Raw genomic sequence first — 109,852 nt, forward strand, 5'->3', positions numbered from 1 at the left:
CCTTGTCTTCGGCGGAGGGCGTGCGGCCCAGTTGGTAGGTGAACATCACATCCACCGCTTCTTCCAGTGTCCTGGCCGACGCATCGTGAAAATACGGCGCGGTGACCGCCACGTTGCGCAAGCTGGGCACTTTGAACACATGGCGATCTTCCTCGTCCTGGGTCAGCAGGTAGCGCCCCAGGTCCGATTCGACCGGGTTGCCGCGCGCCTTGAAGTAGTCCCCCATCACGCCGAACTTCTGGAACATATTGCCGCCGATATTGATGCCCTGGTGGCAGGCGATACAGCCGTAATCCTTGAAGCGCTGGTAGCCGTACTTTTCCTGGATCGTGAGGATATCGGTATTGCCCAACAGGTACCGGTCGAACCGCGAGTTGGGGGTCAGCAGCGTTCGCTCATAAGTGGCCAGCGCATTTTGCACGTTGGCGGCGGTGACGCCGTCGGAGTACGACTGGCTGAAGGCGGCCTGGTAGGCGGGCAGGGCGGACAGGTTCTGCACCACGGTTTTCCAGTCGCTGCCCATCTCCACCGGGCTGATGACCACTTGTTCGATCTGCGCTTCCAGCGTGTCCACCCGGCCGTTCCAGAACTGCTTGAAATTCTGGCTGGCGTTAAACACCGTGGGCGTGTTGATCTCCACCGGGTGGCCATCGAAGCCAATGGAGAACGGTTTGTCATCGGCACCGCCGCTGTCCAGTCGATGGCAACTGGCGCAGGACAAGGTGTTATTGGCCGACAGCCGCGGCTCGTTGAACAGCTGGCGGCCCAGTTCGACTTTAGCCGGGTCCAGGGTCGGCGCCGCCGGCAACGGCTTGAGCGGCTCGTCCAACGGGGCGGCCATCAAGGGCGCTGCCGTGACCAGCCAACACGTGAACATCAGGCCAATTCGAGTAGTTGAGACTGCGCTCAAACGAGCACTCCTTGCGTTCGGCTATTGATCGGGCATCAGGGGCGCGGAGCCCACTTGCAGCAACTGGGCGAAATCCTTTGAAGGTACAGCCTTACTGAACAGATGGCCTTGGCCTTCTTCACATTGCTGGGTTTGCAGGAACTTCAGCTGCTCCAGCGTCTCCACCCCTTCGGCGATGATGCTCAACCGCAGGCTCTTGCCCATGCCGATGATAGCGCTGATCAACTGTTCGTCCTGGTTATTCACATTCAGGCCTTGCACAAAAGACTGATCGATTTTCAGCACGTCAATGGGGAAGCGTCGCAGGTAGCTGAGGCTGGAGTAACCGGTGCCGAAATCATCCAGGGCCAGGCGTACGCCCATGGCTTTGATCTTGTTCAGCATTTCAACGGTGTCGTCGACATTTTGCATCAACACGCTTTCGGTGATCTCCAGCTCCAGTCGGTCGGGCGGCAGGCCGCTTTGCTTCAGGATCGCGGCCAGGTTGTCGACAAAATCCCGCTGGCGGAAGTCAATCGCCGAGATATTCACCGAGATGCACAGCGAGGGCAGGCCCATCACGCGCCACGCCTGTGCCTGCTGGCAGGCTTCGCGCAGTACCCATTGGGTCAGGCGCACGATCAGGCCACTGTCCTCAGCCACGGGAATGAAATCCACGGGGCTGACCCACCCTGAGCGGGGTTGAAACCAACGTATCAGTGCTTCTGCTCCTACGATCCGCCCGGATTTCAGGTCCAGCTTCGGTTGGTAGTGCAGCACAAACTCATCGCGCTTCAAGGCCTGGCGGATCGCACTTTCCAGGTTTTGCTGATGCTGGGCGCGCAGGTTCATAGCGTCGGTATAAAAGCTGAAACTGTCGGGGCCGCGCTCTTTACTGGTGTGCATGGCCGTTTCAGCGTGTTTGATCAACTCCACCGCGGTGCCGCTGTCATTGGGGTAAATGCTGATGCCCAGGCTGGCCGTGATGCTCAGGTCATGCCCCGCGACGTGGCGAGTCGCGCTGATGACCTTGAGGAGTTTCTGGGCAACGCCCTGGGTCTGCTGGGGGTGCAGGATATCGTTGAGCACGATCACGAACGCGTCGGAGCCGTAGCGGAACACCGAGTCCGACTCACGCACCGCCGCCACCAGGCTTTGGCTGACCTGCTGCAGCACCTCGTCGCCTACCGGATAGCCCAGGGCATTGTTGATGCGCTTGAAACGGTCCAGCCCGATGAACATGACCGCCAGTTGGGTGTCATGCCGACGGCCCAAGGCCATGGCCTGGGTCAGCCGGTCGCCCAGCAGCGTACTGTTGGGCAATTCGGTCAGCGCGTCGTACTGCAGCAGGTGCGAGACTTTCAGCAGTTCCTGCACACGTTCTTCAACGGTGCGCTCCAGGCTGCTCACTTTGAGCGCGACGTCCTGGGCCAGCTGCCACTTCCACGTCAAGGCGCTGGCCATCTGGCGGATTTCCAGGTTGTCGAAGGGCTTTTTGAGGATCAGCAACTGGTCGTTGTATTTCAATCGCGCTTCGATGGCCTCGAAGGAATAGTCGGAATACGCCGTGCACAGGGCAATCTGCAGGTTAGGGTCGGCATTCCAGAGGGCTTCGATGGTTTGCAAGCCATCCCAACCCGGCGGCATGCGCATGTCGAGGAACGCCATGGCATAAGGCGCGCCGGCGGCCAGTGCCTTGTGTACCAGGGCCAGGGCTTCCTCACCCTGGTAGGCGGAGTCCAGCTCAAACACCTGGCGCACTTTGGCCGGGGTGCCGAACAGGGTGTGCTCAAGGGTGTCCAGCGAGGGCTGGGCGTCTGTCTCGGCACAGAGGATCTTGCGAAAGTCCTGGTGGATGGAGGCAGTGTCATCGACGATCAGAATACGACGGTTGGCCTTGACTGAATCCGGGGTCATACGGCGCACGGCGACTGCAAAAGGTTCGACTGCATAATGACTTCTTCCCTGGTTGCACGTCTGAGCGGGTTGCCAGCGGCTATGAGAGCATAGTCGAGCTCCCTTGATATCGACGGCCAGTTGGCGTCAAATCAACCCCACGCCTTAAGCGAGGGAAGACGGCTTGGGACAAGGGCTCAATGTAGCTCAATTTTGTTTAATTTGAAGGCGCAGTCGGCATGGATGAACAACTCGCGAAGCTTTCCACCGAAAAACCCACCATTTTGCTGGTCGACGATGAAGAGTCGATCCTCAATAGCCTGCGCCGCTTGTTGCGCGGCCAGCCCTACGATGTGCTGCTCGCCGGCAGCGGTGCCCAGGCCCTGGAAATCATGGCGGCGCAGCCCATCGACCTGGTCATGAGCGATGCGCGCATGCCGGGCATGGACGGGGCCACGCTGTTGGCCAAGGTCCATGATATGTATCCCACCACCAGCCGCATCCTGCTGACCGGGTATGCCGACCTCCCGACGATCATCAAGGCGATCAACGAAGGCCAGATCCACCGTTACATCGGCAAACCCTGGAATGACGATGAACTGAAGCTGATCCTGCAGCAGGCCCTGGAACATCAGCGCCTGGAGCGCCTGACCCAGGCGCAGAACGAGCAGCTCAAGACGCTCAACGCGACCCTTGAAAAACGCGTGGAGTCGCGCACTGGCGAGCTGCAGCAGACCGCCGACATGCTCGACCTGGCCTACGAAGAACTCAAGCGCAGTTACGTGACGGGCACCGAGGTGTTTTCGCTGTTGGCCAACTTGCGCCTGCCCAAGGACAAGCAGACCAACCGCCAGTTGATCGACCTGATCCGGGTGTACTGCAACGCCCAGGCCATGGACGAGGTCAGCACGCGCGACCTGACCATGGCCGCCGCGCTCTACAACATCGGCAAACTGAGCTGGACCGACAGCATGATGACCGCCCCGGCCGATAGGCTGCACAGCACTGACCGCGATCTGTACCGCGCCTATCCGACGCAGAGCGAGTCGCTGCTGATGACGCTGGAGCCGATGAAGGATGCGGCGCGGATCATTCGCCACCACCAGGAACGCTATGACGGCAGCGGCTTTCCCGATCACCTCAAGGAGGAGGCGATTCCGTTCGGTTCACGCCTGCTGAAACTGGCGGTGGATTTCATCGAGTTGCAGAAAGGCCTGATCCTTGAGCGGCAGATGAACAGTGATGAAGCGCTGCTCTACATCCAGAAGTATGCCGGGCGCCTTTACGACCCCAGCCTGGTCGACGATTTCATTCAGGCCTGCGCCAAGTTCCTCAGTGATGTGACGCTGGGCGATCCCACCGTCAAGGTCCTGACCACCCGTGAACTGGCGGACGGCATGGTCCTGGCACGTAACCTCAATGCCGATAACGGCATGTTGCTGCTCAACGCCGGCAAGGTGCTGAACCTGCCGCTGGTGGACAAGCTCATTGCGTTTGAGGCAATGGAAGGCGCGAAATACGCCATTTTTATCAAAGTACCCGAAGAGACCGCGAACCTTTCATGAGCACCTCTACTATCCGCATCGCCGCCGCCCTCCTGATCGGCAGCGACGGCCAAACATTGCTTGTACGCAAGCGTGGCACCCAAGCGTTCATGCAGCCTGGTGGCAAGATCGACGCCGGCGAGCAACCTGCCGAGGCCCTGGCCCGCGAGCTGCACGAAGAGCTGAACCTGTGTATCGACCCCAGCCAAGCCCTCTACCTCGGCAACTTCAGCGCGCCCGCGGTCAACGAGCCGGGCTTTACCGTCGAAGCTGAGTTGTTCCAGGTACGCATCGATGTGCCGGTCACCCCCGCTGCTGAAATCGAAGAGGTACGCTGGATCGATCCTGCCGGTGATGGCGGCTTGCACTTGGCGCCGTTGACACGCGACCTGATCCTGCCGTTTTACCGTGCGTCACTGACCGCAACGGCCTGAAGCCTATGATCATCCGTGCACTGGGGGCCCACGACGCCGAGGCTTATCGGGCCTTGATGCTGGAGGCGTACGGCGCCTATCCGCAGGCATTCACCTCCAGCGTGGCCGAGCGGGCGGCGATGCCGTTGAGCTGGTGGCAAAAGCGCCTCGACAACCCACTGGATCGGCTGCTGGGCGGTTTCGACGGCGATGAACTGGCGGGTATTGTCGGTCTGGCGTACGAGCCACGCGAGAAGGCGCGGCACAAGGTGACCCTGTTCGGTATGTACGTGACCGGGGCCTATCAGCAAAGAGGCCTGGGCCTGCGGTTGGTCGAGGCGGCCCTGGATGAAGCGCGCCGACATCCGCGCTTGAAAGTGATCCAGCTGACCGTCACCGCCGGTAATGACGCCGCGTTTGCGCTGTACCAGCGCTGTGGGTTCACCCAGTACGGTCTGGAACCGCTGGCGGTGCGGGTGGGCGTGGATTACTTCGACAAAATCCACATGTGGCGCGAACTGCAAGACCAGTGATACGCCCTGTGGGAGGGGGAAAGCCCCCTTCCACCGGTTGAGCTGAGCCTTTCAACGCACCGCGCTGACCCCATCCAAGGTGGAAAACGAGGTGTCCTTCGCGGTCAGCAGAAAGTCGCGCATATACGGCGCATCCAGCATGTCCGCGCGAATCCCTGCATACAGCGTCGCAAACAAACCCTTCTCACCCAGCCGCTTGGCTTTCACGTAGCCGCGCGAGCTGTATTCATGCAGCGCCCAGTGGGGCATGCCGCACACGCCACGGCCGCTGGCCACCAGTTGCATCATCATCACCGTCAGTTCCGAGGTGCGCACCTGCGCCGGCTCAACGTCGGCCGGTTCGAGGAAGCGAGTGAAGATGTCCAGGCGGTCGCGCTCCACCGGGTAGGTGATCAGGGTTTCGGTCAGCAAGTCTTGCGGCACGATGTAGGCCTTGTTCGCCAGCGCGTGCTGGTTGGCCACGGCGAGCATGGCTTCATAGGTGAACAGCGGCACATAGGTAATGCCTGGCAGTTCCAGCGGGTCGGACGTCACCACCAAGTCCAGGTCACCCCGGGCCAACGCCGGCAGCGGCGCGAAGGCAAAGCCCGAGGCCAGGTCCAGCTCGACTTCCGGCCAGGCATCGCGGAACTGGTCGATGGTCGGCATCAGCCACTGGAAGCAGCTGTGGCACTCGATGGCCATGTGCAAACGCCCGGCGGTGCCGCCGGCCAAGCGTGCAATGTCGCGCTCGGCGCCGCGCAGCAGCGGCAGGGTGGCGTCGGCCAGTTGCAGCAAGCGCAGGCCGGCGCTGGTGAAGCGCAGCGGCTTGGTCTTGCGCACGAACAACGGCATGCCCAGGCGCTCCTCCAGTTCCTTGAACTGATGAGAAAGCGCCGATTGAGTCAGGTGCAGGCGTTCAGCGGCTTCGACCAGGCTGTCGGCTTCGCGCAAGGCGTGCAGGGTCTTGAGGTGGCGGATCTCTAGCACGGGTTATCCATGAGTAAATTTGATGTTTGAGAAGGAATAGTTGAATTTGTCTCATGTTTACAGCCTCTCATTCAACCCCTGCCGAGCGTCACGACGCCGAAACCTCGTCGGCAGCGACCCACAACGGACGGATATGAGGCAGCGCCGAGGATTTTTTGCCGATATCGGAAAACGGCAATGTCGGGTCATCACCGTGAGTCAGGCCTCGATGCTCCGGCAGCTTCAAGTGGGCTTTCTCGAACTGATCGAATGTGGCTGCGCGCCGGTTGTAATGAAAGTGCGCGTACCACAGCGGCGTTGGCGGCAACGCGGTCAAATCCCAGATTTCATATTCCTGCATGAAATCCGGACGCCCTTCACGTAACAGGGGCAGGCGTTTCAACCCGCTGTTACGCCTTACCTCGACCACGTTATGCCTGGCCAGGTCATCGAGCATGCCATCGGTGGGCTTTTTACTGGACAGGGAAAACTCCGTCCGCAGGGCACGGCCGGTTGTCGTCAGCTGTGTGGCGCCGTCCTGCAGCTGTTTGAGGGTTATATGATCGGGTGCCAAGGGCGCGATGGTTCGCGCCCGGGTGAGCAGCTCATCGGCCTCTCTTGCCAGCATCTCCTCCATCTCCACCGGCAACAGGCCTTGACGGGCGTAGTCACGCACTTTTTTGATGTAAGCCGCCACGGCCTTCAGTCGCGCTTGCGCTTCACTGATCAGGGCGTTGAGGCTCCTGGCGGCGACAACCTCGGCAATCGGCTCGGGGTTGGTCAGGTAATACCGGCCATTGGCGGTTTGCTCCCAGATTTCGGTACGGCCTTGGGCACCGGTGATGGTGTAGCGACGTACGCGGGTCGAGGGTTCCCAGCTTTCCACACCGATCAGCAGCGTGTTGTCTTCAGTTTCGAAAATTCTGCGGGGGCTGCTGATAGGCTTGCGCGGTGCAGGCTCACGCAAGGTTTTACGGGCGCGCTCGGCCATTTTTTCCAGTTCGGCGCGCAGTTGGGGGACGTAAACCGCGTCGAAATGTTGGGGGTAACTGGTTGACCAGCGGTCCAGGTTCATCCGCATGTTTTCGTAGGCATCAATGCAGAAATTGAGGATCGTGTTGCGTTGATTGAGGTTCGAACTGATTTCCAGCAAGTCGGTTTGCAGATCCAACGCACGCCAGGTCGTGGTTTTGGCGTTCTTCAGCGCACCTTGCAGGTAATGCCAGGAGACGTCCGACAGTGCCTTGCCATGATCGATGACGTCCAGCAGGGCGGCGACCTTGGTGTAGTTACGTTTTCTCTCGGACAGGTGCCGGTTTATCACCTCTGAGGCAATGTTTATTCGTTGTCGGTGCTCACGGAGGGAGACCCGGCTGTTCCAAGTGTTCATGGTCTCCATCGCGGTCTCGGTGTGGCGAAAGTGCTCAAGGTTGGCAATGTGTTTGCCCCTGATCTGTTCTCTGAGGGCCGCCCGTACCGTCACCTGCTCATAGGGCATGGCCTCTAGGAGAGCGGTCAGTTTTTCAATGTCATCGGAATGGGTGACCATCCGTTCTCCCCTGAGCTTGATCAGCCATTGTGACTTCCAGACCACTTCATACGCGGCATCACTTTTGGCTTTAGTCCCAACGCTGGCCCGGTTGCCGCGGGAAAATGGAAGGACTTGCTCGAACTGCTCATGAAGCTGTTTAGCAAGCGCTATGCCTTGCGTCAGGTCGGTTACAAGCTCGTCGAACAGGGCGGTCTCGCCGTTTTCGTAGCGATCTACCAGAGTCCCTACGCGCTTATGGTTTTGGTCGAAACGATGATAGATCTGGTCAATGCTGGCCTCGAGTGCGTACTGCCGACGGTAGACCTGATCGGTCCACCAGCGCGGCAGACGCTCACGAATTGCCAACGGCCACAGCGGGTCCAGCCTGTCCGCCAGGTGCCCGAGCGCCGCACCGCCGCCTGCCAGGCCACCGGGGTGTGAGGTGCCGTAGACACCGAAGTGCGTGTCCCACTGCCCGGTTTCATCCAGGGCAATCGGCTGCTTGTAGGTTTTTTTCGAGTTGCCGCTCAGGCGCCAGTGACCATCCTGCAGCTCAACCTGATAGAGCGCATGCCTGCGCAGGATGAAGTCGCCGTCGGCATGCCGGTAGATGTGACGATAAAGGCCGTACGTCGCCGGCTGCAGGTGGCCGAGCGAGAGCGCTTTCTCGTATTCGTAACCGCTGAACCGCAGGCCTATATGGGCACTGCGGCTCGGGGGCGGACGCAAATAACCGCTCACGTTGAACGCGTTGCGCAATTGGCGCGCGGCGGTGCGTGCACGCGCGGCATTCGGGGTGATGAGCACGCCGGTGCCCACGTCGATGGCGGCATCGATCAGTGATTGAAGGACCTGCGTTACCGCCTGTAATCCTTCAACCGGGTCGCCGCGCCGAAACGCACGGACGGCTTCGTTGGCACTGGTCCAACCATCGTGCAGACCGATGGCGGTACCCACGATGGGTACCACACCCATGGCCATCTTGATCCAGGTAAAGGCCTGCTCACCCTTCATCGCATAGCGTTCCCGGTACAGCTCGCTGTTGGAGCGTGAGGTGGCGCGGTGAGCCTCAAGCAAGCGGCCCATGTGGGCGTTGAACACGTGAGTGGCCAGCGACGGTGCGCCTGGCCAGGGTTTGCCGATGGCAATCAGGGCACTATAGTTTTTCAGCACGGCCTGGTTGATCCGGCCGGCATGGCGTTCGACGTCTCCGGGCACTGCGCGTGCGGCCAGGTAACTGACCATGTCGCTGGACAGGCACAGGTTGTAGAGGGCCTGGCGGGCTTGCTCGCGGGTATCGAAGCGCCGCACGTACTGGCGGTCCGGGCTGTCGGGCAGGTAGAGGAGGGTCAGCCCGGTACTTTTTTCTTCAATGAAGCTGATGCCGGACAACGTGCTGGGGCCGTCATCGGTGTCTGCCCCGCCGACACTGAGTACGGCCGGCAGCACAACGAGACCCACCGGCTTGGCCTGCTCGGCGGCCCGGTTGAACACCTGCAGTTCATCCGCCGTGAGGGTGCCATTCAGGTGTGCCAGCCGCCCCTGAATCTTCAGTATCAGGCGGTGGGGTTCCATCAGGCATTCCAGGCGAGCGTCGCGAGTAAACGAGGCTTCCCGGTCGGTGCCCAGCCATGTCTCCTTGATCAGGTCCTCATACTGTTGTGCCACGTCCAGCTCGGTGACCATTGTTTTCACGTAGCGCGGGGTGAGGGCTGCCGCGAGGACTTCACGCTCATTCGTATCGAGCGTGCTGACGAGCACTTTCATAAAGCCCAGGCGTTCACTGAGTGCGTTATCGATGTTACCCAACGCCAGGTCTTCAAGGCTCAGGCTGACTCGGGCCGTGCTGGGTTCCAGCACGGTTTTGGTCGGGGTTCCCGGTGCGCCGGGCGCGGCGAAAAAGTGCTGCCGGTGGGCAACGGTTTCGGGCAAATCCAGTGTCACGGAAAAGGGCTGTTTGAGGGCGAAATCCCGGTTCAGGCGCTTTTCAAGCTGGGTCTTGCAGTAGGTGTGGCTCAGGGGCAGTTTTTGTTCCAGTGCGTGATCGGCCCTGCGCATGGCCCGCCAATAGTCTTCGATCCATGCCTTGAGCTGGGCTCGGTCTTCGGCGCTGACGGTAGTGAGCCAGGTGGTCAGGTGTTCGGCCAGGGCGCCCGTCTGCTGTCGCTCACGCCACTGGGTATAAGCCAGTTCGCGTGCTTCATTCGCCGGTACGCCCAGTTCGTGCAGCAGTTTTACGCGGATGGCTTGCAGTTCAGTGGCTTGTTGCAGGGCTTGTTCGGGCTCGGATGTACGGTGCAACAGCACTTCAATCTGCTGCACACCGTTGGAAAGCTGCTGGTGCAAGCTGTAGTCGAAGGCCTTCTGGCTCAGCAGGCGGGGCTCAAGCGTCAGCGCCGGCTGAGTGGAGGTTTGGACGAAGAACCACGCTTGCAACTGCGCAAAGTTGTCAAAGCGATGCACACCACCATTGTGGCCTGGCCAGTAGAGCAGCAGGCTGTTGGGCGAGGAGGGCAATGCTTTCAAGGTGCTGGCTTGGGTAATCAGCAGCACACCCTCGAGTTCTTTTTGGCTGATGGTTTTTTCGCCGTTCTTCTGCTCGATCATGGACAGGACGAGGCAGGCGACCGCGATGTCCTTGGCGGGTGGTTTGTCGGGGTCCAGCCCATCCATCAACCACTGGTATTCAGGGATGCTGATTTGATTCAACTGTCGTAGCAGCTCGGCTTCCTGCTTCAACCCCTGCCATCGCGCCTGCAGCAGGGCGGTGTATTGAGGGGTGTGCTTCTGCAGTAGCGCCGACAGCATGAGCGCCGGTTTTTGATCGAGCAAAGCGCCGGCTGCTGTGTAGGCCTGCTGCCGGGCCTGATGCAGTGCATCGAATAGAGGGGTGAGTAAGGCCAGGCGCGAGTCGTCCTCGCCCACGAAGACTTCAAGGGCGTTTTGCTGTTGTTTCAAGGCCTGGCGGCGTAGCCCCAATGGCACATCGGCGGTCAAGCCAGTAAAGGGCGGCGGGTTTTCGGTACTGTCGGGTGCAGCGGGCAGTTCTGGGGCTGCAGCGAACAGTGGCTCCCGTTGCAGGCGGTCGATCCGCTCGGCAGTGTGCAGCGCGCTCGCGCCGTGCTCGGCCAAATCACCGTCGGCCGCAGACGTCAGGGTGTCTTGTTTTTGCTTGATCCAATGCTCCTGAAGGTGTGTCAGCCCCGCCTGCAAGGGGGTCTCAACCGTGCGGTACTCGATGCTGTGCTCGCGGGTTATCTGCGTGACGCCGGGGAACAATTCCGGCTGATCACGTAGCCAGGTTTCCAGGCGGACGCGGTCGCCGAACACCATCAGCGCCGGCTGTCGGGTGGGCAAGTACACACACTGAGTCACAGGGTTGTCCTGGTCGGTACGGGTCATGACCAATACACCCGGCACCTCGACCGTAGGGCCGCTGGCAGACGTCAACAGCAGTTGCTCGACATACAGGGCCTGGCCGTCGGCGGGTTGTTCGTCGGCAGGTGGATCGACCAGCCGTAGGAGCGGGGCCACCTGGTCGGTATTGATCTCGCTCACGGCGACGGCATGTTGGGCGGCGGCCAGGAAATGCTGGCGGTACAGTTGGTTGGCCAGTTCGCGCCGGGCCATCGGGGTGCCGGGCGCGCGGGCAATCCACCAGGTGATCCAGTGGCTTCTGATCCCATGCCGCAGGTTCAGCTTCAGCAACCGTTGCAGCAGCGCAACCGGTGTCGTCTCTTCAGAGAGACCAGTGAGTGTGCAGCGTTGGTCGAGGGTGGGGTCTACGCCCGCGAACGCATAGTGTTGTTGAGCGTAGGCCCAGGCGTCCGTGAGCGTGACATCCCGGGCAGGGGCATCACCTTGCGCGGCGAAATGCAGATGTACCTGCTCGCCATCCACGTCCAATTCCTGCCTGATCAGTGTGTTGATCGATGCGCGCACGCTGGGCGCGGTCGCCATCAGGTCGCGCAAACGCTGGCGACTGTCCTGCCAGCTCTCGCGCGCTTGCAGCAAGAGATTTTCATCCACAGCACGGCCTAGAGGGGATGAGGGCCTGCGAATGTCGCTGAGGGTAATGCGTGTGTTGAGTTGTTCCGCCATCAGAATGTCTCGGGATCAATGAAGTAACGGGCATTGAACGTCGGCGTGACTTCTGTGGGGGCTTAGATAGTTGTCGCAGTGACCGTTGAGCGGGCTTCATCAAACTGTCACGCAACTGTGGCAGCGCGCTTGAACAAACTTCATCAGACTCGCGCTCTACTGGGGTTCTGCGTTTCGGTGTTTTTCATGCGCGTGTTGCTTTTACTGGCCGCTCTATTGTTCGGCCTGCCGTCTTTTGCGGCTTCTCGATGTGACGTTAATGTCCCGACCCAAACGGTCGACCTGGCTCAGGTGAGCATCGCCTACCAGAGCATCGGCCGTGCGTCCGACCCGGCCTTGCTGCTGGTGATGGGACTGGGCGGGCAGTTGATCCACTGGCCCGACGAAGTCGTCGTCGCCCTGTGCCAGCAAGGGTTTCGGGTGATCCGCTATGACAACCGCGACGTCGGCCTGTCCACGTGGCGCCAGGCACCGGCCAATGCCAACCTGACCTTTGAAGTGCTGCGCTACAAGCTCGGCCTGCCGGTGGCGGCGCCGTATACCTTGACCGATATGGCCGACGACGCCATCGGCTTGATGGACGCCTTACAGATCCAGCAATTCCACGTGCTGGGCGCGAGCATGGGCGGGATGATCGCCCAGCACCTGGCGGCCATGGCGCCGCAGCGGGTCGAGAGCCTCACGCTGATCATGACCAGTTCCGGCGCCGAAGGCCTGCCGGCACCGAACGCGGCGCTGGTGCAATTGCTGTCGCGGCGCAGCGCGCCGAATCGTGAAGTGGCCCTGGAGCAGCAAGCCGATCTACTGGCGGCGCTGGGCAGCCCGAACGTGAAGGATGATCGCCAGGTGTTGCTGCACCAGGCGGCGCTGTCCTACGACCGGGCCTTCAACCCGGACGGCGTGAAGCGCCAGATCATGGCGATCCTCGCCGAGCCGAGCCGCGTGCCGTTGCTCAACCAACTGCGCGTGCCGACCCTGGTGGTGCACGGTACTGCTGACCCGTTGCTGCCGGTGATGCATGGCGTGCACCTGGCGGCGCATATCCAGGGCAGTCAGTTGAAGCTGATCCCCGGCCTGGCCCATCGTTTCCAGGAAGCGTTCAAGGCGCCGTTGCTGGCGGCGGTGTTGCCGTACCTGCAAGCCCATCGCGAAGATGCCGCGCACTGGGCGCAGATTGACTTGGGCGAGCCTGCAAAGGTGTTGTGACATTGGTGTATCGTGCAACCTTTACGGCACATTACTGCTAGCGAGGTTGCCTGCCATGAGTACCCCCCTGAAAATCGATTTCGTCAGCGACGTGTCCTGCCCCTGGTGCATCATTGGCCTGCGCGGCCTGACCGAAGCCCTCGACCAGCTTGGCGCCGAGGTGCAGGCCGAGATCCATTTCCAGCCGTTCGAACTGAACCCGAACATGCCTGCCATCGGTCAGAACATCGTCGAACACATCACCGAGAAATACGGCTCCAGCGCCGAAGAATCCCAGGCCAACCGTGCGCGTATCCGCGACATGGGTGCCGAGCTGGGCTTTGCCTTTCGCACCGATGGCCAGAGCCGCATCTACAACACCTTCGACGCCCACCGCCTGCTGCATTGGGCCGGGCTGGAAGGGTTGCAGTACAACCTCAAGGAAGCGCTGTTCAAGGCGTACTTCAGCGATGGGCAGGACCCGTCCGACCACGCCACCCTGGCGATCATCGCCGAAAGCGTCGGCCTGGATATCAAACGCGCGGCCGAGATTCTTGCCTCCGACGAATACGCCGTCGACGTGCGTGAGCAAGAGCAGCTGTGGATCTCCCGTGGCGTGAGCTCGGTGCCGACCATCGTGTTCAATGATCAGTACGCCGTCAGCGGTGGGCAGCCGGCGGAGGCGTTTGTGGGCGCGATTCGCCAGATCATCAACGACGCGAAAAACTAAAGTCGAACACGGGTCAACCTGTGGGAGGGGCTTGCTCCCGATAGCGGTGGTTCAGTCAAGACATGTGTTGACTGACACTCTGCTATCGGGGGCAAGCCCCCTCCCACATTTGTTTCTCGGTGTTCTTGAGATAAGTGCTGGCCCGTCCCTTGCATTGACCCCTTAAAGCCTTAGGGGACACTGCCTTGAACATTCTTGACCTCGACCACAGCCTCACCGCCCAGGCACCGATTGCCCGGCGTTTGGCCAGTGGCCGCGCCCACCGTATCGACCTGCTGGACCTGGGCCCCAAGCTGCGCTTGTGGTCCACCGAAAAAACCTGGAAGCGCTTCGCCGAACGCCTGGCCCAACGGCCCCGGCCTACGGATGCGCGGCCGGAAATCCTGTTTGTCGGCTCCGGCGACTATCACCACCTCACACCGGCCTTTCTGGCCGATCTCAAAGAACCGATCAGCCTCATCCACTTCGACAACCACCCCGACTGGGTACGCTTCGCGCCCAAGCGCCACTGTGGTTCGTGGGTCAACCGTGCGCTGAAAATGCCGGCGATCAAACGCATCGTCACCCTCGGCCCGTGCAGCGACGACCTGCATAACCCGCAACTGCGCGGCGGCAACCTTGGCGCCCTCAAGCGCGGGCACTTGCAGTTGTTTCCCTGGCAGCACGCGCCGTCGAAAGTCTGGGGGCGGGTAGGCGATGGCGCCGGCCATCGTCAGCAGGAAGACCACCTGCACTGGCGCAACCTGGCCGAGCTGGATTGGACGGCGTTTCTCGAGCAGATGATCAGCAGCCTGCCCACCGAAGCGATCTGGATCACCGTCGACAAAGACGTGCTCGCCAGTGAAGACGCGGCGACCAACTGGGACCAGGGCGGCATGCGCCTGACTCACCTGCTGCAAGCCCTGCGGGCGTTGGCGGCGCGCAAGCGCATCATCGGCATCGATGTGTGCGGCGAGTTCGCCCAGCCTGCCTTCAGCAATGCGTTCAAACGCTGGGAAGCCAAGTCCGACCAGCCGCCACCCGAGCGTTGGAGCGCGCAAGACCTGCAGCGCAACGCCGCCACCAATGAAGCCTTGATTGATCTGTTTGAGGAGCTGTTCCCGTGACCTTGACCGTGGTGGTGCTGGTGGCGTTTTCCATCGTGCTCGATGTGATCGGCCAGCTGTGTTTCAAGATCGGCCTGGACCGGTTGCCCGAGTTGGACGGCGGCTTTCGCCTGAATGCGTTCTGGGGCCAAGTGTTTAATGCGCCGTTGCTGTGGGCCGGGATCGGCGCCTATGCGATCGAATTTTTCGTGTGGCTCGAGGCCTTGTCCCGCGCGCCGTTGAGCCTGTTGTTTCCGGCCGCCGCGCTGGCGTATTGCGGGGTCGTGCTGGCGGGCAAGGTGGTGCTGGGCGAGACCGTCAGCCGCCGCCGTTGGGCGGGCACGCTGGTGATTACCTTGGGTGTGATGTTGGTGGCGATTGCAGGGAGCCAGGCATGAGTACGCAAACGATGAATACCGGATGGCTGCACGGGCGCTTCGGCACGGTGGTGCTGTGGGCCTTGTTGATCTGCACCGAAAGCGCGGGCCAGCTGTTTACCAAAGTGGCCGGGGATCAATTGGGGCAGATGGATTTCAATTGGCAGTGGCTGGGTGAGGTGGCGCGCAACCCTGGGATCCTGGCGGCGATCGCCAGTTATATCGGCGCGTTTTTCGTCTGGATGCTGATCCTGCGGCGCAGCAGCCTGTCCCTGGCGTTTCCGCTGAGTTCACTGGTGTTTGTGGTGGTGTTGCTGGGTTCGTGGCTGGGGCTGGGGGAACATATCAGCCCGCTACACTGGGTGGGGGTGGCGGTGATCATTGGCGGGATTGTGTTGTTGGCCGAAGGTGAAGAGAACTGATCGGCTTGGTTTTTTTAGTGAGCGGGCTGGCCTCGCACGGGGCAAGCCCGCTCACTACAAGGTCGGGATCAGCCGCGGAATTTGCGGTGTGCGACTAAAAATCCTAATCCATGGGACACCGGAAGCGTTTTCACTCCAGCCGCACGCTGCTGCTCGGCAATCTCTCGATGAAACGCCTTCACTTTCGTCCAGTGCATCTTCGGCCGGTAGTGGTGCTCGGCGTGGTAGCCGTTGTTCATCCAGATCAGGTTGTACAGCACGCCGTAGGCACTTACGCCCCAGGCAATCGGCAGGTCCGGGTTGCCGCCGAAGTGCTCGTAGTAGCCATTGAGCGATGACAGGCACTGGCCCAGGTACCAGAACGGCAGCAACCACACCACCGCCTGCCAGTTGCAGAAGGCCAGGGCGAGATAGAACGCCACCGTCACGCCGATCTCGACCTTGACCCAACGCGCATCCGCCGGGCGTTTGCGCTTCATCTCGTCATAGAAGGGCTTGGGATCGTCGCGGAAAAAACTCAGGAAGGTATAGGCCCACGGGTTCTCCGGCTGGCCATCGTGGCCGCGCTGGTAGATCGACAGCGGGTCGATGGTTTTGCCATCCGGCCCCGGCAGGTCGGCGTTGCCACGGTGATGGCGGTTGTGGATATCGCGGTAGAGCGTCTGGGAAAAACCGATGGTCACCGACAGCAACAGGTCGAAGGCCCGGTTCATCGCGCGATGGCTGAAGTAGGCGTTATGGATCTGGTTGTGGGAGATGCTGTTGATGCTCCACGACAGACTGATCGCGTAGACCAGCGCCAGGGGCACCAAGGCCCACCAGTCCAGGCTGTGGAAAGCGCCAACCAGCCAGACGACAAAGGCGAAATGCGCCAGGCCCAGCGCGATGGGCACCAGGTCCCAGAGTGAATGATGCAGCAGGCGGTAAGCGGGGCGAGCCATGAAGAATGTCCTGGAAAAATGGATTCCAGCACCTCATTGCAAAGCCCAGACCAACCTCAATCGAACTTATAGCTGATGGCCGTCTGCACCTGGCCCTGGTTCACGTCGCCGGTTTCCTTGACGATGCTGCTGTTGGCGGCCGAGCCTACCAGGTGGACCCAGCTGGCGCTGGTCAACAGCGACCAGTTGGCCGCCAGGGGGAATTCAAAGCTCTGGGTCAGCGTCATGTTCTGGAAGCCACCACTGGCGTTGTAGGGACGGATGCCGGAATCCGCGGACTCATTGGCATCAACCCCGAAAAAGGTCTGGGTCTGGCGGGCGTCGGCAAAGTGCGCCAGCAGGCCGGTGCTGCCAATGATGCCGCCACCCAGGGGATAACCCAGTTCACCGCCGACCTTGCCCAGCACACCGCTTTGATCTCGCCCGCCGCCGACGGCCTGGCCCATCTGGGCGTATACCCGCCAGAAATCAGCCGGCGCATATTGGATAAAACCGCCCACCTCGGCCATGTCCGACACATTGCGCAGCCCCTGCAGCGAGCCGTTCGAGGTGCGCCCCTGCAGGTAATTGATATACGGGCCTGCGGTAAAACCGTGGGTGTCCAAGGCGCTCCAGGTCAAGCCGTCATCGGTACTCAGGCTGACGGAGCCCCAGTCCAGATCGAAATAGGGCACCGGCCGCGTTTCGTAGCGGCTGCCGGTAGGGTCATGGGGCTGGTAGCTGACGCCTGCGCCGACTTCGCCGGTGATACCGTCGGCCAGTGCCAGGCTTGAAACACTCCACAGGCCAAGTAACCCGGCGAGTGCAGCGCATGTGATCCTCAACATGGTCACAGTTCCTTGATTGAATACGTGCGCATGAACGCGCAAAGCGCCGTGCCCACGCAAGCACTCATCTTGTTTGTAGCAAGCTACAAAAATTGTAGCTGCTACGACACAAATCGCCCTCCATTCCGAGCAAAGCCCCAGCCCCGCTGGGCCTGCGCCAGTTGGCACACTCCCTGCTCTACCCCTTGTTGCAAGCGCACACAGCGCGCTCCTCCAAGGTAAACAACGATGATCCACTGGCATATCGTGTGTGACTTCGACGGGACCATCACCCCTACCGATGTCATCGACAACGTCCTCCAACGCTTCGCCGGGCCCGAGTGGGAAACCATCGAACAGGAATGGCTGGATGGGCATATCGGTTCACGCGAATGCCTGAGCCGCCAACTGGCACTGATCAAGGCCACCCCCTCCGAACTGCTGGCGTATTTCGACAGCGTCGAGATCGACCCGGACTTCCCCGACTTCGTCGATCACGTGATCGGCCTGGGTGCGTCCATCGAAGTCGTCAGCGACGGCATCGAGCAGGGCATCGCGCGGATCCTGTCACGCAACTACGTGACCCTGCTGCCGATCCTCGCCAACCGTCTGCGCCAGGTCGACCAGAACAGCTGGCGCATCGACTTCCCGTACGCCAGCGATGCCTGCCGCGCCGCTTCCGGCAACTGCAAGTGCAAGTCCACGCCGCGCCACAAGCGCGTGCTGGTGATCGGCGACGGCAAGTCCGACATGTGCGTGGCCTCCACCGCCGACTTCGTGTTTGCCAAGGGCAGCCTCGCCGACTACTGCGTGGCCAACCACATTCCGCACGCGCGCTTCGACACCTTTGCCGAAGTGCCTGCATTGCTGGCGCTGCTGCCACAGGGCATCGCCGCCAACGCCACCACCTTCAACAGCTCTTCTGACAATCAGGAACTCTTCCACCATGTCTGATATCCGTATCGCTACCGCCGAAGACCAGATCCTTCTGGATAAAGAAGCCAAATACTGCTCCTACGGCGACACCGTCCACTACATCGAGCCGCCACGTATTTTCAGCCGTTGCGAAGGCTCCTACGTATGGGACACCGAAGACCAGGCCTACCTCGACCTGCAAATGTGGTACTCGGCGGTCAACTTCGGTTACGCCAACCCGCGCTTGAACAACGCGCTGAAAAAACAGATCGACACCCTGCCGCAAATCGCCAGCCAGTACCTGCACAAAGGCAAGATCGAGCTGTCGGAAATGATCGCGGTCGACGCCAAGAAGAAATTCGGCCTCGACGGTCGTGTGCACTTCAACGTCGGCGGTTCGCAGTCCATTGAAGACTCCCTGAAAGTGGTGCGTAACGCCACCAACGGCAAGAGCCTGATGTTCGCCTTCGAAGGCGGCTACCACGGGCGTACCCTCGGCGCGTCGTCGATCACCTCCAGCTACCGCTACCGTCGCCGCTACGGTCACTTCGGCGAGCGCGCGCAGTTCATCCCGTTCCCGTACCACTTCCGCGGCCCTAAAGGCATGACCAAGGAAGAGTACGGCAGCCACTGCGTGCAGCAATTCGCCCGCCTGTTCGAGACCGAATACAACGGCGTGTGGGACCCGAAAGTCGGCCAGAGCGAATACGCCGCGTTTTACGTCGAGCCGATCCAGGGCACCGGCGGCTACGTGATCCCGCCGATGAACTTCTACCGCGAACTCAAGCAGGTGCTGGACCAGCACGGCATCCTGATGGTGTCCGACGAAATCCAGATGGGCTTCTACCGCACCGGCAAGTTGTGGTCGATCGAGCACTTCGACGTGCAGCCGGACGTGATCGTGTTCGGCAAGGCCCTGACCAACGGCCTCAACCCGTTGGGCGGCATCTGGGCCCGTGAAGAATTGATCAACCCGAAGATCTTCCCACCAGGCTCGACCCACTCCACCTTCGCCTCCAACCCGTTGGGCACGGCGGTCGGCCTGGAAATGTTCAAGATGACCAACGAAGTCGACTACGGCGCGATGGTCATGGCCAAGGGCAAATTCTTCCTCGAAGGCCTGCAAGACCTGCAGAAACGTTTCCCGATCATCGGCGACGTTGACGGCCTGGGCCTGGCCCTGCGTTGCGAAATCTGCGGCCCGGATGGTTTCACGCCGGACAAGGCGACCCTGGACTACATGGTCGAAGAAGGCATGAAGGGCGACATGGTAGTGGATGGCCAAAAACTCGGGCTGATCCTCGATGTGGGCGGTTACTACAAAAACGTGATCACCCTGGCACCGTCCCTGGAAATCAGCTACCCGGAAATCGAACTGGGCTTGAAGCTGCTTGAGCAACTGCTGGTGCGGGCGACCAACCGGTGAACATGGCAGAGATCGACCTCGGTGAAGGTGATGCCGGCTTCGTTCTCGGTGAAGGTCCGGTCGGGATCCTGTTGATCCACGGCCTGACCGGCACTCCCACGGAATTGCGCCAGGTCGCCAAGGGCCTGGCCAAGGCGGGCAACTGCACGGTGTACGTGCCTACCCTGGCCGGGCATTGCGGCGACAACAGCGACTTGCAAGCCACCGGTTGGCGTGACTGGTACGAAGGCGTGCGCAAGACCTTCGTGGGCGTGAAGCAGCGCCACGAGCAGGTGTTTGTCGGTGGCTTGTCGATGGGTGCGGTGATGTCGATGTACTTGGCGTCGGAGCATCCGGGCCAGGTGGCCGGGTTGCTGATGTATTCCACCACGCTCAAGTACGACGGTTGGAGCATCAACAAAATGGCGTTCATCACGCCGTTGCTGATCCGTATCCCGTTCGGCGTGCGCCTGTTCCGCTTTACCGAGAAGCCGCCCTACGGCATCAAGAATGAACGCCTGCGGGCCATCGTTGAACGGCAGATGAAGGAAGGCGAAAGCAGCGAGGCGGGCCTGTTGACGATGGAGGGCGTGACGGTGCGTGAATTGCACTGGATGAACGCCGTGGTCAAAAAACGCATGCCGTCGATCAACGTACCGGCGCTGGTGCTGCACTCCATCGAGGACGACATCACCAGCCGCTGGAACGCCGATTACGTGGAGCGCCATCTTGGCGGGCCGGTGACCAAGATCCTGTTGGACAACTGCTACCACATGATCACCGTCGACCTGCAATACCGCCGAGTGATCGAGCTAAGCGCCGCTTTCATCAGCGAACGAACTCTATGTAGTGAGCGGGCTTGCCCCGCGCTGGGTGGCGAAGCCGCCCCATTTCCGGCACTGAGTTTTTCCAGTTAAACCGCAATTGCAGTTTTTAGGGCGGCTTCGCCCCCCAGCGCGGGGCAAGCCCGCTCACCACAGAAAGCCCGCAGGCCACGACAAACGTATCCACGACAGGCCATAACCAAGGAAACCCTGTGATTACCGCCCAAGCCTTCCCAACCATCCGGGCCATCCAGCGCAGTGCCTGGAACGACTGTTTCCCCGGTGCCCTGGAGGACTGGGACTATTACGTCGCCGTGGAAAACGCCGCTATCGATGATTTCCAGTGGCGCTACCTGGCGGTTTACCAGGATGGAACGCTGGTGGCCGTGGCCGCCGCGTTCATCACTCATTATCGCCTCGACACCACGGTGTCGGGCACCGGCAAGCGCTTGACCGAGCGTGTGGAGCGACTGTGGCCGGGGCTGTTGCAACTGGGGCTGTATGCCCTGGGTTCGCCGGTGGCCGAACGCTGCGACGCTGGTTTCGCCAGTGGCGTGCCGCAGGCGAGTCGTGCGCTGTTGCTCCAGCACCTGCTGCAAGCTGCACGCCGGGATGCCGATGACTTTGGTATCGGCCTGGTGGCGGTCAAGGACGCGCCGAGCAAAGACCCGCACTGGCTTGAGAGTTGCCGGGCGGCGGGCTTCCAAAGCATGCCGAGCTTGCCCACGGGCGTGTTGCCGCTGCCCTATGGGTCGGTGGACGCCTACCTGGGCTCGCTGGGCAAGTCCACGCGCAAGGACCTGCGCCGCAAACTGCGCGCACCAGGGCCGCGGGTGGAGTGGCGGCGCACTATCGACGACGTGCTGCCCGACGTGATGCGCTTGTACGAGGCCACGCTGACGCGTGCCGAATTGCAGTTCGAGCGACTGCCCGCCAGCTACTTCACTGGGGTGCTCGAACGGCTGGATGAGCGCGCGGTCTGTGTTCTTTACTGGGTGGACGAGCAATTGGTCGCGTTCAACCTGATCCTGGTGGACGAACACCGGCTGGTGGACAAATTTTTCGGGCATGACGTCGCGTTCACCCGCGACTACAACCTGTACTTCCGCAGCTGGCTGACCAACGTCGACTACTGTATTCAACACAATATTGCGTTGTATGAGTGCGGACAGGCCGGGTATGCCAGTAAGCTGCGCCTGGGCTGCGAGTTCCAGGGCAACAGCGTGTTTTTCCGCCACCGCAACCGGCTGGTCAACGGCCTGCTCAAGCTTGTAAAACTGTTTATTCGACCGGATCGTTCCGACCCTGCCATGGCTGCTGCGATAAGCGAAACCTGATGATCACCAAGACCCGCCAGAAAGCCCGCCCCTTTGCCATTTCGCGTTGGAGCGTCCAGCGCAAGCTGGTGCTGGCCTTCTGGTTGGTCAGCGTGATTCCCACCATGATCGCGGCCGAATTGGCGGCGACCACGTTGTCGCAGATCTTCGACAGCAACGTGCGCATCTGGCTGCAGGAGTCGACCAAGATCGTCAAGGACGAGATCGGCGACATCCTTCACGACAACGCGCGCATGGCCAAATTGTTCCTGCGTTACACCAGCCCGCCGTCGAGCCGGCAAGCCGCCAAGCACGACCGGCTGACCGCCGACATTGCCGACGCCACCGATATCGACGTGGTGGCGCTGATCCGCGTCAGTGACCACAAGCTGGTGTTCAGCACCGCCGCCGATGACATCGTCAAGCAGATCAGCCTGGCCAACAACACGGTGTTGCAGACGGTGCAGGTGGGGGGCGTATCCACCGGCATAGTGGTCTCGACCTTCGAGACCACCCAGGACGGCGTCGACTATTTGCTGCTGGTCGGGACCTACCTGGACAGCAGTTTCCTCACCAGCGTGGCCGATGTGCATTCCCTCGACCTGCGCCTATACCTGGCCAACCCCGACGGGTTCTCCGAGATCTTTTCGACCCAGCGCTTCGAGGACCATCCTTCGCGCATTCCCAAGAACGTCGAAACCGCGATGCGCAGCACCAAGCAGCCCAGCGAGCAGTTCACCAATAACTACAGCGGGTTGTACTGGCCGATCTTCAACGACGCCGGCGACTTGCAGGGCGTGATTTTCAGCGGCCTGCTGCGCCACACCAGCCTGGTCGGGCTGGTGAACCAGAGCAATCTGTTCGTGTTGATCTTCCTGCTCAGTTCGGCACTGTCGCTGGCAGCGGGGGTGTTGGTGTCGCGGCGCCTGACCAAGCCGCTGCGGGACCTGTCCCAAGGCGTGAGCGCAGTGATCTCCGGCGATTACGCGCACCGCGTGGTGGTGAGCGGCGGCGACGAGCTGGCGCAGCTGAGCAGCACTTTCAACCACATGACCGAGCGCCTGGGCGAGTTGCATCACCTCGAAGCGCAGTTGCGTCGGCGTGATCGCCTGCACGCCTTGGGCGAGGTCGCCATGGGCCTGGCCCACGAGATCCGCAACCCGCTGGGCATCATCAAGACCGCAACGCAGCTGCTGCACCGCCGCGCGGATCTGGCGGACACCGACAAGCGCCACCTGGAATACGTGATCAGTGAAGTCAGCCGCATCAACGACCTGATCACCGAATTCCTCGACTTCGCCAAGCCCAACCCACCGCTACGCGTGTTGCAGCCTGCGCGACCCTTGGTGGAAGAAATCCTCGGCTTCTGCGCCCCGGAACTGGCCACCCATAACATCGACGCGCACATCGATGACCAGGCGCCGGGGGCGACGATCTACGCGGATGCCAAGCAACTCAAGCAGGCGTGCCTCAACCTGATTATCAACGCCATCGACGCGATGCCCGAAGGCGGGCGCCTGACCCTGGGCATTCGCACGCTGGACGACACTACCGTGATCAGCATCGCCGACACCGGCCAGGGCATTCCGGCAGACATGATCGAGCGTATCTTCACGCCATTCGTCACCACCAAGGCGTCCGGCACCGGCCTGGGCCTGGCCAAAGTCTATTCGATCATGGAAAGTCACGACGGCAGCATCGAATGTGCCAGCGAGAAAGATGCCGGCGCCACCTTCAGCCTGTACATTCCGGCGATGGGCGAAGACGACGAGGACAGTCATGACGCATAACATTCTGGTAGTCGACGACGAACCCAAGCTCTGCGACCTGCTGGCGTCGGCCCTGGGCCAGAACAACGTGCAGGTGTTTATCGCCGGCAACGGCCTGCACGCGCTCAAAGTGCTGGAGCAGGAAGACATCGACCTGGTGATCAGCGACTGGCGCATGCCGGGCATGGACGGGCCCGCGCTGCTGGCCGAGATCAAGGTGCGTTACCCGCATGTGCCGGTGATCGTGATGACCGCCTACAGCACGGTGAAAAACGCCGTGCAGTCGATGCGCAACGGCGCCTACGACTACATCGCCAAGCCGTTCGACATCGACGAGCTGGACATCACTGTGGCCAAGGCCCTGCAGTTTCGCGACATCATGCGCGACAACGCGCGCCTGCGTGCCGAGCTGGACGAGCACGCACAGTTCGACAGCCTGGTGGGCGACAGCCCGGCGTTTCGCAAAGTGCTGCAAGCGGTGGACTCGGTGCGCGACAGCAGCGCCACGATCCTGCTGACCGGCGAAAGCGGCACCGGCAAGGAAATGGTCGCCCGCGCGATCCACAAGCACGGCAGCCGTGCCGATAAACCGTTCGTGGCGGTCAACTGCGCGGCCATCCCGGAAGGGCTGCTGGAAAGCGAAATGTTCGGCCATCGTAAAGGCGCGTTCACCGGCGCCGTGGCCGACCGGGTAGGGCGCTTCCAGCAGGCCGACAAGGGCACGCTGTTTCTCGACGAAGTGGGCGACATGCCCCTGGCGCTGCAGGCCAAGATCCTGCGTGCGTTGCAGGAGCGGGTGATCGAACCGGTGGGCGATCCCCGCGAGCGCAAGGTGGACGTGCGGGTCATCGCCGCCACCAATAAGAATTTGCTCGAGGCGGTGGCCAACAAAGAGTTTCGCGAAGATCTGTATTACCGCCTCAACGTGTTCCCGATCCCGCTGCCGGCCTTGCGCGAGCGCGTGGAAGACATCGCGCCACTGGCCCGCCACTTCGCCCAGACCCTGAGTGCCACCGCCGGCAAACGTATCACCGGTTTCAGCCCGGAGGCCCTGCAGGCCATGGCCGCGTATCACTGGCCGGGCAATATCCGTGAGCTGCAGAATTGCGTGGAGCGCGCGACCATCGTGGCCGCAAAGCCGGTGATTGAGGACATCGACTTGCCGGGTTACCTGTTTGCATCCAGGCCGAGTGAGGGCGGCGTGACGGCGATCCTCAGCGACGGTCCGGGCATTCCCCAGGATTTGGACGCGGCGCTGGCGGAGGTGGAGAAGGCCTATATCCTGGCGGCGTTGCAGGAGAGCAACGGCGTGCAGGCTGCGGCGGCGGCGAAGATCGGGATATCCGAGCGAAGCTTTTGGTATCGCCTGAAGAAGCTGGGGATTCAAGTGGACAAAATAGTCCGCTGACCTATCTGACACACCTCAATTCAAATGTGGGAGCTGGCTTGCCTGCGATTGCGGTATGTCTGGGCCAGATGAGTTGACTGATACACCGCTATCGCAGGCAAGCCAGCTCCCACAGTTTGATCGAGTTGTGTCAGGTGTGGACGCGTACCCAGATGCTGACCAGGACGGTTGCGGCCATCAACCAAGCGACAGCCGCAACGGCGAGTGACGCTTCCAACCGCATCCGATCCACCATCACATACAACGTCGCCAGGTACACAAAGTACGGAATGATCGACCACATCCCAAACAGGATCGTGGTCTTCAAGTCGTCCACCGAACGGCCCTTGCCGACGATGTAGTGGGCGATCAGCGCAAAGGTCGGGAACAGCGGCACCAAGCCTGCGATGTAATAGTTCTTGGTTTTGGCCAGCGCGGCCAGGATCAACACCACTGCCGCGCCCAGGGCGGCCTTCAATACCAGGTCCATCAGTGGCTCAGTCCGTATTTCTTGACCTTGTCGAACAGCGTGGTCTTGGCCATCCCCAGTTCCTGGCTGGCCTGGGTCAGGTTGCCGCCGCTGCGTTGCAGGGCATCGTTGAGCAGGTTGCGCTCGAAGGCTTCCACCGCTTCGGTAAACGCCAGGCCTTGGCTGCCGCTGCTGGCGCCGCTTTTCTTGAAGGCGGGCAGACCGAGGGCGAAGCGTTCGGCGACGTTGCGCAGTTCGCGCACGTTGCCGGGCCAGTCGTGGCTCATCAGGCTGGACAGGGTCTGGTTGTCCAGTTCAGGCGCGGTGCGGTCGAAACGCAGGGACGACTGCTGCAGGAAGTGTTCGAACAGTTGCAGGATGTCTTCGCGGCGCTCACGCAGGGGCGGCAGTTCCAGGGTCACCACGTTGAGACGGTAGTACAGGTCGCTGCGGAACTGGCTGGCGCGGCTCAGTTCATCGAGGTCGGACTTGGTGGCGGCGATCACCCGGCAATCCACTGCCACGCTCTGGTTCGAACCCAGGCGTTCCAGGGTGCGTTCCTGCAACACCCGCAGCAACTTGATCTGCAGGTTGATCGGCATGCTCTCCACTTCGTCGAGGAACAGCGTGCCTTCGTGGGCGTGTTCGATCTTGCCGATACGGCGCTTGCCCGCGCCGGTAAAGGCGTTGGCTTCGTGGCCGAAAATCTCGCTTTCGAAGAGGTTCTCCGGCAGCCCGCCGCAGTTCAGGGCGACGAACTGGTGCGAGTGACGCCGACTGAAATCATGCAGGCAGCGCGCGACCAGTTCCTTGCCCGTTCCGGTCTCGCCTTCGATCAGCACGTTGGCCGAGGTGTCGGCGACGTTGGCGATCAGCTCGCGCAGGTTCTGCATGGCCGGCGAGCGGCCAATGATGCGGCCTTCCAGCGAATCACGCTCGGCCAACTGGCGGCGCAGCGACCAGACTTCCCGCGCCAGCCCGCGCTGCTCCAAGGCACGACGGGCGACGTCGACCAGGCGTTCGGGGGAGAAGGGCTTTTCCATGAAGTCATACGCGCCGTTGCGCATCGCGCCGACCGCCATGGAGATGTCGCCATGCCCGGTGATCAGCACCACCGGCAGGCTTTTATCCAGGGCCTTGAGGCGTGTGAGCAACTCCAGGCCGTCGATGCCCGGCAGGCGGATATCGCTGATCACAATGCCGGCGAAGTTCTCGCCGATGCGTTTCAACGCCTCTTCGGCACTGCCCACGCCGACGCTGGGAATATCTTCCAGGGCCAGGGCTTGCTGGCAGCCGAGCAGCACATGGGGGTCGTCTTCGACGATCAACACGGTGAGGTCGTCTTTCAGGGCTGTAGCGTCTGTATTCATGTCGACTCAGCTTTTTGAGCGCCCGCCAACGGCAGGCACAAGACAAAGGCCGTTCCACCACTGGCCGGGTGTTCCACGGCAAGGTTGCCGCCGGTGGCCGCCGCGAGGCTGGCGGACAGGGTCAGGCCCAGGCCCAGGCCCTGCTCGCCGGGTTTGGTGGTGAAGAACGGTTCGAACAAATGCTTGCGGGCCTCGGGGTCGATGCCATGGCCATTGTCGCGCACTTGCAGGCGGTATTTGCCATCGACGGTGCTGCCTTCCAGCCACAGTTCCGGGGCTGGTTGGGCTTGCATGGCGTCGAGGGCGTTGCCGATCAGGTTGACCAGGATCTGCTCCAGGCGCGTCTGGTCGATTTGCAGTTGGGCATTGGAAAAGTCGCGATGCAGGGTCAGCGGCAGGTTGTCCAGGCGTGCGCCGAGTACCTGGAACGCGGCGTCCACCGCCTTGGCCAGGCTCGCTTCGCCTTGATCGTCACCGCGTCGGGCAAAGGAGCGCAGGCTGGCGGTGATGCGGCCCATGCGGTCGATCAGTTCGTTGATGGTCTTCAGGTTGGCGCTGGCGGTGTCCAGGGCGCCGCGCTCAAGGAAACGCACGGTGTTGCCGGACAAGGTACGCAACGCGGCCAGGGGCTGGTTCAGTTCATGGGCAATACTGGTCGACATCTGGCCGATAGCCGCCAGCTTGCCGGCCTGCACCAGCTCATCCTGGGCGCGACGCAGGGTTTCCTCGGCCTGGCGCCGTTCGCGGATCTGACCCTTGAGCCGTTCGTTGCTGGCGCGCAAGTCGGCGGTGCGTTCGGCAATCCGTCGTTCCAGCTGGCTGTTGGCTTCCTGCAGGGCTTCGCGCGCGGCGAGGCGCGTGGCGATGACTTTACGCCGCTCGTTCCAGGCAATCAGCAAAAACGCCACCAGGCCAAACGCGACGGCTACCAGGATGCCCTGATTGATCGCGGCGCGGCGCAGGTCGTTGAGCGGGGTGAGCAGGGTGAAATTCCACGGCGTGTCGTTGAGCGGTCGGGTTTGCGCCAGGTAGCTGACTTCATGCTCGTCATTGACCACTTCGCTGTTGGCCGGGAAGGTCAGTTTCTCGCTGACTTCGTTGAGGCGCTCGCGGGCCAGGGGTTCCAGCTCGTTCAAGGTTGCCCAGTAATATTGCAGGCTGTGGGCCAGGCGTTCCTTGGTGTCATCGCTCAGCGGGCGTACGGCCTTGAGGCGGCGGGCCGGGTCGCTGGAGAGGATGATGATGCCGTTCTCGTCGCTCACAAACGCTTCGAGGCGTGCGCGTTGCCAGCGTTCTTCCAGGGCTTCGAGGCGCACCTTGACCACGGCGACGCCGATGATCTTGCCGTGCTCTTCCAGGCCGTGGGCCAGGTAATAACCGGGTTCGCCGTTGGTACTGCCGATGCCATAGAAACGGCCGGGCTGGCCACGCACGGCGTTCTGGAAATAGGCACGGAAGGACAGGTCTTCACCTTGGTAACTGTCGGCATCGCGCCAGTTGCTGGTGGCCAGCACGCGGCCGGTGGTGTCCATCACGTAGATGGCCCGACTGCGACTGCGTCGGTTCAGGCCTTCGAGGTAATCGTTGACGGTCTTGCGGGTTTCCTGGTTCGGGTCGGCCAGCAGCGTGGAGACGCTGGACTCCAGCTCCAGCAAGCTGGGCAGGTAGGTGTATTTGCTCAGTTCGCTTTCGACGGTACGGGCATGCAGCTCCAGCTGGCGTTCGCCGGTGTCGCTGAGGGTGCGGATGCCGTAGTACTCGCTGATCCAGAAGCCGATATAACCCAGGCCAATCATCAGGGCGACGATCAACGGCGGCAGGAACAGTTGGCGGATCAGACGTGGTTTCACGGCAAGTGATGGCGGTGCGGCGCGAAATTGGTTGGGGTCGCATTTCATCACAGATGCCTTGGGTCAGCTACCAATGTGAATACAGGGATCTTTGGTTGGGAAGGCTGATTGTGGCGAGGGAGCTTGCTCCCGCTGGGCTGCGTAGCAGCCCTGAAAACTGACGAGCGCAATTCTTCAATGGAAAAATCAGTCGCCTGTTTTGGGGCCGCTTCGCGTCCCAGCGGGAGCAAGCTCCCTCGCCACAGACAAGCCTCTCAGCACTGCCTGTATTCACCGCACTTAGTGCTGCAGGATTTTCTCAAGGAAGTGCTGCGCGCGTTCGGAGCGGGCGCTGATGTCGCCGAAGAATTCTTCCTTCGGGCAGTCTTCGATGATCTTGCCGGCGTCCATGAAGATCACGCGGTCGGCCACTTTGCGGGCGAAGCCCATTTCGTGGGTCACGCACATCATGGTCATGCCTTCGTGGGCCAGTTGCACCATCACGTCGAGCACTTCGTTGACCATTTCCGGGTCGAGGGCCGAGGTCGGTTCGTCGAACAGCATGACGATCGGGTCCATGGCCAGGGCGCGAGCAATCGCCACACGTTGTTGCTGGCCGCCGGAGAGCTGGCCCGGGTGTTTGTGGGCATGTGCCGACAGGCCGACGCGCTCCAGCAGTTGCAGGCCCTTCTTGGTGGCTTCTTCCTTGCTGCGGCCAAGCACCTTGATCTGCGCGATGGTCAGGTTCTCGGTGATGGTCAGGTGCGGGAACAGTTCGAAGTGCTGGAACACCATGCCCACGCGCGAACGCAACTGCGGCAGGTTGGTCTTCGGGTCGGCAATCGAGGTGCCGTCGACGACCACGTCGCCCTTTTGGAACGGTTCCAGCGCGTTGACGCACTTGATCAGGGTGGATTTACCCGAGCCAGACGGCCCGCACACCACGATCACTTCGCCTTTTTTAACCTCGGTGCTGCAATCGGTCAGCACCTGGAAGTCGCCATACCACTTGTTGATGTTCTTGATAGAGATCATACGGCAAACCTTTTTTGCAGACGCTTGACCAGCAGCGAGGCGGAAAAGCTGATGATGAAGTAGACGACACCGGCGAAGATCAGGAACTCATTGGAGCGGCCGATGATGTCGCCGTTGGAACGGGCGGAGTTGAGGAAGTCCACCAGGCCCACGGTGTAGACCAGCGAGGTGTCCTGGAACAGGATGATGCTCTGTTGCAGCAGCAACGGGGTCATCTTGCGGAACGCCTGGGGCAGGATGATCAGGCGCATGGTCTGGCCATAGGTCATGCCCATCGCCTGTGCCGCCGCCATCTGGCCCTTGGGGATCGACTGCACGCCGGCCCGCACGATTTCGCAGAAGTACGCGGCTTCGAACATCATGAAGGCCACGACGCAGGAGGTGAACGCACCGATCGGGGTGTCTTCGCCGGTGATCCAGCGCAGTACGAACGGCACCGCCAGGTAGAACCAGGTGATCACCAACAGCAGCGGGATCGAGCGGAAGTAGTTCACATAAGCGCCGGCCACCCGCGACAGCAGTTTGCTGGAAGACAGGCGCATCAGCGCCAGGATCGTACCCAGCGCGATACCGCCGACCACGCCCATGACCATCAACTGCAAGGTCATGACCATGCCGTTCCACAGGCCCGGGATGGCGGGGATGATGCCGCTGAAATCGAATTCCATTATTTACCCCCCACGGAGATCAGGCCGGGCACGGCGACTTTCTTCTCGACCATGCGCATCAGCAGCATCAGGCTCATGTTCAGGGTGAAGTAGATCAGCGTAGCCAGGGTGAAGGCTTCAAACAGGTTGGCCGAGAACTCGGCGGTCTGTTTGGTTTGCGCCAGCAGTTCCATCAGGCCGATCAAGGACGCCACGGAGGAGTTCTTGAAGACGTTGAGGAATTCCGAGGTAAGCGGCGGAATGATGATGCGGTAGGCCTGGGGCAGCAGCACGTTCCAGTAGATCTGCGGCAGCTTGAAGCCCATGGCGCGCGCGGCGGATTCCTGGCCACGTGGCAGCGCCTGGATGCCGGTACGCACTTGTTCACACACACGGGCGGCGGTGAACAGGCCCAGGCACACGACAACGCTCAGGTAGGCCGAGGTGGTCGGGTTGAGGTCTTGTTTGTACCAGTCCTGCAGGTTCTGCGGCAGCATGTCGGGTACCAGGAAGTACCAGATGAACAGCTGAACCAGCAGCGGCACGTTACGAAACAGTTCCACGTAGCAGGTCGCGATGCCCGATACGAGGCGGTTTGGCACCGTGCGCATGACCCCCAGAATGGAGCCCAGCAGCAAGGCGATAATCCATGCCACGACGGCGATGGCGATGGTCCAGCCCAAGCCGGCGATGTACCAGTCGAGATAAGTCTCGCTGCCCACGCCGGTGGACTTGAAGAACACGCCCCAGTCCCAGTTGTAATTCATTAGGGTCTCCCCTCGAGATCGATCGATGTACAAGCACCCGCTTGGGGAAAATCCATTCCCGCCCGACGATGAACGCCAGGCACACGCGATCGGCTCGAAAACCGCCAGGTCGAGTGTTCCAAAAATAAAGCCAGCAGGTAGTAACAGACGCCTGAGGGAGGGTTGGCTCCCTCAGGAGATAAGCTTAGTCAGGTATCAGATTTTTACGTCAGGAGCCGGCTTGTCGCTTGGGTTAGCGATCAGCTCCTTAACCTTGTCGCTCATCGGGAAGTTCAGGTTCAGGCCTTTTGGTGGGATTGGGCTCTCGAACCACTTGCTGTAGATCTTGTTGATTTCGCCGGATTTGTACAGGGCAACGATGGCGTCATCGACCGCTTTCTTGAAGGCCGGGTCGTCTTTACGCACCATGCACGCGTAGGCTTCGAAGGACTGCGGAGTACCGGTGATGACCCAGTCGTCCGGCTTCTTGGCCTTGGCTTCTTCACCGGCCAGCAGGGCGTCGTCCATCATGAAGGCAACGGCGCGGCCGCTTTCCAGCATCTGGAAGGATTCGCCGTGGTCTTTGGCGGAGATGACGTTCATGCCCATCTGCTTGTCGGCGTTCATCGCTTTGATGATGCGCTCGGACGTGGTACCGGCGGTGGTCACGACGTTTTTGCCTTTCAGGTCAGCGAAGTCGGCGTAGCTCGGCTTGCCGTCCTTGTCTTTCTTGACCAGCAGACGGGTGCCGATTTCGAAGATGTTGACGGTGAAATCAACTTGCTGGGCGCGTTCGGCGTTGTTGGTGGTGGAGCCGCACTCGAGGTCCGCAGTGCCGTTCTGGATCAGCGGAATACGGGTTTGCGAAGTGACCAGGTTGTACTTGGCCTTCAGGTCGGGCTTGTTCAGGTCTTTTTTCAGTTGCTCGACGACGGCCAACTGAATGTCGTGGGAGTAGCCCACGGGTTTGCCCGAACCATCCGCGATGTAGGAAAACGGAATGGAGCTGTCGCGGTGAGCGAGAGTGATGGTGCCGGAGTCGTTGATCTTCTTCAGCGTGCCGGTGAGTTCAGCGGCAAACACTGGAGTGCTGATCAGAGCGGCAGCGATAGCTGCGCCCAGAATATGGGGAACGATGCGCATCAATACTTCCTCGACATTTGTTTTTTTTATGAAGCCGGCTAAACGGCTCTCTTGTACAGCGAATGCCCGTGACGGCTCCTGAGGCGTCTCAGGCAATCGTCCAAGAGTGTAGAGCATGAGTCGTGCCAGGCCAGGATTAAAAGGTTAATTGGTTGATTTTTAAGAGGATTAACTTTGTATGACAGGTAATTTTTAATCCTTGGGTCCGGCAAACCGAATACGCCGAGGCGCGGTGTTCGGAAAACCGAATGCCAAAAAAAGCCCCTGGACCTTACGGCGCAGGGGCTTTTGTGGGCGTGAGCTGTCAGGCAGCTTCAATCTTGCTGCGGTTCTGCTCAACTTTGGACAGGTAGCGCTGCACGTTGTCCTGCTCTTGCGGGGTGGTGAACAGGCCGAGCTTGGTACGGCGCCACAGTACGTCCTGAGGGTGGGTAACCCATTCTTCGGCGCAGAGGTAATCGACCTCACGGGTGTACAGGCCGCCACCCAAGTGGTCGCCCAGGTCGGCCAGCGATTGCACGCCTTCCAGCAGGCGCCAGGTGCGGCTGCCGTAGGTGGTGGACCAGCGACGGGCAATCTCGCTCGGTACCCAGTCAAATTTGTCGCGAATGGCTTCGGCCAGGGCTTCGGGCGTGGTCATGTCTTCGCCACCGGGCAGGCTGGCCTTGGCGGTCCAGCTTGGACGCATCTGAGTGAAGTACGGGGCCAATTGCGCCATCGCCGACTCAGCCAGCTTGCGATAAGTGGTCAACTTGCCGCCAAACACCGACAGGATCGGTGCGTCGCCCGTGCCGCCGGACAGCGCCAGGGTGTAGTCGCGCGTAATAGCCGACGGGTTGTCCGACTCGTCGTTGCACAGCGGGCGCACGCCGGAGTAGGTGTGGACGATGTCGTCGCGGCTCAGTTGTTTCTTGAAGTGAGCGTTGACCACCTTGAGCATGTAGTCGGTTTCACCTTCGGTAATCGCCACTTTTGCCGGGTCGCCGGTGTATTCACGGTCGGTGGTACCGATGATAGTCAGGTGATTCAGGTACGGAATGGTGAAGACGATGCGCTGGTCTTCGTTCTGCAGGATATGCGCGTGGGCGCCTTCGTACAGTTTCGGCACGATCAGGTGGCTGCCTTGGATCAGGCGGATGCCGTACGGTGAGTCCAGCTTCAGGTCGTCCTTGATGAACTTGGCGACCCACGGGCCGGCGGCGTTTACCAGCGCGCGGGCGCGGATCGAGAACAGGCTGCCGTCGGCGCGTTCCATGTTCATTTCCCACAGGCCCTTGCTGCGGTGTGCGCTCACGCAGCGGGTCTGGGTATGGATGTGCGCGCCTTTTTCGCGGGCGGCCATGGCATTCAGCACCACCAGGCGGGCGTCATCGACCCAGCAGTCGGAATATTCGAAGCCTTTGGTGATTTCGCTTTTGAGCGGGCTGTCAGGGCCGAACTTGAGGCTTTTCGAACCGGCCAGTTTCTCGCGCTTGCCCAGGTGGTCGTAAAGGAACAGGCCGGCGCGGATCATCCACGCCGGGCGCAGGTGCGGGCGGTGTGGCAACACAAAGCGCATCTGCTTGACGATGTGCGGTGCTTTGGCCAACAGCACTTCGCGTTCGGCCAGGGCTTCGCGCACCAGGCGGAATTCGTAATGTTCGAGGTAGCGCAGGCCGCCGTGGATCAGCTTGCTGCTGGCGGAAGAGGTGTGGCTGGCCAGGTCGTCCTTTTCGCAAAGGAATACCGACAAACCGCGACCGGCTGCGTCTGCTGCAATGCCGACGCCGTTGATCCCGCCACCGATTACGGCAACGTCATAGACTTCGGCAAGCGGTTGAGCAGGCAAGGTAGAAGGGTTCATCGGCTGGCCTCGCGATTTTTTTTCGTATTGGAATTCGAACATTAATGTTCATTTGCGAAAATGGTAGCTGATAAACGCGCGCACAGCCACCCAAGTTCGATTGAAAAAACTCATCGAAGGGCGGGAAAAGGAAAATTTGTGAACATCAATGGGGGGTGGAGCTACTTTTGTAGTGAGCGGGCTTGCCCCGCGTTGGGTGGCGAAGCCGCCCTAAACCCAGGCGTCGCCGTCGCTCAGATGCACTGCGGTGGCCTTATTGGGGCGGCTTCGCCACCCAGCGCGGGGCAAGCCCGCTCACTACAGGTCACACTACTTCCAATCTGACCTTATGCTCATTCAACAAGTGCACCAGCGCTGGCACCGGCTGTTGATCGGTCACCAGACAATCCACCAAACTGATCGGCCCCAGGCGAATCATGGCGTTGCGCCCGAATTTGCTCGAGTCCGCCGCCAGGATCACCTGACGGGCATTGGCGATAATCGCCTGGGAAACCCGCACTTCCTGGTAGTCGAAATCCAACAGGCTACCGTCTTCATCGATACCGCTGATGCCCACCAAGGCAAAGTCGACCTTGAACTGGTTGATGAAGTCGACACTCGCCTGGCCCACCACACCGCCATCACGGCGCACATTGCCGCCGGTCAACAGCACATCGAAGTCGTCTTTTGCGCTGAGCATGGTGGCGACGTTGAGGTTGTTGGTGATGATTTTCAGGTGGTTGTGGTTGAGCAACGCACGCGCGATGGATTCGGTGGTGGTGCCGATATTGATGAACAGCGAGGCGTGATCAGGGATTTGCGCGGCGATGGCTTCGCCGATGCGCTGTTTCTCGTCGCGCATCTGGTCGGCACGCATGGCGTACGCGGTGTTTTCGACACTGGAGTCATAGGCCGCGCCGCCGTGGTAGCGGCGCAGCAGATTGGCGTCCGCCAGCTGGTTGATATCGCGGCGGATGGTTTGCGGGGTGACAACGAACAGCTGCGCCATTTCCTCGATACTGACGTAGCCGCGTTCGCGGACCAGCTCGAGGATTTGTTGTTGGCGGGGAGGCAGATTCATGGGGCGTCCTTTGGGCTGCCATACAAAAGTGGCCCATGATGACGCAGGAATCCGCTCCCTGCCAGTTACAACCTGACGTTGGCTTATTCAGCGCCTTCGTGCGGCTCCCAGTCACGGGTGCGGCTGACCGCTTTTTGCCAGCCGGCGTAGAGCTTCTCCTTGGCGCCCTCGTCCAGCTGCGGTTCGAACTCGCGCTCGATCACCGCCTTGCCGCGCAACTCATCCAGGCTGCGCCAGAAGCCGCACGCCAAGCCGGCCAGGTAGGCCGCGCCCAATGCGGTGGTTTCGCGCATTTGCGGGCGCTCGACCTGGGTGCCGAGGATGTCGGCCTGGAACTGCATGAGGAAGTTGTTGGCCACCGCGCCACCGTCCACGCGCAGGGCCTTGAGGCGTTCGCCCGAATCCTGCTGCATGGCGTCCAGTACATCGCGGGTCTGGTAGGCAATCGACTCCAGGGCGGCACGAATGATGTGATCCACGCGTACGCCACGGGTCAGGCCGAACAACGCGCCACGGGCGTAGGGGTCCCAGTACGGAGCGCCCAGGCCGGTGAAGGCCGGGACCAGATACACGCCGTTGCTGTCCTTGACCTTGCCGGCGAAGTATTCGGTGTCGGTGGCATCGGCGATGATCTTCAGCTCGTCACGCAACCACTGTACGGTGGAGCCGCCGTTGAATACCGCGCCTTCCAGGGCGTACGCCACTTCGCCACGCGGGCCGCAGGCGATGGTGGTGAGCATGCCGTGGTTGGATTTCACCGCTTTGTCGCCGGTGTTCATCAGCAGGAAGCAACCGGTGCCGTAGGTGTTCTTGGCTTGGCCGGCTTCGACGCACATCTGGCCGAACAGCGCAGCCTGTTGGTCACCCGCGATGCCGCCGATGGCGATGCCGCTTTTGGTACGTCCGTAGATTTCCGAGGACGACTTCACTTCCGGCAGCATTTCGCGCGGTACGTCGAGGATCTCCAGCATCTTCGCATCCCACTCCAGCGTGTGGATGTTGAAGAGCATGGTGCGCGAGGCGTTGGTGTAGTCGGTGACGTGGGTCTTGCCGCCGGTAAATTTCCAGATCAGCCAGCTGTCGATGGTGCCGAACAGCAGTTCACCGTTACGCGCACGCTCGCGGCTGCCTTCGACGTTGTCGAGGATCCACTTGAGCTTGGTGCCGGAGAAGTACGGGTCGGTGACCAGGCCGGTGGTGTCATTGATGTATTGCTCGTGGCCGTCGCGTTTGAGCTGCTGGCAGATCTCAGTGCTGCGGCGGCATTGCCAGACGATCGCGTTGTAGATCGGGCGGCCGGTGACTTTGTCCCACACTACGGTGGTTTCACGCTGGTTGGTGATGCCGATGGCGGCGACCTGGTCATGGTGCAGGCCGGCCTGCGCCAGCGCTTCGACCATCACTGCGCTCTGGGTCGCGAAGATTTCCATCGGGTCATGCTCGACCCAGCCCGCTTGCGGGTAATGCTGAGTGAATTCACGCTGGGCGGTGCAGACCACGTTGGCGTCGCGATCGAAGATGATCGCGCGCGAACTGGTGGTGCCCTGATCAAGGGCAATGATGTAGTTCTTATTCTGAATGTCGGTCATGTCGATTGCCTTAGACGGAAAATAAGGAAGTAAGGAATCAGCCGGGTCCGCAAAGGGGCAGTGCGGGCCCGGCCGGCGGTATCAGGAAATACGCGTCTTGCCGTTGACAGCCGTGTCAGGTGTTTCTTCAGCTATAGCAGGTGCGGCGCTCGGCAGGTGACGGGCAATCAGCCCGCGATACGCTGCGGCGCCGAGGCATGCGCCGACGATCGGTGCAAAAATCGGTACCAGGAAGTAAGGAATGTCACGACCGCCAGTAAAGGCCATTTCACCCCAGCCCGCGAAAAAGGTCATCAGCTTGGGCCCGAAATCCCGCGCCGGGTTCATCGCAAAGCCCGTCAGCGGGCCCATGGCGCTGCCGATCACGGCAATCAACAGGCCGATCAGCAGCGGGGCCAATGGGCCGCGTGGCAGACCGTTGTTGTCATCGGTAAGGGCCATGATTACGCCCATCAGGATGGCGGTGATGACCATTTCCACCAGGAACGCCTGGGCAGTGCTCAGCAGCGCATGGGGGTAGGTGGAGAACACCGACGCCAACTCCAGGCTGGCTTGGGAGCCGCGCACCATGTGGTGAGTTTGTTCGTAATCGAAAAACAGATTGCTGTAGAGCGTGTACACCAAGGCCGCCGAGCAGAAGGCGCCGGCGATCTGGGCGAGGATATAGAAGGGCAGTTTGCGTTTTTCGAAGTCGGCGAAAATACACAACGCGATGCTGACAGCCGGGTTGAGGTGGGCTCCGGAAATACCGGCGCTCAGGTAGATCGCCATGCTGACGCCGACCCCCCAGATGATACTGATCTCCCACAAGCCAAAGCTGGCACCCGCGACCTTGAGCGCAGCGACACATCCTGTACCGAAGAAGATCAGAAGCGCAGTCCCCAGGAATTCGGCCATGCATTGGCTCGAAAGTGAAGGCTGTTGAAGAGCAGTTGTCATGGAAAACCTCATTTGTTGTTCTTGTCTGGCGCACGACCTCAACGGGCGGTTGCGCGATTTTCACCCTGGCAAGGATCCCCATCCCGGCCACGGCTCACTGCGTGAATGCTGCAGGTGTATTCCTACAGTATTCGGAAACGAAAAAATATAGACAAGAATGACGGCTGTCAAAGGTCGAAAGTGAACTGTCGGTCACTTTCAAACTATTGGTCTGGTGAATGATCACACTTGTCACATGGCACGTGCACCTTAAGAGTGGGCGGACTAGAGCGTTTTGTGCGGGCTTGGCCTAGAATTGGCCATCTGTTTGCCTCGCTCCGGAGACGTCATGACCCCCGCATTGGATTTGTTGAAAAAAGTTCGCGCCGAACATCGAATCCACAGTTACGAACATGATCCCAAGGCTGCTTCGTATGGGCTGGAGGCCGCGGAAAAATTGGGCCTCGACCCGGCGCAGGTGTTCAAGACCTTGCTGGCCAGCAGCGAGAAGGGCGAATTGTTGGTGGCGGTGGTGCCGGTCGTCGGAAGTCTGGATTTAAAAGCCCTGGCTCACGCGGCAGGCGTCAAGAAAGTTGAAATGGCTGACCCGGCAGCGGCGCAGCGTTCCACCGGCTATCTGTTAGGTGGCATCAGCCCGCTGGGGCAGAAGAAGCGTTTGCGCACGTTTATTGATGTGACGGCGCAGCCGTTCGCAACGATTTTTGTGAGCGCGGGGAGGAGGGGCTTGGAGGTTGAATTGCCGGCGGTGGTGCTGGCGGAGCATACCCAGGCCAAGTTCGCGCCGATTGGTCGCGCCTGAGACCCGCCTTCGAAGGCTACCGAGGTCCAATGTGGGATGGGGCTTGCTCCCGATGGCAGTCTATCAGTCAGCTTATCTGTGACTGATACACCGCTATAGGCAGCAAGCCCCTCTCACATTATTGACCTGGTTTCGTCAGTGAGCGGCGCTGTGGCGCCGCACGCCGGACTCGCTCTGAGGAATCTGCGCCGCCGTGCTGCCGGACGCCTGGAACAACACCAAGTGTTCGGCCGCCACCCGAATCCCCACATCCGCGCCCACCTGATGGTCTGCATGGCTGGGGAAAATCGATTCCAGCTGTGCGCCCGTCGGCAGTTGCAGGCGGTACAACGTCGAAGCGCCGAGGAAGGTCTTGCCGACGATCCGTGCTTTCAAGGCGCTGTCGGGTGCGTAGACGATGTCATCCGGGCGCAGTAGTACGTCCACCGCGCCGCCGGTAGGCCAGGTGTAGGCACGGTTGCCGCGCAGCTCACCCAGTTCGGTGCTGACCGATTCCGGCGAGCTCAATTGGCCACGAATGAAGTAACCCTGGCCGATAAAACTCGCGACGTAGGGTGTCTGCGGCTCGTGATACAGGTTGTAGGGCGTGTCCCACTGCTCAAGCCGGCCTTCCTTGAACACACCCACCTGGTCGCTGACGGCAAAGGCTTCTTCCTGGTCATGGGTGACCAGGATCGCACTGGTGCCGCGCGCTTTGAGGATGTCGCGCACCTCGTGGCTGAGCTTGCGCCGCAGCTCACCATCCAGGTTGGAGAAGGGTTCATCCAATAGCAGCAATGCGGGCTCCGGCGCCAGGGCGCGGGCGAGGGCTACACGTTGTTGCTGACCACCAGAAAGCTCATGGGGGAAACGCTTGCCCAGGTTCTTCAGGTTTACCAGTTCGAGCAATTCAGCGACCACGCGGTCTTTTCGCGGGTGTTTGCGAATGCCGAAGGCAATGTTGTCAGCGACGCTGAGGTGAGGAAACAGCGCGTAGTCCTGAAACACCATGCCAATACGACGTTTCTCCGGTGCCAGGGTGAACCCGGCACTCGAGATGACTTCACCGGCCAGGCTGATTTCGCCCTCGTGCACCGGTTCAAAGCCGGCAATCGCGCGCAGGGTGGTGGTTTTGCCGCAGCCCGAGGAGCCCAGCAGGCAACCGATATCACCCGCATTGAGGTGCAGGTTGAGGTTCTGCACCACCCGTTGATCTTGATAGCCGCATGCCAGATTGCGCAGGTTCAGCAGTAATTCATGGCTCATGCGTGGTGGTAAGACGGCGGGACGAGAAATTCGAGCAACGCCTTTTGCGCATGCAGGCGGTTTTCAGCCTGGTCCCAGGCGACCGAACGTGGGTCGTCGAGCAGGTCGAGGCTGATTTCCTCGCCACGGTGGGCGGGCAGGCAGTGCATGAACAGTACGTCCGGCGCGGCCAGGTCGAGCAGTTCGCGGGTGACCTGGTACGGGGCAAACAAGGCCAGGCGCTTGGCGGTTTCGTCTTCCTGGCCCATGGAGGTCCAGACGTCGGTGCTGACCAGGTGCGCGCCGACAACGGCGTCCTTAGGATCGCGCAGCAGTTGTACGCGACCGTCTGCCTTGGCGAGGAATTCGGCGCTGGGCTCAAAACCTTCGGGGCAGGCGACGCGCAGGTGGAAGTCGAACTGGATCGCCGCTTCTATATAGCTGTTGCACATGTTGTTGCCATCACCGATCCAGGCGACGGTCTTGCCCTGGATCGAGCCACGGTGCTCAAGGAAGGTTTGCATGTCGGCCAGCAACTGGCACGGGTGCAGGTCGTCGGACAGGCCGTTGATGACGGGAACGCGCGAATGAGCGGCAAATTCGGTCACGGTGCTGTGGGCAAAGGTACGGATCATCACCGCATCCAGCATGCGTGACATGACCCTGGCGCTATCGGCGATAGGCTCGCCACGGCCCAGTTGGGTATCACGCGATGACAAAAAGATGGCTTGGCCACCCAGTTGGATCATGCCAGCTTCGAAGGACACGCGGGTGCGGGTCGACGACTTCTCGAAAATCATCCCGAGCACGCGGTTTTTCAAAGGCTCGAACAGTACGCCGCGGTTACGCAGGTCTTTAAGCTCAATGCCTCGACGGATCACGCTGACCAGCTCTTCGGGCGTGCAATCCATCAGGGAGAGAAAGTGCCTTGCGCTCATCATTAACTACCTTTTGCAACAGACCGCAGATACTCAAAGCCTTGTTTATTGTGACAACGGGCGAGACCTGCGGCGAAAGCCGCACGGGGCGACGAAATAGGGGAAGGCGCGATCTTATAATTAAATGTCGCGTCTTACCAATAGGGCTACGGTTTTTAAGGGCGTTCAAGCAGGGCGCCGAGGCGCTTTTGAAGACGAATTCCAGACAGCAGCGGTTCATTTGTACACTGGCGTCGCAACCTTTTGCAATGTGCGGAGGCGGCTGCAGGCCAGGCTGCGTCGGTTTCAGCGCGCGCCTGCGAGGTTTCTGAAACATTTGCTCATGCTTAGCCATGGCCTGGCCTGATGCTTGTCGATTCACGGCACTGACGTTGGTGGTGCCTTGGCCGTCCGCGGGCCATAGTTAGGCCAAAGCCCTGATAAGAGACTGGCCATGACCAAGACTCTCCACCACCGTGCCTGCCATCTGTGTGAAGCCATCTGTGGCCTGACGCTGGAAACCACCCAAGCCGAGGACGGCAGCCTGGCGATCACTTCGATCAAGGGCGACGGCCAGGACAGTTTCAGCCGTGGGCATATCTGTCCCAAGGCCGTCGCGCTGCAAGACATCCAGAATGATCCCGACCGCCTGCACCAGCCCATGCGGCGGGTGGGCAACGAATGGCAGCCGATTGCCTGGGACGAGGCCTTTGCCCTCATCGCCGAACGGCTGGCGGGGATTCAGGCGCGGCATGGGCAGAATGCGGTGGCGGTGTATCAGGGCAATCCCAGCGTGCATAACTATGGGCTGATGACCCACAGCAACTATTTTCTGGGGCAGTTGAAGACGCGCAATCGGTTTTCGGCGACCTCGGTGGACCAGTTACCCCATCACCTCACCAGCTACCTCATGTACGGCCATGGCCTGTTGCTGCCAATCCCCGACATCGACCACACCGACTTCATGCTGATCCTGGGGGGCAACCCGCTGGCGTCCAACGGCAGCATCATGACCGTGCCGGATGTGGAAAAGCGCCTCAAGGCGATTCAGGCACGCGGCGGCAAAGTGGTGGTGGTCGACCCCCGGCGCAGTGAGACGGCAGCCATTGCCGATCAGCATCTGTTCGTGCGGCCAGGCGGTGATGCGGCGTTGTTGTTTGGGGTGCTCAACACCTTGTTCAGCGAAAACCTGACCCGCGACAGCCATCTCCCCATTGAAGGCCTGGAGGATGTACGCCGCGCCATTGCAGGGTTCAGCGCTGAGGCCATGAGTCGCCAGTGTGCGGTGCCTGCCGAACAGATCCGCCAACTGGCGCGGGACTTTGCCGCCGCCGACAAGGCGGTGTGCTACGGGCGCATGGGAGTGTCGACCCAGGCGTTCGGCACGCTGTGCCATTGGCTGGTGCAATTGATCAACCTGGTGACTGGCAATCTGGACCGTGTCGGTGGCGCGCTGTGCACCACGCCGGCGGTGGATTTGGTGGCAGCGACCGGCGGCGGGCATTTCAATCGTTGGCAGAGCCGGGTTTCCGGGCGCCCGGAGTACGGCGGGGAGCTGCCGGTGTCGGCCTTGGCTGAGGAAATGCTCACCGAAGGTGAAGGGCAAATCCGGGCATTGGTGACGGTGGCCGGTAATCCGGTGTTGTCGACGCCTAACGGCCGCCAGCTGGAACAGGCGCTGGATGGTCTGGAGTTCATGGTCAGCATCGACCTTTATATCAACGAAACCACGCGCTATGCCGACCTGATCCTGCCGTCCACGTCGGCGCTCGAAAACGATCACTACGACACCACGTTCAATATGTTCGCGGTGCGTAATGTCACGCGATTCAATCGCGCGATTTTGCCCAAGCCGGAAGGCGCGCTGCATGACTGGGAGATTTTTGTCGGCCTGGCCAAGGCGTTCGCGGCGCAGACGGGGGTTGCGCTCAAACCCACCCTGCCGCCTGCACAGATGATCGACTTTGGCTTGCGTGCCGGGGTGTACGGTGACGCGTCCAGCCATAAGCTGTCCGTGGCAATGCTGGCAGATCATCCCCACGGCGTGGACCTCGGGCCGCTCCAGCCCAACCTTGCCGCTCGTTTGAAGACCGCCGATGGCAAGGTGCAAGCGGCGCCGGCGGTGATCCTCGCCGACCTGGCGCGGTTTGCGGCGCAGCCGGTGCCTGTGGCCGACGAACTGCTGCTGATTGGCCGCCGCCATGTGCGCAGCAATAATTCCTGGATGCATAACTATCACCGGCTCGTGAAGGGCAAGCCGCGCCATCAATTGTTGATGCATCCGGATGACCTGGCCCGTCGGCAACTGAGCGATGGCCAGCGTGTGCGCGTCAGCTCGCGCATCGGCATGATCGAAGTGGAAGTGCTGGCCAGCCTGGACATGATGCCCGGCGTGGTCAGCCTGCCCCACGGTTGGGGGCATGGACGCCCAGGTGTCCAGATGACGATCGCCAGCGAACAACCAGGCGCGAGTGCCAATGACTTGACCGACGAGCGGCAGCTGGATGAGTTATCGGGCAATGCTGCGTTGAACGGCGTTCCCGTGCAGGTAGCAGCCGCCTGAGCACCGCGCGGGAATTTTGCGTTACAATGCGCCACCGTGCCGACCTGTGAGTCGCAAAGTTCCAGCCGAGGTGTTCCATGGATATCATCGAAACGATCAAAGAGCAGATTGCCAACAACACCATTCTGCTTTACATGAAGGGCGCGCCCAACGCTCCTCAGTGCGGTTTCTCCGCGAAGGCGTCCCAGGCCATCATGGCGTGTGGCGAGAAATTCGCTTACGTGGATATCCTGCAAAACCCTGAAATCCGCGCCAACCTGCCGAAGTACGCCAACTGGCCTACGTTCCCACAGCTGTGGGTAGCCGGTGAGCTGGTCGGCGGTAGCGACATCATCGTTGAGATGGCCGCTGATGGTTCGCTGCAAACGCTGGTCAAAGAAGCAGCGGCAAACGCCGCAGCCAAGACTAACGCTTGATGCTTCTGTAAAAAACCGTGCAATAAAAAGCCCCGCGTCTCTAAGAGAGCGGGGCTTTTTTGTACCTGCGTGCTGGGGCTTATTCGCCCATCTGCGATTGCAGGTAGTTTTCCAGGCTGACTTTGTCAATCAGGCCCAGTTGGGTTTCCAGCCAGTCGATGTGTTCTTCCTGGTCTTCCAGGATGTCTTCCAGCAGCTCACGGCTGCCGAAGTCGCCTTTGGTTTCGCAGTGAGCAATGGCGGCCTTGAGGTCGCTGTGGCTCTTGCGCTCAAAACCCAGGTCGCTGCTGATCATTTCCTGGGTGTGCTCGCCGATGTTCAGCTTGCCGAGGTCCTGCACGTTCGGCAGGCCTTCCAGGAACAGGATGCGTTTGATCAGGGCGTCGGCGTCTTTCATGGCCTTGATGGATTCTTTGTATTCACGCTTGCCGAGCTTTTCCAGGCCCCAATCGTCATACATGCGCGCATGCAGGAAGTACTGATTGATCGCGACCAGTTCATTGGCAAGGATTTTGTTGAGTTGCTGGATGACTGAGATGTCGCCTTTCATGACTGGGGTCCTGCCCTGTAATCGCTGTGTATAAGGCGGAGTTTGAGCGGCGAATTCCTTAGTGTCAAACCTAAGTTATTGAATAATAAATGAAAATTAATCGGAATAAGAATGTTTGTGTTCCGCGTCTTGGCGCTAACTAATTGAATTGCGGGCATAAAAAAACCGGACGTTAAGTCCGGTTCTTTAAAACACGCCCAATCAGGCGTGTGTAAATTCTGCTGAATAGGGGAGCGCGGCCTGGGCTGTCTGCAGCTGCGTCAGGGTTTCCCGTACCACTTGCTTGGCGAGGCAAGCACATTTGCCACATTGGCTGGCAACGCCGGTGGTTTCACGCACTTCCTTGTAGCTGCAGCAACCTTCATAGATTGCTTCGCGGATTTGTCCGTCGGTGACGCCAGTACAGAGGCACACATACATAAGGGAGAACCATCGCGGGTTTAAGGCTTAAGTGCGATGGATCTTAATGTTAACGAGAATGATTGTCAAAGTAGATTCGTAGGGTATTGGCTGGCACCGCGCCCTCACTGACGAACGGTTTTTTCAGTGTATGATGGTCGGTCTTCACGAAGCGTGACTGCGTCACAGGGCTGTCGCTTAAACACGGCAGACTCGGGCCGGTCCTTTTACTTCAATCGTCACCCTCACATCAGGAGATATCCAATGAGCGTACTCGTCGGCAAACAAGCCCCGGATTTCGACGTACCCGCCGTCCTCGGCAATGGCGAAATCGTTGACAGTTTCAAACTGTCTGAAGCCATCAAAGGCAAATACGGCCTGGTGTTCTTCTACCCGCTGGACTTCACCTTCGTCTGCCCGTCCGAGCTGATCGCCCTGGACCACCGCATGGACGATTTCAAGGCGCGCAACGTTGAAGTGGTCGCCGTTTCCATCGACTCCCATTTCACTCACAACGCTTGGCGCAACACCGCCATCAATGATGGCGGCATCGGCAAAGTCAAATACACCATGGCTGCCGACATGAAGCACGACATCGCCAAGGCTTACGACGTTGAATCCGAAGGCGGCGTGGCTTTCCGTGGCGCGTTCCTGATCGACGACAAAGGCGTGGTTCGCTCCCAGATCATCAACGACCTGCCACTGGGTCGTAACATGGAAGAGCTGATCCGCCTGGTCGACGCCCTGCAATTCCACGAAGAGCACGGCGAAGTCTGCCCTGCCAACTGGAAAAAAGGCGACAAAGGCATGAACGCTTCGCCGGAAGGTGTTGCGGCTTACCTGACCGAGAACGCTGGCAAGCTGTAAGCCGGAGTCGAGGTACAAAAAAACCGGCCTGTGAAAGGGCCGGTTTTTTTATGTGGAGGAAAAGCCCCTGGGGCAAGCGTGCTTTTTGTGGTGAGCGGGCTTGGTGTGGTGAGCGGGCTTGCCCCGCGCTGGGTTGCGAAGCAGCCCTAAAACCTGCCTGCGAGGTCTAGCTGAATAAATGCGCTGCCTGGATTGGGGCTGCTGCGCAGCCCAGCGCGGGGCAAGCCCGCTCACCACAGTAAGCCCTTTCACCACAACAAGCCCCTTCACCACACTAAGCCCTTTCACCACAGTAAGCCCGCTCACTATAGCGAGTCCGCTCACCACAAAAGCGCTGTTAGTCGTTGAAGTCTTCCCAGCCGCCCATCTGCTTCCAACGGTTGACGATGCCGCAGAACAGCTCGGCAGTCTTCTCGGTGTCGTAGCGGGCCGAGTGCGCCTCGCGACCGTCAAAGTCGATTCCAGCCGCTTGGCAGGCCTTCGCCAGTACGGTCTGGCCATAAGCCAGGCCAGCGAGGGTCGCGGTGTCGAAGCTGGAGAACGGGTGAAACGGGTTACGCTTCATGTCCAGCCGCGCCACGGCGGCATTCAGGAAGCCCAGGTCGAAGCTGCTGTTATGGCCGACCAGAATCGCGCGTTTGCAGCCATTGGCCTTCAACGCCTTGCGCACGCCACGGAAGATATCGGTCAGTGCCGCTTCTTCACTCACCGCCATGCGCAGCGGGTGATCGAGCTTGATCCCGGTGAACTCCAGGGCAGCGGCTTCGATGTTGGCGCCTTCGAATGGCTCCACCCTAAAGAAGTGGGTGTGTTCCGGGAACACAAAACCCTGTTCGTCCATGCCGATGGTGGTCGCCGCGATTTCCAGCAGCGCGTCGGTGGCGCAGTTGAAACCACCGGTTTCTACGTCGATGACAACCGGCAGATAGCCGCGGAACCGCTCGGCCATCGGGTGACGGGAACCGCCACCACTGTGCTCGTGTTCGTCATCGTAATGGTCTTCACTCACTTGCTTTCCTCCAGCAGGCGCCAGCGCAGTGTTTCACCGGCGCGCAGCGGGATAACAGTCAGCTCGCCAAACGGCAGGCTGGCAGGGGCGGTCCAGTCTTCACGGACCAGGGTGATGCGGTCGGTATTCGCCGGCAGGCCGTAGAAGCGCGGGCCATTGATGCTGGCGAAGCCTTCGAGCTTGTCCAGCGCGTTGCGCTGTTCGAATGCTTCGGCATACAGCTCGATGGCGGCAAACGCGGTATAGCAACCGGCACAGCCGCACGCGGCTTCTTTTGCGTGCTGGGCGTGGGGTGCCGAGTCGGTGCCGAGGAAAAACTTCGGATTGCCGCTGGTCGCCGCATCCAGCAAGGCCACCTGGTGGGTGTTGCGCTTGAGGATCGGCAAGCAATAGAAGTGCGGCCGAATCCCGCCCACCAGCATGTGGTTGCGGTTGTACAGCAGGTGATGCGCGGTGATCGTCGCGCCGACGTTGGCCGAGGCCTCGGTAACGAACTGCACGGCATCGGCGGTGGTGATGTGCTCGAACACGACCTTGAGGGTCGGGAACAGCTCGACCACACGGCGCATATGCTCGTCGATGAAGATCTTCTCGCGATCGAACACGTCCACGTCGCCACGGGTGACTTCACCGTGGATCAGCAGCGGCATGCCGACTTCCGCCATGGCTTCGATGGCCGGCAGGATCTTGTCGATACTGGTCACGCCGGAATCGGAGTTGGTGGTCGCGCCGGCCGGGTACAGCTTGGCGGCGTGCACGAAACCGCTGGCCTTGGCCTCACGAATTTCTTCGGGCTGGGTGCGGTCGGTGAGGTAGAGCACCATCAACGGTTCGAAGCGGCTGCCGGCCGGCCGCGCAGCGAGGATACGCTGGCGATAGGCGTCGGCTTGCTCGGCGTTACGCACCGGAGGTACCAGGTTAGGCATGATGATGGCGCGGCCAAAGGTGCGCGCTACATCGGCCACGGTGTGGGGTAACGCAGCACCATCGCGAAGATGAATATGCCAGTCGTCGGGACGCAGCAGGGTCAGGCGGTCGGACATTGGGGATTCCAGGCGGGTCAATCTGGTGGGAATGCTACCGGAAAAGACTCTTGCAGGCACTCGCTATCAAGTTTTGCAGGATGCAACCGATAGCCTTTTGTATGCCTTATCGATGTATGACGCTTTGAAGTGTTGTAGAAACCAGTGGAGCCTCCCGTGCGCCAGCATTATCTAGCCCTGCTCAGTGTGTTCGCCAGCCTGCCTGCGATGGCCCTCACGTTCCAGACACGTCTGGAGAATATTGAGTGGAAGGTAGAAGGCGATCAGTTCGAGTGCCGCCTGACCCAACCGATCACCGACTTCGGCTCGGGTGAGTTCGTGCGTCGGGCCGGCGAGCAGGCGACGTTTCGCCTGAAAGCCTATAACGGCTCGCTGGGTGTGGGCTCGGCCACGTTGTTGGCGGCTGCCGCCCCTTGGCAGCCGGGCCGAGGTGATATCAACCTCGGCGCCGTGCGTGCCGGCAGTGGCGACGTCTTGTTCAACAGCTCCCAAGCCCAGGCCGGGCGCCTGTTTACGGGGTTGCTGGAAGGGCGCAGCCCGACCGTCCGACACTACGGGCGTGAGGGCGGCTATTCGGAAATCCGCTTATTGCCGGTGAAATTCAACAAGGCCTACAACGACTACCAGCTGTGCACCACCAAGCTGTTGCCGATGAATTACGACCAGGTCAAGCAGACCGAAGTCGGGTTCCCGGGTGGCGGTATCGAACTGGACGCGGCGGCCAAGAAGAAACTCGACGTGATTCTCGCGTTCATGAAGGCCGACCCCACCGTCAACCATATCGAGTTGAACGGCCATTCGGACAACGGCGGCAACCGCCTGACCAACCGTGACGTCTCGCGTCGCCGTGGCTTGGCGGTGATGGATTACTTGAAGGCCAACGGTATTCCGGAATCGCAGATCACCTTGCGTTTCCACGGCGAAAGCTACCCGCTGGCGCCTAATACCAATGCGGCCAATCGCGCGCGCAATCGTCGGGTGAATATTCAGCTCGAACGCGTCGCAGCCCCCGAGAAACCGGCGCCCCAGGCCAGCGGCCCGAGCAACCCTGCACACACGTCATAACGTGCAGCCTAAGGTGCGACCATCGGTCGCCCTCTCGACATAATCTGTCGCTTTATCTTCATTTGCTGTCGCGCCCCTGTAAATCCACGGTTTTGGTCGGTAGAATCGACGCCTTTCCGTACAACCCCGTGGAGTGATGGCATGGCCGACGTAAACAAGGTCGTTCTCGCGTATTCCGGCGGCCTGGACACTTCGGTGATCCTCAAGTGGCTGCAGGATACTTATAACTGTGAAGTGGTGACCTTCACCGCTGACCTGGGTCAGGGCGAAGAGGTCGAACCTGCACGTGCCAAGGCGCAAGCCATGGGCGTGAAAGAGATCTACATTGACGACCTGCGCGAAGAGTTCGTCCGCGATTTCGTCTTCCCGATGTTTCGCGCCAACACCGTCTACGAAGGCGAGTACCTGCTGGGTACCTCCATCGCACGTCCGCTGATCGCCAAGCGCCTGATCGAAATCGCCAACGAAACCGGCGCCGACGCCATTTCCCATGGCGCCACCGGCAAGGGCAACGACCAGGTACGTTTCGAGCTGGGCGCCTACGCGCTCAAGCCAGGCGTGAAAGTGATCGCGCCTTGGCGTGAATGGGACCTGCTGTCCCGTGAAAAGCTGATGGATTACGCTGAAAAGCACGCGATCCCGATCGAGCGTCATGGCAAGAAGAAGTCCCCGTACTCGATGGACGCCAACCTGCTGCACATCTCCTATGAAGGCGGCGTGCTGGAAGACACCTGGACCGAGCACGAAGAAGACATGTGGAAGTGGACCGTCTCCCCGGAGAACGCTCCCGACAAGCCGCAATACCTGGAACTGACCTACCGCAACGGCGACATTGTCGCGTTGGACGGCGTTGAAATGACCCCGGCCACCGTTTTGGCGACGCTGAACCGTATCGGTGGCGAACACGGTATCGGCCGCCTCGACATCGTCGAGAACCGTTACGTGGGCATGAAGTCCCGTGGCTGCTACGAAACCCCAGGCGGCACCATCATGCTGCGCGCTCACCGCGCCATCGAGTCCATCACCCTGGACCGCGAAGTCGCTCACCTCAAAGACGAGCTGATGCCGAAGTACGCCAGCCTGATCTACACCGGCTACTGGTGGAGCCCTGAGCGCCTGATGCTGCAACAGATGATCGACGCGTCCCAGGCCCACGTGAACGGCGTTGTGCGCCTGAAGCTGTACAAGGGCAATGTGATCGTCACCGGTCGCAAATCTGATGATTCCCTGTTCGACGCCAACATCGCCACCTTCGAAGAAGACGGCGGCGCCTACAATCAGGCGGACGCGGCAGGCTTTATCAAGTTGAATGCATTGCGCATGCGCATTGCGGCCAACAAAGGTCGCTCGTTGTTCTAAGTTTCAGCCTGTCGTGAAGAATGGCCCCTTGTTCAAGGGGCCATTTTTTTTGCCGGTGTATTTTATAGAATGTCGCGATGTTTATAGTGATTAAACATATGTTGATATTTTTCATCCCCACCTTTCCCAAACAGGGGACTTGAATTGGCTGTTGTTGGAAGTGTGTAGGGGGAATGAATTTTTTACACCTGTGTAGGAACTGGTCTTACAGAAAATTCACTCATGCAGATACAGCGAATATATAAAGCGCTGAATAGTCTGTAAGAATTAAGGATGTAAGTTAATATGTTAAATGGAACTAAAACAGCCGGATCTTTCCTGCTCGTTCACTCGGCCAACGGCGAGAGGCAAGGGGCATTTCCTGAGAGTTACGTGCGGTACGTTTACCCGACCCCTGATATCCCATGGATATTTCACTCAAAATATGTAAGTCCCCAGAAAGGTCTGAAAGGATCCATAAAGCTTGATAAGTCCGAGATGGCGTTTTTTTGTAGGGTAATTCCTTTATCGCTGTGGGGTGGGTCTCTGCTTGCTGTTGCTTGGGGGGGAATGCTATGCCAACTAGGAAACGACTAGGCTATTGTGCTTGCTCTAAATAATTCGAACAGCGAAATTGGACTTTCTCATGAATAAAGTGCTGATCGTGGATGATCATCCCGTCATTCGTCTTGCTGTGCGTATGCTAATGGAACGTCATGGTTATGAGGTCGTTGCCGAGACCGATAACGGTGTCGATGCGTTGCAACTTGCACGGGAGCATATGCCGGACATTGTCATACTGGATATTGGGATACCCAAACTTGATGGCCTGGAAGTTATTTGCCGCCTGTCTTCGACCAAGCAGGCTGCACCGTTCAAGGTGCTGGTGCTGACGTCCCAGGCCCCTGGTCATTTTTCCATGCGCTGCATGCAGGCGGGGGCTGCCGGCTATGTGTGCAAGCAACAGGACCTGACCGAGTTACTGAGTGCGATCAAGGCCGTCTTGTCGGGCTACAGCTACTTCCCGAACCAGGCGCTCAACTCGGTACGCTCCACCATGGGCAATGCCAGTGAGGCCGATATGGTCGAGCGTCTGTCCGGCCGAGAAATGATGGTATTGCAGCAGTTGGCCCGGGGCAGGACCAACAAGGAGATTGCCGACGGCATGTTCCTCAGCAACAAGACCGTCAGCACCTACAAGACGCGTTTGCTGCTCAAGCTCAACGCCCGCTCTCTCGTCGACCTGATCGAACTGGCACAGCGTAACGGCTTGGTATAGAGGAGGGGACGCCACCGCGTGTTGCCCGGGCAACCGGCAGAAAAAAGCCTCCGTCAGGGAGGCTTCCGGCCGTCGACCTCTCAATCAGAGATCGAAGTCGTAATCGGCCAGTTGTTTTTGCAAGCGTCGTTCTTCCAGAAGATTGTCGATGGTACGGCGTTTGCTCAAATTGGTCTTGGCGACCTCTGCCACAGGCGTCTCCGCCCCATCGTCATCCGATTCAACGAGGTCGTCTTCCACTTCCAGTTGTTCTTTGCCAGTGCTCATAAGGTTCACTCCGGGCTAAGACTGCCGTTGGCGCTCCTTATAACGATAATCCATGACCGGGTAAAAAAGATTTTTTCAATCGACCGATCAATAAAACCAATGGTCCCTCAATCGTCGGATGTCTTGTCCTTGTATTCGCACAGGTCTTCTATCCGACAGCTGCCGCAACGCGGCTTGCGGGCCTGGCAAACATAGCGTCCATGAAGGATCAGCCAGTGGTGGGAATCGAGCAAATACGGCTTGGGCACGAATTTCATCAACTGCTTTTCCACCTCCACCACGTTTTTCCCACGGGCAATGCCGGTTCGGTTACTGACCCGGAAAATGTGGGTGTCCACCGCCATCGTCAGTTGACGGAAAGCGGTGTTGAGCACCACGTTGGCAGTTTTACGGCCAACGCCTGGCAGGGCTTCCAGGGCTTCGCGGGTTTGTGGCACTTCACTGCCGTGCAGTTCCACCAGCAGGCGACAGGTTTCGATGACGTTCTTGGCCTTGCTGTTGTACAGGCCGATGGTTTTGATGTATTCCGACAACCCGTCCACACCCAGGGCATAGATTGCCTCCGGCGTGTTCGCCACGGGATAGAGCTTGGCTGTGGCCTTGTTGACGCCCACGTCGGTGGATTGTGCCGACAGGATCACCGCAATCAGCAATTCGAAGGGCGAGGTGTAAGCCAGTTCGGTCTTGGGTTCCGGATTGTCTTCGTGAAGCCTGCGGAAAATTTCCAAGCGTTTTGCGGCGTTCATGGGGCGGTGGTTTCCTTACAGGCGTTCGGCATCAATGTGAAGAGTGGGTCCAGGCTTGGGGTTCTGTGAGCAATTATCTCGGACAGGATAAACGATCGTTACGGCGCCCGGCAGCGCTCGTAGCGGGTCACGCGTCGACGTAGGCGTCCACCTGGCGCTGCGTTTCCTCAAGCCTGTGTTGTGCGGCTTTCAGTTGATCTGCATTTACGCCCGCTTGGCGTTGTAATTTGCTCACCTCCGCCCGGGCGTACGCCAGGGCGGTTTTCAGCTGGCGCAGTTGAGCGTCGATGGGGCGTTTTTCCACGCGCTGCAAATCGGGCCGAGGCTGCTGACTGTCAGCCTCTGCATCGTGCAAGGCTTGCTCCGCGCTGGACAGCGCAGCGCTCAGGAGTGCCAGTTGCTGTTCGTCAGCGTTCTGGTCCTGGGCTTTTTTCAATTCGGCGCGCCGCATGGCCAATTGGATTTTTGCGCGTTTGAGTGCGGGGTCTTTCGGCGGCGGCAGGGTCGTCGGGGTGATGACTTCCAATGCTGCAAGTGCCTGCTCTGCTGCTTCGAACTGCTGCTGCAGAACGATCAACTGCGACTGCTGCTCAAAGGTCGGCGGGTGGCCGAACGCCTTCAAGGATTTATGCAGTTGGGCACGGCTCATGGCGAGCGTGATTTTAGCCTGCTTGACCGCTGCCTCTTGGGCTGCCTGAGCCGCATCGGCCGGCACGGGCTGTGTTGGCGCCGAGCGCTTGGCCCGTGCCAGGCGTTCGGCGAGTTTGTGGGCTTCTTCCCGTTGCAGGCGCGCGTTGCGTTGTTCAAAGCGCCGCCGCGCCCGGTCACGTTTCAAGCCGCGTTCATGATGCTCACGATCATTGGTCGCCAAGCCACCCACAATCGGTAGCACGCGGGTCGCTGGGTGCATCTCAATGCAATCGACAGGGCAGGGCGCAACGCACAGGTCACAACCGGTGCACTCATCAATGATGACGGTGTGCATCAGCTTGGCGGCGCCGACAATAGCGTCCACCGGGCAGGCCTGGATGCACTTGGTGCAGCCGATGCACTCGGCCTCGCGGATATACGCTACCTGGGCTGGCGCTTCCCCGCGATGGGTGTCGAGGTCCAGCACCGGCACGCGCAGCAACAGTGCAAGGCCGGCGATGGTTTCCTGCCCGCCGGGCGGACACTTGTTGATTGCCTCGCCTCGTGCGATGCCCTCGGCGTAAGGCTTGCAGCCCGGGTGCCCGCATTTGCCGCATTGGGTCTGCGGCAGCAGCGCGTCGATACGTTGAATCAGGTTCATGCTGTGATCACGGGTATGCCGATTAAGCGAACAGGCGTGTAATGGATTTGTAGGAGCGCGACTTGCCGGCGATAGCGTCCTTGAGATCGCCATTGCCGGCAAGCCGGGCTCCTACAATAGGCCTAATTTACTCGCCACAGGCCCATAGGCTTACTTGATGCGTTGACCCGGCTTGGCACCGCTGTCAGGGCTCAGCAGGTAGATCTCTTCGCCACCAGGGCCGGCCGCCATCACCATGCCTTCGGAGATACCGAACTTCATTTTCCGTGGCTTGAGGTTGGCGATCATCATGGTCAAGCGACCATCGAGCTTGGACGGGTCCGGATAAGCGCTCTTGATCCCGGAGAACACGTTGCGTTGCTCGCCGCCGAGGTCCAGGGTCAGGCGCAGCAACTTGTCGGCACCTTCCACGGCTTCGGCCTTGACGATCAGCGCGACACGCAGGTCCACGGCGGCAAAGGCGTCGAACTCTATTTCCGCAGAAATCGGGTCCTTGGCCAGCTCGCCGTTACCGGCCGGTGCCGATTCGCCGGTGTCGGTCTGGCTGGCAACCAGGTCTTCTTTCGAAGCGTCGGTCATGGCCTGGACTTTCACCGGGTCGATACGGGTCATCAGCGGCTTGAACTCGTTCAACTGATGGTTGCTGAGCAGAGTGGCGTGATCGTTCCAGGTCAGCGGCGCGACGTTGAGGAACGCCTCGGCATCGGCGGCCAGCAACGGCAGCACCGGCTTGAGGAAGATCACCAACTGGCGGAACAGATTGACGCCCGTGGCGCAGATCGCCTGGACTTCCGCCTGTTTGCCTTCCTGCTTGTTCAGCGACCACGGCGCCTTGTCGGCGATCCAGGCGTTGGCGCGGTCGGCCAGGCCCATGATCTCGCGCATGGCGCGGGCAAAATCGCGGGCTTCATAGGCGTCGGCGATGCTTGGCGCAGCGGCCAGGAACGCGTCGGTCAGTTCCGGCGCGGCATTCTCAGCCACCAATACACCGGCGTTGCCCTTGTGGATAAAACCGGCGCAACGGCTGGCGATGTTGACGACTTTGCCGACCAGGTCCGAGTTGACCTTCTGTACGAAGTCTTCCAGGTTCAGGTCGAGGTCGTCGACGCCACGGCCCAGCTTGGACGCGTAGTAGTAGCGCAGGTATTCCGGCGACAGGTGGTCCAGGTAGGTGCGCGCCTTGATAAAGGTGCCACGGGACTTGGACATCTTCTGGCCGTTGACCGTCAAGTAGCCGTGCACGGCAATGCCGGTGGGCTTGCGGTAGCCCGACCCTTCAAGCATCGCCGGCCAGAACAGGGCGTGGAAATTGACGATGTCCTTGCCGATGAAGTGGTACAGCTCGGCGGTGGAATCCTTGGCCCAGAAGGCGTCGAAATCCAGTTCCGGCGTGCGGTCGCACAGGTTCTTGAAGCTGGCCATGTAGCCGATCGGCGCGTCCAGCCACACGTAGAAATATTTGCCCGGCTCGCCCGGGATCTCGAAGCCGAAGTACGGTGCATCGCGGGAAATGTCCCACTGTTGCAGGCCGGCATCCAGCCATTCGGCGATTTTGTTGGCCACGGCGTCCTGCAGGGTGCCGCTGCGCGTCCAGGTTTGCAGCATTTGCTGGAAATCCGGGAGCTTGAAGAAGAAGTGCTGGGAGTCCTTGAGCACCGGGGTGGCGCCGGAGATTGCCGACTTAGGGTTCTTCAGGTCGGTGGGTGCGTAGGTGGCACCGCATTTCTCGCAGTTGTCGCCGTACTGGTCCTCGGTGCCGCATTTCGGGCAGGTGCCCTTGATGAACCGGTCGGCCAGGAACATTTTCTTTTCCGGGTCGAAATACTGGGTGATCGAGCGCGTGGCAATGTGCCCGGCTTCCTTCAACCGCAGGTAGATCTGGCTCGACAGCTCGCGGTTTTCGTCGGAGTGGGTCGAGTGGAAGTTGTCGAAGTCGACCAGGAACTCGGCAAAGTCGGCGCTGTGTTCAGCCTGCACATTGGCGATCAGTTGTTCCGGGGTGATGCCTTCCTTTTCGGCGCGCAGCATGATGGCCGATCCGTGGGCGTCGTCCGCGCAGACATAAATGCATTGATTGCCGCGATGCTTCTGGAAGCGCACCCACATATCGGTCTGGATGTACTCAAGCATATGGCCAAGGTGGATGGAACCATTGGCATAGGGCAGGGCGCTGGTGACGAGGATCTTGCGTGGCTCGGACATGGGGCTCGGCTACTTGATGAAACGGAGGTCGGCCACTATAAAGCGCCGGGAAATTTATTTCACCCCGTGGCGCTGTTTCCGAATCTTCCCAACCTGCGAAAGCATGCCGTTAAGCCGCTGGAACGGTTAGGATAGCCGCCTGTTTCAGTCAGTCTTTTTTCGGGAGTAGCCCATGAGCGCCGTCAATCGCGCAGCGGTGGAAGCCGTCCTTCGCCAGTACACCGACCCCTATTTGAACCAAGACCCGGTCAGCGCCGGCTGTGTACGTGCCATCGAAATCCAGGGCGACCAGGTGTCGGTCCACATGGAGCTGGGCTATGCCGCAGGTCTGTTCAAGAGCGGTTGGGCGCAGATGCTGCAAATGGCCATTGAGGGCCTCGAGGGCGTGCGTTCCGCCAAGGTCGACATCCAATGCGTGATCGCTGCGCATAAGGCCCAGGCGCAGATCCCGGGCCTGGCCAACGTCAAGAACGTGGTCGCGGTGGCGTCTGGCAAGGGCGGTGTGGGTAAGTCCACCACGGCGGCCAACCTGGCCTTGGCCCTGGCCCGTGAGGGCGCGCGCGTGGGCATTCTCGACGCTGATATCTATGGCCCGAGCCAAGGCGTGATGTTCGGCATCGCCGAAGGCACGCGGCCGAAGGTCAAGGACCAGAAGTGGTTCGTGCCCATCGAGTCACTGGGCGTGGAAGTGATGTCCATGGCCTTTCTTACCGATGACAACACGCCAATGGTCTGGCGCGGGCCGATGGTTTCCGGCGCCTTGCTGCAACTGGTCACCCAGACTGCCTGGGGCGACCTGGACTACTTGGTGATCGACATGCCGCCAGGCACCGGTGATATCCAGCTGACCCTGGCGCAAAAGGTGCCGGTGGCCGGCTCGGTGATTGTCACCACGCCCCAGGACCTGGCGCTGCTCGACGCGAAGAAAGGCGTGGAGATGTTCCGCAAGGTCAATATCCCGGTGCTGGGCGTCGTGGAGAATATGGCGGTACACATCTGCTCCAACTGCGGCCACGCCGAGCATCTGTTCGGCGAAGGCGGCGGCGAGAAGCTGGCGACCCAATACGGCGTGGAGCTGCTGGCTTCACTGCCGCTTTCGATGTCGATCCGCGAGCAGGCTGACGGCGGTAAGCCCACTGTCATGGCTGAGCCGGATAGCCAGATCGCCATGATCTATCAGGAGTTGGCGCGTCATGTGGGCGCGCGGATCGTCCTGCAAGAGGCGGCGACGCCCGCGATGCCGACCATTACCGTCAGCGACGACTGAGGTTAATGAAGGGAAAAAGCCTCGACTGTGTCGGGGCTTTTTCATGCGTGGAAAGTGGTCAAGCAGTCGCGACGGCGCTTTTACGCAGTGGGTGGTGTAAGCATTTGCTTACTTTTCCGTAAGTGTTTGGTTTTTTCATCCGCCATGTACGTCCCAAAATCCTGAGAGACTTTTCTATCTAATTGAAATATAACAATTAATTGTTCTTTGTTTGACGCGAAAGGTTGCCGGCCGGCGGCGTGCATCCCGTTGAACTTACTTTGGAACTCTCTAAGATCAGCCCTGTGTCCACGGATTGGCACAACCATCAAGGAACGATGGTTCGAAGGAATGTCGCAGGATGCGATTCATCAGGATGATGAAAAGGAATACAGGGACTAGGGAAAAAATGTGGGCGGGTCATACCGCCCCTTTTTTTGCCTGTAGAAAAGTGAAACCCGCCCTCCAGAAACGCAAAAAGGCCCGCAAGGGGCCTTTTAGGGGGGGCAACGCTATCAGCGTTCGAGGTCTGCAATCTTACCTTTTTTGCCATCCCACTCCGCTGCATCCGGCATCGGGTCTTTGCGTTCAGTGATATTCGGCCAGATTTCCGCCAGCTCGACGTTCAACTGAATAAATTCCTGCATTTCTGCTGGGACTTCGTCCTCGGAGAAAATAGCGACGGCCGGGCATTCAGGCTCACACAGGGCGCAGTCAATGCACTCGTCCGGGTGGATAACCAGGAAGTTCGGGCCTTCGTAGAAGCAGTCCACCGGACACACTTCGACGCAGTCGGTGTACTTGCACTTGATGCAGTTGTCGGTAACGACGAAGGTCATTTCTAATTTTCTCCTCAGGCGGCGGCAGCGAAACCCTTTGTGGCAGGGCTCGCGAGGTTCGGGAGCGATAGTCTGCAGGCCAGGCTAAAAGCCCACAGCATCCCAAACCGCGCGAGAGTCTACCAGCTTGCAAGCGTCTGCGTTATATCCGAACCTGCAGTGCATATAACATTTCGAGCGCTTTACGGGGCGTCAAGCCGTCCAGGTCAAGTTTTGCCAACTCATCCAGCACCGGATGGGGCAGGCTGGCGAACATGTCACTCTGATGCGGTGCGGCCGGTTTGCTGGTGGCTTTGGTTGGGCTGGCGACCACGGTTTCATGGGGCAAGGCCGTGGTTTCCAGGCGGCTGAGGTGTTCGCGGGCGCGGGTAATCACATCGTTTGGCACGCCGGCCAGTTGTGCCACGGCCAGGCCGTAACTCTGGCTGGCAGGCCCCGGCAGCACGTGATGCAAGAACACGATGCGCTCGTTGTGCTCGGTGGCATTCAGGTGCACGTTGGTCACCAGTGGCTCACTTTCCGGCAACACCGTCAGCTCGAAGTAGTGTGTGGCGAACAGCGTATAGGCACGCAAGTGCGCCAGGCGCTCGGCCGCCGCCCACGCCAGGGACAGGCCGTCAAAGGTGCTGGTGCCACGGCCCACTTCGTCCATCAGCACCAGGCTGCGCTCGGTGGCGTTGTGCAGGATGTTGGCGGTTTCGCTCATTTCCACCATAAAGGTCGAACGGCCACCGGCGAGGTCATCGCTGGAACCGATCCGGGTGAAAATCCGGTCCACCAGTGACAGCTCGCAGCTGGCCGCCGGCACGAAGCTGCCGATATGCGCCAGCAGCACGATCAAAGCGGTCTGGCGCATGTAGGTGGATTTACCGCCCATGTTCGGACCAGTGATCACCAGCATGCGGGTATCGTCGTCCAGCGACAGGTCGTTGGCGACGAACGGCGTGGTCAACACTTGCTCTACCACTGGGTGGCGACCTTGCACGATGCGCATGCACGGCTCGCTGACAAAACGCGGGCAGTTCAAGTCAAGGTTCAGTGCACGCTCGGCCAGGTTGCTCAGCACGTCCAGTTCGGCCAGGGCTGCCGCAGTGTCCTGCAGCGGCGCCAGTTGGCTGATCAAGTCCTCAAGCAACGCCTCGTAAAGCATTTTTTCCCGCGCCAGGGCACGGCTCTTGGCCGACAGGGCCTTGTCTTCGAACGCTTTGAGTTCCGGGGTGATAAAGCGCTCGGCGCCCTTGAGGGTCTGGCGACGTTGATAGTCGATCGGTGCCGATTCAGCCTGCTTGCTCGGCAACTCAATAAAGTAGCCATGCACGCGGTTGTAGCCGACTTTCAAGTTGGCCAGGCCGGTGCGGGCCTTTTCGCGGGCTTCCAGATCGATCAGGAACTGCCCGGCGTTTTCGCTCAGGGATTGCAGCTCGTCCAGCTCGCTGTCGTAACCGGTCTTGAGTACGCCGCCGTCGCGGATGATCGCCGGCGGGTTGTCGATGATGGCTTTTTCCAGCAGTGCCGCGAGTTCCGGGTAGGTACCTGCGGTAACCGCAAGCTGTTGCAGGTGTGGCGTATCCAGCTCGGTCATCGCCACTTGCAGTTGTGGCAAGGCCCCAAGAGCGTCGCGCAAGCGTGCCAGGTCACGCGGGCGCGCGTTACGCAGGCCAATCCGCGCCAGGATGCGCTCGATATCGCCGATTTCCTTCAGCTGTGGCTGCAGCTTTTCAAAGCGATAGCCGTCGAGTAGGCAGGTAATAGAGGTTTGTCGCGCTTGCAGTACAGTCAGGTCGCGCAGTGGGCGGTTCAACCAGCGGGTCAGCAAGCGACTGCCCATGGCCGTCTGACAGCGGTCAACCACCGATTGCAGGGTATTATCGCGCCCGCCGGCCAGGTTGGTGTCCAGCTCCAGGTTGCGACGGCTGGCGCCATCGAGCACCACGGTATCGTCGAGACGCTCGTGACGCAGGCTGCGCAAATGCGGCAGGGCGGTGCGCTGGGTTTCCTTGGCGTAGCCAAGCAGGCAACCGGCGGCACCGATAGCGAGTGTCAACGTTTCACAACCGAAGCCTTTAAGGTCCTGCACCGAGAACTGCTGGCATAGACTTTTCAACGCCGAATCACGCTCGAAGTCCCACGGCGCGCGACGCTTTGTCCCACGGCGTTTTTCCGCCGGCAGATCCTTCGGCCAATCATCCGGAATCAACAACTCCACCGGATTGATGCGCTCCAGCTCCGCCAGCAGGTTCTCCCAGCCCTTGATCTCCAGCACGCTGAAATTGCCACTGGTGATATCCAGCACCGACAGCCCGAACAAACGCTCATCGCCCAGCACCGCGGCGATCAGGTTATCGCGACGCTCGTCCAGCAGCGCCTCATCACTCACCGTCCCCGGCGTAATAATGCGCACCACCTGACGTTCAACCGGCCCCTTGCTGGTGGCCGGATCGCCGATCTGCTCACAGATCACCACTGACTCGCCCAGCTTGACCAGCTTGACCAGATAACCTTCCAACGAATGGTAAGGAATCCCACACATCGGAATCGACTGCCCCGCCGACTGCCCACGCGCGGTCAGGGTGATGTCCAGCAACTTGGCAGCCTTCTTCGCGTCTTCATAGAAGATCTCGTAGAAGTCGCCCATGCGATAGAACATCAACTGATCAGGGTGCTGGTTTTTCAGGCGCCAGTACTGCTGCATCATTGGCGTGTGGGAGGACAGATCGGACGTATTTTTACTCATTGGGTCGTAGGCAAATTCGTTGAAGGAGTGGGGCAAATGTGGGGCATTCCGCCCTGCGATTTTGCAATGGGCGCAAGGTTAACACGCGAGGTCGGGGCTTCGCAGGTCGCAAACGGGTAGGTAAAACGCAGGCCGAAAGCCAGAGGTGGGGAGCAGGCTCCAGGCGCCGCTATTTTGCCCTGCGGCCACTGGCGGGGAACAAGCCTCGGATAACCCCGAGAAAAGCGGCAAACAAGTTGATGGAGGTTGCGGTGGTGATAGCGATCAACACGTTGTCGGAAAACGGAGCTTTGCCGGAATAGTAAGTTGACCAACCATTCCACACGAGCAAAACCGACCAAAAGATCACGCCGCAGGCAGCAAACCAGAAAGCACGCCCCGCATACTTCTTGCGCAGCTGCCTTTCGGCCTTCTGATCCTTCAGGTTTTGGTTTCTTTCATCGTCAGCACCCACTGCCTGCTCGCCCCCAGGTTGGGAGTCCTGGTCGGGCCCTGATGCGGGGGGCAGTGTCAGCTCAAGGTTGTCGAGTTCCTCACTCACGGTTGCGGCTCTTTGGGTGAATGAACTCCGCCATTTCCTTCCAGTCAATGGCGGAACCATCCGCTCCCCTGAGTGCCCAGGCGGTGCCTTCCTCGTGGGAGAGGTTGGACAGTTGAGTCCCTGACCACTTGCCGTATTTATTGATAATGCGGTCAATCAGACGCTGGGCGTAGGTATCGCTTTCAGGAATTCTCGGTGTCACGAAGACGATGTCTTCGACGTCGGGTTTAAGGTTGCTGAGCAGCGACGTCACAGGGCGGCTGCCGTAGGACTTCAACTCATGATAGAGCGATGGAATGACCGGGCCGTATTGCCAGCGGGCAAAGTGATCATCCATAAGGGGCAGCTCCCTTTCACGCAGATGCCAGGACTGCGTGTAAAACAGCAGCTTTTGAAGCTTCATTGGAGTCAAGCCTGAAAGCTTGCCTTCTTTGGCGCGTTCAATGAAGGCGTTAGCAACAGCTAGAGCTGAATAAGCCATGAGCACCTCCGAAATGGCTGGCTACGTTGTTATAGAGTTTCATATATAGGCTCGGGATTGTCGACATGCAATGGCGTCGGTTGACGGGCGCCGTGTCGTATCCCGGGCAGGCTGGAAAAGTTGAATCAAGTGTGGCGGATAATAGTGGGCTGAATACTGTTTGTATAGACAGTGTTTCGTGAGGATTTTAGTGGAATACTGATAAATGCATAGATTATGCAAATTAGCATTTGCCAACCCCAAAATCTCCCGCCATTATCCCCGTTATGCAAAAACGCAACGTTTCTATCGTCTTAAGAGAACTGCTGGACCGCGACCGGATCTCCCCCACGGAGCTTCACCGGCGTACCGGCGTGCCTCAATCCACGTTGTCCCGGATTCTCAGCGGCAAGATCGTTGATCCGTCGGACAAGCACATCTCCCGCATCGCCGAGTACTTTCGCGTCAGCACCGACCAGTTGCGCGGGCGCGCGGCGGTGGGCGCCCTGCGCGATGACGGGCGCGACCCGATGCATTCGGAACTCAAGGACATAAGCCTGTGGGATGACGACACACCCGTTAATGATGACGAGGTGTCGATCCCCTTTCTGCGCGAGGTTGAATTGGCTGCTGGATCAGGAAGATTCGTCATCGAGGAAAGGGAGAAGGCCAGCCTGCGGTTCGGCAAGCGCAGCCTGCGGCATAACGGTGTGCAGTTCGATCAGGCCAAGTGCGTGACGGTGCGTGGCAACAGTATGTTGCCGGTACTGCGTGATGGCGCGACGGTCGGGGTGAACGCGGGCAAGAGTGGCATTGGTGACATCGTTGATGGCGACTTGTATGCCATCAACCACAACGGCCAATTGCGCGTGAAACAGCTCTATCGCCTGCCTTCCGGGATTCGCTTGCGCAGTTTCAATCGCGACGAACACCCGGATGAGGACTACAGCTTCCAGGATATCCAGGATGAGCAGATCAGCATCCTCGGTCATGTGTTCTGGTGGGGCATGTACGCCCGTTAACCTCCTTGCGTAAGACAAAGCCCGCCCATGAGCGGGCTTTTTTTCGCCTGTGGCAAATCACCGAACCCTTGGCCTGCAAGGCTGAAAATGCATTTGTGCAATTCACGCCAAAAATTAAATGCATTTGTGCATTGACTGTATATGCATACATGCATATTCTTCGTCTCAAGCCAGCCAACAAGGTGGTGGAGGCGGCAAGGATGCTGCCAAGGAAGACAAGGAAGGCACGCAACATCGGCAAGGACGCCATCTGAGCGATGGCAGGGATGCCAAGCAACACCGGCAAGGATGCCGACGCTCTTTAGTTTTACCGCTTCAAGAACAGGCAGCGATGAACCGGCCTTAACGGTTCAGAGGGTTGGCAACTGACCCGGGTGTGCAGCGTAAAGCACCAGAAGCAGTTATCCGGCAGACAGGGATCGTGGTCGGAAAAACATTGAGGAAAGGTCCGTACCGCGCCAGTAGCGCCGAAAGACCGAGGACATCATTACTGAAAAGCCCGGGCAACCGGGCTTTTTGGAATGCCTACCTACACATGGATTTACCCAAGAGCCGGCTCTGTGCCGGTAGTGCTCAGCCAGGAGGCGTGACATGACAAACGAGCAGCAAGCGTTAGCGGAAATGCCTATCTGGCTGGTGATCGTACTGGCCCTGATCGGCGGGGTGTCTGGCGAGATGTGGCGCGCCGACAAAGAGGGAGCCCGTGGTTGGTCGCTGGTACGGCGCCTGGCGCTGCGTTCTGGGGCGTGCATGGTCTGCGGCGTGTCGGCATTGATGCTGTGCTACGCCGCCGGCATGTCGATCTGGACCGCCGGGGCCATCGGTTGCCTGACCGCCATGGCCGGTGCGGACGTGGCCATCGGCCTTTATGAACGCTGGGCGGCCAAGCGCATCGGGGTCAACGAGGCCCCGACCTCTCGCCCTGATCAGCAGTAACCGCTGCAAGGACGCAAGCAGATGACACTTCTTGAAAAACCTTCCCAATTGCCCATCGCGATTGGGGACGCACTGAAAAGCGCGTTCCCACAGCTGCGCGTTGGCAATCACCATGATTTTCCCGACTCGGGCGATAAAACCGGCATCTTGATCAGCGTGGAGCGCAACGGCCCTGGCGTTCGCTCCCTTGCTGGGCGTAAGGTCCATGCCTTGTCGGTGTCACTCAGGGCCACGGTGGCCAACGGGTCGGCACCGTTTGACGCGTGCGACCTGGCCAGCCAAATGATGGACCTGGCCCTGGATAACCGCTGGGGCCTGCCGCCAGACCAGTGCGACCTGCCCACCGCGATTGTCGCGGCACCTTCCGCACTCACCGGCGCGGAAACGGACTACGACACCTGGAGCGTGTCCTTTACCCAAAACCTCTACCTCGGCCCGTCACTGCTCGACGATCCCACAGGCAAACCGCTGTTTGCCTGCACGTGGGAGGTCACGAACATCGACGATCCGGACCAATATCGCCCGCTGCAGGAGTAGCCCATGTTCGATGCACTGCTACGCATGCAACTGGGGCCGATCGTCGAACGCCTGGCGGAAATGGAAACTCAGCTGGAAGACCTGTATCGACGCGCAGAGAGCTTTTGCCGGATTGGCGTGTGCCAGGAGGTCGACGCCGCCAGCAATACCTGCAAGGTCAGCCACGGTGATTTGCTCAGCCCGGCGATCCGATTCTTCAACCCAAGCGCTGGAGCGCAAACCGAAACGCGCATTCCTTCAGTGGGCGAACAATGTCTGCTGCTCAATTACGGCGGTGGGGAAGGGGGCGCGCAGTCGGTGGCGTTGTTTGGCCTCAACAGCAGTCTCTTTCCGTCGGTGTCCGCCGTTGCGTCGCTGACGCGGCGTCGCTACCAGGACGGCACCCAAAGCGACTACGACGACGCCAGCCACCTGTTCAATTGGGTTAACGGCCCGACCACGTTCAGCGGCTCCCGCGAGCAGGTCGACGTCAAGGTCGGTGCCGCCAGCCTGACCATGAATACCCAAAGCATCACCCTGCAACTCGGCGCCACCGGCGTGTTGCTGGATGCCGCCGGCGTGCATTTGAGCGGCCCGGTGGTGGATCACCAAGGCCGCGTGATCAGCAGCGCATAAGGATTTGCCATGATCGGAATCGATAGGAACACCGGGGCAGCCGTCGATGACTGGCTGCAATTCGTGCAGCGCGCCACCCGAGCGCTGACCACCCCGCTGGGCACTCGGCAGAAACGCCCACTGTACGGCTCGATGATCCCGCAACTGCTCGGCCAGAACCTCGGCGACGACCTGTTGATCCTCGCCCAAAGCCACGCCGCGCAGGCGTTCTACAACGCCCAGAACGGCATCGTCGACTTTCAACCCCAGGTCATCGTCGCCACCCGCCAGGGCGCCGGTTTGTTGCTGCGTTTTGCCGGCACCTGGAAAAACCGCCAACAATCCTTCGAGGTCGTGACATGAGCATGTTGATCCCTGGCCAGAACCAACTGGCGGAACCGGCCCTCATCGCTGTCGATGAGTTCGAACCCTTGTTGGCCGAGTTCAAGGCCTTCGTGGTCGACTACGTCGCCATCCGCGCGCCGCAAAGCGCGGCCAAACTCAGGGTCAGCCTCGACAATGAAAGCGAACTGCTGACCCTGGCCCTGGAAGCGTTTTGCGTGCGCCTGCAAACCCACGAGCGCAAGTACAACGCCCGCATCAAACAGATGCTGGCGTGGTGGGCCACCGGCAGCAACCTGGATGCACGCCTGGCCGACATGGGCCTGGAGCGCCAGGTGCTCGACCCCGGTGACCCGGCCGCCTTCCCGCCGGTGCCGCCGGTGCTGGAAAGCGACGACGACGCCCGCCTGCGTTACTACCTGGCCCCACACGCCCCGGCGGCGGGTTCGCGCATGCAATATCGCCGCGAGGTGTTCACCCTGGGCGAGCGGCCGTCGGTCAAGGTGCAAAGCGCCACGCCGGGTGTGGTCACCGTCAGCTATACCTTTGACCCGGACGGCTATGCGGCTCAGGTCAAGGACGGCAACGGCCGACGCATCGCCCCCGGCGAGGTGATGGTCACTGTGCTTTCAAGAGACGGTGATGGCACCGCGTCTGCCGATTTGCTTGACGGCGTACGGCGACATTTCGCACGACCCGATGTAAGGCCGGAAACCGATCTCGTCACCGTCCAAGGAGCACAGATCCAGCGCTATAAAATTCGTGTGGTCGCCAAGATCAACGCCGGTCCTGATTCGGGGTTGACCCAAGTGGCTGCTCAGCAACTGCTGCAAACCTACGCCGACTCCTGCCATCGCCTGGAAGGCCGAGTCGACCCAAGCTGGATCGACTACGCCATCCACAGCGCCGGCGCCGCGCAACTGCAGATCCTCGAACCGCTGGAGCCGATCATCAGCTCGGCATTCCAGGCTCCGTACTGCACGGGCGTCGAGGTGGAGGTGCGTACGCTATGAGTGAACCCAAAGCGAGCCTGTTGCCTGCCAACAGCTCACCGCTGGAAAAGGCGTTGGACCTGGGCTTCGGCTATTTGCTGGAACGGGTGACGCCACCCTTCCCTCAACTGATGGACCCGGATCACACACCGGCGGCGTTCTTGCCCTACCTGGCAGCGGACCGCGCGGTGAACGAATGGAGCACCACGGCCCCCGAGGCCGAGAAGCGCCTGACCGTCAAACTCGCTTGGCCTACCGCACGGCAGGCCGGCACCCGCCAAGCCCTGGAAAACGCCGCCAAGGGCCTGCAACTCAGCCCCGAAGTGCGCGCCTGGTACGAGCAAAAACCGCCCGGCGTGCCCTACAGCTTTGCCGTACGCGCCTGGACCGAATTGCCCTACAGCGAAACCATCGACGCCCGACTCGACCGCCGCTTGGCCGACGCCAAAAGCGAGCGCGACATCCTGTCGATCTCCGTGGGCCTGAGCGCCTCCGGTCGCCACAGCATCGGCGCCGCCACGCTGTGCGGCGAACTCACCACGATCTATCCCAACGTGCTGGCAGGGGTCGAGGCCTCAGGGCGCGCCTTTATGGCGGCCGGCCTCTACACCGTCGAAACCACCACCCTTTATCCACAGGAGCACTAAATGGCTGACTATTACACCCTGCTCACCGACGCGGGGATCGCCTACGAAACCGCCTGCAAGGCTGCCGGCGTGCCGATCAAACTGGCGCAGATCTCCGTCGGCGACGGCAATGGCGCCGTCTATAACCCTGATGCCAGCGCAAAAGCGCTGAAACGCGAAGTCTGGCGCGGTCCGTTGAACGCTTTATTCCAGGATGAGAAAAACGCCAACTGGTTGATGGCCGAAGTCACCATCCCGTCGGATGTGGGCGGCTGGTATGTGCGCGAAGCCGGGTTGTGGACGGATACCGGTATTTTGTATGCCATCGTTAAATATCCGGAGTCGTACAAGCCGGTGTTGGCGACGTCGGGGTCGGGGAAGGAGTTTTATATTCGCTCGATTTTCGAGACGAGTAATGCGGCGATTGTGACGTTGTTGATTGATGACACGGTGGTGAAGGCGACTCGGGCTTGGGTGATGGATTATCTGGGTCGGCAGTTGGCTGAGGGAACGTATACCAAGGCTGAGATTGAGATGCTGATTGCTCAGTCTTCAGCGTTGCCTGTGGGGTCTATGGTTGCGTTTCCAATCGATAAAGTCCCGGTAGGGTTCCTGGAAATTGACGGTAGCGTGAAGAGTGCCACGGCCTATCCTGATTTGGCGAAGTTTCTGGGTACGGCCTTCAATAAGGGTGATGAGGGCGCGGGCAATTTCAGACTGCCAGAGTCGCGTGGGGAGTTTTTGCGTGGGTGGGATCATGGGCGTGGTGTGGATGCTGGGCGCTTAGCGGGTAGCTATCAAACTGACCAGTTCAAGAGTCATACGCATGAGTACGACACTATGCAGGGCGGAGGGGCAGCGAATAGTGTCTCCGACACGATAGCTGCTCAAAGTAACGCAACTTCGCAAACGGGTCATATTACTGGTGGGGCAGGCGGGAGTGAAACACGTCCGCGTAACTTGGCTGTGATGTGGTGCATCAAGGCTTGGAATGCGCCAATCAATCAGGGAAATATTGACGTTGCGGCGCTTGTTAGTGAACTTGATGTGTTGAAGTCTGCTGTTCCTGTGGGTTCAATCATTCCGTTTCTGAAAGCTGCTGTACCGCCGGGATATTTGGAACTGGACGGGAGCGTGCAAAGTATTGCGACTTACCCAGATCTGGCTGCGTACCTCGGCACCACTTTCAATACGGGTAGTGAGCCTGCTGGCTACTTTCGTTTGCCTGAGTCGCGTGGTGAGTTCTTGCGGGGATGGGACCATGGGCGTGGAATGGACGCCGGGCGAGAAGTTGGCAGTTGGCAGAAAGGCAGTATGGTTGCGGTTGATACCAACATACCTGCAACACAGACAATTGCGACAAACCTCGTTGACGCAGCTGCGGCAAGGATGCGAGGAGGGTATGACTCTGGTGATGTCGGGCTTTATTCTGGCATAACCCTGATGGGCGTGAACCCACAAGCTAATGTGGCGCTGCCCGGCAACATAGAGGTCACTTACGGAATCACACGTCCTAACAACCTAGCGGTAATGTGGTGCATCAAGGCTTGGAACGCCCCCATCAATCAGGGGCAGATAGACATTAGTGCACTGGCTCTTGAGGTTTCCAACCTGGCAAACATGGCTGACTTCACTGTTATTTATCCGGGAGGTGGTAACAAGACCAGTCCGGGAGGCGTGGCGACCAATAGTCGCTACATCGCGGCAAACCCTTTTCCTGGATATCACGTGTTTTGCACCGCGCAAGTTCTCTACAACGGAGAGTGGGCAAACCCTGAGTTTGGCGATCATTTCAGCGGCATAGGCGGGCCTGACCGTTACGGTCATGGTGTGCAAGCAAATCAGATGGGTAACTCGATTATTGTTCAAACGGGGGTTAACGGCCTCGTCTATCCGAATGCCTTGTCCGGTGCTCCGTTTTTGCTATCGGCAACGACTGGTGTTTCTCCGTTGCCTTGTCGTGTTCTTGTGTGGCGATTGAAGGGGGTGATTGCATGAACGTTTATGCAGCGTTGGGGAGTGGTTTTCAGCAGGTGGGAGGCGTTTGCCCAGAGGGCTGGGTGGTTATGCAGGGCGATCGCCCTTCTCCCATTCATATTGCCTCGCAGGAGGGTGTCTGGATTGTTCCTGTTCCTTCACCTGACGATATCCAAGTTGCCCTGAAGAACGCCGAAAGAACTTGGCGGGACAGCGTGCTGACGGCGGTTATATGGTTGCGTGAACGTCACCAAGACCAGCGGGAAATTGGCGGAGACACAGCATTGTCCGGCGAGCAATTCGCTGAGTTGTTGGCCTATATGCAGGCACTGCGCGACTGGCCCCAATCCCCCGACTTTCCGAATAGCGAACATCGACCGATAGCACCGGCCTGGATCGCTGGCCAAACCGAATAAACGCTCCGCGCCGACGGGGCGTTTTCTTTATCAATCTGAACACCCGCCGCCTTGAGCGGCTTTTTTGTGCCTGGAGATCCTACCTATGCCCACCCGCCAAACCTACACCGTCCTCATCCCATTCCCCACCGGCGCCGGCCATTGGTCCACCGTCGGTCAGGAATTGGAGTTGCTCGACGTTGAAGCATCCGCCCTGCGCACCGCTGGCCGTCTGGAACTCACCAGCGTCCTTAACGCCACCCCGGCCAAAAAGGCCACTACCAAGAAGGTTGACTAACCATGGCTGAGGTTCTGAACTTCGAGCACAACGGCATCACCGTGAATGCCACTGAATCTCCCGAGGCCATGGGTGGCCTGGGTGACAACGTGATTGGCCTGGTCGGCACTGCGCCGAAGGCCCATGCGTCGATCCCGAAAAACGCGCCGTTCCGTATCAACAGTTTCACCACCCAGGCACTGCTGGACCCCACCGGTACCGAGTCGGGCACGCTGTTCCACGCGGTCTACCAGATCCTCAAGGTGGTCAAGGTGCCAGTCTATGTGGTGATCGTGGAGGAGGGCGCGACCCCGGCGGATACCCTCAACAATGTAATCGGCGGTGATGAGCCGGTTACCGGTCGCAAGCTGGGCCTGGCTGCACTGGCCAGCGTGCCGGAAGACCTGACCATCATCGGGGCTCCGGGCTTCACCGGTACCAAGGCCGTGGCCGGCGAGTTCGCCTCGTTCGGCAAGCGCATCAAGGCCCGCGTGGTGCTGGACGGCAAAGACGCAAGCGTTGCCGACCAGGTGACCTACAGCGGCGAACTGGGCGGTGCCGACCTGGGCTTCGACCGTTGCCTGCTGGTGCACAACATGCCGTCGGTGTACTCCAAGGCGGCGAAGAAGAACGTGTTCCTCGCGCCATCGTCCCTGGCTATCGCGGCGCTGGCCAAGGTCAAGCAATGGGAAAGCCCGGGCAATCAGGTGACGTTCGCCGAGGACGTTTCCCGCGTGGTTGAGTACAACATCCTCGATACTTCGACCGAAGGCGACCTGCTCAACCGTTATGGCGTGAGCTACTACGCCCGCACCATTCTCGGCGGTTTCTCGCTGCTGGGTAACCGCTCCATCACCGGCAAGTTCATCAGCTACGTCGGCCTCGAAGACGCCATCAGCCGCAAGCTGGTCAAGGCCGGCCAGAAAGCCATGGCCAAGAACCTCACCAAGTCCTTCATGGACCAAGAGGTCAAGCGCATCAACGATTGGCTGCAAACCCTGGTCGCCGACGAAACCATCCCCGGCGGCAGCGTGTACCTGCACCCGGAGTTGAACAGTGTCGAGAAGTACAAGAACGGCACCTGGTTCATCGTCATCGACTACGGCCGCTACGCGCCAAACGAACACATGATTTATCAACTCAATGCCCGCGATGAAATCATCGAGCAGTTCCTGGAGGACGTTCTCTAATGTTTACCAACCGAGTCAGACAGGCCATTGCGGCCACCCTTCAAGGCCTGCCGTTGTCCGCGACAGTGGACTCCTTCACGCCGCCGAAGATCGAGTTCGAAATGGAAGCCATGACCGGCGGCCGTTTCATTGCCGAAGAAATGGCCAAGAGTGGCAAGCCTTTGACCGCCACCTTGATCCTGCAGGGTGCCGGCCCGGAAATCATGCTGGCCCTGGGCGTGCGCCTGGGCGATGACATCCTGCTCAACGTGCGTGAAGCCGGCCAGGACCAGGACGGCAAAACCTATTTCACCTACCACACCGTTGGCGGCAAGCTCAAATCCTTGAGCGAGGCGGCGATGGTGATGAATACCAAGGCCACCACCACGCTGGAGCTGTCCTGCCGCACCTACAACCGCCTGGAAAACGGCATTCCGGTGATCGACATCGACGTGCGCACCCAGAAGTTCGTGCTCAACGGCGTCGACATTCTCGGCGATGCCCGCCGCGCCGTGCTGATGCCGTAATCCCCCGGGGGCGGGTTCGCTCGCCCCCCTACTTCACCAAGGAGCTGCCCCATGGCCTGGATGCCACCGCTGCACCGCCTGCTCTCGCCGATCAACGCCGACACCGGCGCGACGATCGAACAGGTGCAACTCAAGCCGCTGTACTACGCCGCGCAAAAAGAAGCGCTGGCCCGGGCCGGTGATGACGAGGACGACCAGTTCTTCGAACTGGCGAAACTCGCCACCGGCCTGTCGGAAAAAGAGCTCGACCAACTCAAGCGCCCGGACTACGTGACCATTGCCCAATACGTACACGAGATGTCGACACGTCCCGCGTCGTTTTTCCTCGGCACGCCGGCGGAATCGGGCCACGACCAGCCCGTCCACTTGCTGCTGCCCCTCGATGCTGCCGGCTGTACCTTTACCGAGTTGTCCTTGGAAATGCCCGCCCTGCGCGCGACCAAGGTGATGAAGAAACTCGCCACCAACAAAGAACGCGCCGAGTTCATCACCGCTCACTGCAGTGGCTTGATGATCCCTGATCTTGCCGGCTTGACCGTACCCGACTGGACCGAACTGCAGGCGCGCATCGACGATTTTTTAAATCAACCGGCGGCCTTCTTTCGCAACGCGACATCGAAGTGATCCTCGATGTGGTGCCGCTGGTTTACTCGGTAACTGAAGCGGAGATCCTCGACTGGGATGCCGCCAAAGCATTGCGCCGCTACGACATCGCGATCACTCGCCTTGGGGTTAAACAGGAGTAGAGCGGGATGCAGGAAACTAAATATGGGATCAAGCTCGCCCAGGAGGACTTCCGCTGGATGATCGGCGAGGCCGATCTCGGCAATGTGCTCGCACCGTTTTCCACCCGTGCCGCGGCACCTGTGAGCCTGGAGGCTGCCTCGCAGCCACAGTTGGAGCTGCGCTCTACGCTGGTCACACTCAGTGTGGACATCAACGCCTTGACCCAAGAGCAAGTGCGACTGCGCGAGACGTTGGAGACGCTTAACAGTACGTTGTTCATCAACAGCGATTCCCTGGCGCCCAGGGCGGCTGATGTCGCCACGAGTGCGTTGAAAGATGAACCCAAGGCGCCCGCTGACGGGGCTGTGATGGGCATGGTCAAGGCCGTTGGCGGCGAATTGTGGGATGCGCTGAAAGGCAAGCTCGCAGACAAGGCCATTGATGGGCTCCTGGACCCGATCAGCAAGAAGGTCAAAGGTCGCAAAAAAATCGGTGGGGGTGGTTCAGGCCTACTTAACCTGTTCGGGCAAGCCCGCCAGGCCCTGGGTGGCTCGCCACCAGGCATTCAGTGGGGTGTGACCTCGCAAGGCTTTCAGTCCTTTGCCGGGGCAAGCGTCGCAGCGCCAAGGCTCAGCCTGCCAAATGGCCCCTCCGGTGCCTTGACCGATACCGTTGCCACACTCGGAACCGTCGGCATCCGGCGGCTCGCCCCCTTGAGAACCGCAGACGCCGCCCTGGACGTGATCCAGGGCGTGCGCCACGGCGATGCCAACGCCATCGGTTCCGGCCTGAGTACCGCCGGTGGAGCCTGGGCCGGCGCCTCTGCCGGCGCAGCCATCGGCACTCTGGTTTTACCCGGCGTAGGCACTGCCGTCGGCGGCGCGATCGGTGGTCTGCTGGGCAGTGAGGCGGGCGCCTGGTTGGGGGACAAACTGTTCGGTTCGAGTGATCGCTTGCCGTCACCGAACGCGGTCAGCAAAGAACTCAACCATGCACGCCCGGACAACGTTCAAGTCTCGATCGCCCCCAGTATCCAGATCACCGGGGTCAATCCTGCCGACGCCCAGCAGGTGGTCAACCAGGTTATCCAGGCCCTGCAATTCCAATGTGTGCCGATGCTCACCGATGCGTTGGGGATCCGGCGCAACGCGGCTTTGGCCGATCCAGGAGGTGATTGATGCGACAGCAAATGGTACTGGGCGCCTTTATTTTTGGCCTCTCCCGAGGGTTTGCCTATTCCACGTTGGCCCGTAGCAGCGATGGCGGCTGGAACGACCTGGCGATAATCGCCAGTAAGCCGCAGTCGCGGCAGAGCGGCCAGAAGCTGGAAAAACTTACGTTCAGTGGCACGGCCATGTACGGCATCGGTATGCAGCGACTGGATGAATTGCGCGCGCTGCAAAATCAGCGCACGCCGTTGCCGCTGGTGGATGGGATCGGCCGTAACTGGGGCTTGTGGCGGATCAACTCGGTGATGGAAACCCAGAACAATGTGATCGATGACGGCACCGCCATGGTCATGACCTGGAGCCTTGAGCTGGAGGAATTCGTCAATGCGTAGAGTGCGAAGTATCGCCGGTGATTCGGTCAACCTGCTGCTCTACCGCGAGCTTGGGCGTTGCGATGATGGCGCCGAAGAAACCTTGTGGCGCCTGAACCCGGACCTTGCCGAGTACGGGCCGGTGCTTCCGGCCGGTGTGTGGGTGAGCGTGCCTGAAATGCAATCGCGGCCGACTGCGTTGCAGCCTGTTCTGGCATGGGATTGAGGAGGTTTTATGGCACAGGGATTTACGCCGATCGTGGAGTTTTACGGCGCCAACGCGGCGTTGCTCAATCAACGCATCATGCATTGGAGTCACACTGACGCGGCGGGCATAGAGTCTGACCGGCTGGAACTGACGCTCAATATCGAAGGCCTTGAAGGCCTGCCAAGCTTGAGCGGCAAGGTCGGCATGCGCGTGGGTTACTCGGAGTCGGGGCTGGTAGAGAAGGGCGAGTTCGTCATCACCCAGCGAACCCCCGTGCTGTTTCCCATGCGCCTGATGATCGTGGCGACGGCCGCGCCTTTCAGCGTGGGCGACCCACACGGCTACCGTCAGCGTCGTTCCGCCAGTTACGGGCCTACCACGCTGGGGGCGCTGTTTCGGCAATTGGTCGGCCGGCATGGTTTTTCACCGCGTGTGGCGCCGTCGCTGGAGGGCATTCCGATTGCCCACATCGACCAATCCAACGAAAGCGATATGGCGTTTATCACGCGTCTGGCCAGGCGCTATAGCGCGGTGACCAAACCGTTCAACGAGCTGTATGTGCTGGCAGAGGCCGGGCAAGTCAAATCGCTGTCCCTTCAACAACTGCCGGAGGTGAAATTGTCCGTGACCCAGGACAACCGCCCCGGTGACCACGCCTTCATCACCGCCACGCTCAACGACAACGCGCGCTCCAAATACGGCGGCAGCCGTGTCACCTGGTGGGATGTTGCCGGGGGCAGGCAGCACGTGGTTGAGATCGGGGTCGCGCCGTTCAAGACCGTGCGCCAGCGGTGTCAGAACGAAGAAGAAGCGCGTGCCGTCGCCGAAGGTGAGTTGCGCCGTGTGGGGCGGGAGGGGCTGGAGCTGTTGATCGATTGCCCCGGCAACCCGTTGTTGGCCGCCGAAGGGCTGTTGCGCCTGGACGACACCTGGCCGGCGTATATGCAGGGGCAATGGTCGATAACCAAGGTCATCAATGTGGGCGACCCGGTGACGGGGTATCGCAGTTCGATCACGGCCGGTGGTTTGTCCACCTAGGGGATTTTCAAGGTGAGTGTGGTGGTGATAACTCAGCCTCAATTGATTCAAATCATGCCAGGAGCCCGCCGTGTAGCGGGCCTTTTTTTACCCGCGTTGAATGCGGCTTTCATTCGTTACGAAATCAACAGCGTGCAGCGTGCCGCTGCTTTTCTCGCGCAGATCGGCCACGAGTCCGGCGAACTGCACTACGTGCGCGAACTCGGCAGTGACGCCTATTTGAGCAAGTACGATACCGGTGCATTGGCTGCGCGCTTGGGCAACACGCCCGAGCCGGATGGCGATGGCCAAAAGTACCGAGGCCGCGGGCTGATCCAGATCACCGGTCGGCGCAATTACCTAGCTTGCAGCCAGGCGCTGTTCGGTGATGAACGATTATTGCGTGAGCCGGTGTTGCTGGAGCAACCCCAATGGGCTGCCGAGTCCGCCGCCTGGTTTTGGCAGAGCAATGGCCTGAACGAGCTGGCGGATAAGGATCAGTTCACCATCATCACGCGGCGTATCAACGGTGGGCTCAATGGCCTGGAAGACCGTTTGCGCTTGTGGGCGCGGGCGAAGGCGGTGTTATGCGCTTCTTAGGCGTATGCCGCCTCATCGGCGCGTGCTTGCTGGTGGCGCTGACCTGGCAGGTGCAGGCCTGGCGCCATGCTGCGCAGCTTGAACATGTGTTGATGGCGCAGGCGCAGGCGTTATCTGCGCAAAGCCAGGCAGCCTTGCATCAACAGCAGGCTGAACACGCCAAACGGCTGGCCCTTGAGCAACAGCTCAACGCCAGTGACCAACACCATGCGCGGGAGTTAAGCGATGCCCAACGTCACCAGGCTGCTCTGCGCGACCGCCTGGCCACTGCTGATGTGCGGTTGTCAGTCCTTCTCGACGCCACCGAGTCCACCAGTGGCTGCACAATGCCAGCCTCCGCCCCCGCCGGCAGCGTGGTTCATGCAGCCACGCGAGCCCGACTTGACCCGGCGCATGCTCAGCGAATTATCGGCATCACCGATGACGGAGACAACGCCCTGATTGCCTTGCGCGCCTGTCAGGCCTATGTGCGCGCGGTCGCCCGTTAATCTCTTGTTCCAGTCTGTCGCTTGCATGAGCGATTTGCTCCTGTAGGGTAGGCAAATCCCCGCCCACTTCTGGAGACGACCGTGAAGGAAATCACTCAATTGGCTGCCGAACTGGGTCGCCGCTTGCAGGTGCTCAATGCGCATGTCACCACGGCCGAGTCCTGCACCGGCGGCGGTATCGCGGAAGCCATCACGCGGGTCCCGGGAAGCTCGGCCTGGTTCGAGGCGGGTTACGTCACGTATTCCAACCGCCAGAAGACCCGGCAGTTGAATGTGCCGGAAACGTTGTTTCCAAAAGTCGGCGCGGTCAGCCAGGAAGTGGTGGAGGCGATGGTCCGTGGCGCACAGGAAAAAAGCCTCGCGCGATTTGCCGTAGCGGTCAGCGGCGTGGCGGGGCCGGACGGTGGTTCGCCGGACAAACCGGTGGGTACTGTATGGCTGGCCTTTGGCGTTGGTGACGAGCTGACGGCCGAGCTGCAGCACTTCCCCGGCAACCGCGACGAGGTCCGCCGACAAACGGTAAAGGCCGCGTTAGAGGGCTTGTTGCGACGAGCTGCAGCAGAAATAGAAAATCAGGGGTAGGCGATCTCTGATCTTTGTGGAACAATACTGTCTACTTATACAGGTGTTGGCCGCCCCGGCCTTATTGATTACGTGAGGACTTTAATGGACGACAACAAGAAGAAAGCCTTGGCTGCGGCCCTGGGTCAGATCGAACGTCAATTCGGCAAGGGTGCCGTAATGCGTATGGGCGATCACGACCGTCAGGCGATCCCGGCTATTTCCACTGGCTCTCTGGGTCTGGACATCGCGCTCGGCATTGGCGGCCTGCCAAAAGGCCGTATCGTTGAAATCTACGGTCCTGAATCTTCCGGTAAAACCACCTTGACCCTGTCGGTGATTGCCCAGGCGCAGAAAATGGGCGCCACCTGTGCGTTCGTCGACGCCGAGCACGCCCTCGACCCTGAATACGCCGGCAAACTGGGCGTCAATGTTGACGACCTGCTGGTTTCTCAGCCGGACACCGGTGAGCAAGCCCTGGAAATCACCGACATGCTGGTGCGCTCCAACGCCATCGACGTGATCGTGGTCGACTCCGTGGCAGCCCTGGTACCCAAGGCTGAAATCGAAGGCGAAATGGGTGACATGCATGTGGGCCTGCAAGCCCGTCTGATGTCCCAGGCGCTGCGTAAAATCACCGGTAACATCAAGAACGCCAACTGCCTGGTGATCTTCATCAACCAGATCCGTATGAAAATCGGCGTGATGTTCGGTAGCCCGGAAACCACCACCGGTGGTAACGCGCTGAAGTTCTACGCTTCGGTCCGTCTGGATATCCGTCGTACCGGCGCGGTGAAAGAAGGTGACGAGGTGGTGGGTAGCGAAACCCGCGTTAAAGTCGTGAAGAACAAAGTGGCACCGCCTTTCCGTCAGGCTGAGTTCCAGATTCTCTACGGCAAGGGTATCTACCTGAACGGCGAGATGATCGACCTGGGCGTGCTGCACGGTTTCGTCGAGAAATCCGGTGCCTGGTATGCCTACAACGGCAGCAAGATCGGCCAAGGCAAGGCCAACTCGGCCAAGTTCCTGGCGGACAACCCGGACATTGCTGCCACGCTTGAAAAGCAGATCCGCGACAAGCTGCTGACTGCAGCACCAGACGTGAAAGCTGCCGCCAACCGTGAACCGGTTGCAGAAGTTGAAGAAGCTGACACTGACATCTGAAGCAAACGATGACTGTTGTACTGGATACACTCGTCGCCGTTCGGCGCACCGCAATGGACCTGCTCGCTCGCCGCGAGCATGGTCGAGTCGAGCTGACGCGTAAATTGCGTCAGCGCGGCGCGGAGCCCGAGATGATCGAAACTGCCCTCGACCGCTTGACGGAAGAGGGGCTGCTTTCCGAGTCTCGTTACCTTGAAAGTTTTGTCTCCTACCGAGCCCGCTCCGGCTACGGCCCAGCGCGCATCCGTGAAGAGCTGAGCCAACGTGGTCTGCAACGTGCGGATATCGACCTTGCCCTGCGTGAGTGCGGTATCAGTTGGCAGGCGCAGCTGGAAGACACCTGGCGACGCAAGTTCTCTGGCCATCTTCCGATTGATGCCAGGGAGCGTGCGAAGCAGGGGCGATTCCTGAGTTATCGCGGGTTTTCGATGGAGATGATCAGCCGCTTGTTGAGCGGTCGAGATATGGACGACTGAGTATCTCGGTGTACAGGCCGTTGTGGTGAGCGGGCGTACCGTGGCTAAGGCGCTTGCTGTGGCAAGGGAGCTTTGTTGTGGCAAGGGAGCTAGCTGTGGCGAGGGAGCTTGTTGTGGCGAGGGAGCTTGCTCCCGCTGGGCTGCGAAGCAGCCCCATCACCATCACCCCCATCCCCCCCACTGAGCCCCCCCAAAAAAGACCCACTATGAAAATAGTGGGTCTTTTTTTTTGCCCTCAAAAAATCAAGCCGGCTCCGGTGCCACCCGCTGCTGCGCCTTCCCCTGAGCCTGCGCCCAGTTCTCCGGCAAGTTGATGTAATCCACCAACTCGCGCAACCGCCCCTGATCGCGACCATTGAAGTTGAACACCAACCGCGTCAAATGGCCGAACCTCGGCTCATCATGCTCCTCGCCGGTGTACGCAAGCTGCTGAAATTCCCCGCTCAACCGCAGGCTGGCAAACTCACTCTGCAGATGTGCCAATGCCCGGTCACTGAGTGGGTGATGCATGCGCACCACAAACTCCCGCTTCAACCAGCGTGTGGAGTGGAAGTTGGCATAAAACTGGTTGATCTCTTCAACCGCCTCTTCGGCGCTGTACACCAGGCGTACCAGCTTGAGGTCGGTAGGCAGGATGTAGCGGTTGGCTTCCAACTGGCTGCGGATAAAGTCCAGGGCGCCTTGCCAGAACCCGCCGCCTGGCGCGTCCAGCAGCACCACCGGCACCAGCGGGCTCTTGCCGGTCTGGATCAGTGTCAGTACTTCCAGCGCTTCATCCAGGGTGCCAAAACCACCCGGGCACAAGACCAATGCATCGGCTTCCTTGACGAAGAACAGCTTGCGGGTAAAGAAGAAGTGGAAAGACAGCAGGTTCTCCGTGCCATCGATGGTCGGGTTGGCATGCTGCTCAAACGGCAGCGTGATATTGAACCCCAAGCTATGTTCCAGGCCCGCGCCTTCGTGGGCGGCGGCCATGATGCCACCACCGCCGCCGGTGATCACCATCAGGTCCGAGCGCGCCAGTGCAGCGCCAACTTCTCGGGCCAGGGCGTACAGCGGGCTTTCCACCGGGGTGCGTGCCGAACCGAACACGGTGACCTTGCGTCGGCCCTTGAACTGTTCCAGCACGCGGAAGGCGTGGTCGAGTTCGCGGATGGCTTGCAGGGTGATTTTGGCGTTCCAGCGGTTGCGGTCGTCCTGGGCCATGCGCAGCACGGTGAGGATCATGTCGCGATACAGAGGGATATTAGGGCTGTTGGGAGCGATCAGCTGGAGTTGGGCTTCGACCTGCTGTGTAAGGTCGGCGCCGTTTTCTTCAAAATGCCGGAGCAGGCTGTCATTCGGTTCGTAAGGCATTCAACTTCTCCTTCTTCACAGAGGCGGGGCCTGCGGCGAGAAATTCGTCCGGCGGCCGCGACACTGCATATGTCGCTGCATGCCCAAGGCATTGCACATGTTCGCCAGGCGGCAAACGGGCTCTGTATGTTCCTTGTGATTTAAAAACCTTTGCACTGCACGTCGCAGGAGGGCAACCCTCTTTTGCCCTGAAAATGTTACAGAACGGCGTGAAAACCGTTGTTAACGGGTGGTTGGGATGGCTTGATCATGGGCCGAAAAACCCTTGGCTGGCAACCGCTTATTGGTCACTCATCAGGGAGTTTAGCCGCGCACAGGGCGTTGAAGCGGGGGGAGTGCGCGCCACCGGACAGCAGCGCGCGACGGTCAGGCCAAGGTTACTTTTTCTTCTTCGCCGCAGCCGGTGCCGGGCAATCCGCTTCGACGAACTTTACCGATGCCACAGGACGGTTGGTCTTGTTCTCGGTGATTTCGTAGCGCATTACCGCGCCCTTGGCCATCAGCTCGCGGTAGCCTTTGTTCAGGCACACGCTCTGGCCCAGTTGGAAATACACCGCCTTGGGGTTGGCGCGCATCTGTTCGGCGCGGTCGGGCAAGACGCTGAGGTGATCGATCAGCTGCATGCCTTCTACGGTGTAGGCGACTTCCAGGGTTTTTTCGTCGATTTCCCGGGGCAGGTCCTTGTTGCTCTCCGCCGCGACGCTTTGCAGCTTGCGGTTCATTTGGGCCTCCAGCAGCGAGGCCGCCTGGGCGCACACGGGCAATACCAGCGCGAGGGCGACGGATGGGGCGACAAAACGCAGCATGGAAGGCAGCATGAAACTCTCCTGATTCGGTTACTGGTGCATAGACCAGCCACTGCGCTGTGCGTTCAGTGGCGCGCAATTATAGGTGAGCCCCTGCCACTACAGCCAGGCGTATCGCTGGTAAACTGCGGCCACTTCCGCCTTCCACGAGTTTTTACCGTGTCGATTTACCCGTTCCCACGGCGCATCCGATGAGCCACGCCGTTTCCCGCCTGCGCACCCAGCGCCTGGCCCGCGCCGTCCGGCCGTTCCTCAACCGTGGTTCGCGTGCCGAGCGTTGCCCTGGCTGCCGGGTCATCCCTGAATACTGCCTGTGTGCCTGGCGGCCCAAGGTCGCGGCGAAATCCGCCATGTGCCTGCTGATGCATGACGTTGAGCCGATGAAACCCAGCAACACCGGCTGGCTGATCGCTGATGTCATCGACGACACCACGGCGTTCGCCTGGTCGCGTACCGAAGTTGACCCTGAATTGCTCACCTTGCTGGCCGACCCACAATGGCAGCCGTATATCGTGTTCCCCGGCGAATTCGTCGCGCCCGAGCGTGTCGTCAGCGAAGTGACGGTGGCAGAGGGCAAGCGCCCATTGTTCATCTTGCTCGATGGCACCTGGAGTGAGGCGCGCAAGATGTTCCGCAAAAGCCCCTACCTGGAGCACCTACCGGTACTCAGCCTGGCGCCGGAACAGCTGTCACGCTACAAACTGCGTCGTTCCAAGCGCGACGACCACTTCTGTACCGCCGAAGTCGCCGCCCTGTGCCTTGAGCTGGCGGATGACCAGGCCGCCTGCGAAGTACTCGACGCCTACCTGGACGTGTTCAGCACCCATTACCTGGCGGCCAAGTTCCAATTACCCCTGGACCCGACGGACATCGTCCATACTCGTCTTGCGCCCTATGTAACGGCGGTATAACCAGACGACGTTTGCATGATGGCACCCTAAACCCGCACGCCGCTAAAATGCCCATGGGCGTAGTGCTTGACCCCCCAGGCTACGCTGGGCATGCTGGGCGCCGATTGGGGTGCAACCGTGAATTTTTCGACGTCGTTCCAGGGGCTTTTGACGTTGAGCGTGCCCTGTGGCGATAGCTGCCTGGCTGTCGCCTTGTGTACTGGCGAACCCTGAACCCATCAGGGCTCCCATAAAAAACAGGATCATTTAATCAATGGCCACATACGAAATCCTGATAGCCGACGACCACCCGCTGTTTCGCAGCGCGCTGCACCAAGCAGTGACCCTGGGCCTTGGCCCGGACGTGCGCCTGGTCGAAGTGGCCAGCATTGCCGAGCTGGAAGCCCGCCTCACCGAAAAATCCGACTGGGACCTGGTGCTGCTCGATCTGAACATGCCCGGCGCCTACGGTTTCTCCGGGCTGGTGCTGTTGCGTGGGCAATACCCGCAGATCCCCGTGGTAATGGTCTCCGCCCAGGAAGAGGCCGATGTGGTGGTGCGCTCCAAGGAGTTTGGCGCCAGCGGTTTCATTCCCAAGTCCAGCGCGATGGAAGAGATCCAGAAAGCGGTGCGCGCCGTGCTGGATGGCGATGTGTCCTGGCCGCCGCAGGCGTTTGAAGAAATCAATGTGTCCGACGAGGCCAAGGCCGCCCGTGATGGCCTCGCCAGCCTGACGCCCCAGCAGTTCCGGGTGCTGACCATGGTCTGTGAGGGCTTGTTGAACAAGCAGATTGCCTACGAACTGAGCGTGTCGGAAGCGACGATCAAGGCCCATGTGACGGCGATTTTCCGCAAGCTGGGCGTGCGTACACGTACCCAGGCGGCGCTGCTCTTGCAACAACTTGAGTCAATTTCGCAGCACTAGGCGTTCACCGCTTCACGCTTTTTTGACTTTGCGTGATCTAGTTTCCCCACTCCTTTGGTTCAGTTGCCTATCTCTATGTCGCCTTTCAAGGGTCAAACCGGTATCAAACGTATTTTCAATGCAGGGGGATATTCCCTGGACGGCCTGCGCGCAGCGTTCACCGGCGAGGCGGCGTTCCGCCAACTGGTGCTGCTCAACGTGATCCTGATCCCGGTGAGCTTTTTCCTGAATGTCAGCCGGGTCGAGCGGGCCTTGCTGATCGCCGTGTGCCTGCTGGCGTTGATCGTCGAGTTGCTTAACTCGGCGGTGGAGGCGGCGATCGACCGCATCTCCCTGGACCGCCACCCACTGTCGAAAAACGCCAAGGACATGGGCAGCGCCGCCCAGTTCGTCGCGCTGACCATGATTACTCTGGTGTGGGCCGTGATCCTGGTCTGACCCTCAGGCAATGCTCGGCAGCACGATCTCGTCGCTGCGCTGGACCCCGGCGGTGAAGGCGCGGCACAGCTCCAGGAACTCGCGCATGGCCGAGGTCTGGTACTTCTGTTTATGCCAGATGAAGTAGAACTGCCGGGCCAGGTCCAGGTCCGGGGTTTCCACCGGCACCAGGCTGCCACGGCGGAATGCATCGCGCAGCGCCAGCCGCGAAATGCAGCCGATCCCCAACCCCGACTCCACCGCACGCTTGATTGCCTCGGTGTGTTCCAGCTCCAGACGAATATTCAGCGTGCTGCGGTGGTGGCGCATGGCTTGGTCGAACGTCAAGCGCGTGCCCGAACCCTGTTCACGCAGGATCCACGCTTCGTGGGTCAACTCATCCATGCTCGCCATGCCACGCTTGGCCAGATGATGCTGCGGCGCACAAAACACCACCAATTCATCCTCGACCCAGGTTTGCACCTCGATATCCGGGTGGCTGCAGTCGCCTTCGATTAGACCCAGGTCAATTTCGTAATGCGCGACCTGGTGCACGATATGGGCAGTGTTCTGCACATGCAGCTTCACCTGGCTCTCGGGGTGCTGTTGCATGAAGCTGCCGATCAGCAGGGTGGCCAAATAGTTGCCGATGGTGAGGGTAGCGCCGACCGCCAGGGAGCCAAAGCCGGACTTGCCGTTCAGCAGGTCCTCGATCTCCTTGGCCTGGTCCAGCAGCGCCACGGCCTGAGGCAGCAACTGGTGGCCGAGGGCGTTGAGGCTCAGGCGTTTACCGGCGCGGTCGAATAATTGGCAGCTGGATTGACGCTCCAGCTCAGTAATGGAAGTGCTGGCGGCGGATTGAGATAAGGCCAGAAGGCCAGCAGCGCGTGAGACGCTTTCCTGCTGGGCGACGGCGACGAAGACTTGCAGTTGACGGAGAGTAAATCGCATATCGATATAACCGATAACCCTTATCTTAATAATCCAGTTAACAGATATTGTCGCCGCCATTAGAATGCTGTGCAATTGCGCATCCACACCTTTGGCGCAGACCCATTTCCAGGAGTTCCCCGTACATGAGCAACATGAACCACGAGCGTGTCCTCAGTGTTCATCACTGGAACGACACTCTGTTCAGCTTCAAGTGCACCCGCGATCCGGGCCTGCGCTTCGAGAACGGTCAGTTCGTGATGATCGGCCTGCAACAGCCCAACGGCCGCCCGCTCATGCGCGCTTACTCCATTGCCAGCCCGAACTGGGAAGAGCATCTGGAGTTCTTCAGCATCAAGGTGCCGGATGGCCCGCTGACTTCCCAATTGCAGCACTTGAAGGAAGGCGACGAGATCATCATCAGCAAAAAACCGACAGGCACCCTGGTGCTTGACGATTTGAAGCCGGGCAAACACCTGTACCTGCTCAGCACCGGTACTGGCCTGGCGCCATTTATGAGCGTGATCCAGGACCCGGAAACCTACGAGCGGTTCGAAAAAGTGATCCTGTGCCACGGCGTGCGTTACGTCAACGAAGTCGCTTACCGCGAATTCATCACCGAGCACCTGCCGCAGAACGAATTCTTCGGCGAGGCCCTGCGTGACAAGTTGATCTACTACCCGACCGTGACCCGCGAGCCGTTCGAAAACGAAGGCCGCCTGACCGACCTGATGCGCAGCGGTAAGTTGTTCAGCGACATCGGCCTGCCGCCGATCAATCCTGAAGATGACCGCGCCATGCTGTGCGGCAGCCCAAGCATGCTGGACGAAACCAGCGAAGTGTTGAACAGCTTCGGTCTGAAGGTTTCGCCGCGCATGCGTGAGCCAGGTGATTACCTGATCGAGCGCGCATTCGTCGAGAAATAAACACCGGTCAAAAAAAATGTGGGAGGGGGCAAGCCCCCTCCCACATTTTGTTTCCGGTTTATTCAGTTAGCTGGCAGCACTTCAAGCACACAAATCACCCCAGCCTCCGGATAGTGCCAACGCACATCCACATCCCAGAATTGCGCACCGTATTCCCGCTCTGGTCCCGGTGTCTGGTACGCCGGCCGTGGATCCTGCGCCAAACACTGATCGATCAATTCCACCAGCGGCTCGCCAAGGCGTTGTGCATGGCCTTGTGCCTGTTGCAGGGCGGTCTTCAGCCACTGCACGGGGATCAACTGCGGCGCACCGCTGGCGATGTCATTGGTGGCCGTGTCGACGATGTCGGCATACGGCACATACGGCTTGATATCCAGCACCGGCGTGCCATCCAGCAAGTCGATCCCGGAAATCCACAACCGCCCCGGTTCCACCTTGTCCAGCTTCACCACCGACTGGCCAATGCCATTGGGTCGATGGGTCGCGCGCGTGGCAAACACGCCCATGGACGTGTTGCCGCCCAGGCGGGGAGGGCGCACTTTCAGGCGGGGTTTGTCTTCCAGCGCCTGGTGGAACAGGAACAGCAGCCATACATGGCTGACCTGTTCCAGGCCCTGCACCGCGTCACCGCCGTCGAACGGCGCCACCAGCTCCAACACACCACGGGCGGCGGGCGCCAGCTGTGGTTGGCGTGGGATGGCAAACTTCTCCTTGAAGCAGGAGCGCACGAACCCGACGGGCGAGACGTTGTAACTCATGGCTTACGCACGAACCCGCAGCGTCAGGCCCTTGAGGAAGTTACGCAGCAGCTGGTCGCCACAGGTCCGGTAGTTGGTGTGGCCGAACTTGCGGAACAGCGCGCTCAGCTCAGGCTTGGACACCGGAAACTCGGCGGCCTTGAGGATTGCATGCATGTCGTCTTCCTTCAGTTCGAAGGCCACGCGCAGTTTCTTGAGGATGATGTTGTTGGTCACCGGGGTCTCGATCGGCTGCGGCGGGCGGCTTTCGTCCTTGCCGCGCTTGAAGATCACCAGGCCATCGAGGAAGTGGGCCATGACCTCATCCGGGCAGAACACGAAGCCTTCTTCCTCATCTTTCTTGAGGTAGGTCAGCAGGTCTTCTTTGGTGACTTCCATGCCGCCGAGCTGGGTGATCTCGACCATCTTGTTGTCGCTGATGTCGAGCATGTAGCGCACGCTGCGCAGTACGTCATTGTGAATCATGGTGGGCAATCCTGGTTTTCAACGGTGGACACCGCCCAGGCAGGCGATGTCGATAATAGGGGAGCGGCTTAGAACTTCTCTTTGCCGGACAGGTACCGCCATTGGCCCACTGGCACTTTGCCGATGGACACGCCGCCGATGCGGATGCGGCGAATAGCGATAACCTTGAGGCCGACCGCTTCGCAGAACAGCGCGATGACACCCGGCTGCGGGTTCTTCATCGCAAAGCGCAGGCGGTTCTCGTTCTGCCAGCTGGCTTTGACCGCCGGCAGCTCTTTGCCTTTGTAGGTCAGGCCGTGGTTAAGGCGGTTGAGGCCGTGGGCAACCATGTCGCCTTCGACCTCCACCACATATTCCTGCTCGATCTTGGCGGCATCGGCGGTCAACTTGCGCAGAATCTTCCAGTCCTGGGTAAATACCAGCAGGCCGCTGGCCTTGGCTTGCAGGTCGGCGCTGGCGGTCAGGCGCAGGAAGTGGCCCTTGAGCGGGCGCTTGCTGAAGCGGTGCTCTTCGGACAGGGTCTCGGCGCTGATCGAGGCCATCGCCGTTTCTGCGTCCATACCTGCTGGCGCGTGCATCAGGATGGTCACCGGCTCGGGCACGGTGGCCTTCGCTTCGGGGTCGAGTTCGACTTTCTGGGTGGTGACCTTGAACTGCGGCTCGTCGATCACTTCACCGTCCACCGAGACCCAGCCGCCTTCAATGAACAGCTCAGCCTCCCGACGGGAGCAACCGACCAGTTCGATAAGGCGTTTGGAGAGGCGTATGGGGTCAGTCATGACAAGGGCCGTAACAAAAGGGGGCGGCTATTGTACCTGCCTGGCGCCGGTTAATCCCGGCCCCATTTCAGTGCTTTGTCTTTTTGTGGGCGCTGCGTTTCGTCAGCCACTGCGCTGTTGCTGCTGGCACAAACGCATACGCAGTAACGGATACGGCTGTCCCAGGCCATCATGCTCCGTGCGTCCGATCACCTCGAACCCCTGTTTGAGGTAAAAGCCCAGCGCCTGGGGGTTCTGCTCGTTCACTTCCAGCTCGTCGGCGTTCATATGCTCGATCGCATAGCGCAGCAATTGCCGGCCAAGGCCCTGGCCCCGGTATTTCGGGTCGATAAACAACATTTCGACTTTACCTGTGGCCACCCCGGCAAACCCGGTGATGCGTTGGTGCGAGTCTTTGGTGCAAATCAGCATCACCGTGTCCAGATAGTGAGTCAGCACCAGGTGCCTCAGGTGCTCGATGTAGCTATCCGGCAAAAAATCATGGGTCGCCCGCACGGAGGACTCCCATATTTCAGTCAGTTTTTGATAATCGCTGGTTTTAGGTGTGTGGATAACCGAATGCCGACGCATGCTCGCTGCCCCTGCCGATGATTGGCGATGGGCAAACGATAGACCTAAAAAAGCCCCACATCTTGATCAGATGCAGGGCTTTTTATGGGGTGGCCGATCAGTCGCGCTTTTCAGCCCACAGGTCGTATTCGTCGGCGTCGGTCACGGTGCACCAGACCTTGTCGCCCGGCTTCAGGCCGCTGGCGTCGTCGATAAACACGTTACCGTCGATTTCCGGCGCATCGAAGAAGCAACGGCCGACGGCGCCTTGCTCGTCGACTTCATCGATCAACACTTCGATTTCCTTGCCGATACGCAGCTGCAGACGCGCCGAGCTGATGGCCTGCTGGTGCGCCATGAAGCGCTCCCAGCGGTCCTGCTTGACGTCGTCCGGCACCACGGCCAGGTCCAGCAGGTTGGCCGGGGCACCTTCGACCGGCGAGTACTGGAAGCAGCCGACGCGGTCCAGTTGGGCTTCGGTCAGCCAGTCCAGCAGGTACTGGAAGTCTTCTTCGGTTTCGCCGGGGAAGCCGACGATGAAGGTCGAACGGATGATCAGTTCCGGGCAGATCTCGCGCCAGTTCTTGATGCGCGCCAGGGTTTTGTCTTCGAAGGCCGGGCGTTTCATGGCCTTGAGCACCTTCGGGCTGGCGTGCTGGAACGGGATGTCCAAGTACGGCAGGATCTTGCCGGCGGCCATCAGCGGAATCAGTTCGTCCACGTGCGGGTACGGGTAAACGTAGTGCAGGCGCACCCACACACCCAGGCTGCTGAGGGCTTCGCACAGTTCGGTCATGCGGGTTTTCACCGGCGCGCCGTTCCAGAAACCGGTGCGATACTTCACATCGACGCCGTAGGCGCTGGTGTCCTGGGAGATCACCAACAGCTCTTTGACGCCGGATTTGACCAGGCGCTGGGCCTCATCGAGCACGTCACCGACCGGACGGCTGACCAGCTTGCCGCGCATCGACGGGATGATGCAGAAGCTGCAACTGTGGTTGCAGCCTTCGGAAATCTTCAGGTACGCATAGTGGCGTGGGGTCAGCTTGATGCCTTGCGGCGGCACCAGGTCGATCAGCGGGTTGTGGTCCTGGCGCGGCGGCACTACATCGTGCACGGCGTTGACCACCTGCTCGTACTGCTGCGGGCCGGTCACCGCCAGCACGCTCGGGTGCACGTTGCGGATAGCGCCTTCTTCCACGCCCATGCAGCCGGTCACGATGACCTTGCCGTTTTCCTTGATGGCTTCGCCGATCACTTCCAGGGACTCTGCCTTGGCCGAGTCGATGAAGCCGCAAGTGTTGACCACCACCACGTCGGCGTCCTGGTAGGTGGACACAACGTCATAGCCTTCCATACGCAGTTGCGTGAGGATGCGCTCGGAGTCGACCAGAGCCTTCGGGCAACCCAGGGAAACAAAGCCAACCTTGGGGTTGGCTTTTGCGGTGGTGGTGGACATGTCTAACCTCGGTATTGAATGACGCCGCCAGTCGGGCACGACAGGGCTGCGGATGGGCACTTGGTGTGCCTCTGATCAAAAAGTGCGCAATTCTAGCGACGGGCAGCGCACTTGACCAGCTTTATGCAGGGAAATGCGACGAGCGCTGCAGTGGGTCATTCGCACGGACCTTACCCCGCTCTTAAACCCGGATGTCTTGCTCCGCGCGGTGCGAGACAACTTTAGACATGCCTACACCTAACGCCTGAAGCACTTTCAGGAGGGTGGAGAGCTTTGGATCGCCGCCGACAGCGATGGATCTGTAGAGATTTGCTCTATTTACCATTCAGTCAAGGGTGAACACTGTCCTGTGGCGAGGGAGCTTGCTCCCGTTGGGCTGCGTAGCAGTCCCTGCATTCTCAAACAATGTGCTGGAGCCGCTTCGCGGCCAACGGGAGCAAGCTCCCTCGCCACAAGGTACTTTTTACCCTTTCTACCTCCTAACTGACTGGCATTATCAAAAATGCCCTGTTCTCCAAATCACTTCAACAGCGAAATGCAACGAGTGCTGCGCTATGCTTCGCGCCGTTGCGGGTAGGTAAAATCCTAAGGTCAACAAAACGTCTGTTACGAGAAGTAAAACAGCGCATGCTAGGGTCAGCTTAGATGCGTTGTTTATAAAAGACCTCAGGTCAAAGGGCAGGAGTGGTTGATGGGTCAGGCAAGTAATCAGGCAGCAGGTGCCGAGCAGTCAAACGCCAAGCCGATTGGCATGCTGGTGGCAGCGGTCGGGGTGGTGTACGGCGATATCGGGACCAGCCCGCTCTACACCCTTAAAGAGGTGTTCAACGGCGGTTATGGGGTTCAGGTCAACCACGACGGTGTGCTGGGGATCCTGGCGCTGATCTTCTGGTCACTGATCTGGGTGGTCTCGATCAAATACATGCTGTTCGTGCTGCGCGCCGATAACCAGGGTGAGGGCGGGATCATGGCCCTGACTGCACTGGCACGACGGGCAGCGGGGGAGCGCAAGAAGCTGCGCAGTTTCCTGGTGGTGTGTGGCCTGTGCGGCGCGGCGCTGTTCTACGGTGACAGCATGATCACCCCGGCGATCTCCGTGTTGTCCGCGGTTGAGGGCCTGGAGTTGGCCTTCGACGGCCTGGAAAAATGGGTCGTGCCCATCGCCCTGGTGGTACTGGTGGCGCTGTTCCTGATCCAGAAGCACGGCACCGACCACATCGGCAAGCTGTTCGGGCCGGTGATGGTGACCTGGTTCCTGGTGCTGGGCGGCCTCGGTGTGTATGGGATCACCCTGCACCCTGAGGTGCTCAGTGCCATGAACCCGATGTGGGCCGTGCGATTCTTCGAGGCTCACCCTGGCATTGGCGTGGCCATCCTCGGCGCGGTGGTGCTGGCATTGACCGGTGCCGAAGCGTTGTACGCCGACATGGGCCACTTCGGCCGCAAACCCATCGCTCGGGCCTGGTTCATCTTGGTGCTGCCGGCGCTGGTGCTCAATTATTTCGGCCAGGGCGCGATGCTGCTCGGCGACCCTGAAGCCGCGCGCAACCCGTTCTACCTGCTGGCGCCGAGCTGGGCGCTGATCCCGCTGGTGGTGTTGTCCACCCTGGCGACGGTGATCGCCTCCCAGGCGGTCATCTCCGGCGCATTCTCGCTGACCCGCCAGGCGATCCAGCTGGGTTACATCCCGCGTATGCATATCCAGCACACCTCCAGTGCCGAGCAAGGCCAGATCTATATCGGCGCGGTGAACTGGTCGCTGATGGTCGGCGTGATCCTGCTGGTGCTGGGCTTCGAGTCCTCCAACGCCCTGGCGTCGGCCTACGGCGTCGCGGTGACCGGCACCATGCTGATGACCACCATCCTGGTGTCGGCGGTGATGCTGCTGCTGTGGAAATGGCCACCGGTGCTGGCCGTGCCGGTTCTGGTCTGCTGCCTGTTGGTCGACGGGCTGTACTTTGCCGCCAACGTGCCGAAAATCATCCAGGGTGGCGCCTTCCCGGTATTGGCCGGGATCGTGTTGTTCGTGCTGATGACCACCTGGAAGCGCGGCAAGCAATTGCTGGTGGAGCGTCTCGACGAAGGCGGTCTGCCGCTGCCGATCTTCATCAGCAGCATCCGTGTGCAACCGCCCCATCGGGTGCAGGGCACCGCCGTGTTCCTCACCGCGCGCCCGGACGCCGTGCCTCACGCGTTGTTGCACAACCTGCTGCATAACCAGGTATTGCATGAGCAAGTGGTGCTGCTGACCGTGGTCTACGAAGATATTCCGCGCGTTCCGGCCGCACGGCGGTTTGAAGTGGATGCCTATGGCGAAGGCTTCTTCCGCGTCATCCTGCATTTTGGTTTCACCGACGAGCCGGATGTGCCCCAAGCGCTGAAGTTGTGTCACCTCGATGAGCTGGACTTCAGCCCGATGCGCACCACTTACTTCCTTAGCCGCGAGACGGTCATCGCCTCGCGAATCAAGGGCATGGCCCGTTGGCGCGAAGCTTTATTTGCCTTCATGCTGAAGAACGCCAACGGCAACCTGCGCTTCTTCAAACTCCCGGTAAACCGCGTGATCGAGCTGGGTACCCAGGTCGAAATGTAGGCTTTTTCAGCACGGGAGCCGGCAATCGGCTCCCGCTTTCCTTTCTGAACCCTGTGCAATCCAGCGTTGTCGACTAGGCTCTAAGCACTGTTTGAATAGTGCCCACAGAACCCAGAAGAGGTGCGCCATGAGTCAGCTGCTCGAACCCTACACCCTGCGCCAATTGACCCTGCTCAACCGCATCGCGGTTTCGCCCATGTGCCAATACTCAAGCGTCGATGGCCTGGCCAATGACTGGCACCTCGTCCACCTCGGCAGTCGTGCCGTCGGCGGCGCGGGGTTGATTTTCACCGAAGCCACCGCCGTGACCGCCGATGGCCGCATCACTGCCGAAGACCTCGGCCTGTGGAAAGATGAGCAGATCGAACCGCTGCAACGCATCACGCGTTTCATCGCGGCCCAAGGCGCGGTGGCCGGCATTCAACTGGCCCACGCCGGGCGCAAAGCCAGTACCCATCGGCCCTGGATCGGCAAGCACGGCAGCGTCAAGCCGGAAGACGGCGGCTGGGTGCCGGTAGGGCCATCGCCGATTGCCTTCGACCCTCAGCACACCCAACCCAAGCCTTTGGACGAAGGGCAGATCCAGCAAGTGATCGCCGATTTTGTCGCCGCCGCCAAGCGCGCCCTGACCGCAGGCTTTGAAGTGGTGGAAATCCATGCAGCCCACGGTTACTTGCTGCATCAATTCCTCTCGCCCATCAGCAATCAGCGTCAGGACCAGTACGGTGGCTCGTTTGAAAACCGTATCCGGCTGGTGTTGCAAGTGACCCAGGCCGTGCGCGAAGTCTGGCCCCAGGAACTGCCGCTGTTTGTGCGGGTGTCGGCCACCGACTGGGTGGAGGATGGCTGGAACCCGGATGAAACCGTGGAGCTGGCACGTCGCCTGAAGGACCTGGGGGTCGACCTGATCGACGTCTCGTCCGGGGGCACGGCCGCCAACGCCGAGATCCCCACCGGCCCCGGCTACCAGACCCGCTTCGCCGAGCGCGTGCGCAAAGAGTCGGGGATGGCCACCGGCACCGTGGGCATGATCACCGAACCCGCCCAGGCCGAGCACATCCTGCGCACCTGTCAGGCCGACATCATCTTCCTCGCCCGTGAGCTGCTGCGTGATCCGTACTGGCCGCTGCATGCCGATGATGACCTGGGCGGGCGCAAGGCCACCTGGCCTGCGCAGTATCAGCGCGCCACCCATCGTGACCAGCCGATCCATGAGTCTGACTTGAGGGATTGAGCCGCTGCGCGCTTCACCAGAGCCCACCCTGACCCGGTGGGTTTTTTTACGGCTGTAGCGTGGGAAATGGCTGTAGGTCTTTGTTACCGCGATACTTTTTTAAGTGAATACTCTAAAAAAATCCCACAGATTTCGAGATCGTTTCTACGCTTAGGGTAAAGCTGACTTCTGGCCCAGGAAGTCAGTCGGTTTGCTCACTGAGGCATTGCGCTTCATGGGAGGCGGGTAATGGGCAACAGGAGTTTTTGATGGATATCAGGAGAAGCAGTCCATGGCCAAGTCCTATGGTGTAGCGGGTGTGGTGGTGTGTTTTCTGACGCGCAGGGTGTCTCTACGGGGGCGAAGGTTGAGTTCGGATGAAGTGGAATTGCTGGCGCAGTACCGCGCCTTGACCGAGAACGATCAGGTGGCAATGCGGTATCTGATTGGGGCGATGAAGAGTGTGTCGCGGTTCTGATGCCTGCCTTTGAGCCCTGTGGGAGCGGCGGTGCGCCGCTCCCACAGTTGGCATCATGTGTATTTACGCGCCTCGGGTGCCGGCGGGAAATACTGATACAGCCAGGTTTCACTCAAGGTGCGGTCTTGCGTGCGGATAAACAGGCGCAGTTCCACCGGTTCCACGCTGTCGCTGGTCGGGTACCAGTCAAACAGGATGCGGTAGCCCTTGATGTTGTCGAGTACCAGCACGCTGAAGTCCTTCACTTCGCCGTGGGAACAGGTCACCACTGGCTCGATCCCGGTGCCCGCTGGCAGGCGATCCAGGCCGCCACCCTTGAAGTCCACGGCAAATCGGCGGGCCCAGACTTCCGGGTAGTGCTCACCCGGTGCCCAGCCTTCGGTAAAGCCGCCCATGCCGGAACGGGTGGCATCGACCTGTGCCAGCGGCGTGCTCACCGGTGGCAGCGCGCTCCAGTACAGCTTGTAGCCGTAGTTCAGCGAATCGCCGGCCGCCACGGGTTTTTTCGGGGTCCAGAAGGCCACGATGTTATCGAGGGTCTCGCCGGTGGTAGGAATTTCCAACAGGTCGATCGAGCCTTCGCCCCATGCGGTGGTCGGTTCGACCCACAGGCTCGGGCGCTTGCTGTACCAGTCCACCGTGTCCTGGTAGCTGGCGAACTCATGGTCGGTCTGCACCAGGCCGAAGCCTTTCGGGTCTGTATCGGCAAACGCGTTGAATTGCAGCTTGGCCGGGTTATTCAGCGGACGGCAGATCCACTCGCCGTTACCGCGCCACATCGCCAGGCGGTCCGAGTCGTGGATTTGCGGGTGGATGGTGTCGCACATGCGGCGCTCGTGGGTGCCGCAGCTGAACATACTGGTCATCGGCGCGATGCCCAGTTGTTCGATGGTGGTGCGCGCATTGATATGGGCGTCGATGGCCATCACCACCTGGTTCGCCTGGCAGTCGATGTCGAAGCGATAGGCGCCGGTCGCGCTGGGCGAGTCGAGCAGGGCGTAGACCACGAAGCGAGTGGCGTTCTTGTCCGGAGTTTCAAACCAGAACTGTGTGAAGTCGGGGAATTCTTCGCGTTTTTTCGCGTAAGTGTCGATGGCCAGGCCACGGGCCGACAGGCCGTACTGGCCGGTTGAATCCACCGCACGGAAGTAGCTGGCGCCGAGGAATGACAGCACGTCATGCCGGTCCAGTTCGGGTGCCTTGAACAGCTTGAAGCCGGAGAAACCGAGATCGCCGGTCAATTGCTTAGTGTCGACCGTGGTTTTTTCATAATTGAACAGCGAAGGGCGGAAATGCACCTCACGCGCTTCACGGGTCTTGGGGTCGACGCTGTGCATGCGCACCGGCGTCTTGAACCCCATGCCGACGTGGAAGAACTGCACGTCGAGTTGGCCGTTCAATTCCTTCCACAGCGAATGGTTGCCGTCGTAGCCGATGGCGTTGAAATTCTGCGGGGTCATGGTCGCCAGGGTCGGCGGCAGCACCTGTCGGGTGTCTTTGTAAGCGGTTCCGGCGAGTTGTTTGGCCTGGGCCTTGAGCGATTCGAAATCGAACGCCACGGCCTTGCCATCGGCGGCACGGTTCCCGGCCCAGGCCTGGGCGGCAAGCAGGCCGCTGGCGGATAAACCGGTGTAAGCCGCAATGGCCATGGACGCTTTGAGCAAATTCCTGCGGTGCATAGAGACAACCTGTCGTGAGCAAATCCCGCGCCGTTCCTGGCACGTGCTGGATCAGAAATTACGGTTCGGACATGCCTTCGGCCAAACGCAACGGACATTAAACAGACGCCGGATAGCTTAAGCGGTTCGATGACGTAGGAAAATTGATTGATAGCGGGGTGATGGCATTGCAAATGCGACAAGACATTTCCACAAGACATTTGCAATTGTCAGGCAGCCCTGTAGTGAGCGGGCTTGCCCCGCGCTGGGCGGCGAAGCAGCCCCAAATCCAGGCGCCGCGAAATACCTGAAGGCATGCGGTGATCCGGTTAGGGCCGCTTCGCTGCCCAGCGCGGGGCAAGCCCGCTCACTACAAGTCTTCAGTTCAGCTCACTTCACCCACTGCGCGGTAAGCCTCATCAATCGCCGCATGCGCATACGCACTCCACGCCGCGTCCGAGTTGGCGATGCTCACGTGCCCCACCGGCTTGCGCGCCAGGTTCATCCACGCTTCGCTTTCATCGGCGTCATCAAACAGACTGTTAGAGAAGCTCGCATACCCATGTGACCAGCGGTTGACAGTGATCGCCAGAATATCGGTCTCATGGTTGAACCCTCCCGGCCCCAGCATGCGCTGCAACTGATCACGCAACTGCGCTTCCAACTGTTCGAACGTCTGCCCATACAACTTGCCCCGCCCGGCACGGGCCTGGTCGCGGGCGTTCATGCCGCTGTTGGGACTGGTGGGCACGTAGACCATGTGCAAGCCAATCGGCTGCGTCGGGTCACGCGGGTGGTCGTAGCCGCCCATGCTCACCGGGTAGTCCAGCTTGATCCGGCTGTAAGGCTGGGTCGCCGCATAAATCTCATGCACGCCGAGTGTCTGGAACGACTGCCAGTTGCGGATCACCACCTTGGTGTACACCAGCGGGTACTTCACGTTCTGGCTCAGCGCGTGGGCTTGCGGCGCCGGTAAATCCTTCAACAGATACGGAATCATCATGTTGTAGCAGGCCAGGATGCAGCGTTTGCCGCGTACCTGTGCGAGTTGTCCGCCACGGCTGTAGCCGATGTGCACGCCATCGCCGACGTTACGCACGCTGACCGCCGTGCTGTTCAGGCGCAACCGCACGGCCGCCTTGGGCTGGTCGAGCTTGGCGTAGTCAAACGCCGCCAGCACGATATCGTCCATGGTGTGCCCCGGCGCCGCACCTGGGATCAGGCTGCGCACCAGCAACCGCGCCACCGACGCATTGCCATCCGGGAAGTGGTAGATGTAGGGCTCTTCCATTTCCGCCGCCGCTTCTTCGCTGATCGGCGCCAGGTTCATCCCGGCAAAGCCCGGGAAACCCACGCTGTAGGCATCGGACGAGGCGACTGCATCGATGCTCAGGGCCATGAAGTCATTGGTACGGCTCTGGAAATACTTCACTGCACCTTCCGACAACCCTACGTTCTTGAGCAGGAAATCGCGGTAGCTGGTGGCCGCCAGGTAGTCTGCCTTTTCTTCGGCAGACTTGCCCGGCAGGTAGTCCTTGGGCGCCGTGTGCAGGGCGATCAGGGCCTGGCGGTCTGCCGGCGGCAATGGGAAGTCATTGATGAAATCGCTGATGGCCCGCGCATTCAGTTGGTCCGGCGCGATGTCATCGGCGACCATCGGCGTCGGGTCGCCGGTCACCAGTTTGTCTTCGCCGAAGTTTTCCTGGTCGAAAAACACCCCGCGCGACAGCCCAAGGCTTGGGTAGAACTGGCGATCAAAGGCGGTTTCGAAGCGCTTGATGTTTACCCCGAGTTTCTTCAACAGCCCGTTCACTTCCTTGCTGTACAGGTGGTTGGGCGACTGGAACGCCTCGCTGCCGCCGTAGCCGATGAGCATGCGGCCACCGGCCTGGAACTCATTGCGCTTGGCATGGCCGCCGAAGTCGTCGTGGTTTTCCAGGATCAGGATCTTCGCCTTGGGGTGCTTCTCACGGTAGAACCACGCCGCCGACAAACCGCTCAAGCCGCCGCCGACGACCACCAGGTCATAGTCCTCGGTGATCGGCAGCTTATCGGTGTCGAACACCTTCTTCTCCCAGCCCATCTGGTGCGCCACTTCGAACGAACCTACATGGCTGCCGCGCAAGCCGGTGAGGGCGGGTGGGTAGTAGCGGCCGTCGGGGGCGGCGTGCAGGATTTGCAGTGGGGTCATACCGGCGGCAATAGTGACAGCGACGCCGTTGAGGAAGTCGCGGCGGGTGATATCCATGGGGGAGAACCTGAGTTTTATTGTTATGAGAGCGGCGTTGTCGGAGCGCATTGTTATGGCGAGGGAGCAAGCGCCCTCGCCACAGTAAGCTCGCTCCTCGTTAGTGCTTGAACATCACATGGCGAACGGTGGTGTAGTCCTCCAACCCGTACATGGACATATCCTTGCCATACCCCGACAGTTTCTGACCGCCGTGGGGCATTTCGCTGACGAGCATGAAGTGGGTGTTCACCCAGGTGCAGCCGTACTGCAGGCGCGCGGCCAAGCGATGGGCGCGTCCTACGTCGGCGGTCCACACGGATGACGCCAGGCCGTAGTCCGAATCATTGGCCCAGCCCAGCACCTGCGCTTCATCGGTGAACTTGGTCACCGATACCACCGGGCCGAACACCTCGCGGCGCACGATCTCGTCGTCCTGCTGAGCGTCGGCCAGCACGGTCGGTTCAAAGAAGTAGCCATTACCTTCCACCGCCTTGCCGCCGGTGACCAGGCGGATGTGCGGCTGTGCCACGGCGCGCTCGACAAACCCGGCGACACGGTCGCGATGTTGCGCGGTAATCAAAGGGCCCAACTCGGTGGCCGGATCATCCTGCAAGCCATATTTGATGCTGGCGACCGCTGCGCCGAGCTTCTCGACAAACGCATCGTAGATCTGCGCTTGCGCGTAAATCCGGCACGCAGCGGTGCAATCCTGGCCGGCGTTGTAGAAGCCGAAAGTGCGAATGCCTTCCACGGCCGCGTCGATATCCGCGTCGTTGAAGATGATCACCGGCGCCTTGCCGCCCAGTTCCATGTGCATGCGCTTCACGCTGTCGGCGGTGCTGGAGATGATATTCGCGCCGGTGGCGATGGAGCCGGTCAGCGACACCATGCGCACTTTAGGATGAGTCACCAGCGGGTTGCCCACCGTCGGCCCACGGCCGAACACCAGGTTGAGCACGCCGGCCGGGAAGATATCCGCCGCCAGTTCGACCATCCGCAGCGCGGTCAGCGGGGTTTGTTCCGACGGCTTGAGCACCACGGTATTACCGGCGGCCAGGGCCGGGGCGATTTTCCAGGCGACCATCATCAACGGGTAATTCCACGGTGCGATGGACGCGATCACGCCCACCGGGTCGCGGCGGATCATCGAGGTGTGGCCGGGCAAATACTCACCGCCCGCCGAACCGCTCATGCAACGGCTGGCGCCGGCAAAGAAGCGGAACACGTCGGCAATCGCCGGGATTTCATCGTTGAGCGCGGCGCTGTAGGGCTTGCCGCAGTTGTCCGACTCCAGCTTGGCCAACTCTTCACCGTGGGCTTCGATCGCGTCTGCCAATTTCAGCAGCAGCAGCGAGCGATCCTTGGGCGCGGTTTGCGACCAACCTTCGAACGCCGCATCGGCGGCGCGCACGGCCGCGTCGACCTGGGCTTCGCTGGCTTCCTTGATTTCTACCAGTACGCGGCCGAGGGCCGGGTTGAATACGGCTTGGGCCGGGCCTTCGCCTTCGATCAGTTGGCCGTTGATCAGTAATTTGGTTTGCATGGTTCAGCTCTCCACAAACTATTGTTATTTCCTTGAATACACTGGCTCTAAATGTGGGAGGGGCTTGCCCCTTCCCTCATTTGAACCGTGTCCCTTCAATGGCAACGTTATTTACCGCCACTACCGGCCACGCTTTCACCGCCGCGCGTCAGGTAATAGGCACCGAGAATCGGGAACATCGTCACCAACATCACCAGCATCGCCACCACGTTGGTCACCGGCACATCCCGTGGGCGGCTTAACTGGTTGAGCAGCCACAGCGGCAAGGTGCGCTCGTGGCCGGCGGTGAAGGTGGTGACGATGATTTCGTCGAACGACAGCGCAAAGGCGAGCATGCCGCCGGCCAGCAACGCCGAGCCCAGGTTGGGCATGATGATGTAGCGGAAGGTCTGCCAGCCGTCGGCGCCCAGGTCCATCGAGGCTTCGATCAGGCTGTGGGACGTGCGGCGCAAGCGCGCGATGACGTTGTTGTAGACGATCACCACGCAGAAGGTCGCGTGGCCGACGATGATGGTGAACATCCCAGGCTCAATGCCCAGTGTCTTGAAGGTCGCCAGCAACGCGATACCGGTGATGATCCCCGGCAGTGCAATCGGCAGGATCAGCATCAACGACACGCCTTGCTTGCCGAAGAACTCGCGGCGATACAGCGCCGCCGAGGCCAGGGTGCCGAGCACCATGGCGATCAGGGTGGCGATGGCCGCAATCTGCAACGACAGCTTGATCGCTTCCAGCACGTCCGGCCGGGCGAAGGCCACGCTGAACCACTTCAGGGTGAAGCCCTGGGGCGGAAAGCTGAACGCGGCCTCTTCGGTGTTGAAGGCGTAGAGGAAGATGATCAGGATCGGGAAATGGAGAAAAACCAGTCCACCCCACGCTGCGATCTTCAGACCCATAGACGATTTTTCAGAGTGCATCGAAGGCCCCCAGGCGTTTGACGATGGACAGGTAAACCGCGATCAGCACGATCGGCACCAGGGTGAACGCCGCGGCCATGGGCATATTGCCGATGGCGCCTTGCTGCGCGTAGACCATGCCGCCGACGAAGTAACCCGGCGGGCCGACCAGTTGCGGCACGATGAAATCGCCCAGGGTCAGCGAGAACGTGAAGATCGAACCGGCGGCAATCCCCGGCACCGACAGCGGCAGAATCACCTGCATAAAGGTCTGGCGTGGCTTGGCGCCCAAATCCGCCGAGGCTTGCAGCAACGAGGGCGGCAAGCGTTCCAGGGAGGCCTGGATCGGCAGGATCATGAACGGCAGCCAGATATAGACGAACACCATGAACCGCCCCAGGTGCGAGGTGCTCAAGGTGCTGCCGCCCACGCCGGGAATGCCCAGCACGAACTGCAACACCGGCTCCAGCCCCAGGTGTTGCACGAACCACTGCGCCACGCCGCCCTTGGCCAGCAGCAAGGTCCAGGCATAGGCCTTGACGATGTAGCTGGCCCACATCGGCATCATCACCGCGATATAGAAGAACGCCTTGGTCTTGCCCGTGGTGTAGCGCGCCATGTAGTAGGCGATGGGGAAGGCGACGATGGCGCTGGCAATCGACACCACAATCGCCATGCTCAAGGTGCGCACGATGATGTCGAAGTTTGACGGCTGGAACAGCGCGGCGAAGTTGGCCAGGGTCAGGTCCGGCGTGACCGCCATGGTGAAGTCGTCGAAGGTATAGAAGCCTTGCCACAGCAGGGTCAGCAACGAGCCCAGGTAGATCGCGCCAAACCAGATCAGCGGCGGCACCAGCAGCATCGCCAGGTAGAGGTTGGGCTTGCGGTACAGTAGGTTGGAAAACCTGCGCATCGGCGGGTGGGAAAGGGCCAGGCTCATGTCACACCTCGCCTGCGCTGTCGGTCAGCGGGGTCATGGCTTCCCGCGCCCAACGGGCGGTGATGGACTGGCCGACCTGATGGCCGCTGCTGATGTCCAGCCACTGATTGTTGGCCTGGCTGATGTTCAACGCCTGGCCGTTTTCCAGCTTCAGTTCATAGCGGGTGGCGCTGCCCTGGTATTGAATATCGTGGAGCAGACCGCTGATTTCTACCTCGCCGGCGCCCAGCGGGCCGTCGGCAAAGCGCACGTGTTCCGGGCGGATCGAGAACGGCTGCGCGCTGCCGCTGAGGCGCTGGGCCAGCTCGCCGCGTATCACGTTGGAGGTGCCGACAAACTCGGCGACGAACGCGGTGGCCGGTTTCATGTAGAGGTTGCGCGGGGTGTCGACTTGCTCGATGCGACCTTTGTTGAACACCGCCACACGGTCGGACATCGACAGGGCTTCGGTCTGGTCGTGGGTCACGAAGATAAACGTGATGCCCAGCTGGCGCTGCAGCTTCTTCAGCTCGCTTTGCATCTGCTCGCGCAACTTGAGGTCAAGGGCGCCCAGTGGTTCATCCAGCAGCAATACCCGCGGGCGATTGACCAAGGCGCGAGCCAGGGCCACCCGTTGGCGTTGGCCGCCGGAGAGCTGCACCGGCTTGCGGTCGCCGTAGCCGCCGAGGGCGACCATGGCCAGGGCTTCCTCGGCACGGTTCAGGCGTTCGGCCTTGCCGACGCCCTTGACCTTGAGGCCGTAGGCGACGTTGTCGCGCACATTCATATGGGGGAACAGCGCGTAATCCTGGAACACGGTGTTTACGTCACGCTGATACGGCGGCAAGCCGGCGGCTTCCTCGCCATGAATGCGGATCGAGCCTGCGCTCGGCTGCTCGAACCCGGCGATCAGGCGCAGGCAGGTGGTCTTGCCTGAGCCGGAAGGGCCGAGCATGGAAAAGAACTCGCCGTCCTGGATATCGATGGAAACCCGGTCAACGGCTTTCACTTCGCCGAACTGACGGGAAACGTGGGTGAATTGGACTGCAAGCGTCATGGTGCGGTGCTCCGAAAAGGCGCGGGTCGTCGCAGCGGCCCGGCCTGGACTTCTGAAAAAACAAAACATCTATGAGTGCGGTCAATGTGGGAGGGGGGTTGCCCTCTCCCACAGGGGACCTAGGTCGTTTGGAAGGCCTTACCTGCCGCCCATGATCGCGATGTAATCCTGGGTCCAGCGGCTGTACGGCACGAACTTGCCGCCTTCAGCTTGCGGGGTTTTCCAGAAGGCGATTTTTTCGAACTGGTCGAAACCATTGGTCTTGCAACCCTCGGCGCCGAGCAGTTCACTTTCCTTGCAGGCCGCAGGCACGGCCGGCAACGAACCGAACCAGGCGGCAACATCGCCCTGGACCTTCGGCTGCAGCGACCAGTCCATCCACTTGTAGGCGCAGTTCGGGTGCTTGGCCTCGGTGTGCAACATCGTGGTGTCGGCCCAGCCGGTGGCGCCTTCCTTCGGAATCGTCGAAGCAATTGGCTGCTTCTCGTTCTGCAGGCCGTTGACCTGATACGGCCAAGCGCTGGAGGCCACCACGCCTTCGTTCTTGAAGTCACTCATTTGCACGGTGGTGTCGTGCCAGTAGCGGTGGATCAGCGGTTGCTGGGCGCGCAACAGATCGAGCACGGCCTTGTACTGGGTTTCGGTCAGTTCGTATGGGCTTTGAATGCCCAGTTCCGGCTTGGTCGACTTAAGGTACAGCGCCGCGTCGGCGATGTAGATCGGCCCGTCATACGCCTGCACGCGGCCTTTGTTCGACTTGCCGTCCGGCAGGTTCTGCGCGTTGAACAACACGTCCCAACTGGTGGGCGCGGTCTTGAACACGTTGGTGTTGTACATCAACACGTTCGGGCCCCACTGGTACGGGGTGCCATAGGTTTGCTGACCGACCACGTACCACGGCGCATCCTTCAGGCGCGGGTCGATGTTCTTCCAGTTGGGGATCAGCGCGGTGTTGATCGGCTGCACGCGCTTGCCGACGATCAGGCGCAGCGATGCATCGCCCGACGCGGTGACCAGGTCATACCCGCCCTTGGCCATCAGGCTGACCATTTCGTCCGAGGTGGCGGCGGTTTTCACATTGACCTTGCAGCCGGTTTCCTTCTCGAAACCGCTGACCCAGTCGTAGGCCTTGTCGCTTTCGCCACGTTCTATATAGCCGGGCCACGCGACGATATCCAACTGGCCTTCACCCGCGCCAACGGCTTTAAGCGGTTCGGCGGCCTGGAGGCTGGCGCTGGCCAGCAGCGCTGTGGTCAGGGCACTGAGCAGTGCGGTCTTGTGCGCAGACATGGGGGTTCCCTCTTCTTTAATTATGGTCGGGGCAGTTGTGTGCAACCGGTAACGCAAGAGCTTAGTTGTTGTTTTAAAGATGTTGGCCGTGGCGCGCCATGATGTGCCGTACCACGCTGTAGTCCTGCAGCGAATCGCTGGACAGGTCTTTCCCGTACCCCGAGCGCTTCAAGCCGCCGTGGGGCATTTCGCTGACCAGCATGAAATGGCTGTTGATCCAAGTGCAGCCGTATTGCAGGCGCGCGGCCACTTGCATGGCCTTGTCGAGGTTCTGGGTCCACACCGACGAGGCCAGGCCGTATTCGGAGTCGTTGGCCCAGTCCACCGCCTGTTCCAACTCGTCGAAGCGCGTCACCGTGACGACCGGGCCGAAGACTTCGCGCTGCACGATTTCGTCGTTCTGTTTGCAGCCCGCGAGCAGGGTAGGTTGGTAATAGAAACCCGCACCGGAATGCACGGCGGCGCCGGTGATGCGTTCGATATGCGGCTGGCCGAGGGCACGCTCGACAAAACTGGCGACGCGGTCGCGCTGGCGCGTACTGATCAGCGGGCCGAGTTCGTTATCGGCATCGCGTTTGCCGGCAAAGCGCAGGCTGCTCACGGCCGCGCCCAGTTCGGCGACCAGTTTGTCGTGGATTCCGGCCTGGGCGTAGATGCGGCACGCGGCGGTGCAATCCTGGCCGGCGTTGTAGTAACCATAGGCGCGCACGCCCTCGACCACGGCTTGCAGGTCGGCATCGTTGCATACGATCACGGGGGCTTTGCCGCCGAGTTCCAAGTGCGTGCGTTTTAGGGTTTTGGCGGCGGCCTGCAGGATCTTCTGCCCGGTGACGATATCGCCGGTCAGCGACACCATGCGCACCTTGGGGTGGCTGACCAGATGGCTGCCAACACCTTCGCCGCCGCCACACAGAATGTTGATCACGCCGCGCGGCAGCAGATCTTTAAGCACCGGGGCGAGGGCCAGGATCGACAGCGGCGTGTGTTCCGACGGCTTGAACACCAAGGTATTACCGGCAGCCAGGGCCGGGGCGATCTTCCACGCGGCCATCATCAGCGGGTAATTCCACGGCGCGATGGAGGCCACCACACCAATCGGATCGCGGCGCACCATGCTGGTGTAGCCCGGCAGGTACTCGCCGCTCAGTTGCCCGGTCTGGCAGCGCACGGCCCCGGCGAAGAAGCGGAACACATCGACGGTGGCGCTCAAGTCATCCTGGCGCGCCAGGTGCAACGGCTTGCCGCAATTCAGTGATTCCAGGCGGGCCAGGTAGTCGGCTTGTTTTTCGATGGCGTCGGCGATGCCCAGCAGGATGTTCGAGCGTTGCTGCGGCGTGGTCCGTGACCAACCGGCAAAGGCGCGGTGGGCGGCGAGGATTGCGCTTTCGACCTGCTCGGTACTGGCTTCGGCGATCTGGGTGAGCACTTCACCGGTGGCCGGGTTGAGGATCGGCTCGGCAAAACCCTGGCCCTGGACCAGTTCGCCGTCGATCAGCAACGCAGTGAGCAGCGGGGTGGGCGCGCCGGACATTTTTCGCGATCTCTTTTCTTGTGTGGCCATGGGCGTTCTCTTACAAGGCGCCCGGCCTTCTCTTATGGATTAGCTGAGAGTAGAGGCCAGGCGCGAGGTCAACAAATACTAAATACTGAATGCAGCATTCGATTAAATAGATGGCTTGCGCGGGTGCGGCTGTTCGCGGGCCACGGTCAGGAAGGGGTCGACCAGCGCCGGACGCGCGGTGCCACGGCGCCAGGCCAGGCCCACGTCGAGGGTCTGGCTGAGGTCGGCAATCGGCCGTGCCTCAATAATGTCGCCTTCCAGGGACCAGGGCCGGTAGGTCATGTCCGGCTGAATCGACACGCCGAGACCCGCCGCCACCAGGCTTCGCACCGCTTCGGTCGACGCGGTGCGCAAGGTCACCCGAGGTTGCAACCCGGCTCCAGCCCATAGGCGTTGGGCGTTGTGGCCCATTTCATCGACATTCAGCTGGATCAACGGCTCACGCGCCACATCGGCCAGGTTGATGCTGTCGTGTTCCAGCAATGGGTGTTGCGCCGGCAGCCACAAACGGTGGGGCGAGTGGGTCAACACTTCGGTCTGCAGCGCGTGGCGGTCCTCGAGATTGGAGAGGATCAGCACGCCAACGTCGATCTCGCCGCTGACCAGTAAATGCTCGATATACGGACGTTCATCCTCCATCACGCGGATTTCCACGTTGGGGTAGGCACGTTGGAAGCGCGTCAGCAGATCGGCCAGGTAATAGCCGGCCACCAGGCTGGTCACGCCGATGATCAACTGGCCCGCCACTTGGTCGGTGCTCTGTTGCAGGCTGCGCTTGGCGTTATCGACGGTGGCGAGGATCAGGTGCGCCTGGCGCAGGAATTGATGGCCCTGGTGGGTGAGGGTCATGCCCTTGGCATGCCGGTTGAACAGGTTGACGCCGATTTCCTGTTCCAGTTGCTGGATGGCGAGGGTCAGTGTCGACTGGGAAATAAACGCGGTCTGCGCGGCGGCGGAGATCGAGCCGGTCTCGGCCACGGCGATAAAGTGCCGGATTTGACGCAAGGTCATCATGCTGGAATTACCAGTGAGGTGTTTTTATAGATTCACTCGAGTGTATATCGGTTTTTGCGAAGGGCGCCCGCGTTACATCTGGAAGCAATCTAGATCGAGGCTTTTTGGCACTTAGTTTTACGCTGGGGGCCTATTGGTCCTATGAACCCAAGTGTCTGGAGGCTACGAATGAATACCCGTGGATTGCTCGATCAACTGCTCAAGTCTGGCCAGGACATGTTGCAAAACAAGGCTGGCGGCCAACGCAAGCAGGATGACAAAGGCGCTCTCGGCGGTTTGCTGGGCGGTGGCGGGCTGGGAAGTTTGCTCGGTGGAGCGGGCGGCGGCGCCCTGGCGGCCGGCGCCATGGGCTTGCTGATGGGCAACAAGAAGGCGCGCAAATTTGGCGGCAAGGCCCTGACTTACGGCGGCTTGGCGGCCTTGGGGGTGATTGCCTATAAAGCCTATGGCAACTGGCAGGCCAATCAAGCCAATGCGCCGCAGGGCGAACCGCAGACCATCGACCGCCTGCCACCGGCCCAGGTCGAGCAACACAGCCAGGGCATTCTCAAGGCGCTGGTCGCCGCCGCCAAGGCCGACGGCCATGTGGATGCGCGCGAACGCGAGCTGATCGAAGGCGAGTTCACCAAGCTGGATAACGACCGCGAGCTGCAAAGCTGGCTGCACGCGGAACTGAACAAGCCCTTGGACCCGGCCGATGTAGCACGGGCGGCCAGTACCCCGGAGATGGCGGCTGAGATGTACATCGCCAGTGTGATGCTGGTGGATGAGGAGAACTTTATGGAGAAAGCGTACCTGGATGAGCTGGCACGCCAACTGAAACTTGAGCCTGGTTTGAAGCAGGAGCTGGAAAAACAGGTTCGTCAGGCGACAGAGTGATGACCGTCCCCATGGCTGGGAACGATCAGGGTCGTGTTCTCGGTATCAGCTGACTCTGTCGACCATAGAGTGGCCGCCGCCTATGTCTATTTCAAAACGGCGATGGAAGGGTAGGTAATAGTCAATGGCGGACTGCTCTGCGAGTGCATCCGCCCTCGGTAAAATGATGCCGGCTCGCGCGTTGTTACCGATCGTTTCGCTGAGCCCGTAGTAGTCGGGCCGGCTTTTCTTCAAGACATCGTTAAAGACGTCAGGCCCCGTTACTTCAAATATCTTGCTCTCATACTCATTGAATTCCCGTATGGCCTCAGGGCTGGGATTTTCCCTCTCAAGGTAAGGTCGGTGTGTGTCCAGCCAGGGTTTGTTTTCCCGGAATCGTTTGTAGGATTCCTCACTGATCTCTTTCAGGACCCGGTTGTTGGGATGGCTGGCGAACACGTTAGTGTTGTAGCCCGAGAACGAGAGTTCGGAATGCTTCACATGGGAGTTGAGCAATAGGTCATCGGTACCTGCTTTGAGTTCGATATCTCCAATCTGCTTGGTGATCAAGTCATCACTGTCCAGGTAGATGCCGCCCCGGTGGTTGATCAGCGGATAGCGCAGAGCATCTGAAGCCGCCGCGTAATTGTGTGTTTTGCCCTGACGAAAATACTGGTACATCTCACCGGCTTGCGTGGTCTTGAACTCTTGGAAGAAAGGATCTTCATTCAGATTTCGCACTTCCAGGTTGGGCGTTTTTTTGTCCAGGGCCGCTTTGATCGATGCAAACTTTTCCGGGCTGTCTGCGTCGACATGGACCACTGATTGGAAACCGGGTGTCTTACGTGCATTCTCCAGCATCAGGCTGAGCCGATCATCCGGAATCATGGCGCCAGCCCATATGTAATTGATTTCCTTCTTGATCGGCGTAACGGCCGTGGGAACGGGGGCAAGGGCTGCGTGAACTGTTTCAAAGGTGGTTGGCTTGGGCAGTGTCGCCTTGACCCGCAAGAACTCGTCCAGGCTGCCACTTTTCCACTCGTAGGGGCCTGTTCGCCAAAAAGGGGCGCCCAGGGTTTTACCGTCGCCTAGCTTGCGCCAAACGTCATTGGCTACATCAAACTCTACTAAAACGCAAAAATTGGCATAAAGCCTTGTCTTGCCATCATCACTAAGTACGCGGTTGACTTCGTCCATTGGGACTTCATAGCTTTTATAAGGCATTCCCTCGACACCGCCCGGCAGCCCCAGGCGTTGCCATTGATCGGCGCCGGTTTTGTTTAATATGAATTCAGTTTGTCGGTAGGTCTTGGGGTTGATGACACGAACCTGCACCGAACTCATGGGGCTACCGCCCGAAGCTTCTCGAACCTGATAGACAGAAGCCTTGCCAGACTTGTCGACGTGGCGGATGTATTGACTCTGGCCATCGAGGCTGTGGTAAACCCCTTGGCTATCCGGGCTCAGGCCGACGAGGCGCGAGGGTGAAACTGTGTATTTTTCGACCACTGCGAGTTCACCCGGCAGGCCGGGTGGATGCTTCAACTTGAACGCGCGAGCAGCCGTTGAAAGCATTTGGCGCGTGCCTTGACCCAAACCCTCGGCCAGCGCGCCAAGGCCGTCCGCTGGGTTAAGAGCGCCGACTGCCGCGGCGCCGATTATTTTGGCCCCGGTGAACAGTTTTGTTCCGAGTTTTCCAGTGAGCTTGGTCGCCTGGCTGACCGCCTTGCCCACCGGAATAACAAAACCCAGCAGGTCCAGAGCGAAGTCCCCAACGGCCCCCCATACGTCGCCTTTTACTGCCTTTTCAATACCGCTTTTCAGGGGCAGGAAGTCCATGACGGCGCCCAGTTCATCCACCAACTGTTTTTCTTGCTCTTCAACAGCATTGGTTCCACTGGCGTAGGTCTTGAGCGCGTCGCGGCCATAGAGGACAAACTTTTCGATCTCGTTGGCCAGGTGTTGCTCACGCTCACTGGCCCATGGCGCTTTAGGGGAACGGTCTTGCCCGGTCTTTTCTCCCCATGCCTTTGGAAAAGAAAAAGGCACCGGATCAATGGAAAGGCCTGAAGACACGACCTCCTTTGGCGGCGCGCCGGTTTTGTAGGCGTCCAAGTCAATGTCGAGCGACTTGCCTTTGGCCTTTTCAAGAAAGTAGTCATCCGGGTCATCGTAGCCACGTAGGGGCGTTTGATGAACGCTGCTGCCCCATAGCTGATGGTTGCGGCGAACGAGCCCCTGCATCGGCAACACTTCGTAAATCCGCACGTCACCTTTGTTTTTTACACACATCAGTAGACCGTGACGTGCTCTGGACGCGTCGACTTGAGCGGGTGTCTCAGTGTCGCCGTTGGCTTCGCGCACAGAGTGGAAGGTGATGTCGCCGACCGCGATATGTTGGCGTTCATCAAGAGGCAGTTGGGAAAACTGGTATTGCATCGCGGTGTTTATGCCTGTCCTCAATCCCTTGATGTAGGCATCGAACTGCTCATTGAAAATGGCCGTGATGTCCGGAAGGGGTCTGACCCCCGTGCGGCGGGTCGGGCTCAGTACGACGCTCTGGTCAACGATACGGTCCATCTTCCCTGCCGTATAAATGTCTACCAGCGCATGCTTGGTCTCACTGCCGTCAAGGTTGACGATGGGGGTCAGCGGCTGCTCGAAGTCATAGTCGCCATATACCTTCTTCAATTCTGCGCAGGCCAATGCCCTACGCGTAGGCAGAAAGGCGGTGAGGCCTTTATTGGCAGTGCCTAATGTTTCTAGCAATGCGTTGAATTTGTCTCGCGCAACGGTGATCTGTTCGGGCGTAAACGCATCATCGTTAGCCTTATTCAGGACGTCATTGGCGATGGCCCAATCGATGACAGCATGTGTCTGAGCCCCCGCCTCAATGCCAGCATCCTTAAGCGTGACCGGGCTTCTGTTGCCAAAACTCATGACTTGGCCAAACGTCATGTTACGGGTGGCGCCCGGCTCCAGCGCCTCAATGCGCGCGACAGCGGTGCTCAGGCTGGCCCAGGTGTGGGACCCATACACCAAGCCGCCAGGGAGGTCCTTGACCAGGAACGCAGGTGCTGCACTGGCGAGCAATAGCTGTGCCGCCGCAGGGGCCAGGTCGTGATCGACTCGGCCTTGCTGCTTAAGATGCTCGACGAGTCGCGCTGTTATAACGGCAGGTGACAAGCCCCGGTGAGCTGCCTGGGCCAGGTCGTAACCGGCGACGACGTTGCGTTGGGTGCCCACGGCGGGATCCAGGTCGAGCGCCAGCGCGGTCATCGCCCAGTCGCTGGCTGTGCTGGTTGACCAGGTGTCCGCGAACGCGCTTCGCAGGCGCTTACCCAACGCCTGTGCCTGCGGACTAGCAATCAGAGCCTGCAGGCGTTGCGCGGGGCTATCAGCGTTGGTGAGATCGGGAGTTTTTTTAGCCAGGTGGTTGAGAAGGCAGGTGCCCCCCTCCAACCCATTTCGTGCCTCTTCACTGACGATGTTCTGGACGCGTTCGCGCTCGTCACGTCCGAGTTGGCGCGTGTCCGACAGCAGTCCCCAGTGCCTCGAGTTGTCAGGCGGTTGTGGCAACGGGTCTGACAGAACGGCAATAAGGTTCGACAGCTCGGCCTTGTCCTGGGGAATCATCAAGCCGTGCGCATGCAAAAACGGCTCAAGCTTCAAACCGCTTTCCGGCATGCCTGGGTAAGTCTTCGCGAATACGGAATCCGGGTGGACGGGGACACGGTGCGAGTCGATGTGTTCGGCCAGCGTCGTGTTTGAATTCGTTGAGGCCAGCACACTCATACGGGTGAGCGTATGGATAAGGCTTAGGCGGTTGCGTCTGTCACCCAGGTTTTGTTTCTGAAGCTCGAGGGCTTCAGGGGTGCGTGTATGGGGAGGTCTTAACCCATCCGATGGGTCGAGTGGTCGGAAACCCTGGCCTTCATTCAATTGTGCAACACGCGTTGCCACCTGGGCCCGGCTGAGGTTGTCGAGGTTTTCCCCATAGAACCGCCCGATAAGCTCAAAGGGCGCGCTGTGTACAGGTAGCATTGCGGGATTCCTGATACTGAAGGTATCGGGCGCGATCACCTTGCCGGCGTCGAGTATGGGGCCGGCCACCGCCGCCCAGCGCGCATTGTTGTTGAGGGTAAAACTGACCACGCTCTGGTCGGCTTTTCGCCTGGCGTGTAAGGCGCCTTTGGAGGGAATGATCTCGACAGTGCTGCTATCGAGACCCTCCGAAAGCATCCAGGCGGTGAAGTCCGGGCTATTCAACGTCTCCCGAAAGTATTGCCACCATTTTCCGAACGTCGAGTCGGGGGGAATGCCGGCAACAATCACCTCTCGTTGGCTGTCCCCGCCGCGCGCGCGTGCCAGCGCGTCGCCGTAGTAACCTGCCAGGAGCTTGTCCGGGTAACCCATCGCTAAAGCATTGCCTGCGGCGATGCTGGCTTTCGCTCTATTTGAAGGCAGCAGACTCAACGGCAACGGCGACTTTGCTGGCGTCTTGGCGGTCTCGGGCACGGAATCTGTGGAGGCTCTGTCGCTGCGATGCTGGCTGAATGGGTTGCCGGTGGTAGGGGGGGCGATCCGTGTGTTTGGCGGGGGCGTAATGGCTCTGTCTCTTATACA

General features: G+C 60.3%; 103 protein-coding genes and 1 pseudogene (1 of these 104 running past the window's edge). 54 read left to right on the forward strand and 50 right to left on the reverse strand.

Features of this window, described 5'->3' with window-relative positions; genetic code table 11:
- Positions 1–877 carry the 5' portion of a cytochrome-c peroxidase gene (locus K7431_RS15100; protein WP_085983628.1) on the reverse strand. Its footprint begins 59 nt before the window's first position, so the window shows 877 of its 936 coding nt (coding positions 1–877); its start codon is at positions 875–877; its stop codon lies off the left edge, out of view.
- A 54-nt stretch (positions 878–931) separates the two neighbouring features.
- Positions 932–2,806: a putative bifunctional diguanylate cyclase/phosphodiesterase gene (locus K7431_RS15105; protein ID WP_043204853.1), complete on the reverse strand. Its 1,875-nt coding sequence runs from the start codon at positions 2,804–2,806 to the stop codon at positions 932–934.
- Between the two features lie 218 nt (positions 2,807–3,024).
- On the opposite strand from K7431_RS15105, the gene K7431_RS15110 reads away from it, so the two are divergent.
- The 3 genes from K7431_RS15110 to K7431_RS15120 are packed head-to-tail and all read left to right on the forward strand — an operon-like array spanning position 3,025 to position 5,275.
- Positions 3,025–4,350, forward strand: coding sequence for an HD domain-containing phosphohydrolase (locus tag K7431_RS15110; protein ID WP_012722454.1), 1,326 nt, complete (start codon positions 3,025–3,027; stop codon positions 4,348–4,350).
- Positions 4,347–4,763, forward strand: a complete 417-nt coding sequence (locus K7431_RS15115) for an NUDIX hydrolase (protein WP_012722455.1) — start codon at positions 4,347–4,349, stop codon at positions 4,761–4,763. The genes K7431_RS15110 and K7431_RS15115 overlap by 4 nt, the downstream gene beginning before the upstream one ends.
- Before the next feature lie 5 nt (positions 4,764–4,768).
- Entirely contained in the window at positions 4,769–5,275 is a 507-nt protein-coding gene (locus tag K7431_RS15120; RefSeq protein WP_012722456.1) for a GNAT family N-acetyltransferase, read from the forward strand.
- A gap of 51 nt (positions 5,276–5,326) precedes the next feature.
- Here the strand turns inward: K7431_RS15120 and metR are convergent, their stop codons facing one another.
- Positions 5,327–6,244, reverse strand: a complete 918-nt coding sequence (gene metR, locus K7431_RS15125) for a transcriptional regulator MetR (protein ID WP_012722457.1) — start codon at positions 6,242–6,244, stop codon at positions 5,327–5,329.
- Between the two features lie 88 nt (positions 6,245–6,332).
- Positions 6,333–11,783 (reverse strand): dermonecrotic toxin domain-containing protein, encoded by a 5,451-nt coding sequence (locus tag K7431_RS15130; protein ID WP_224265925.1) that lies wholly within the window; start codon positions 11,781–11,783, stop codon positions 6,333–6,335.
- 258 nt (positions 11,784–12,041) lie between these two features.
- Here K7431_RS15130 and K7431_RS15135 point away from each other — a divergent pair, with 258 nt between their 5' ends.
- The 5 genes from K7431_RS15135 to K7431_RS15155 all read left to right on the forward strand — a co-directional run bounded on the left by K7431_RS15135 (position 12,042) and on the right by K7431_RS15155 (position 15,654).
- Complete coding sequence (locus tag K7431_RS15135) at positions 12,042–13,061, forward strand: alpha/beta fold hydrolase (protein WP_012722459.1); 1,020 nt, start codon at positions 12,042–12,044, stop codon at positions 13,059–13,061.
- Between the two features lie 55 nt (positions 13,062–13,116).
- Positions 13,117–13,770 (forward strand): DsbA family oxidoreductase, encoded by a 654-nt coding sequence (locus tag K7431_RS15140; protein WP_012722460.1) that lies wholly within the window; start codon positions 13,117–13,119, stop codon positions 13,768–13,770.
- A gap of 185 nt (positions 13,771–13,955) precedes the next feature.
- Positions 13,956–14,876: a hypothetical protein gene (locus K7431_RS15145; RefSeq protein ID WP_012722461.1), complete on the forward strand. Its 921-nt coding sequence runs from the start codon at positions 13,956–13,958 to the stop codon at positions 14,874–14,876.
- On the forward strand, positions 14,873–15,253 hold the full coding sequence (locus K7431_RS15150; RefSeq protein ID WP_012722462.1) for a transporter: 381 nt from the start codon (positions 14,873–14,875) through the stop codon (positions 15,251–15,253). Before K7431_RS15145 ends, K7431_RS15150 begins: the two co-directional genes overlap by 4 nt.
- Positions 15,250–15,654: an EamA family transporter gene (locus K7431_RS15155; RefSeq protein ID WP_043204854.1), complete on the forward strand. Its 405-nt coding sequence runs from the start codon at positions 15,250–15,252 to the stop codon at positions 15,652–15,654. Before K7431_RS15150 ends, K7431_RS15155 begins: the two co-directional genes overlap by 4 nt.
- A 68-nt stretch (positions 15,655–15,722) precedes the next feature.
- Here K7431_RS15155 and K7431_RS15160 read toward each other — a convergent pair whose 3' ends face one another.
- Positions 15,723–16,595, reverse strand: coding sequence for a fatty acid desaturase family protein (locus tag K7431_RS15160; protein ID WP_012722464.1), 873 nt, complete (start codon positions 16,593–16,595; stop codon positions 15,723–15,725).
- 56 nt (positions 16,596–16,651) lie between these two features.
- A complete protein-coding gene (locus K7431_RS15165; RefSeq protein ID WP_043204856.1) occupies positions 16,652–17,422 on the reverse strand; it encodes a MipA/OmpV family protein in 771 nt (256 codons plus the stop codon).
- A 228-nt stretch (positions 17,423–17,650) separates the two neighbouring features.
- Here K7431_RS15165 and K7431_RS15170 point away from each other — a divergent pair, with 228 nt between their 5' ends.
- The 6 genes from K7431_RS15170 to K7431_RS15195 all read left to right on the forward strand — a co-directional run bounded on the left by K7431_RS15170 (position 17,651) and on the right by K7431_RS15195 (position 25,038).
- Positions 17,651–18,355, forward strand: a complete 705-nt coding sequence (locus tag K7431_RS15170; RefSeq protein ID WP_012722466.1) for an MtnX-like HAD-IB family phosphatase — start codon at positions 17,651–17,653, stop codon at positions 18,353–18,355.
- Positions 18,348–19,742, forward strand: coding sequence for an aspartate aminotransferase family protein (locus K7431_RS15175; RefSeq protein ID WP_012722467.1), 1,395 nt, complete (start codon positions 18,348–18,350; stop codon positions 19,740–19,742). The genes K7431_RS15170 and K7431_RS15175 overlap by 8 nt, the downstream gene beginning before the upstream one ends.
- Entirely contained in the window at positions 19,739–20,638 is a 900-nt protein-coding gene (locus tag K7431_RS15180) for an alpha/beta hydrolase (protein ID WP_012722468.1), read from the forward strand. Before K7431_RS15175 ends, K7431_RS15180 begins: the two co-directional genes overlap by 4 nt.
- Positions 20,639–20,757: 119 nt before the next feature.
- A complete protein-coding gene (locus K7431_RS15185) occupies positions 20,758–21,882 on the forward strand; it encodes a GNAT family N-acetyltransferase (RefSeq protein ID WP_012722469.1) in 1,125 nt (374 codons plus the stop codon).
- Positions 21,882–23,651, forward strand: a complete 1,770-nt coding sequence (locus tag K7431_RS15190) for a sensor histidine kinase (RefSeq protein WP_012722470.1) — start codon at positions 21,882–21,884, stop codon at positions 23,649–23,651. The genes K7431_RS15185 and K7431_RS15190 overlap by 1 nt, the downstream gene beginning before the upstream one ends.
- Positions 23,641–25,038: a sigma-54-dependent transcriptional regulator gene (locus K7431_RS15195; RefSeq protein WP_012722471.1), complete on the forward strand. Its 1,398-nt coding sequence runs from the start codon at positions 23,641–23,643 to the stop codon at positions 25,036–25,038. Before K7431_RS15190 ends, K7431_RS15195 begins: the two co-directional genes overlap by 11 nt.
- A 130-nt stretch (positions 25,039–25,168) precedes the next feature.
- Here the strand turns inward: K7431_RS15195 and K7431_RS15200 are convergent, their stop codons facing one another.
- From K7431_RS15200 to K7431_RS15250, 11 genes are all read right to left on the reverse strand, one after another.
- A complete protein-coding gene (locus tag K7431_RS15200; protein ID WP_012722472.1) occupies positions 25,169–25,507 on the reverse strand; it encodes a GlpM family protein in 339 nt (112 codons plus the stop codon).
- Positions 25,507–26,856: a sigma-54-dependent transcriptional regulator gene (locus K7431_RS15205; protein ID WP_012722473.1), complete on the reverse strand. Its 1,350-nt coding sequence runs from the start codon at positions 26,854–26,856 to the stop codon at positions 25,507–25,509. Before K7431_RS15205 ends, K7431_RS15200 begins: the two co-directional genes overlap by 1 nt.
- The gene (locus tag K7431_RS15210) at positions 26,853–28,754 is read right to left on the reverse strand and encodes a sensor histidine kinase (RefSeq protein ID WP_043204857.1); all 1,902 of its coding nucleotides are present in this window, start codon (positions 28,752–28,754) and stop codon (positions 26,853–26,855) included. Before K7431_RS15210 ends, K7431_RS15205 begins: the two co-directional genes overlap by 4 nt.
- A gap of 231 nt (positions 28,755–28,985) precedes the next feature.
- Entirely contained in the window at positions 28,986–29,720 is a 735-nt protein-coding gene (locus tag K7431_RS15215; protein WP_012722475.1) for an amino acid ABC transporter ATP-binding protein, read from the reverse strand.
- Complete coding sequence (locus tag K7431_RS15220) at positions 29,717–30,388, reverse strand: amino acid ABC transporter permease (protein WP_012722476.1); 672 nt, start codon at positions 30,386–30,388, stop codon at positions 29,717–29,719. Before K7431_RS15220 ends, K7431_RS15215 begins: the two co-directional genes overlap by 4 nt.
- The gene (locus K7431_RS15225; protein ID WP_012722477.1) at positions 30,388–31,134 is read right to left on the reverse strand and encodes an amino acid ABC transporter permease; all 747 of its coding nucleotides are present in this window, start codon (positions 31,132–31,134) and stop codon (positions 30,388–30,390) included. The genes K7431_RS15220 and K7431_RS15225 overlap by 1 nt, the downstream gene beginning before the upstream one ends.
- Positions 31,135–31,329: 195 nt before the next feature.
- Positions 31,330–32,256, reverse strand: coding sequence for a glutamate/aspartate ABC transporter substrate-binding protein (locus K7431_RS15230; protein ID WP_010212760.1), 927 nt, complete (start codon positions 32,254–32,256; stop codon positions 31,330–31,332).
- Positions 32,257–32,560: 304 nt separating this feature from the next.
- On the reverse strand, positions 32,561–34,099 hold the full coding sequence (glpD, locus tag K7431_RS15235) for a glycerol-3-phosphate dehydrogenase (RefSeq protein ID WP_012722478.1): 1,539 nt from the start codon (positions 34,097–34,099) through the stop codon (positions 32,561–32,563).
- Between the two features lie 304 nt (positions 34,100–34,403).
- A complete protein-coding gene (locus K7431_RS15240; protein WP_012722479.1) occupies positions 34,404–35,159 on the reverse strand; it encodes a DeoR/GlpR family transcriptional regulator in 756 nt (251 codons plus the stop codon).
- Between the two features lie 83 nt (positions 35,160–35,242).
- Positions 35,243–36,748: a glycerol kinase GlpK gene (gene glpK / locus K7431_RS15245; protein ID WP_012722480.1), complete on the reverse strand. Its 1,506-nt coding sequence runs from the start codon at positions 36,746–36,748 to the stop codon at positions 35,243–35,245.
- Positions 36,749–36,829: 81 nt separating this feature from the next.
- Entirely contained in the window at positions 36,830–37,687 is an 858-nt protein-coding gene (locus K7431_RS15250) for an MIP/aquaporin family protein (RefSeq protein WP_012722481.1), read from the reverse strand.
- 328 nt (positions 37,688–38,015) lie between these two features.
- Here K7431_RS15250 and ybaK point away from each other — a divergent pair, with 328 nt between their 5' ends.
- Positions 38,016–38,486, forward strand: coding sequence for a Cys-tRNA(Pro) deacylase (ybaK, locus tag K7431_RS15255; RefSeq protein ID WP_012722482.1), 471 nt, complete (start codon positions 38,016–38,018; stop codon positions 38,484–38,486).
- Between the two features lie 135 nt (positions 38,487–38,621).
- Here the strand turns inward: ybaK and K7431_RS15260 are convergent, their stop codons facing one another.
- Entirely contained in the window at positions 38,622–39,731 is a 1,110-nt protein-coding gene (locus tag K7431_RS15260) for an ABC transporter ATP-binding protein (RefSeq protein WP_012722483.1), read from the reverse strand.
- Complete coding sequence (argF, locus tag K7431_RS15265) at positions 39,728–40,648, reverse strand: ornithine carbamoyltransferase (RefSeq protein ID WP_012722484.1); 921 nt, start codon at positions 40,646–40,648, stop codon at positions 39,728–39,730. Before argF ends, K7431_RS15260 begins: the two co-directional genes overlap by 4 nt.
- Before the next feature lie 433 nt (positions 40,649–41,081).
- Here argF and K7431_RS15270 point away from each other — a divergent pair, with 433 nt between their 5' ends.
- Together K7431_RS15270 and grxD are read left to right on the forward strand one after the other, a co-directional pair.
- The gene (locus K7431_RS15270) at positions 41,082–43,190 is read left to right on the forward strand and encodes a molybdopterin oxidoreductase family protein (protein ID WP_012722485.1); all 2,109 of its coding nucleotides are present in this window, start codon (positions 41,082–41,084) and stop codon (positions 43,188–43,190) included.
- Between the two features lie 77 nt (positions 43,191–43,267).
- The gene (grxD, locus tag K7431_RS15275) at positions 43,268–43,606 is read left to right on the forward strand and encodes a Grx4 family monothiol glutaredoxin (RefSeq protein WP_012722486.1); all 339 of its coding nucleotides are present in this window, start codon (positions 43,268–43,270) and stop codon (positions 43,604–43,606) included.
- A 79-nt stretch (positions 43,607–43,685) separates the two neighbouring features.
- Here grxD and bfr read toward each other — a convergent pair whose 3' ends face one another.
- Both bfr and K7431_RS15285 read right to left on the reverse strand, forming a co-directional pair.
- Complete coding sequence (gene bfr / locus K7431_RS15280) at positions 43,686–44,156, reverse strand: bacterioferritin (protein ID WP_012722487.1); 471 nt, start codon at positions 44,154–44,156, stop codon at positions 43,686–43,688.
- A 201-nt stretch (positions 44,157–44,357) separates the two neighbouring features.
- Entirely contained in the window at positions 44,358–44,576 is a 219-nt protein-coding gene (locus K7431_RS15285) for a bacterioferritin-associated ferredoxin (RefSeq protein WP_010564137.1), read from the reverse strand.
- Between the two features lie 243 nt (positions 44,577–44,819).
- On the opposite strand from K7431_RS15285, the gene K7431_RS15290 reads away from it, so the two are divergent.
- Entirely contained in the window at positions 44,820–45,422 is a 603-nt protein-coding gene (locus tag K7431_RS15290) for a peroxiredoxin (RefSeq protein ID WP_003172097.1), read from the forward strand.
- A gap of 337 nt (positions 45,423–45,759) precedes the next feature.
- On the opposite strand, the gene rnt is transcribed toward K7431_RS15290, so the two are convergent.
- A complete protein-coding gene (gene rnt / locus K7431_RS15295) occupies positions 45,760–46,431 on the reverse strand; it encodes a ribonuclease T (protein WP_010564138.1) in 672 nt (223 codons plus the stop codon).
- The gene (pyrC, locus tag K7431_RS15300; protein WP_012722488.1) at positions 46,428–47,474 is read right to left on the reverse strand and encodes a dihydroorotase; all 1,047 of its coding nucleotides are present in this window, start codon (positions 47,472–47,474) and stop codon (positions 46,428–46,430) included. The genes rnt and pyrC overlap by 4 nt, the downstream gene beginning before the upstream one ends.
- Positions 47,475–47,630: 156 nt before the next feature.
- Here pyrC and K7431_RS15305 point away from each other — a divergent pair, with 156 nt between their 5' ends.
- The 3 genes from K7431_RS15305 to K7431_RS15315 all read left to right on the forward strand — a co-directional run bounded on the left by K7431_RS15305 (position 47,631) and on the right by K7431_RS15315 (position 51,156).
- Positions 47,631–48,539 (forward strand): flagellar protein MotY, encoded by a 909-nt coding sequence (locus K7431_RS15305; RefSeq protein WP_012722489.1) that lies wholly within the window; start codon positions 47,631–47,633, stop codon positions 48,537–48,539.
- A gap of 141 nt (positions 48,540–48,680) precedes the next feature.
- On the forward strand, positions 48,681–49,898 hold the full coding sequence (locus K7431_RS15310) for an argininosuccinate synthase (RefSeq protein WP_012722490.1): 1,218 nt from the start codon (positions 48,681–48,683) through the stop codon (positions 49,896–49,898).
- 625 nt (positions 49,899–50,523) lie between these two features.
- Positions 50,524–51,156: a response regulator transcription factor gene (locus tag K7431_RS15315; protein ID WP_012722491.1), complete on the forward strand. Its 633-nt coding sequence runs from the start codon at positions 50,524–50,526 to the stop codon at positions 51,154–51,156.
- A gap of 84 nt (positions 51,157–51,240) precedes the next feature.
- Here K7431_RS15315 and K7431_RS15320 read toward each other — a convergent pair whose 3' ends face one another.
- From K7431_RS15320 to metG, 4 genes are all read right to left on the reverse strand, one after another.
- Positions 51,241–51,423 carry a PA3496 family putative envelope integrity protein gene (locus K7431_RS15320; RefSeq protein ID WP_012722492.1) on the reverse strand — a complete coding sequence of 61 codons (183 nt, stop codon included), beginning with the start codon at positions 51,421–51,423 and terminating at the stop codon, positions 51,241–51,243.
- Positions 51,424–51,530: 107 nt separating this feature from the next.
- The gene (nth, locus tag K7431_RS15325; RefSeq protein WP_012722493.1) at positions 51,531–52,169 is read right to left on the reverse strand and encodes an endonuclease III; all 639 of its coding nucleotides are present in this window, start codon (positions 52,167–52,169) and stop codon (positions 51,531–51,533) included.
- A 127-nt stretch (positions 52,170–52,296) separates the two neighbouring features.
- Complete coding sequence (gene rsxB, locus K7431_RS15330) at positions 52,297–53,553, reverse strand: electron transport complex subunit RsxB (RefSeq protein ID WP_255611015.1); 1,257 nt, start codon at positions 53,551–53,553, stop codon at positions 52,297–52,299.
- 57 nt (positions 53,554–53,610) lie between these two features.
- Positions 53,611–55,662, reverse strand: coding sequence for a methionine--tRNA ligase (gene metG, locus K7431_RS15335; protein ID WP_012722495.1), 2,052 nt, complete (start codon positions 55,660–55,662; stop codon positions 53,611–53,613).
- A 172-nt stretch (positions 55,663–55,834) separates the two neighbouring features.
- Here metG and apbC point away from each other — a divergent pair, with 172 nt between their 5' ends.
- Positions 55,835–56,929: an iron-sulfur cluster carrier protein ApbC gene (gene apbC, locus K7431_RS15340; RefSeq protein WP_012722496.1), complete on the forward strand. Its 1,095-nt coding sequence runs from the start codon at positions 55,835–55,837 to the stop codon at positions 56,927–56,929.
- A 494-nt stretch (positions 56,930–57,423) separates the two neighbouring features.
- On the opposite strand, the gene fdxA is transcribed toward apbC, so the two are convergent.
- From fdxA to K7431_RS15360, 4 genes are all read right to left on the reverse strand, one after another.
- Positions 57,424–57,747 (reverse strand): ferredoxin FdxA, encoded by a 324-nt coding sequence (gene fdxA / locus K7431_RS15345; protein WP_003208688.1) that lies wholly within the window; start codon positions 57,745–57,747, stop codon positions 57,424–57,426.
- A 142-nt stretch (positions 57,748–57,889) separates the two neighbouring features.
- Positions 57,890–60,481 carry a DNA mismatch repair protein MutS gene (mutS, locus tag K7431_RS15350; protein ID WP_012722497.1) on the reverse strand — a complete coding sequence of 864 codons (2,592 nt, stop codon included), beginning with the start codon at positions 60,479–60,481 and terminating at the stop codon, positions 57,890–57,892.
- Between the two features lie 169 nt (positions 60,482–60,650).
- Positions 60,651–61,022: a hypothetical protein gene (locus K7431_RS15355; RefSeq protein ID WP_012722498.1), complete on the reverse strand. Its 372-nt coding sequence runs from the start codon at positions 61,020–61,022 to the stop codon at positions 60,651–60,653.
- A complete protein-coding gene (locus K7431_RS15360; protein ID WP_043204860.1) occupies positions 61,015–61,503 on the reverse strand; it encodes a Panacea domain-containing protein in 489 nt (162 codons plus the stop codon). The genes K7431_RS15355 and K7431_RS15360 overlap by 8 nt, the downstream gene beginning before the upstream one ends.
- A 266-nt stretch (positions 61,504–61,769) precedes the next feature.
- Between K7431_RS15360 and K7431_RS15365 the strand changes: the two genes are divergently transcribed.
- The 24 genes from K7431_RS15365 (at position 61,770) to recX (ending at position 77,656) form a co-directional block, all read left to right on the forward strand.
- Positions 61,770–62,504: a LexA family transcriptional regulator gene (locus K7431_RS15365; RefSeq protein WP_012722500.1), complete on the forward strand. Its 735-nt coding sequence runs from the start codon at positions 61,770–61,772 to the stop codon at positions 62,502–62,504.
- 5 nt (positions 62,505–62,509) lie between these two features.
- On the forward strand, positions 62,510–62,758 hold the full coding sequence (locus tag K7431_RS15370) for a hypothetical protein (protein ID WP_148270890.1): 249 nt from the start codon (positions 62,510–62,512) through the stop codon (positions 62,756–62,758).
- Between the two features lie 337 nt (positions 62,759–63,095).
- A complete protein-coding gene (locus tag K7431_RS15375) occupies positions 63,096–63,440 on the forward strand; it encodes a phage holin family protein (protein ID WP_012722501.1) in 345 nt (114 codons plus the stop codon).
- 21 nt (positions 63,441–63,461) lie between these two features.
- Positions 63,462–63,977 (forward strand): hypothetical protein, encoded by a 516-nt coding sequence (locus tag K7431_RS15380; protein ID WP_012722502.1) that lies wholly within the window; start codon positions 63,462–63,464, stop codon positions 63,975–63,977.
- Between the two features lie 3 nt (positions 63,978–63,980).
- Complete coding sequence (locus K7431_RS15385) at positions 63,981–64,592, forward strand: phage baseplate assembly protein V (protein ID WP_043204862.1); 612 nt, start codon at positions 63,981–63,983, stop codon at positions 64,590–64,592.
- A gap of 9 nt (positions 64,593–64,601) precedes the next feature.
- Positions 64,602–64,934, forward strand: coding sequence for a phage baseplate protein (locus K7431_RS15390; protein WP_012722504.1), 333 nt, complete (start codon positions 64,602–64,604; stop codon positions 64,932–64,934).
- The gene (locus K7431_RS15395; RefSeq protein ID WP_043204864.1) at positions 64,931–65,926 is read left to right on the forward strand and encodes a baseplate J/gp47 family protein; all 996 of its coding nucleotides are present in this window, start codon (positions 64,931–64,933) and stop codon (positions 65,924–65,926) included. The genes K7431_RS15390 and K7431_RS15395 overlap by 4 nt, the downstream gene beginning before the upstream one ends.
- The gene (locus K7431_RS15400) at positions 65,923–66,552 is read left to right on the forward strand and encodes a phage tail protein I (RefSeq protein WP_012722506.1); all 630 of its coding nucleotides are present in this window, start codon (positions 65,923–65,925) and stop codon (positions 66,550–66,552) included. Before K7431_RS15395 ends, K7431_RS15400 begins: the two co-directional genes overlap by 4 nt.
- Entirely contained in the window at positions 66,553–68,529 is a 1,977-nt protein-coding gene (locus K7431_RS15405; RefSeq protein ID WP_012722507.1) for a phage tail-collar fiber domain-containing protein, read from the forward strand.
- Positions 68,526–68,924, forward strand: a complete 399-nt coding sequence (locus tag K7431_RS15410) for a putative phage-like protein (protein WP_012722508.1) — start codon at positions 68,526–68,528, stop codon at positions 68,922–68,924. Before K7431_RS15405 ends, K7431_RS15410 begins: the two co-directional genes overlap by 4 nt.
- An 85-nt stretch (positions 68,925–69,009) precedes the next feature.
- Positions 69,010–69,201 carry a hypothetical protein gene (locus tag K7431_RS15415; RefSeq protein WP_043204866.1) on the forward strand — a complete coding sequence of 64 codons (192 nt, stop codon included), beginning with the start codon at positions 69,010–69,012 and terminating at the stop codon, positions 69,199–69,201.
- 2 nt (positions 69,202–69,203) lie between these two features.
- A complete protein-coding gene (locus K7431_RS15420) occupies positions 69,204–70,370 on the forward strand; it encodes a tail protein (protein ID WP_012722510.1) in 1,167 nt (388 codons plus the stop codon).
- Positions 70,370–70,876, forward strand: a complete 507-nt coding sequence (locus tag K7431_RS15425) for a phage major tail tube protein (protein ID WP_012722511.1) — start codon at positions 70,370–70,372, stop codon at positions 70,874–70,876. The genes K7431_RS15420 and K7431_RS15425 overlap by 1 nt, the downstream gene beginning before the upstream one ends.
- Positions 70,877–70,927: 51 nt before the next feature.
- Positions 70,928–71,500 (forward strand): phage tail assembly protein, encoded by a 573-nt coding sequence (locus K7431_RS15430; protein WP_012722512.1) that lies wholly within the window; start codon positions 70,928–70,930, stop codon positions 71,498–71,500.
- Complete coding sequence (locus K7431_RS30885; protein WP_012722513.1) at positions 71,497–71,622, forward strand: hypothetical protein; 126 nt, start codon at positions 71,497–71,499, stop codon at positions 71,620–71,622. The genes K7431_RS15430 and K7431_RS30885 overlap by 4 nt, the downstream gene beginning before the upstream one ends.
- A 6-nt stretch (positions 71,623–71,628) precedes the next feature.
- On the forward strand, positions 71,629–72,780 hold the full coding sequence (locus tag K7431_RS15435) for a glycine zipper domain-containing protein (protein WP_012722514.1): 1,152 nt from the start codon (positions 71,629–71,631) through the stop codon (positions 72,778–72,780).
- Positions 72,780–73,163 (forward strand): phage tail protein, encoded by a 384-nt coding sequence (locus K7431_RS15440; protein ID WP_043204869.1) that lies wholly within the window; start codon positions 72,780–72,782, stop codon positions 73,161–73,163. The genes K7431_RS15435 and K7431_RS15440 overlap by 1 nt, the downstream gene beginning before the upstream one ends.
- Positions 73,156–73,368 carry a tail protein X gene (locus K7431_RS15445; RefSeq protein ID WP_012722516.1) on the forward strand — a complete coding sequence of 71 codons (213 nt, stop codon included), beginning with the start codon at positions 73,156–73,158 and terminating at the stop codon, positions 73,366–73,368. The genes K7431_RS15440 and K7431_RS15445 overlap by 8 nt, the downstream gene beginning before the upstream one ends.
- Positions 73,369–73,377: 9 nt before the next feature.
- The gene (locus tag K7431_RS15450; protein ID WP_012722517.1) at positions 73,378–74,388 is read left to right on the forward strand and encodes a contractile injection system protein, VgrG/Pvc8 family; all 1,011 of its coding nucleotides are present in this window, start codon (positions 73,378–73,380) and stop codon (positions 74,386–74,388) included.
- A gap of 21 nt (positions 74,389–74,409) precedes the next feature.
- Complete coding sequence (locus tag K7431_RS15455; protein ID WP_043204870.1) at positions 74,410–74,967, forward strand: glycoside hydrolase family 19 protein; 558 nt, start codon at positions 74,410–74,412, stop codon at positions 74,965–74,967.
- On the forward strand, positions 74,955–75,455 hold the full coding sequence (locus K7431_RS15460; RefSeq protein WP_012722519.1) for a lysis system i-spanin subunit Rz: 501 nt from the start codon (positions 74,955–74,957) through the stop codon (positions 75,453–75,455). The genes K7431_RS15455 and K7431_RS15460 overlap by 13 nt, the downstream gene beginning before the upstream one ends.
- A gap of 81 nt (positions 75,456–75,536) precedes the next feature.
- Complete coding sequence (locus K7431_RS15465; RefSeq protein ID WP_012722520.1) at positions 75,537–76,037, forward strand: CinA family protein; 501 nt, start codon at positions 75,537–75,539, stop codon at positions 76,035–76,037.
- A gap of 84 nt (positions 76,038–76,121) precedes the next feature.
- Positions 76,122–77,180 carry a recombinase RecA gene (gene recA, locus K7431_RS15470; RefSeq protein ID WP_012722521.1) on the forward strand — a complete coding sequence of 353 codons (1,059 nt, stop codon included), beginning with the start codon at positions 76,122–76,124 and terminating at the stop codon, positions 77,178–77,180.
- A gap of 8 nt (positions 77,181–77,188) precedes the next feature.
- On the forward strand, positions 77,189–77,656 hold the full coding sequence (gene recX / locus K7431_RS15475) for a recombination regulator RecX (protein WP_012722522.1): 468 nt from the start codon (positions 77,189–77,191) through the stop codon (positions 77,654–77,656).
- 243 nt (positions 77,657–77,899) lie between these two features.
- Here recX and K7431_RS15480 read toward each other — a convergent pair whose 3' ends face one another.
- Positions 77,900–79,012, reverse strand: a complete 1,113-nt coding sequence (locus K7431_RS15480) for a TIGR00730 family Rossman fold protein (RefSeq protein ID WP_012722523.1) — start codon at positions 79,010–79,012, stop codon at positions 77,900–77,902.
- 377 nt (positions 79,013–79,389) lie between these two features.
- Entirely contained in the window at positions 79,390–79,830 is a 441-nt protein-coding gene (locus K7431_RS15485) for a PA3611 family quorum-sensing-regulated virulence factor (protein WP_043204871.1), read from the reverse strand.
- A 179-nt stretch (positions 79,831–80,009) separates the two neighbouring features.
- On the opposite strand from K7431_RS15485, the gene K7431_RS15490 reads away from it, so the two are divergent.
- The 3 genes from K7431_RS15490 (at position 80,010) to K7431_RS15500 (ending at position 82,071) form a co-directional block, all read left to right on the forward strand.
- On the forward strand, positions 80,010–80,729 hold the full coding sequence (locus tag K7431_RS15490) for a tRNA-uridine aminocarboxypropyltransferase (RefSeq protein ID WP_012722525.1): 720 nt from the start codon (positions 80,010–80,012) through the stop codon (positions 80,727–80,729).
- A gap of 253 nt (positions 80,730–80,982) precedes the next feature.
- Positions 80,983–81,633 (forward strand): response regulator transcription factor ErdR, encoded by a 651-nt coding sequence (erdR, locus tag K7431_RS15495; RefSeq protein ID WP_012722526.1) that lies wholly within the window; start codon positions 80,983–80,985, stop codon positions 81,631–81,633.
- A gap of 69 nt (positions 81,634–81,702) precedes the next feature.
- Positions 81,703–82,071 (forward strand): diacylglycerol kinase, encoded by a 369-nt coding sequence (locus tag K7431_RS15500; protein WP_173390397.1) that lies wholly within the window; start codon positions 81,703–81,705, stop codon positions 82,069–82,071.
- Positions 82,072–82,074: 3 nt separating this feature from the next.
- On the opposite strand, the gene K7431_RS15505 is transcribed toward K7431_RS15500, so the two are convergent.
- Positions 82,075–83,001 carry a LysR family transcriptional regulator gene (locus tag K7431_RS15505; protein ID WP_012722528.1) on the reverse strand — a complete coding sequence of 309 codons (927 nt, stop codon included), beginning with the start codon at positions 82,999–83,001 and terminating at the stop codon, positions 82,075–82,077.
- A 125-nt stretch (positions 83,002–83,126) separates the two neighbouring features.
- Here K7431_RS15505 and fpr point away from each other — a divergent pair, with 125 nt between their 5' ends.
- Positions 83,127–83,906 (forward strand): ferredoxin-NADP reductase, encoded by a 780-nt coding sequence (fpr, locus tag K7431_RS15510; protein ID WP_003189055.1) that lies wholly within the window; start codon positions 83,127–83,129, stop codon positions 83,904–83,906.
- A gap of 62 nt (positions 83,907–83,968) precedes the next feature.
- Here the strand turns inward: fpr and tsaA are convergent, their stop codons facing one another.
- From tsaA to K7431_RS15540, 6 genes and pseudogenes are all read right to left on the reverse strand, one after another.
- Positions 83,969–84,664: a tRNA (N6-threonylcarbamoyladenosine(37)-N6)-methyltransferase TrmO gene (gene tsaA / locus K7431_RS15515; RefSeq protein WP_012722529.1), complete on the reverse strand. Its 696-nt coding sequence runs from the start codon at positions 84,662–84,664 to the stop codon at positions 83,969–83,971.
- Positions 84,665–84,667: 3 nt separating this feature from the next.
- Positions 84,668–85,129, reverse strand: a complete 462-nt coding sequence (locus K7431_RS15520) for a DUF1456 family protein (protein WP_012722530.1) — start codon at positions 85,127–85,129, stop codon at positions 84,668–84,670.
- Between the two features lie 68 nt (positions 85,130–85,197).
- Positions 85,198–85,908: an rRNA pseudouridine synthase gene (locus tag K7431_RS15525; RefSeq protein ID WP_012722531.1), complete on the reverse strand. Its 711-nt coding sequence runs from the start codon at positions 85,906–85,908 to the stop codon at positions 85,198–85,200.
- Between the two features lie 102 nt (positions 85,909–86,010).
- Positions 86,011–86,478, reverse strand: a complete 468-nt coding sequence (locus K7431_RS15530; RefSeq protein ID WP_012722532.1) for a GNAT family N-acetyltransferase — start codon at positions 86,476–86,478, stop codon at positions 86,011–86,013.
- A gap of 97 nt (positions 86,479–86,575) precedes the next feature.
- On the reverse strand, positions 86,576–87,916 hold the full coding sequence (gene rimO, locus K7431_RS15535; RefSeq protein WP_012722533.1) for a 30S ribosomal protein S12 methylthiotransferase RimO: 1,341 nt from the start codon (positions 87,914–87,916) through the stop codon (positions 86,576–86,578).
- A 181-nt stretch (positions 87,917–88,097) separates the two neighbouring features.
- A pseudogene (locus tag K7431_RS15540) lies at positions 88,098–88,232 on the reverse strand (DNA-binding protein); the annotation flags it as partial.
- A 375-nt stretch (positions 88,233–88,607) separates the two neighbouring features.
- Here K7431_RS15540 and K7431_RS15545 point away from each other — a divergent pair.
- The 3 genes from K7431_RS15545 to K7431_RS15555 all read left to right on the forward strand — a co-directional run bounded on the left by K7431_RS15545 (position 88,608) and on the right by K7431_RS15555 (position 92,200).
- Positions 88,608–90,509 carry a potassium transporter Kup gene (locus tag K7431_RS15545; protein ID WP_012722534.1) on the forward strand — a complete coding sequence of 634 codons (1,902 nt, stop codon included), beginning with the start codon at positions 88,608–88,610 and terminating at the stop codon, positions 90,507–90,509.
- 127 nt (positions 90,510–90,636) lie between these two features.
- Entirely contained in the window at positions 90,637–91,743 is a 1,107-nt protein-coding gene (locus K7431_RS15550; RefSeq protein ID WP_012722535.1) for an NADH:flavin oxidoreductase/NADH oxidase, read from the forward strand.
- A 271-nt stretch (positions 91,744–92,014) separates the two neighbouring features.
- Complete coding sequence (locus tag K7431_RS15555) at positions 92,015–92,200, forward strand: hypothetical protein (RefSeq protein ID WP_012722536.1); 186 nt, start codon at positions 92,015–92,017, stop codon at positions 92,198–92,200.
- 53 nt (positions 92,201–92,253) lie between these two features.
- On the opposite strand, the gene K7431_RS15560 is transcribed toward K7431_RS15555, so the two are convergent.
- The 9 genes from K7431_RS15560 to K7431_RS15600 all read right to left on the reverse strand — a co-directional run bounded on the left by K7431_RS15560 (position 92,254) and on the right by K7431_RS15600 (position 104,368).
- The gene (locus K7431_RS15560; RefSeq protein ID WP_012722537.1) at positions 92,254–93,879 is read right to left on the reverse strand and encodes a glucan biosynthesis protein D; all 1,626 of its coding nucleotides are present in this window, start codon (positions 93,877–93,879) and stop codon (positions 92,254–92,256) included.
- A gap of 364 nt (positions 93,880–94,243) precedes the next feature.
- Positions 94,244–96,106, reverse strand: a complete 1,863-nt coding sequence (locus K7431_RS15565; RefSeq protein WP_012722538.1) for an NAD(P)-binding protein — start codon at positions 96,104–96,106, stop codon at positions 94,244–94,246.
- Positions 96,107–96,206: 100 nt separating this feature from the next.
- Positions 96,207–97,631 (reverse strand): gamma-aminobutyraldehyde dehydrogenase, encoded by a 1,425-nt coding sequence (locus K7431_RS15570; RefSeq protein ID WP_012722539.1) that lies wholly within the window; start codon positions 97,629–97,631, stop codon positions 96,207–96,209.
- A gap of 107 nt (positions 97,632–97,738) precedes the next feature.
- On the reverse strand, positions 97,739–98,548 hold the full coding sequence (locus tag K7431_RS15575) for an ABC transporter permease (protein WP_012722540.1): 810 nt from the start codon (positions 98,546–98,548) through the stop codon (positions 97,739–97,741).
- Positions 98,538–99,467 (reverse strand): ABC transporter permease, encoded by a 930-nt coding sequence (locus K7431_RS15580; RefSeq protein ID WP_012722541.1) that lies wholly within the window; start codon positions 99,465–99,467, stop codon positions 98,538–98,540. Before K7431_RS15580 ends, K7431_RS15575 begins: the two co-directional genes overlap by 11 nt.
- A gap of 1 nt (position 99,468) precedes the next feature.
- A complete protein-coding gene (locus K7431_RS15585; RefSeq protein WP_012722542.1) occupies positions 99,469–100,503 on the reverse strand; it encodes an ABC transporter ATP-binding protein in 1,035 nt (344 codons plus the stop codon).
- 138 nt (positions 100,504–100,641) lie between these two features.
- Positions 100,642–101,793 (reverse strand): putative ABC transporter substrate-binding protein YdcS, encoded by a 1,152-nt coding sequence (gene ydcS / locus K7431_RS15590; RefSeq protein WP_012722543.1) that lies wholly within the window; start codon positions 101,791–101,793, stop codon positions 100,642–100,644.
- Positions 101,794–101,866: 73 nt separating this feature from the next.
- A complete protein-coding gene (locus K7431_RS15595) occupies positions 101,867–103,324 on the reverse strand; it encodes a gamma-aminobutyraldehyde dehydrogenase (RefSeq protein WP_012722544.1) in 1,458 nt (485 codons plus the stop codon).
- A 132-nt stretch (positions 103,325–103,456) separates the two neighbouring features.
- Positions 103,457–104,368, reverse strand: coding sequence for a LysR family transcriptional regulator (locus K7431_RS15600; protein ID WP_012722545.1), 912 nt, complete (start codon positions 104,366–104,368; stop codon positions 103,457–103,459).
- Positions 104,369–104,536: 168 nt separating this feature from the next.
- On the opposite strand from K7431_RS15600, the gene K7431_RS15605 reads away from it, so the two are divergent.
- Entirely contained in the window at positions 104,537–105,247 is a 711-nt protein-coding gene (locus K7431_RS15605; protein WP_012722546.1) for a tellurite resistance TerB family protein, read from the forward strand.
- A gap of 45 nt (positions 105,248–105,292) precedes the next feature.
- On the opposite strand, the gene K7431_RS31145 is transcribed toward K7431_RS15605, so the two are convergent.
- Positions 105,293–109,744: a glycosyltransferase gene (locus tag K7431_RS31145; RefSeq protein WP_224316747.1), complete on the reverse strand. Its 4,452-nt coding sequence runs from the start codon at positions 109,742–109,744 to the stop codon at positions 105,293–105,295.
- Positions 109,745–109,852: the final 108 nt, after the last annotated feature.

The organism is Pseudomonas fluorescens group sp., from assembly GCF_020093335.1.
Classification (GTDB): domain Bacteria; phylum Pseudomonadota; class Gammaproteobacteria; order Pseudomonadales; family Pseudomonadaceae; genus Aquipseudomonas; species Aquipseudomonas petroselini.

What these genes read in the sequence shown, in the direction of transcription:
- K7431_RS15105 (WP_043204853.1), bottom strand. Translation starts at nt 2,806, where the DNA reads ATGACCCCGGATTCAGTCAAGGCCAACCGTCGTATTCTGATCGTCGAT.
- K7431_RS15110 (WP_012722454.1), top strand. Translation starts at nt 3,025, where the DNA reads ATGGATGAACAACTCGCGAAGCTTTCCACCGAAAAACCCACCATTTTG.
- K7431_RS15115 (WP_012722455.1), top strand. Translation starts at nt 4,347, where the DNA reads ATGAGCACCTCTACTATCCGCATCGCCGCCGCCCTCCTGATCGGCAGC.
- K7431_RS15120 (WP_012722456.1), top strand. Translation starts at nt 4,769, where the DNA reads ATGATCATCCGTGCACTGGGGGCCCACGACGCCGAGGCTTATCGGGCC.
- K7431_RS15135 (WP_012722459.1), top strand. Translation starts at nt 12,042, where the DNA reads ATGCGCGTGTTGCTTTTACTGGCCGCTCTATTGTTCGGCCTGCCGTCT.
- K7431_RS15140 (WP_012722460.1), top strand. Translation starts at nt 13,117, where the DNA reads ATGAGTACCCCCCTGAAAATCGATTTCGTCAGCGACGTGTCCTGCCCC.
- K7431_RS15155 (WP_043204854.1), top strand. Translation starts at nt 15,250, where the DNA reads ATGAGTACGCAAACGATGAATACCGGATGGCTGCACGGGCGCTTCGGC.
- K7431_RS15160 (WP_012722464.1), bottom strand. Translation starts at nt 16,595, where the DNA reads ATGGCTCGCCCCGCTTACCGCCTGCTGCATCATTCACTCTGGGACCTG.
- K7431_RS15165 (WP_043204856.1), bottom strand. Translation starts at nt 17,422, where the DNA reads ATGTTGAGGATCACATGCGCTGCACTCGCCGGGTTACTTGGCCTGTGG.
- K7431_RS15170 (WP_012722466.1), top strand. Translation starts at nt 17,651, where the DNA reads ATGATCCACTGGCATATCGTGTGTGACTTCGACGGGACCATCACCCCT.
- K7431_RS15175 (WP_012722467.1), top strand. Translation starts at nt 18,348, where the DNA reads ATGTCTGATATCCGTATCGCTACCGCCGAAGACCAGATCCTTCTGGAT.
- K7431_RS15190 (WP_012722470.1), top strand. Translation starts at nt 21,882, where the DNA reads ATGATCACCAAGACCCGCCAGAAAGCCCGCCCCTTTGCCATTTCGCGT.
- K7431_RS15195 (WP_012722471.1), top strand. Translation starts at nt 23,641, where the DNA reads ATGACGCATAACATTCTGGTAGTCGACGACGAACCCAAGCTCTGCGAC.
- K7431_RS15200 (WP_012722472.1), bottom strand. Translation starts at nt 25,507, where the DNA reads ATGGACCTGGTATTGAAGGCCGCCCTGGGCGCGGCAGTGGTGTTGATC.
- K7431_RS15205 (WP_012722473.1), bottom strand. Translation starts at nt 26,856, where the DNA reads ATGAATACAGACGCTACAGCCCTGAAAGACGACCTCACCGTGTTGATC.
- K7431_RS15210 (WP_043204857.1), bottom strand. Translation starts at nt 28,754, where the DNA reads ATGAAATGCGACCCCAACCAATTTCGCGCCGCACCGCCATCACTTGCC.
- K7431_RS15215 (WP_012722475.1), bottom strand. Translation starts at nt 29,720, where the DNA reads ATGATCTCTATCAAGAACATCAACAAGTGGTATGGCGACTTCCAGGTG.
- K7431_RS15220 (WP_012722476.1), bottom strand. Translation starts at nt 30,388, where the DNA reads ATGGAATTCGATTTCAGCGGCATCATCCCCGCCATCCCGGGCCTGTGG.
- K7431_RS15225 (WP_012722477.1), bottom strand. Translation starts at nt 31,134, where the DNA reads ATGAATTACAACTGGGACTGGGGCGTGTTCTTCAAGTCCACCGGCGTG.
- K7431_RS15230 (WP_010212760.1), bottom strand. Translation starts at nt 32,256, where the DNA reads ATGCGCATCGTTCCCCATATTCTGGGCGCAGCTATCGCTGCCGCTCTG.
- glpD (WP_012722478.1), bottom strand. Translation starts at nt 34,099, where the DNA reads ATGAACCCTTCTACCTTGCCTGCTCAACCGCTTGCCGAAGTCTATGAC.
- K7431_RS15240 (WP_012722479.1), bottom strand. Translation starts at nt 35,159, where the DNA reads ATGAATCTGCCTCCCCGCCAACAACAAATCCTCGAGCTGGTCCGCGAA.
- glpK (WP_012722480.1), bottom strand. Translation starts at nt 36,748, where the DNA reads ATGACCGACATTCAGAATAAGAACTACATCATTGCCCTTGATCAGGGC.
- K7431_RS15250 (WP_012722481.1), bottom strand. Translation starts at nt 37,687, where the DNA reads ATGACAACTGCTCTTCAACAGCCTTCACTTTCGAGCCAATGCATGGCC.
- ybaK (WP_012722482.1), top strand. Translation starts at nt 38,016, where the DNA reads ATGACCCCCGCATTGGATTTGTTGAAAAAAGTTCGCGCCGAACATCGA.
- K7431_RS15260 (WP_012722483.1), bottom strand. Translation starts at nt 39,731, where the DNA reads ATGAGCCATGAATTACTGCTGAACCTGCGCAATCTGGCATGCGGCTAT.
- argF (WP_012722484.1), bottom strand. Translation starts at nt 40,648, where the DNA reads ATGAGCGCAAGGCACTTTCTCTCCCTGATGGATTGCACGCCCGAAGAG.
- K7431_RS15270 (WP_012722485.1), top strand. Translation starts at nt 41,082, where the DNA reads ATGACCAAGACTCTCCACCACCGTGCCTGCCATCTGTGTGAAGCCATC.
- grxD (WP_012722486.1), top strand. Translation starts at nt 43,268, where the DNA reads ATGGATATCATCGAAACGATCAAAGAGCAGATTGCCAACAACACCATT.
- bfr (WP_012722487.1), bottom strand. Translation starts at nt 44,156, where the DNA reads ATGAAAGGCGACATCTCAGTCATCCAGCAACTCAACAAAATCCTTGCC.
- K7431_RS15285 (WP_010564137.1), bottom strand. Translation starts at nt 44,576, where the DNA reads ATGTATGTGTGCCTCTGTACTGGCGTCACCGACGGACAAATCCGCGAA.
- K7431_RS15290 (WP_003172097.1), top strand. Translation starts at nt 44,820, where the DNA reads ATGAGCGTACTCGTCGGCAAACAAGCCCCGGATTTCGACGTACCCGCC.
- pyrC (WP_012722488.1), bottom strand. Translation starts at nt 47,474, where the DNA reads ATGTCCGACCGCCTGACCCTGCTGCGTCCCGACGACTGGCATATTCAT.
- K7431_RS15310 (WP_012722490.1), top strand. Translation starts at nt 48,681, where the DNA reads ATGGCCGACGTAAACAAGGTCGTTCTCGCGTATTCCGGCGGCCTGGAC.
- K7431_RS15315 (WP_012722491.1), top strand. Translation starts at nt 50,524, where the DNA reads ATGAATAAAGTGCTGATCGTGGATGATCATCCCGTCATTCGTCTTGCT.
- K7431_RS15320 (WP_012722492.1), bottom strand. Translation starts at nt 51,423, where the DNA reads ATGAGCACTGGCAAAGAACAACTGGAAGTGGAAGACGACCTCGTTGAA.
- nth (WP_012722493.1), bottom strand. Translation starts at nt 52,169, where the DNA reads ATGAACGCCGCAAAACGCTTGGAAATTTTCCGCAGGCTTCACGAAGAC.
- rsxB (WP_255611015.1), bottom strand. Translation starts at nt 53,553, where the DNA reads ATGGCGATCTCAAGGACGCTATCGCCGGCAAGTCGCGCTCCTACAAAT.
- metG (WP_012722495.1), bottom strand. Translation starts at nt 55,662, where the DNA reads ATGTCCGAGCCACGCAAGATCCTCGTCACCAGCGCCCTGCCCTATGCC.
- apbC (WP_012722496.1), top strand. Translation starts at nt 55,835, where the DNA reads ATGAGCGCCGTCAATCGCGCAGCGGTGGAAGCCGTCCTTCGCCAGTAC.
- fdxA (WP_003208688.1), bottom strand. Translation starts at nt 57,747, where the DNA reads ATGACCTTCGTCGTTACCGACAACTGCATCAAGTGCAAGTACACCGAC.
- mutS (WP_012722497.1), bottom strand. Translation starts at nt 60,481, where the DNA reads ATGAGTAAAAATACGTCCGATCTGTCCTCCCACACGCCAATGATGCAG.
- K7431_RS15360 (WP_043204860.1), bottom strand. Translation starts at nt 61,503, where the DNA reads ATGGCTTATTCAGCTCTAGCTGTTGCTAACGCCTTCATTGAACGCGCC.
- K7431_RS15365 (WP_012722500.1), top strand. Translation starts at nt 61,770, where the DNA reads ATGCAAAAACGCAACGTTTCTATCGTCTTAAGAGAACTGCTGGACCGC.
- K7431_RS15375 (WP_012722501.1), top strand. Translation starts at nt 63,096, where the DNA reads ATGACAAACGAGCAGCAAGCGTTAGCGGAAATGCCTATCTGGCTGGTG.
- K7431_RS15380 (WP_012722502.1), top strand. Translation starts at nt 63,462, where the DNA reads ATGACACTTCTTGAAAAACCTTCCCAATTGCCCATCGCGATTGGGGAC.
- K7431_RS15385 (WP_043204862.1), top strand. Translation starts at nt 63,981, where the DNA reads ATGTTCGATGCACTGCTACGCATGCAACTGGGGCCGATCGTCGAACGC.
- K7431_RS15390 (WP_012722504.1), top strand. Translation starts at nt 64,602, where the DNA reads ATGATCGGAATCGATAGGAACACCGGGGCAGCCGTCGATGACTGGCTG.
- K7431_RS15395 (WP_043204864.1), top strand. Translation starts at nt 64,931, where the DNA reads ATGAGCATGTTGATCCCTGGCCAGAACCAACTGGCGGAACCGGCCCTC.
- K7431_RS15400 (WP_012722506.1), top strand. Translation starts at nt 65,923, where the DNA reads ATGAGTGAACCCAAAGCGAGCCTGTTGCCTGCCAACAGCTCACCGCTG.
- K7431_RS15405 (WP_012722507.1), top strand. Translation starts at nt 66,553, where the DNA reads ATGGCTGACTATTACACCCTGCTCACCGACGCGGGGATCGCCTACGAA.
- K7431_RS15410 (WP_012722508.1), top strand. Translation starts at nt 68,526, where the DNA reads ATGAACGTTTATGCAGCGTTGGGGAGTGGTTTTCAGCAGGTGGGAGGC.
- K7431_RS15415 (WP_043204866.1), top strand. Translation starts at nt 69,010, where the DNA reads ATGCCCACCCGCCAAACCTACACCGTCCTCATCCCATTCCCCACCGGC.
- K7431_RS15420 (WP_012722510.1), top strand. Translation starts at nt 69,204, where the DNA reads ATGGCTGAGGTTCTGAACTTCGAGCACAACGGCATCACCGTGAATGCC.
- K7431_RS15425 (WP_012722511.1), top strand. Translation starts at nt 70,370, where the DNA reads ATGTTTACCAACCGAGTCAGACAGGCCATTGCGGCCACCCTTCAAGGC.
- K7431_RS15430 (WP_012722512.1), top strand. Translation starts at nt 70,928, where the DNA reads ATGGCCTGGATGCCACCGCTGCACCGCCTGCTCTCGCCGATCAACGCC.
- K7431_RS15435 (WP_012722514.1), top strand. Translation starts at nt 71,629, where the DNA reads ATGCAGGAAACTAAATATGGGATCAAGCTCGCCCAGGAGGACTTCCGC.
- K7431_RS15440 (WP_043204869.1), top strand. Translation starts at nt 72,780, where the DNA reads ATGCGACAGCAAATGGTACTGGGCGCCTTTATTTTTGGCCTCTCCCGA.
- K7431_RS15445 (WP_012722516.1), top strand. Translation starts at nt 73,156, where the DNA reads ATGCGTAGAGTGCGAAGTATCGCCGGTGATTCGGTCAACCTGCTGCTC.
- K7431_RS15450 (WP_012722517.1), top strand. Translation starts at nt 73,378, where the DNA reads ATGGCACAGGGATTTACGCCGATCGTGGAGTTTTACGGCGCCAACGCG.
- K7431_RS15460 (WP_012722519.1), top strand. Translation starts at nt 74,955, where the DNA reads ATGCGCTTCTTAGGCGTATGCCGCCTCATCGGCGCGTGCTTGCTGGTG.
- recA (WP_012722521.1), top strand. Translation starts at nt 76,122, where the DNA reads ATGGACGACAACAAGAAGAAAGCCTTGGCTGCGGCCCTGGGTCAGATC.
- recX (WP_012722522.1), top strand. Translation starts at nt 77,189, where the DNA reads ATGACTGTTGTACTGGATACACTCGTCGCCGTTCGGCGCACCGCAATG.
- K7431_RS15480 (WP_012722523.1), bottom strand. Translation starts at nt 79,012, where the DNA reads ATGCCTTACGAACCGAATGACAGCCTGCTCCGGCATTTTGAAGAAAAC.
- K7431_RS15485 (WP_043204871.1), bottom strand. Translation starts at nt 79,830, where the DNA reads ATGCTGCCTTCCATGCTGCGTTTTGTCGCCCCATCCGTCGCCCTCGCG.
- K7431_RS15490 (WP_012722525.1), top strand. Translation starts at nt 80,010, where the DNA reads ATGAGCCACGCCGTTTCCCGCCTGCGCACCCAGCGCCTGGCCCGCGCC.
- erdR (WP_012722526.1), top strand. Translation starts at nt 80,983, where the DNA reads ATGGCCACATACGAAATCCTGATAGCCGACGACCACCCGCTGTTTCGC.
- K7431_RS15505 (WP_012722528.1), bottom strand. Translation starts at nt 83,001, where the DNA reads ATGCGATTTACTCTCCGTCAACTGCAAGTCTTCGTCGCCGTCGCCCAG.
- fpr (WP_003189055.1), top strand. Translation starts at nt 83,127, where the DNA reads ATGAGCAACATGAACCACGAGCGTGTCCTCAGTGTTCATCACTGGAAC.
- tsaA (WP_012722529.1), bottom strand. Translation starts at nt 84,664, where the DNA reads ATGAGTTACAACGTCTCGCCCGTCGGGTTCGTGCGCTCCTGCTTCAAG.
- K7431_RS15520 (WP_012722530.1), bottom strand. Translation starts at nt 85,129, where the DNA reads ATGATTCACAATGACGTACTGCGCAGCGTGCGCTACATGCTCGACATC.
- K7431_RS15525 (WP_012722531.1), bottom strand. Translation starts at nt 85,908, where the DNA reads ATGACTGACCCCATACGCCTCTCCAAACGCCTTATCGAACTGGTCGGT.
- K7431_RS15530 (WP_012722532.1), bottom strand. Translation starts at nt 86,478, where the DNA reads ATGCGTCGGCATTCGGTTATCCACACACCTAAAACCAGCGATTATCAA.
- rimO (WP_012722533.1), bottom strand. Translation starts at nt 87,916, where the DNA reads ATGTCCACCACCACCGCAAAAGCCAACCCCAAGGTTGGCTTTGTTTCC.
- K7431_RS15545 (WP_012722534.1), top strand. Translation starts at nt 88,608, where the DNA reads ATGGGTCAGGCAAGTAATCAGGCAGCAGGTGCCGAGCAGTCAAACGCC.
- K7431_RS15550 (WP_012722535.1), top strand. Translation starts at nt 90,637, where the DNA reads ATGAGTCAGCTGCTCGAACCCTACACCCTGCGCCAATTGACCCTGCTC.
- K7431_RS15555 (WP_012722536.1), top strand. Translation starts at nt 92,015, where the DNA reads ATGGCCAAGTCCTATGGTGTAGCGGGTGTGGTGGTGTGTTTTCTGACG.
- K7431_RS15560 (WP_012722537.1), bottom strand. Translation starts at nt 93,879, where the DNA reads ATGCACCGCAGGAATTTGCTCAAAGCGTCCATGGCCATTGCGGCTTAC.
- K7431_RS15565 (WP_012722538.1), bottom strand. Translation starts at nt 96,106, where the DNA reads ATGGATATCACCCGCCGCGACTTCCTCAACGGCGTCGCTGTCACTATT.
- K7431_RS15570 (WP_012722539.1), bottom strand. Translation starts at nt 97,631, where the DNA reads ATGCAAACCAAATTACTGATCAACGGCCAACTGATCGAAGGCGAAGGC.
- K7431_RS15575 (WP_012722540.1), bottom strand. Translation starts at nt 98,548, where the DNA reads ATGCACTCTGAAAAATCGTCTATGGGTCTGAAGATCGCAGCGTGGGGT.
- K7431_RS15580 (WP_012722541.1), bottom strand. Translation starts at nt 99,467, where the DNA reads ATGAGCCTGGCCCTTTCCCACCCGCCGATGCGCAGGTTTTCCAACCTA.
- K7431_RS15585 (WP_012722542.1), bottom strand. Translation starts at nt 100,503, where the DNA reads ATGACGCTTGCAGTCCAATTCACCCACGTTTCCCGTCAGTTCGGCGAA.
- ydcS (WP_012722543.1), bottom strand. Translation starts at nt 101,793, where the DNA reads ATGTCTGCGCACAAGACCGCACTGCTCAGTGCCCTGACCACAGCGCTG.
- K7431_RS15595 (WP_012722544.1), bottom strand. Translation starts at nt 103,324, where the DNA reads ATGTCCGGCGCGCCCACCCCGCTGCTCACTGCGTTGCTGATCGACGGC.
- K7431_RS15600 (WP_012722545.1), bottom strand. Translation starts at nt 104,368, where the DNA reads ATGATGACCTTGCGTCAAATCCGGCACTTTATCGCCGTGGCCGAGACC.
- K7431_RS15605 (WP_012722546.1), top strand. Translation starts at nt 104,537, where the DNA reads ATGAATACCCGTGGATTGCTCGATCAACTGCTCAAGTCTGGCCAGGAC.